103 protein-coding genes (1 of these 103 only partly in view) are annotated in these 114,142 nt (G+C 41.1%); 45 read left to right on the top strand and 58 right to left on the bottom strand.

The window, feature by feature from the left end; genetic code table 11:
- Window positions 1-5: 5 nt before the first annotated feature.
- The 18 genes from HOP08_14470 to HOP08_14385 form a co-directional block, all read right to left on the bottom strand.
- Complete coding sequence (locus HOP08_14470) at window positions 6-2,933, bottom strand: TonB-dependent receptor (protein ID NOT76128.1); 2,928 nt, start codon at window positions 2,931-2,933, stop codon at window positions 6-8.
- Between the two features lie 145 nt (window positions 2,934-3,078).
- On the bottom strand, window positions 3,079-4,992 hold the full coding sequence (locus HOP08_14465) for an OmpA family protein (protein NOT76127.1): 1,914 nt from the start codon (window positions 4,990-4,992) through the stop codon (window positions 3,079-3,081).
- Window positions 4,993-5,048: 56 nt separating this feature from the next.
- Complete coding sequence (locus HOP08_14460; GenBank protein ID NOT76126.1) at window positions 5,049-5,645, bottom strand: hypothetical protein; 597 nt, start codon at window positions 5,643-5,645, stop codon at window positions 5,049-5,051.
- Entirely contained in the window at window positions 5,629-6,597 is a 969-nt protein-coding gene (locus HOP08_14455) for an aminodeoxychorismate synthase component I (GenBank protein NOT76125.1), read from the bottom strand. Before HOP08_14455 ends, HOP08_14460 begins: the two co-directional genes overlap by 17 nt.
- A gap of 10 nt (window positions 6,598-6,607) precedes the next feature.
- Complete coding sequence (locus tag HOP08_14450) at window positions 6,608-7,189, bottom strand: radical SAM protein (GenBank protein NOT76124.1); 582 nt, start codon at window positions 7,187-7,189, stop codon at window positions 6,608-6,610.
- Between the two features lie 62 nt (window positions 7,190-7,251).
- Window positions 7,252-8,139, bottom strand: coding sequence for a bifunctional 5,10-methylenetetrahydrofolate dehydrogenase/5,10-methenyltetrahydrofolate cyclohydrolase (locus HOP08_14445; GenBank protein NOT76123.1), 888 nt, complete (start codon window positions 8,137-8,139; stop codon window positions 7,252-7,254).
- Window positions 8,140-8,172: 33 nt separating this feature from the next.
- Entirely contained in the window at window positions 8,173-9,960 is a 1,788-nt protein-coding gene (lepA, locus tag HOP08_14440; protein NOT76122.1) for an elongation factor 4, read from the bottom strand.
- Window positions 9,961-10,070: 110 nt separating this feature from the next.
- Window positions 10,071-10,601, bottom strand: a complete 531-nt coding sequence (locus HOP08_14435) for a DinB family protein (protein ID NOT76121.1) — start codon at window positions 10,599-10,601, stop codon at window positions 10,071-10,073.
- Between the two features lie 9 nt (window positions 10,602-10,610).
- On the bottom strand, window positions 10,611-11,693 hold the full coding sequence (locus HOP08_14430; GenBank protein NOT76120.1) for an Ig-like domain-containing protein: 1,083 nt from the start codon (window positions 11,691-11,693) through the stop codon (window positions 10,611-10,613).
- 25 nt (window positions 11,694-11,718) lie between these two features.
- Complete coding sequence (locus tag HOP08_14425; protein NOT76119.1) at window positions 11,719-12,831, bottom strand: hypothetical protein; 1,113 nt, start codon at window positions 12,829-12,831, stop codon at window positions 11,719-11,721.
- A 395-nt stretch (window positions 12,832-13,226) separates the two neighbouring features.
- Complete coding sequence (locus tag HOP08_14420) at window positions 13,227-15,671, bottom strand: FtsX-like permease family protein (protein NOT76118.1); 2,445 nt, start codon at window positions 15,669-15,671, stop codon at window positions 13,227-13,229.
- 114 nt (window positions 15,672-15,785) lie between these two features.
- On the bottom strand, window positions 15,786-16,523 hold the full coding sequence (locus HOP08_14415; protein NOT76117.1) for a peptidase: 738 nt from the start codon (window positions 16,521-16,523) through the stop codon (window positions 15,786-15,788).
- A gap of 66 nt (window positions 16,524-16,589) precedes the next feature.
- On the bottom strand, window positions 16,590-17,027 hold the full coding sequence (locus HOP08_14410; protein NOT76116.1) for a PRC-barrel domain-containing protein: 438 nt from the start codon (window positions 17,025-17,027) through the stop codon (window positions 16,590-16,592).
- A gap of 148 nt (window positions 17,028-17,175) precedes the next feature.
- The gene (locus tag HOP08_14405) at window positions 17,176-18,495 is read right to left on the bottom strand and encodes a HAMP domain-containing histidine kinase (GenBank protein ID NOT76115.1); all 1,320 of its coding nucleotides are present in this window, start codon (window positions 18,493-18,495) and stop codon (window positions 17,176-17,178) included.
- Window positions 18,496-19,167: a response regulator transcription factor gene (locus HOP08_14400; protein NOT76114.1), complete on the bottom strand. Its 672-nt coding sequence runs from the start codon at window positions 19,165-19,167 to the stop codon at window positions 18,496-18,498.
- A gap of 12 nt (window positions 19,168-19,179) precedes the next feature.
- Window positions 19,180-20,400, bottom strand: a complete 1,221-nt coding sequence (locus tag HOP08_14395) for a hypothetical protein (protein ID NOT76113.1) — start codon at window positions 20,398-20,400, stop codon at window positions 19,180-19,182.
- Between the two features lie 153 nt (window positions 20,401-20,553).
- Window positions 20,554-21,834, bottom strand: coding sequence for an amidohydrolase family protein (locus HOP08_14390; GenBank protein ID NOT76112.1), 1,281 nt, complete (start codon window positions 21,832-21,834; stop codon window positions 20,554-20,556).
- Window positions 21,835-21,878: 44 nt separating this feature from the next.
- Window positions 21,879-22,283, bottom strand: a complete 405-nt coding sequence (locus tag HOP08_14385) for a TerB family tellurite resistance protein (protein ID NOT76111.1) — start codon at window positions 22,281-22,283, stop codon at window positions 21,879-21,881.
- 78 nt (window positions 22,284-22,361) lie between these two features.
- Between HOP08_14385 and HOP08_14380 the strand changes: the two genes are divergently transcribed.
- Together HOP08_14380 and HOP08_14375 are read left to right on the top strand one after the other, a co-directional pair.
- Window positions 22,362-22,952, top strand: coding sequence for a DUF479 domain-containing protein (locus HOP08_14380; protein ID NOT76110.1), 591 nt, complete (start codon window positions 22,362-22,364; stop codon window positions 22,950-22,952).
- 55 nt (window positions 22,953-23,007) lie between these two features.
- A complete protein-coding gene (locus HOP08_14375; protein ID NOT76109.1) occupies window positions 23,008-23,373 on the top strand; it encodes a hypothetical protein in 366 nt (121 codons plus the stop codon).
- Window positions 23,374-23,379: 6 nt separating this feature from the next.
- Here the strand turns inward: HOP08_14375 and thiL are convergent, their stop codons facing one another.
- The gene (thiL, locus tag HOP08_14370) at window positions 23,380-24,408 is read right to left on the bottom strand and encodes a thiamine-phosphate kinase (GenBank protein ID NOT76108.1); all 1,029 of its coding nucleotides are present in this window, start codon (window positions 24,406-24,408) and stop codon (window positions 23,380-23,382) included.
- A gap of 118 nt (window positions 24,409-24,526) precedes the next feature.
- Here thiL and HOP08_14365 point away from each other — a divergent pair, with 118 nt between their 5' ends.
- The gene (locus tag HOP08_14365) at window positions 24,527-24,682 is read left to right on the top strand and encodes a hypothetical protein (protein NOT76107.1); all 156 of its coding nucleotides are present in this window, start codon (window positions 24,527-24,529) and stop codon (window positions 24,680-24,682) included.
- Here the strand turns inward: HOP08_14365 and mce are convergent.
- Complete coding sequence (mce, locus tag HOP08_14360; protein ID NOT76106.1) at window positions 24,679-25,083, bottom strand: methylmalonyl-CoA epimerase; 405 nt, start codon at window positions 25,081-25,083, stop codon at window positions 24,679-24,681. The two genes, HOP08_14365 and mce, sit on opposite strands and share 4 nt — an antisense overlap.
- A gap of 71 nt (window positions 25,084-25,154) precedes the next feature.
- Here mce and HOP08_14355 point away from each other — a divergent pair, with 71 nt between their 5' ends.
- Entirely contained in the window at window positions 25,155-25,562 is a 408-nt protein-coding gene (locus tag HOP08_14355; GenBank protein ID NOT76105.1) for a hypothetical protein, read from the top strand.
- Window positions 25,563-25,596: 34 nt separating this feature from the next.
- Window positions 25,597-25,923, top strand: coding sequence for an iron-sulfur cluster assembly accessory protein (locus HOP08_14350; protein ID NOT76104.1), 327 nt, complete (start codon window positions 25,597-25,599; stop codon window positions 25,921-25,923).
- A gap of 11 nt (window positions 25,924-25,934) precedes the next feature.
- Here the strand turns inward: HOP08_14350 and HOP08_14345 are convergent, their stop codons facing one another.
- The 4 genes from HOP08_14345 to HOP08_14330 are packed head-to-tail and all read right to left on the bottom strand — an operon-like array spanning window position 25,935 to window position 29,399.
- Window positions 25,935-26,354: a RidA family protein gene (locus tag HOP08_14345; GenBank protein ID NOT76103.1), complete on the bottom strand. Its 420-nt coding sequence runs from the start codon at window positions 26,352-26,354 to the stop codon at window positions 25,935-25,937.
- 1 nt (window position 26,355) lies between these two features.
- The gene (locus HOP08_14340; protein NOT76102.1) at window positions 26,356-27,297 is read right to left on the bottom strand and encodes a TonB family protein; all 942 of its coding nucleotides are present in this window, start codon (window positions 27,295-27,297) and stop codon (window positions 26,356-26,358) included.
- 4 nt (window positions 27,298-27,301) lie between these two features.
- Complete coding sequence (locus HOP08_14335) at window positions 27,302-28,099, bottom strand: DUF4198 domain-containing protein (protein ID NOT76101.1); 798 nt, start codon at window positions 28,097-28,099, stop codon at window positions 27,302-27,304.
- Between the two features lie 7 nt (window positions 28,100-28,106).
- A complete protein-coding gene (locus HOP08_14330) occupies window positions 28,107-29,399 on the bottom strand; it encodes an aminopeptidase P family protein (GenBank protein NOT76100.1) in 1,293 nt (430 codons plus the stop codon).
- Between the two features lie 128 nt (window positions 29,400-29,527).
- Between HOP08_14330 and HOP08_14325 the strand changes: the two genes are divergently transcribed.
- Window positions 29,528-30,820 (top strand): alpha-L-fucosidase, encoded by a 1,293-nt coding sequence (locus tag HOP08_14325; GenBank protein NOT76099.1) that lies wholly within the window; start codon window positions 29,528-29,530, stop codon window positions 30,818-30,820.
- A gap of 22 nt (window positions 30,821-30,842) precedes the next feature.
- Window positions 30,843-31,295 carry an SRPBCC domain-containing protein gene (locus tag HOP08_14320; protein NOT76098.1) on the top strand — a complete coding sequence of 151 codons (453 nt, stop codon included), beginning with the start codon at window positions 30,843-30,845 and terminating at the stop codon, window positions 31,293-31,295.
- 56 nt (window positions 31,296-31,351) lie between these two features.
- Here the strand turns inward: HOP08_14320 and HOP08_14315 are convergent, their stop codons facing one another.
- Complete coding sequence (locus HOP08_14315; protein ID NOT76097.1) at window positions 31,352-31,822, bottom strand: DUF4199 domain-containing protein; 471 nt, start codon at window positions 31,820-31,822, stop codon at window positions 31,352-31,354.
- A 224-nt stretch (window positions 31,823-32,046) separates the two neighbouring features.
- Here HOP08_14315 and HOP08_14310 point away from each other — a divergent pair, with 224 nt between their 5' ends.
- The gene (locus HOP08_14310) at window positions 32,047-32,337 is read left to right on the top strand and encodes a hypothetical protein (protein NOT76096.1); all 291 of its coding nucleotides are present in this window, start codon (window positions 32,047-32,049) and stop codon (window positions 32,335-32,337) included.
- A 24-nt stretch (window positions 32,338-32,361) separates the two neighbouring features.
- Here the strand turns inward: HOP08_14310 and HOP08_14305 are convergent, their stop codons facing one another.
- From HOP08_14305 to HOP08_14295, 3 genes are all read right to left on the bottom strand, one after another.
- Window positions 32,362-32,775 (bottom strand): nuclear transport factor 2 family protein, encoded by a 414-nt coding sequence (locus tag HOP08_14305; protein NOT76095.1) that lies wholly within the window; start codon window positions 32,773-32,775, stop codon window positions 32,362-32,364.
- An 18-nt stretch (window positions 32,776-32,793) separates the two neighbouring features.
- Entirely contained in the window at window positions 32,794-33,126 is a 333-nt protein-coding gene (locus HOP08_14300) for a hypothetical protein (GenBank protein ID NOT76094.1), read from the bottom strand.
- A 107-nt stretch (window positions 33,127-33,233) separates the two neighbouring features.
- Window positions 33,234-34,202 (bottom strand): S1/P1 Nuclease, encoded by a 969-nt coding sequence (locus tag HOP08_14295; GenBank protein ID NOT76093.1) that lies wholly within the window; start codon window positions 34,200-34,202, stop codon window positions 33,234-33,236.
- 34 nt (window positions 34,203-34,236) lie between these two features.
- Here HOP08_14295 and HOP08_14290 point away from each other — a divergent pair, with 34 nt between their 5' ends.
- From HOP08_14290 to HOP08_14275, 4 genes are all read left to right on the top strand, one after another.
- A complete protein-coding gene (locus HOP08_14290) occupies window positions 34,237-35,847 on the top strand; it encodes a M1 family metallopeptidase (protein NOT76092.1) in 1,611 nt (536 codons plus the stop codon).
- A 55-nt stretch (window positions 35,848-35,902) separates the two neighbouring features.
- Window positions 35,903-36,157 (top strand): 30S ribosomal protein S20, encoded by a 255-nt coding sequence (locus tag HOP08_14285; protein NOT76091.1) that lies wholly within the window; start codon window positions 35,903-35,905, stop codon window positions 36,155-36,157.
- A 169-nt stretch (window positions 36,158-36,326) separates the two neighbouring features.
- On the top strand, window positions 36,327-37,022 hold the full coding sequence (gene radC, locus HOP08_14280; GenBank protein ID NOT76090.1) for a DNA repair protein RadC: 696 nt from the start codon (window positions 36,327-36,329) through the stop codon (window positions 37,020-37,022).
- Window positions 37,023-37,047: 25 nt separating this feature from the next.
- Window positions 37,048-37,668 (top strand): DUF1684 domain-containing protein, encoded by a 621-nt coding sequence (locus tag HOP08_14275; GenBank protein NOT76089.1) that lies wholly within the window; start codon window positions 37,048-37,050, stop codon window positions 37,666-37,668.
- 23 nt (window positions 37,669-37,691) lie between these two features.
- On the opposite strand, the gene HOP08_14270 is transcribed toward HOP08_14275, so the two are convergent.
- From HOP08_14270 to HOP08_14235, 8 genes are all read right to left on the bottom strand, one after another.
- Window positions 37,692-38,804 carry a DUF1624 domain-containing protein gene (locus HOP08_14270; protein NOT76088.1) on the bottom strand — a complete coding sequence of 371 codons (1,113 nt, stop codon included), beginning with the start codon at window positions 38,802-38,804 and terminating at the stop codon, window positions 37,692-37,694.
- A 70-nt stretch (window positions 38,805-38,874) separates the two neighbouring features.
- The gene (locus HOP08_14265) at window positions 38,875-39,960 is read right to left on the bottom strand and encodes a hemin-degrading factor (GenBank protein ID NOT76087.1); all 1,086 of its coding nucleotides are present in this window, start codon (window positions 39,958-39,960) and stop codon (window positions 38,875-38,877) included.
- Window positions 39,957-40,769, bottom strand: a complete 813-nt coding sequence (locus HOP08_14260; protein NOT76086.1) for a heme ABC transporter ATP-binding protein — start codon at window positions 40,767-40,769, stop codon at window positions 39,957-39,959. The genes HOP08_14265 and HOP08_14260 overlap by 4 nt, the downstream gene beginning before the upstream one ends.
- Window positions 40,766-41,839 (bottom strand): iron ABC transporter permease, encoded by a 1,074-nt coding sequence (locus HOP08_14255; GenBank protein NOT76085.1) that lies wholly within the window; start codon window positions 41,837-41,839, stop codon window positions 40,766-40,768. Before HOP08_14255 ends, HOP08_14260 begins: the two co-directional genes overlap by 4 nt.
- A 192-nt stretch (window positions 41,840-42,031) precedes the next feature.
- A complete protein-coding gene (locus tag HOP08_14250; GenBank protein NOT76084.1) occupies window positions 42,032-42,688 on the bottom strand; it encodes an ABC transporter substrate-binding protein in 657 nt (218 codons plus the stop codon).
- An 86-nt stretch (window positions 42,689-42,774) separates the two neighbouring features.
- On the bottom strand, window positions 42,775-43,104 hold the full coding sequence (locus tag HOP08_14245; GenBank protein NOT76083.1) for a DUF3817 domain-containing protein: 330 nt from the start codon (window positions 43,102-43,104) through the stop codon (window positions 42,775-42,777).
- A gap of 78 nt (window positions 43,105-43,182) precedes the next feature.
- Window positions 43,183-44,622 carry a hypothetical protein gene (locus tag HOP08_14240; protein ID NOT76082.1) on the bottom strand — a complete coding sequence of 480 codons (1,440 nt, stop codon included), beginning with the start codon at window positions 44,620-44,622 and terminating at the stop codon, window positions 43,183-43,185.
- A 4-nt stretch (window positions 44,623-44,626) separates the two neighbouring features.
- Complete coding sequence (locus tag HOP08_14235; GenBank protein NOT76081.1) at window positions 44,627-46,669, bottom strand: TonB-dependent receptor; 2,043 nt, start codon at window positions 46,667-46,669, stop codon at window positions 44,627-44,629.
- Between the two features lie 163 nt (window positions 46,670-46,832).
- Between HOP08_14235 and HOP08_14230 the strand changes: the two genes are divergently transcribed.
- Window positions 46,833-47,723: a helix-turn-helix transcriptional regulator gene (locus tag HOP08_14230; GenBank protein ID NOT76080.1), complete on the top strand. Its 891-nt coding sequence runs from the start codon at window positions 46,833-46,835 to the stop codon at window positions 47,721-47,723.
- 24 nt (window positions 47,724-47,747) lie between these two features.
- Here the strand turns inward: HOP08_14230 and HOP08_14225 are convergent, their stop codons facing one another.
- Window positions 47,748-49,289: a DUF853 family protein gene (locus HOP08_14225; protein NOT76079.1), complete on the bottom strand. Its 1,542-nt coding sequence runs from the start codon at window positions 49,287-49,289 to the stop codon at window positions 47,748-47,750.
- 40 nt (window positions 49,290-49,329) lie between these two features.
- Between HOP08_14225 and HOP08_14220 the strand changes: the two genes are divergently transcribed.
- From HOP08_14220 to HOP08_14195, 6 genes are all read left to right on the top strand, one after another.
- On the top strand, window positions 49,330-49,728 hold the full coding sequence (locus HOP08_14220; protein NOT76078.1) for a hypothetical protein: 399 nt from the start codon (window positions 49,330-49,332) through the stop codon (window positions 49,726-49,728).
- A gap of 8 nt (window positions 49,729-49,736) precedes the next feature.
- On the top strand, window positions 49,737-50,141 hold the full coding sequence (locus HOP08_14215; protein NOT76077.1) for a Dabb family protein: 405 nt from the start codon (window positions 49,737-49,739) through the stop codon (window positions 50,139-50,141).
- A 27-nt stretch (window positions 50,142-50,168) separates the two neighbouring features.
- Window positions 50,169-51,746, top strand: coding sequence for an amidohydrolase family protein (locus tag HOP08_14210; protein ID NOT76076.1), 1,578 nt, complete (start codon window positions 50,169-50,171; stop codon window positions 51,744-51,746).
- A gap of 16 nt (window positions 51,747-51,762) precedes the next feature.
- A complete protein-coding gene (locus HOP08_14205; protein ID NOT76075.1) occupies window positions 51,763-52,686 on the top strand; it encodes a hypothetical protein in 924 nt (307 codons plus the stop codon).
- Between the two features lie 104 nt (window positions 52,687-52,790).
- Window positions 52,791-53,237, top strand: coding sequence for a YHS domain-containing protein (locus HOP08_14200; GenBank protein NOT76074.1), 447 nt, complete (start codon window positions 52,791-52,793; stop codon window positions 53,235-53,237).
- Window positions 53,238-53,264: 27 nt separating this feature from the next.
- Window positions 53,265-53,975, top strand: coding sequence for a DUF1223 domain-containing protein (locus tag HOP08_14195; GenBank protein NOT76073.1), 711 nt, complete (start codon window positions 53,265-53,267; stop codon window positions 53,973-53,975).
- Here the strand turns inward: HOP08_14195 and HOP08_14190 are convergent.
- The gene (locus HOP08_14190) at window positions 53,972-54,661 is read right to left on the bottom strand and encodes an SDR family NAD(P)-dependent oxidoreductase (protein NOT76072.1); all 690 of its coding nucleotides are present in this window, start codon (window positions 54,659-54,661) and stop codon (window positions 53,972-53,974) included. The genes HOP08_14195 and HOP08_14190 overlap by 4 nt on opposite strands.
- Before the next feature lie 53 nt (window positions 54,662-54,714).
- Window positions 54,715-56,304 carry a DUF748 domain-containing protein gene (locus tag HOP08_14185; protein ID NOT76071.1) on the bottom strand — a complete coding sequence of 530 codons (1,590 nt, stop codon included), beginning with the start codon at window positions 56,302-56,304 and terminating at the stop codon, window positions 54,715-54,717.
- Between the two features lie 421 nt (window positions 56,305-56,725).
- On the opposite strand from HOP08_14185, the gene HOP08_14180 reads away from it, so the two are divergent.
- From HOP08_14180 to HOP08_14165, 4 genes are read left to right on the top strand one after another with little or no spacing between them, the layout of a single operon-like run.
- The gene (locus HOP08_14180; protein NOT76070.1) at window positions 56,726-57,931 is read left to right on the top strand and encodes an FAD-binding oxidoreductase; all 1,206 of its coding nucleotides are present in this window, start codon (window positions 56,726-56,728) and stop codon (window positions 57,929-57,931) included.
- Window positions 57,932-57,983: 52 nt separating this feature from the next.
- Window positions 57,984-58,364 carry a hypothetical protein gene (locus tag HOP08_14175; protein ID NOT76069.1) on the top strand — a complete coding sequence of 127 codons (381 nt, stop codon included), beginning with the start codon at window positions 57,984-57,986 and terminating at the stop codon, window positions 58,362-58,364.
- A gap of 14 nt (window positions 58,365-58,378) precedes the next feature.
- Window positions 58,379-59,005 (top strand): DUF4142 domain-containing protein, encoded by a 627-nt coding sequence (locus tag HOP08_14170; protein ID NOT76068.1) that lies wholly within the window; start codon window positions 58,379-58,381, stop codon window positions 59,003-59,005.
- A gap of 37 nt (window positions 59,006-59,042) precedes the next feature.
- A complete protein-coding gene (locus HOP08_14165; GenBank protein ID NOT76067.1) occupies window positions 59,043-59,480 on the top strand; it encodes a hypothetical protein in 438 nt (145 codons plus the stop codon).
- A 48-nt stretch (window positions 59,481-59,528) separates the two neighbouring features.
- Here HOP08_14165 and HOP08_14160 read toward each other — a convergent pair whose 3' ends face one another.
- Window positions 59,529-60,035, bottom strand: a complete 507-nt coding sequence (locus HOP08_14160; protein NOT76066.1) for a hypothetical protein — start codon at window positions 60,033-60,035, stop codon at window positions 59,529-59,531.
- A gap of 88 nt (window positions 60,036-60,123) precedes the next feature.
- Complete coding sequence (locus HOP08_14155; GenBank protein ID NOT76065.1) at window positions 60,124-60,426, bottom strand: hypothetical protein; 303 nt, start codon at window positions 60,424-60,426, stop codon at window positions 60,124-60,126.
- 329 nt (window positions 60,427-60,755) lie between these two features.
- Between HOP08_14155 and HOP08_14150 the strand changes: the two genes are divergently transcribed.
- From HOP08_14150 to HOP08_14135, 4 genes are all read left to right on the top strand, one after another.
- Entirely contained in the window at window positions 60,756-61,736 is a 981-nt protein-coding gene (locus HOP08_14150; GenBank protein ID NOT76064.1) for a M23 family metallopeptidase, read from the top strand.
- Between the two features lie 136 nt (window positions 61,737-61,872).
- Complete coding sequence (locus HOP08_14145; protein ID NOT76063.1) at window positions 61,873-62,550, top strand: OmpA family protein; 678 nt, start codon at window positions 61,873-61,875, stop codon at window positions 62,548-62,550.
- Between the two features lie 79 nt (window positions 62,551-62,629).
- Window positions 62,630-63,391: an SDR family oxidoreductase gene (locus HOP08_14140; GenBank protein ID NOT76062.1), complete on the top strand. Its 762-nt coding sequence runs from the start codon at window positions 62,630-62,632 to the stop codon at window positions 63,389-63,391.
- A gap of 4 nt (window positions 63,392-63,395) precedes the next feature.
- Window positions 63,396-64,304, top strand: a complete 909-nt coding sequence (locus HOP08_14135; protein ID NOT76061.1) for a DUF4421 family protein — start codon at window positions 63,396-63,398, stop codon at window positions 64,302-64,304.
- 85 nt (window positions 64,305-64,389) lie between these two features.
- On the opposite strand, the gene HOP08_14130 is transcribed toward HOP08_14135, so the two are convergent.
- A complete protein-coding gene (locus tag HOP08_14130; GenBank protein ID NOT76060.1) occupies window positions 64,390-65,055 on the bottom strand; it encodes a response regulator transcription factor in 666 nt (221 codons plus the stop codon).
- Window positions 65,056-65,311: 256 nt separating this feature from the next.
- Here HOP08_14130 and HOP08_14125 point away from each other — a divergent pair, with 256 nt between their 5' ends.
- The 11 genes from HOP08_14125 to HOP08_14075 all read left to right on the top strand — a co-directional run bounded on the left by HOP08_14125 (window position 65,312) and on the right by HOP08_14075 (window position 79,131).
- The gene (locus tag HOP08_14125) at window positions 65,312-68,896 is read left to right on the top strand and encodes a PAS domain S-box protein (GenBank protein NOT76059.1); all 3,585 of its coding nucleotides are present in this window, start codon (window positions 65,312-65,314) and stop codon (window positions 68,894-68,896) included.
- A gap of 127 nt (window positions 68,897-69,023) precedes the next feature.
- Window positions 69,024-69,467 carry a response regulator gene (locus HOP08_14120; GenBank protein NOT76058.1) on the top strand — a complete coding sequence of 148 codons (444 nt, stop codon included), beginning with the start codon at window positions 69,024-69,026 and terminating at the stop codon, window positions 69,465-69,467.
- Between the two features lie 43 nt (window positions 69,468-69,510).
- Complete coding sequence (locus HOP08_14115; protein ID NOT76057.1) at window positions 69,511-72,555, top strand: PAS domain S-box protein; 3,045 nt, start codon at window positions 69,511-69,513, stop codon at window positions 72,553-72,555.
- Window positions 72,552-72,911, top strand: a complete 360-nt coding sequence (locus HOP08_14110) for a response regulator transcription factor (GenBank protein ID NOT76056.1) — start codon at window positions 72,552-72,554, stop codon at window positions 72,909-72,911. The genes HOP08_14115 and HOP08_14110 overlap by 4 nt, the downstream gene beginning before the upstream one ends.
- Before the next feature lie 300 nt (window positions 72,912-73,211).
- Complete coding sequence (locus tag HOP08_14105) at window positions 73,212-73,898, top strand: HAMP domain-containing histidine kinase (protein NOT76055.1); 687 nt, start codon at window positions 73,212-73,214, stop codon at window positions 73,896-73,898.
- Between the two features lie 163 nt (window positions 73,899-74,061).
- Window positions 74,062-75,918 carry a hypothetical protein gene (locus HOP08_14100; GenBank protein ID NOT76054.1) on the top strand — a complete coding sequence of 619 codons (1,857 nt, stop codon included), beginning with the start codon at window positions 74,062-74,064 and terminating at the stop codon, window positions 75,916-75,918.
- Window positions 75,919-76,058: 140 nt separating this feature from the next.
- Complete coding sequence (locus tag HOP08_14095) at window positions 76,059-76,274, top strand: hypothetical protein (GenBank protein NOT76053.1); 216 nt, start codon at window positions 76,059-76,061, stop codon at window positions 76,272-76,274.
- Between the two features lie 73 nt (window positions 76,275-76,347).
- Complete coding sequence (locus HOP08_14090; protein ID NOT76052.1) at window positions 76,348-77,100, top strand: ABC transporter permease; 753 nt, start codon at window positions 76,348-76,350, stop codon at window positions 77,098-77,100.
- On the top strand, window positions 77,100-77,888 hold the full coding sequence (locus HOP08_14085) for an ATP-binding cassette domain-containing protein (protein ID NOT76051.1): 789 nt from the start codon (window positions 77,100-77,102) through the stop codon (window positions 77,886-77,888). The genes HOP08_14090 and HOP08_14085 overlap by 1 nt, the downstream gene beginning before the upstream one ends.
- Window positions 77,889-77,892: 4 nt before the next feature.
- Window positions 77,893-78,894, top strand: a complete 1,002-nt coding sequence (locus tag HOP08_14080; GenBank protein NOT76050.1) for an MCE family protein — start codon at window positions 77,893-77,895, stop codon at window positions 78,892-78,894.
- 69 nt (window positions 78,895-78,963) lie between these two features.
- The gene (locus tag HOP08_14075) at window positions 78,964-79,131 is read left to right on the top strand and encodes a hypothetical protein (protein ID NOT76049.1); all 168 of its coding nucleotides are present in this window, start codon (window positions 78,964-78,966) and stop codon (window positions 79,129-79,131) included.
- Between the two features lie 18 nt (window positions 79,132-79,149).
- Here the strand turns inward: HOP08_14075 and HOP08_14070 are convergent, their stop codons facing one another.
- From HOP08_14070 to HOP08_14030, 9 genes are all read right to left on the bottom strand, one after another.
- Entirely contained in the window at window positions 79,150-81,558 is a 2,409-nt protein-coding gene (locus tag HOP08_14070) for a BamA/TamA family outer membrane protein (protein ID NOT76048.1), read from the bottom strand.
- Window positions 81,542-86,509 carry a hypothetical protein gene (locus tag HOP08_14065; protein ID NOT76047.1) on the bottom strand — a complete coding sequence of 1,656 codons (4,968 nt, stop codon included), beginning with the start codon at window positions 86,507-86,509 and terminating at the stop codon, window positions 81,542-81,544. The genes HOP08_14070 and HOP08_14065 overlap by 17 nt, the downstream gene beginning before the upstream one ends.
- Window positions 86,510-86,711: 202 nt before the next feature.
- Window positions 86,712-87,263, bottom strand: a complete 552-nt coding sequence (locus tag HOP08_14060; protein NOT76046.1) for a ferritin — start codon at window positions 87,261-87,263, stop codon at window positions 86,712-86,714.
- Window positions 87,264-87,384: 121 nt separating this feature from the next.
- Window positions 87,385-88,977, bottom strand: a complete 1,593-nt coding sequence (locus HOP08_14055) for an ATP-dependent DNA ligase (GenBank protein ID NOT76045.1) — start codon at window positions 88,975-88,977, stop codon at window positions 87,385-87,387.
- Window positions 88,974-89,993, bottom strand: a complete 1,020-nt coding sequence (locus HOP08_14050) for a ligase-associated DNA damage response exonuclease (protein NOT76044.1) — start codon at window positions 89,991-89,993, stop codon at window positions 88,974-88,976. Before HOP08_14050 ends, HOP08_14055 begins: the two co-directional genes overlap by 4 nt.
- 95 nt (window positions 89,994-90,088) lie before the next feature.
- Window positions 90,089-90,544 carry a PA2169 family four-helix-bundle protein gene (locus tag HOP08_14045; protein ID NOT76043.1) on the bottom strand — a complete coding sequence of 152 codons (456 nt, stop codon included), beginning with the start codon at window positions 90,542-90,544 and terminating at the stop codon, window positions 90,089-90,091.
- Window positions 90,545-90,607: 63 nt separating this feature from the next.
- Entirely contained in the window at window positions 90,608-90,832 is a 225-nt protein-coding gene (locus tag HOP08_14040; protein ID NOT76042.1) for a hypothetical protein, read from the bottom strand.
- 20 nt (window positions 90,833-90,852) lie between these two features.
- Window positions 90,853-91,062, bottom strand: coding sequence for a hypothetical protein (locus HOP08_14035; protein NOT76041.1), 210 nt, complete (start codon window positions 91,060-91,062; stop codon window positions 90,853-90,855).
- A 20-nt stretch (window positions 91,063-91,082) separates the two neighbouring features.
- Entirely contained in the window at window positions 91,083-91,553 is a 471-nt protein-coding gene (locus HOP08_14030; protein NOT76040.1) for a PA2169 family four-helix-bundle protein, read from the bottom strand.
- 175 nt (window positions 91,554-91,728) lie between these two features.
- On the opposite strand from HOP08_14030, the gene HOP08_14025 reads away from it, so the two are divergent.
- Window positions 91,729-91,911 (top strand): hypothetical protein, encoded by a 183-nt coding sequence (locus HOP08_14025; protein NOT76039.1) that lies wholly within the window; start codon window positions 91,729-91,731, stop codon window positions 91,909-91,911.
- Here the strand turns inward: HOP08_14025 and HOP08_14020 are convergent, their stop codons facing one another.
- Complete coding sequence (locus HOP08_14020) at window positions 91,912-93,003, bottom strand: DNA topoisomerase IB (protein ID NOT76038.1); 1,092 nt, start codon at window positions 93,001-93,003, stop codon at window positions 91,912-91,914.
- Between the two features lie 106 nt (window positions 93,004-93,109).
- The gene (locus HOP08_14015) at window positions 93,110-93,661 is read right to left on the bottom strand and encodes a ferritin-like domain-containing protein (protein NOT76037.1); all 552 of its coding nucleotides are present in this window, start codon (window positions 93,659-93,661) and stop codon (window positions 93,110-93,112) included.
- 1,546 nt (window positions 93,662-95,207) lie between these two features.
- On the opposite strand from HOP08_14015, the gene HOP08_14010 reads away from it, so the two are divergent.
- Window positions 95,208-95,543 carry a response regulator gene (locus tag HOP08_14010; GenBank protein NOT76036.1) on the top strand — a complete coding sequence of 112 codons (336 nt, stop codon included), beginning with the start codon at window positions 95,208-95,210 and terminating at the stop codon, window positions 95,541-95,543.
- 52 nt (window positions 95,544-95,595) lie between these two features.
- Window positions 95,596-104,322, top strand: a complete 8,727-nt coding sequence (locus HOP08_14005) for a cyclic beta 1-2 glucan synthetase (GenBank protein ID NOT76035.1) — start codon at window positions 95,596-95,598, stop codon at window positions 104,320-104,322.
- 60 nt (window positions 104,323-104,382) lie between these two features.
- Here the strand turns inward: HOP08_14005 and HOP08_14000 are convergent, their stop codons facing one another.
- Window positions 104,383-104,529: a lmo0937 family membrane protein gene (locus HOP08_14000; GenBank protein ID NOT76034.1), complete on the bottom strand. Its 147-nt coding sequence runs from the start codon at window positions 104,527-104,529 to the stop codon at window positions 104,383-104,385.
- 204 nt (window positions 104,530-104,733) lie between these two features.
- Between HOP08_14000 and HOP08_13995 the strand changes: the two genes are divergently transcribed.
- The 3 genes from HOP08_13995 to HOP08_13985 all read left to right on the top strand — a co-directional run bounded on the left by HOP08_13995 (window position 104,734) and on the right by HOP08_13985 (window position 107,015).
- Window positions 104,734-104,889, top strand: a complete 156-nt coding sequence (locus HOP08_13995; protein NOT76033.1) for a lmo0937 family membrane protein — start codon at window positions 104,734-104,736, stop codon at window positions 104,887-104,889.
- An 85-nt stretch (window positions 104,890-104,974) separates the two neighbouring features.
- Window positions 104,975-106,093, top strand: a complete 1,119-nt coding sequence (locus tag HOP08_13990; GenBank protein NOT76032.1) for an AI-2E family transporter — start codon at window positions 104,975-104,977, stop codon at window positions 106,091-106,093.
- On the top strand, window positions 106,080-107,015 hold the full coding sequence (locus HOP08_13985) for a YihY/virulence factor BrkB family protein (protein ID NOT76031.1): 936 nt from the start codon (window positions 106,080-106,082) through the stop codon (window positions 107,013-107,015). Before HOP08_13990 ends, HOP08_13985 begins: the two co-directional genes overlap by 14 nt.
- Before the next feature lie 35 nt (window positions 107,016-107,050).
- On the opposite strand, the gene HOP08_13980 is transcribed toward HOP08_13985, so the two are convergent.
- Window positions 107,051-109,750: a PAS domain S-box protein gene (locus HOP08_13980; protein ID NOT76030.1), complete on the bottom strand. Its 2,700-nt coding sequence runs from the start codon at window positions 109,748-109,750 to the stop codon at window positions 107,051-107,053.
- A gap of 8 nt (window positions 109,751-109,758) precedes the next feature.
- Window positions 109,759-110,208: a response regulator gene (locus HOP08_13975; GenBank protein ID NOT76029.1), complete on the bottom strand. Its 450-nt coding sequence runs from the start codon at window positions 110,206-110,208 to the stop codon at window positions 109,759-109,761.
- 152 nt (window positions 110,209-110,360) lie between these two features.
- Here HOP08_13975 and HOP08_13970 point away from each other — a divergent pair, with 152 nt between their 5' ends.
- On the top strand, window positions 110,361-111,026 hold the full coding sequence (locus HOP08_13970; GenBank protein ID NOT76028.1) for a PorT family protein: 666 nt from the start codon (window positions 110,361-110,363) through the stop codon (window positions 111,024-111,026).
- A 190-nt stretch (window positions 111,027-111,216) separates the two neighbouring features.
- Here the strand turns inward: HOP08_13970 and HOP08_13965 are convergent, their stop codons facing one another.
- Together HOP08_13965 and HOP08_13960 are read right to left on the bottom strand one after the other, a co-directional pair.
- On the bottom strand, window positions 111,217-112,662 hold the full coding sequence (locus HOP08_13965; GenBank protein NOT76027.1) for a response regulator: 1,446 nt from the start codon (window positions 112,660-112,662) through the stop codon (window positions 111,217-111,219).
- A 4-nt stretch (window positions 112,663-112,666) separates the two neighbouring features.
- Window positions 112,667-114,142 carry the 3' portion of a PAS domain-containing protein gene (locus HOP08_13960; GenBank protein ID NOT76026.1) on the bottom strand. The gene runs 507 nt beyond the window's last position, so the window shows 1,476 of its 1,983 coding nt (coding positions 508-1,983); its start codon lies off the right edge, out of view; the stop codon is at window positions 112,667-112,669.

Below are 114,142 nucleotides of genomic sequence, written 5' to 3'. Positions count from 1 at the left end.
GACTTCTAAAATCCAATATTTACACCTGCCGTCACTGTGCGCAGCGCCGGGTATTGCGCTCCTGTCAAAGTACCGGCTGCTAATTCAGGATCCCATCCCTGGAACTTAAACAGCGTCCAGAGATTCTGTCCTTGTGCATACACCCGCACGCTTCTCAATTTTGCTTTATCAATCCACTTTGATGGAAGATTGTATGACAGCATTACATTTCTCAATCGCAGGAATGATCCATCTTCAACATAACGTGAGGTCTGAGCCTGGAATGAATTGGTAGTAAGTCCTCCGGTAGTTTGAATTCTTGGAATATCTGTAATGTCTCCCGGCTGCTTCCATGCTCTCAACAATGATTTTGAAAGATTATCAACATAGTAGGTCGGATTCTCAACGTTTGTTCTGTCATTATTAAATACCTGATTGCCCTGAACCCATGAGAAAAAGATTGAAAGCTCTACACCCTTGTAGTTGAATGTGTTGGTAAAGCCGCCAAAGCGTGGAGCAAAGCGTGTACCCATTGGAACCAGGTCATCTGATGAGAACTGATTGGTCAATGTACCATCCTTCTTATAGTAAAGAGCATCTCCATTTGCCGGATTCACGCCTGCGTATGGTACAACATAGTTCGTTCCAAAGGGAAGTCCGACTTTAGTAATCGTAAGTCCATTGATGATCTCTTCCGTCTCCGCAAGCTTTACAATTTTATTCTGGTTGTAGGTGAAGTTTGCACCCACATTCCAGGAGAATCCACGGAACTTAAGAACGTTGGCATTGATATCAATTTCAATTCCCTGGTTTTGCATTTTACCAACATTCTGCGCGATCGTTTCAAATCCACTGGTTCGCGACAGCTGACTATTTAAAAGAAGATTTTGTGTTGTGTTGATATAATACTCAATAGAACCAGAGATTCTGTTTTTCAACACTGAATATTCAAAACCAGCATTGAAAGACTGCACTGTTTCCCAGCTCAGATCAGGATTGGCAGGCTGGGTCTGACGAATACCAGAACTTCCATCATAAGAAAACTGAGGGCTATAAAGGGAAAGAGAAGGATACGCATCGATCTGACCATTTGCATCCAGAACACTTTGATTTCCTGAGGTTCCGAAATTTGAATAGATCTTCAGAAAATCAATTTTAGTAGTCAGGTTCTTGAAGAAGTCTTCATCACTGATTCTCCAGTTTCCACCAATGGAATAGAAGTTTGCATGCTGATAATTTGCTCCGAATACAGACGATGCATCACTTCTGAATCCTGCTTTCAGATAATACTTCTTATTGTAAGAATATGACAGTTCCGTGAAGAATGATTGCAGTGCAATCTCACGGTTGTTGCCGCTTAATCCCGGAAGATAGGTGGGGCTTACCGTGATGCCGCCATCATTTTTCAGATTGCTGGTGATTCCATATCCGGTAAAGGCATAGTCCTTTCTTTGATTGTAGACGACCTCATGATAAACAGCTGCAAAGATGTCATGAACGTCATTGATGGTCGTTCTGTAATTAACTGAGTTGGTTCCCACAAAGTTGACCACGGATGAACTTCCCCGGGATTGACTTCCACTTTGCCCGGGAGTTTGTGAACCTGTATACGTGCTCTTATCAAAGTATGTGTCATTCTCACGCTGAGTGTAATCTGTTCCCCATGAAGTCTTGACACTTAAACCCTGAACTGCAGGAACAAAGTATTCTCCATAGACATTGACAATAGCTTTAATGTCGAAGAAGTGGCGATGATTTTCAAGAAGCTCCTGAAGGGCGTTAGGTTGTCCTGATTTTATCTTTGTGTAATCCCCGTTATCGTCGTAGGGTTTCTCATACGGATTGCTCCAACGTACTGCATTGAGAGGAGATCCAATGTATGCATTGCCCTCAAGGGTCGATTGATTTTTAGAATATCCCAGAGAGCTATTCATTCCCATCCGGAAATTCTTAGCCTCATGCTGAATGTTGATTTTTGCTGTATAGCGTTGCAATCCTGTATTGCGAACAGTTCCTTCCTGATTCAAATAATTTCCTGAAATGAAGAAGGTTGTCTTGTCATTTCCACCCTGAATGCTCAGATCATGTTGAATTGTCCGTGCGGTGGTGAACAAAACATCCTGCCAGTTGGTATTGATCAATCTGAGACGGGCGATCTGCTCACTGGTCATAGTGCTTAAGCTGCTTCCGCCTGTCAGCAATTCAAAATCAATCTTCTCAGTGGAATTCATAACCTGAAGACGATTTTGTGGAGCAAAGGAAACTCCATACTGAACACCATAGTTTATTTGAGTCTCTCCTGATTTTCCCTTCTTTGTTGTGATGACAACGACACCGTTAGAACCCCGTGATCCGTAGAGCGCGGCTGCAGTCGCATCTTTAAGAACACTGATGCTTTCAAAGTCGTTTGGATTTAATGTATTGAATACTCCCGATGCTATTGGAACTCCATCCAATACATAAAGAGGTCCGTTCACACCGCTGATCGATTTGATACCACGAATAATAACACTCGCGGATGATCCTGGCTGACCGGAACCACCTGATACCAGCATGCCCGGAACTCTTCCCTGCAATACCTGGTCGAATGAAGCAATGGTGGCATTCTGAAGTTTATCGGATTTTACAACGGCAACAGAACCCGGCAATGCTCTCCTGCTCTCTTCACGATATCCCGTCACAACAACTTCTTCCAGTTCTTTAAGATCTGGTTTCATCATGATATCCAGGATCGTGCGCTTGCCTACAAGAATTTCCTGAGTTTGAAGACCAACAAAAGAAAAGATGAGTACTCCATTGGCAGGCACCACAACACTATAATTTCCATTAACATCGGTAACGGTTCCTGTGCTGGTACCTTTCACAACAATGTTTATTCCGGGTACTCCTTCTTTATCCTCTTCAGATATGACTTTACCGGAAACATTGGTTTGAGCATATACACCAACGCTCATAAAGAAAGACAGTAAAAAAAGTAGGGATCTGAACTTCATGCTATCGGTGCGTCGATGCCTTTACATTTAATTAATTTAAATGTAACAAAATATTGGAAAGAAATGCCCGCCTGGAGAATGAATACCCAAATTTGGGTGGCGGGAATTATTTCACGACTCTGAATTCAATCCGGCGATTTATTTGCCTGTTCTCTTCTGAGTCATTAGGCTTAAGAGGCTTGGTTGCCCCAAAACCTTTCTGGAGCAATCGTCTGGCTTCAATGCCATGCGTGCTCAGATAGTCTGAAACCGATTGCGCACGTTTCTGAGAAAGTTGAAGGTTATAGGCAGGTGTACCGGCATTATCGGTATGGCCGCTGATCTCCACTCTGATGGTGGGATTTTCGTTCAGGAACCGGATGATCTTATCCAGTTCGGTAATAGATTTATCCTTCAGCTCATATTTATTAAGGTCAAAAAATAAATTGTTCAGAACTGCGGTCGCTCCCATCTCAACAGGCTCAAGATATACATCCACGGAAACCGGAATCAGATTTCCTTCCGCCTGATAATTGAAATTCAAACTTTGAAACAGATAGCCAGGTCGGCTAACGTATAATCCATAATCTGCTCCTTGTGTAAGCACCATCAGATATTCCCCTGTTACAGAATCAGAACGAACGAATGACACGAGCTCATTCTTATCCATATTCAATAATTCAAGACGCGCGTTTAATGGCTTGTTGGTCTTTTTGTCCCGAACAATTCCTTTAACATAATTGCTTTTGTAACGAAGCTGGAGTTCTTCCGGAACATTGATCTCAAATATTTTTGAAGAGTTTGCTTTTTCATTGTCTTCATGGGAATAGAATCCATGCTGACCATCGGTTGTGATGAAAAGTGAGAACTGATCTTCATGCGTATTTACAGGATAACCAAAATTTACTGGCTCGCTCCATTGACCATTTTCCTTTTCACTGCGATAAAGATCGTGACCACCGAATCCAGGCATACCATTGGAAGCAAAGAAAAGTGTTCGTCCATTTACATGAATGAAGGGAGATATCTCATCATAGGGTGTATTGATTTTGTCTCCGAGATTTTCAGCCTTCGACCAACGATTTTCATCAAGCTTGTAAGAAACGTATATATCTTTTTTGCCAAGACCGGTACGGCGTTCAGAAACAAAGAACAATGTTCTTCCATCAGCAGACAGGGAAGGTTGTGATTCCCATGATGGAGAATTGATCTCAGGTCCAAGATTAACGGGTATGGTCCACTCGTCTCCTACTTTCTTACTCTCAAAAAGATCACAACTACCGTATCCCTTCCTTCCATAACAGGAAGTAAAAATTAACTGACGTCCATTGGCAGAGATCGTGCACGTTCCTTCATTGAAGGGTGAATTGATGGCTGGAGATATGGAGACAGGACTCATCCATTTTCCTTTAGGATCTTTTCTGGAGACCACAAGATCTTCTGTATCCTCATCCTTTGGCCCCAGCCTTCGCGTAAAAATAAGCTCACGCTCATCTGCAGTAAGCACCGGAAAATATTGCATCGGCGCAACATTGACCGTATCACTCAATGCGTGTGGTCTGAATTGTGAAATTTCTTTTATGTTGCGGATAGCATACTGATCATTTGCTTTCCATCGTGTTGCCTGCTCGATCTTCGCCTTATTGAGAATTTCTGCCTCCAGATATCGATCTAAAAAAAGTAATGACTGCTGATAGTTCCCTTCCAGAAGATAATTCTCGCCAAGCTCAAAGAAATAAGACTTCTGCTTTTTTGCATCTGCCGTAAGACTTAATCCTTTATTGAAAAGCTCATTGGATCTGCTGTAGTTCCTGAGGGTTTTGTAAATAAGGGCCTTGCGAAAATAAGCTTCAGAAAAATTCTCATCCTTATCAATCGCCTGATCCAACAATGAAAGTGCCTGCTTAAACTCACCACGCACCCGGAAATTATCTGCTTCTACATAAAGCTCGATCGCCTTTTTATTCCTGGTGTTGAGAACAGGTTGTGATTGAGCGATCAGCGCTGACAATATGAAAATCAGAATAATTGAATTCCTCATCGATCTATAAAGGTACTTGTTAAATGTAATGACCCACAACTCCAACAAAAATTATGCTAATTTATTATATGCCCAACCGTAATTTCCGGAGCCTCGTCCAGGAGCATTGAGTTAATAATCCTGAAGCTTTCAAATGAGGTAATCATATCCACTGAAATCTCCTCCACTTTAATCTTCTTTTCATCAATCAATCTCTGCCTGGTTGTTCCCTGCAACAAACACGAAGAAGGTGTAAACCATTCCGACCCCTTTCGGAACAAAATGTTTGCATAAGAAGTATCTGTAACGAGTTTGTTCTTAATGATGAGCACATCATCTTTATCACCCCGCTGACTGAAAAGCTCATTTAATACAGTTCTGTCTTTAAATTTATGATCGTAAGAAATTGTGTCGTTGTAAATCATTTTCAATGAACCTACTCTTCTTGGTTCATATGGTTCAAACGCCACATCTTTAACTTTCGTATCGTACGTAAGCCTGCACTTATATAATCCATTTAAAGGCACGGATGTTTTTGAGAGAACTTCCTGCAGCGACCATGGCGGAGAGATGTTAAAAAGACCCTTCCATACACGCTGCATACGCTGCTCGTGATAGCTGAGGTGATAGAATTCACCCTTCTGAACCCGGATTGTCTCAATCAATTGGGACATAGATTTTTTCTATTGCTTCCTTGTACTCACTGATAACAGAACTTTGTGCAGTGATTCCACCACCACTTCTGTAATATAAAGAGTCATTGATCTTTTCAACAAATCTGATCATGACACAGCTATCAAGGCTTGTTCCGTCAAAGTAACCACAAACTCCTGTATAGTAACCACGTTTCTCTGCTTCAGCTTCCCGAATGATCTCCAGGGTCCTCGGTTTTGGAGCACCACTAACAGAACCTGCTGGCAAGAGACTGATCAACATATCGCCTATTCTACTCCAGTAATCACCCGTTAGATGACCAGTTACTTCTGAGCTTATCTGCAACAAAGTTTTGTCGTGCGTCTTCAATTCCTCAACATATCTGAATCTTGATACCTCCACACGATCCGCTACCTGGCTCAAATCATTCCTGATCAGGTCCACAATCGTAATGTGTTCTGACAATTCTTTTTTATCGGCAAGAATGACCTGTTCAGCATTCTCCACAGAGGCATCTATCGTCCCCTTCATTGGAAACGAAAATATCTTATTGTCTTTTATCTGAATGAATGATTCAGGAGAAAAGCAGACAAACTGATCATTATAATAGATCTTATACTTCGCGTGAGATGCATGAAACAAGTCAGCAAGATCAGAGTTCGTCTTCAGCTCTGTGCAGATTGTCAGGTTCGTAAGAAATGAATCCCCCCTATTTAAATGAAGCATCACTTTATCGAAGCGCTCCTGATATTCCTCAAGTGACATAGGAACTTTGCCGAAGGTCAGATCCTTTAACTTTTCCTTTGTCTTAGAATTCGTGAATCCCTGAAAGTTGTATTGAATGAGGTCCGGATCAATTCCAGTAAGAGGGAAAGCAACGGGCTTTTCCATTTCAAAATCTATAAAAAACAGAAAAGGGACTCGATCCCGTCCCCATGTATTCAGTGTGTTTGAAAATTCCTGCTGATTCAAACCGACAGAATTAAGGAATGTTCATATACTTATGAACCTGAAGGGATATTCTCCAGCGTGGATGATTCTTTACATAATCAATGATCAGGGGGAGCATTTCTTTTTCCTTTGACCATTCAGGCTGCAAAAACAGAATACAAGAATCCGATACTTTACTTGCCTCTTTTTCAGCCCAATCAAAGTCACTTTTATTAAAGACTATGATCTTCAATTCATTGGCTGAGGAATAAACAGAAGCATGTGGTGCCTTGAATTTTTTAGGAGACAGGCAAACCCAATCCCACTCACCGGTTAATGGATAAGCACCGGAAGTTTCAATATGAGTTCTTATTCCTGCAGATTTGAGTGCGCTGGTTAAACTCTTCAGGTCATGCATCGCTGGTTCACCGCCTGTGATGACTGCCAATGGAGCGCCTGCAGCCCTGACTCTACCGATCATTTCTTCAACAGAAACTTTTGGATGTGCATCTGCTGGCCATGACTCTTTTACATCACACCAGACACAACCCACATCACAACCTCCCAGCCTCAGGAAATAAGCAGCATAGCCCTGGTAAGACCCTTCTCCCTGAATGGTATAAAAGTCTTCCATTAAAGGAAGTGATTGCAATGTCGGAGCTTGTACGTTCAATGTTATAATAACAGACTGATCTATTAAGGATGGCGCAGTTCAGTGGCACGCAAGGTATTCAACAACAATGAAGCGATGGTCATGGGACCTACGCCACCGGGAACAGGTGTGATGAAGGAAGCTTTCGGAGCAACGTTCTTGAAATCAACGTCACCTTTAATACTGAATCCATTGGGCTTTGCCGGATCATCAACTTTGGTTGTGCCAATATCAATTACCACAGCACCTTCTTTTACCATATCAGCCGTGATGAGTCCCGGCTTTCCAACAGCCACTAACAGAATATCTGCATTCAACGTGTATTGCTTCAGATTCTCCGTGTACTTGTTGCAGATGGTAACTGTCGCACGACCTTGCTCCACCAGCATCATGCTCAACGGAGCACCAGCGATCCGGCTGGCTCCCACTACGACACAATTTTTTCCTTCCGTCTGAATATCATATCGACGAAGCAACTCCATTACTCCAAACGGAGTGGCCGGCATAAGCAATGGCACCTTGGAGATAATGCTTCCGAAATTTCTGTTGGTAAATCCATCCACATCCTTATCAGGACGGATCTTATCGGTGATGCGCTCTACAGAAATATGTGATGGCAAAGGAAGCTGAACAATAAATCCATCGACATCCTCATCATTATTTACAGCGGTGATATGCTTTGCAAGTTTCTCTTCTGAGATCGTGTCGGCAAAGCGCATCATGGTATAATGATACCCTGCGTCTTTACACGCTTTCACTTTATTATCAACATATGTCTGACTAGCACCATCATCGCCCACCAGAATGAAAGCAAGGTGAGGGATCTTCTTCCCTGCCTGTTTTCGCTCAATCACTTTTTCAGCAATCTCCTTTTTAATTTCAGAGGCTACCTTGCGACCATCAATGAGAGTATAGGTTTTTGTGTCAGTCATCATCAATTAATTCGTTGACTCGTTAATGATTCTTTATTGATCCAATTTAAGTACTGCCATAAATGCCTCCTGTGGTATCTCTACGTTACCGACCTGTCGCATACGTTTCTTACCCTTCTTCTGCTTTTCCAGCAATTTGCGCTTACGCGAAATATCTCCACCATAACATTTTGCCAATACGTTCTTGCGCATCGCGCTTACCGTTTCACGGGCAATGATCTTCTGACCGATCGTAGCCTGGATGGCAACTTCAAACATGTGACGTGGAATAAGTTCCTTGAGCTTTTCACAAAGTCTTCTTCCCCAATCATAAGCTTTTGCGCGGTGAACGATGGCAGAAAGCGCATCTACCTTATCTCCGTTCAACTGAACATCAAGCTTTACCATGTCTGATTCGCGATAACCAATCAGGTGATAGTCCAATGAGGCATACCCTTTGGAAATTGTTTTAAGCTTATCAAAGAAATCAAATACAATCTCTGCCAACGGCATTTCAAAACTTAACTCAACACGATCAGACGTCAGATACACCTGGTTCTTGATGATACCACGTTTGTCCATACACAAGCCGATGATCGCTCCGATAAATTCAGATTTGGAAATGATCTGTGCTGTGATGTACGGCTCCTCGATCATATTCATGGTTGTTGGATCCGGCATCTCTGATGGTGCATTGATCTCAATCAACTTGCCATTCGTAAGAGTTGCTTTGAACTTTACAGAAGGCACCGTCGTGATCACCGTCATGTTGAACTCGCGCTCAAGACGTTCCTGAATGATCTCCATGTGAAGCATTCCAAGGAATCCGCATCGGAATCCAAATCCCAACGCTGCTGATGTTTCTGGTTCCCACACCAATGATGCATCATTCAGCTGAAGTTTTTCCATGGAAGCACGAAGCTCTTCAAACTCATGAGTATCTACCGGATAGATTCCGGCAAACACCATTGGCTTCACATCCTCAAAACCTTTGATCGCTTCTCCGGGATTCTTCACCAACGTGATCGTATCTCCTACTTTCACTTCCTTGGCAACCTTGATTCCGGAAATAAGATAGCCTACGTTACCGGCGCTGATCTCATTACGTGGATGCTTGTCAAGCTTCAATACACCAATCTCATCAGCACCATACTCTTTATCAGCATTGACAAATTTGATGAGATCGTTTTTGCGGATGGTTCCGTTGACAACTTTATAATAAACTTCAATTCCACGGAAGGAATTAAAGACTGAGTCAAAGATCATTGCCTGCAGAGGTGCATTCGGATCTCCCTTTGGAGGAGGAACACGCCTTACCACCGCTTTTAAAATATCTTCAATACCAACACCTTCTTTTGCGCTGGCTTTGATAACCGTATTACGGTCACAACCGATCAATTCTACAATCTGATCTGTCACTTCTTCCGGCATTGCCGAAGGAAGATCGATCTTATTCAATACCGGGATAATCTCAAGATCGTGATCCAGTGCCAGGTAAAGATTGGAGATCGTTTGAGCCTGGATTCCCTGTGCGGCGTCAACGATCAGAAGAGCGCCTTCACAAGCGGCAATTGAACGGGAAACCTCATAGGAAAAATCAACGTGTCCGGGAGTATCGATCAGGTTAAGGGTGTATTCCTTGCCATCCAGCTTGTATGACATCTGGATCGCGTGGGATTTAATGGTAATTCCTTTTTCGCGCTCCAAATCCATATTATCGAGCACCTGAGCCTGCATTTCACGGCCCGTAACGGTACCCGTAAATTCCAAAAGCCGGTCAGCCAGCGTGCTTTTACCGTGGTCAATATGTGCTATGATGCAAAAATTGCGAATGTTCTCCATGCCCTGTCCCTGAACTGATTTTTAAGGGGGCAAAGGTAGTTATTCCCCGGCAGAAGAAGGGGACAAATAGTGAATTTGAGGATTTGAAAATTTGAAGACGAATGCCTCTTCTATTTCACACCTTTTTCAGGATCCCAGGATTTCTGGAGCTTCCGCACGAAGACGATCTGGCCGGTGTGATAGGCATTATGGGCACTGATATTCGCAATGATGGGTGCCCAGGTTTTCAATTTCGCGTCGTCGGCAGATTGAATGATTTTTTCAAGGTCTGTCAAAACCTTATCAAGCTTGCTAACCGTCTGAGCCCAGGTGTTTTTATCAAAAGCATCAAAGGTCTCTTCATTATTTCCATTGAAGGCAGATTCCTTTTCACCTTTGAATTTTGCAAGCTGCCGTTCATTCCAGAACCATAAATGATAGGCCAGCTGACCGATCGAATGATTGCCGCTTCCATCTTTCCACATCGCCTGTTCAGCCGTGACACCTTCCAGCGCAACATTTACCGGAACGAACCAGTCTTTGTTTGTGTGCGTATTTTTAAGCTGGTCATTAAGAACAGTCTTTAACGTCTGAGCGAATGAAGATTGATCGATGATCAGCATCATTGCAATGGCTGCGAAAAGAATGAATGATTTTTTCATAGGATTAAATTAACGAATTGTAAACGACATCTTAAATACCCCATTTCTCTCCCCCACCTCTGCATTGACTTTCAGGTCGCGGTCAAAGGGATGATCCAGATTATTTCCTGATAAGTCCTCAAGTCTGCTTTCAAAAGTAATACTATAGTTTCCCGGCTTCCACTGGGTTTCAGGAACAAACTGAAATGTTCTTTCTTCATTGGAAATAGTGATCGTACCATTGATCGATGTATTTCTTTCGTCAGTTATTAATACAGCATCATTGAGCAATCCATAATCAAGTGACTCTTTGAAATTGATCGTCAAAGGATCGATGGATGCTACCGCAGGCACAATTGAAGTCCATTGTTTTATCTGTGGAGATTGATCATCCCGCAACGTGGTTATAAATTCCTTTCGATGGGACGATTTCAGCAAGATGCCTTCCTTGCTTTTCCAGTTACCTGAAATCAGTAATGTATAATGTTGATCGGTAATCAGTGGGGCGCCTAACTTTAAATTTGGAATCAGTTCTCTTTTTATTCTACCGGGATCCAGCCAAAGGGTAAGCATCGTTCCATCATTACTCCAGAGTTCTGGTTGAAGGTCAAGAAATGTTCCCTTCATGGTGTCGCGATCATTCTTCAGCACTGTTACAAAGGAGAGTGAGTGCCCCTCTTCCATCGGTTGAGAAAATCTGAGATAGATCTTTAATAGATTTTCAGGAATGGTATCCTGTGTTGGATAAAGAGAAAGCAATTCAGGAGCAGGTGCATCACTGGGAGGAATTGCTACAGTCGCAACCGATTCGTTATGGAAGAGAATATCATACTCAAGGTTGCGTGTCAGGGGAACCAACGGCTCGAATAAAACCTGGTCATTACTGATCGTAAACTCACCCAGTACATTGGTTGGTTGTTCAGATTTTATTAATTGAACCGCCAGATGCTTCGTTGGATCTTCAGAATCCTTCAGATAAGATAAAGGAATAGCAATCGCTACAGCTTTATTATTCTTCCAGACAACAGATACGGTTTTTGATTTGCCGGTTTGGCACGAAGTGAAAGAAGCAAAAAGAATGATCAGGAAAATTTGAATGCAATGGATTCGCACTTTCCTGATCAATAAAACTTATGAATTAAAGATATCGGTCGCCAGCGGTCCAGAGATCAAGGTCTCCGTTTGCTTTTCTTTGTAAAATCAAAAACTGACTATCATCAAGCTTCTCCAACTGAAGAACTCCCACCACGGGAAGAGAAACAAAATCAACACCGGCAGTAGCAAAATTCTCTGTCACTGGTTTGGTGAGTGACTCCTGATAACCTTCAATGCTTTTATACTTCACTTTGAAGACTGGTCGGCTGGAGTTAGCCATGATCAAAAATGATTCTCCGCCCTTCTTCATGGTGATCATATCCAAAGGAGAATTTCCACTTCCCATTTCAGCAACGGTTCTTCCCTTAACATGCATTCCGGCTTTCAGGTCTTCCAGAGGGAAAAGAACCAATGGAGTACAGGTGTAGCTGGCGATAAGGAATTTCTTTCCGTTAATTTCAGATACTGTAAATGTTTTAATAGGTGCAGCGTTTTCATACTTGCCGTGAGCAGCATGATAGATCTCCAGTGAGGACTGATCCTGTTGCTTTGTGAATGGAAAAGGTATTACGCGAAAAGATGAACTGAATTCCTGATTGGAAAGTCCGCTGACCATCACCTTGCCATCATAGAAACCCATGTCTGAAATAGTAGTACCGCGAAGAGGTCTGCCGCGCTGATCTTTTGCATCTTCTGCTGGTGCATTTACCAACGGTACAGAAGTGAAGCTCACGTCTTTCAGGTTTACAGCAGCGATAGCATCTCCATCTATGCGCAACAATGCTGGCGTTCCGTCAGAAAGAAAAACTGAGCAATAGACTTTTTTAGAAACAGGATTTACCACAAGATCTGTGATGGTGATATTCTGAACTTCTGCACCGAGGGCGGCAGCAATTTTCTGATCCATTTTCTTGAAGTCAACCGCTGTGGCTTTATCCACCTTCTGATTGTCCTTCGTGTCAATTGCAAAGACTGCGGCGCTTTTAGAATCTCCGATGAATAAAATTCCATCTGGACCAAATGCCAACGCGCTGATTGATTTAATCTCAGGCGTACCGTTTTCAAAACCATCGCGCAACAGAGCGGATTTGTTTGTGTTGGCGAGAATGAACATTCCTGCCACTACGATTGCAACTATTGAATATATCTTTTTCATGTTATGTGGAATTGACAAGAAAAGTAAATAAAGACGGCTTCATTTCATAAAGTTTATACACGGCTGATTGGGCTGTAAAAACGCGCATTTGGGGTCAAAAAAAGGGTGTCACTACATGGTTCCGGTTGACTTTCAGAGAGTTAGCCTACTTATACCATGACTTAATTAGGTTTTAATTAGGTTCTAATTAGGTTCTAACTAGGTTCCAATTAGGTTCTACTTAGGTTCTGACTAGGTTCCAATTAGATTCATATTATGCCTGACGCAGTTAGCCCACGATTTCAGGCCAAAATCGATACTGATGATGACTAAAGTCAAAAGCAAGAATGCAAATTGGGATACCCTCTGGTTTAAAGGGTTTTAAGAATCAGTAATGCCAACGATGAGGTTATGGGTTACTCGCTCCTCAAGGACAACACGGGGTTTGCCATCGCGGCTTTAATCGCGTGATAGCTGATCGTCGCCATCACAACCAACATGACTAAAACCAAACTGATAACAAATGTCATCAGGTCTATTTCAGTATGGAAAATGAAATTATCGAGCCACTGATTTATGAAAAAATAAGATACCGGAACTGCCAGAGCAAATCCTATCAATAGCAGCCAGATAAAATCAGAATAGATGAGCTTTAATATTCCACCCATGCTCGCTCCTACTACCTTTCTGACACCGATCTCTTTTACTTTTCTCTGAACAACAAATAAGACCAATCCATAAACTCCCAGGCATGAAATAAGAATTGCAATGAGAGTAAAGCTTTGAATGATCTTTCCAAAATTCTGATAGTTTGAATACTGCTGGTCCAGTTGCTGGTCGAGAAAAGTGAATTGAAATGATTTCTCAGAGAATAAAAGATTCCACTCTTTCTTAATGTCATCCATGGTAGAGGCGACATTCTCATTTTCAAACCTGATGCTGACGGTATTCCATTGATTGGGTTCTATTTCCAGGATGACGGGCGAGATGGATTGAGTGATCGTTGTGATATTAAAATCCTTCACAACACCAATTACCTTACCCTTCTTTCCTTCTCTGTCGATAGTCTTTCCTATTGCATTCTCAGCACTTAACCATTTGAACTCTTTTACTGCCGTTTCATTAACAACGAAAGCAGTCTTCTCGTCTGAAGGAAAATCCTTCTCAAATCCTCTGCCCGCTAACATTTTCATTCCATATGTATCTATGAAGTCAACGTCAACAGACATGTTTGCAACAAATAAATTATCCTCTTTTGTAAATCCTTCCGGAATTGCACCACGGTAAACTGCACCCAGGCCAGGCGTCACCGAAGAAATAGAAGTCTTAACGACTCCTGCATGTGATTCAATCCGGTCACGGAATGTCTGGACTCTTGTTTTAAATGTACTGTCCGCTCTCGCAAAAATGGCATTGAGATTCTGACTGTTCAATGGAACATTAATGATGTGTTCCTTTTGAAATCCCAGTGGCAGATCGTTGATGAAATTCATTTGTTTCATCAGCATCAATGATCCCGAAAGGAGCATGCATGCGATCATTAATTGAAAGACCACCAAAGACTTTCTCAGAAACTGATTGCCGGTAATTGAATCCCTGCCTCCTCCTTTAATTGATGATATTGAATTGAAGTTTGAAACAAAGTATGCAGGATATCCTCCTGCCAGCAGTGTGATTAATACAAGCAAAAGAAAAGATGATCCGATCAATTGGACATCCACTGCCTCCACAAAAACGAGTTGCTTGTTGGTGAACTGATTCAGCAATGGCAGTGTCATATAGAATACTCCATACGACAGGACAACGGCAATCAGGCAAAACAAAAAGCTTTCAGAGAGGAACTGGGAAATCAATTGAGCTCTGCCTGAACCCAGTATCTTCCGGATACCAATCTCTTTGATGCGCACAAAAGACTGCGCTGTTGACAAATTGATATAATTAATGGCTGCAATCAGCAATGTCAGGGTACCGATCGCTATAAAAATGAAAATAGTATTCATGGAGTTGGTAGGCCGTGGCTCCAGTTGCAGATTGGATTTCAAATGAATATCCAATACCGGCATGAGCGTAAACTTCTGACCGATGATCCTGTTGGGTGGACTGTACTTTTTAAGAAACTCCGGCATGTTCTTATCCACACCTTCTGAAGTCGCTCCTGGTTTTAAAAGAACATAAGTATAAGAATGACTGATGACAAAATTTGTTGCAAGATTTGTTCTCAATCTTTCAGCCGTTTCATGGGTTTCCATATCATACATGTTATCATATGGAATCAGCATATTGAAGCGAATGTGAGAGCTTTCAGGAAAATTCTTTACAACACCTGCCACCTTGAAAGAATTTCTTCCTCCAAACACAAGTGTCTCACCTAATGGATCTTCCTTACCAAAATATTTAATCGCCATCTCCTCATTGATCAGCACTGTGAAGGGATCTTTCAAAGCACGCTGAGGATTTCCTGAAATGAACTGGAACGTGAACATTTTCATAATAGCAGAATCCGCAAAGTAAATTCCACCCTCCTCAAAGGAGACAGCGTTGTTGCCTTCACCTCTGGATATGCTGGCATTACGATTATACATGCGTGCAGCTGTTTCCACTTCAGGAAAAAATTCCGTCATAACAGGAGCAATTGGCGGAGGTGTTGCCGCCAGCAATAAACCATTGGGAACAGTATAGCTCAGACGATAAAGTCTTTCTGATTTTTCCTGGAACTTATCATAGTTCATTTCACTGCGAACATATGTTATGATCAACAGCGCGAGTGCAAGACCGGAGGTAAGTCCTATAAAGTTGATCAGCGAGTAAGCTTTGTTCTTTAAAATGTTGCGCAGGGCGGTCTTGAAGAAGTTGCTGAGCATGGTGGGGGGAGGTTACCCGTGCATGTACTTGAAAAACGCCTCTTGGGTTTCATGTTTTTGATGAAAAAAGGATTTTAAAGCATGCAGGGTAGAAATGTTCCACAAGGGGAAATGCTATTTCCCGCCGTTGCTTCTCAGATCATCAAGGCAACCAGTGGTAAGCTCCGGGATATTTCCCCCCAGGAGATTCGCCACAGCATCACTTGTATCAACAGAAAAATACATGAGGCAATTCGTGTCGGTACAGTGTTTACCATTTGCATCCTGATGGGCGGACTTCAAAGGAGTTCCCCGGTTGACTAAACCGAGAATATGCCCAAACTCATGAAGGACGACTGTGCTCTCAAGAGTTGCAACGGAAGGTTGCGACACGCCACCTGAGAGATCTTTAATGCTTTTTTCGAAAATCGCCATGGAAGAACTGCCGTAGGCGATGCCTAATATTTTTGAATTTCCTGTACTTCCGGAATACTCTCCGTCGGCAAAGAAGAAATACGCTGTGAGTGTTTTACCGGAAGTCTTCTGGGTCCGGTGCAGGTTTTCATTGCTTTGAATATCAGCATCTAAATAAACTGATTTTCCGGGAGAAGCAATTTCACTTTGAACGACAGTAATCCCAGATGATTTATTCAATCGCGCCTGTAAAAAAGCTGTAAGGTTATTGACTGTTGCTGCTGATGGTTGAAATCCGTTTACATATTGAATCTCCACGATGAGCTTATCATAATTACTATTTGAAAGAAAATCCGCAGGCACTACATTATTCGGATTGGAGGAGTTGATGGAGTCATTGTCCTTACAGCCAAGGACTAAGATAAAGACCCACAAAATCAATACTGAAATTTTTTTCATATCTGAATAATAAAGACCAGGCTTTTCAACCTGGTCCTCATCATTATTAAAATTTAGTTCAACTGATTAATACGGAACAGATCCTGTGTTCGGGCCCATGAAGCCACCCCAGTACGTAGAGGATGATCTCATTGCATGAGAGTTTGTTTCCGGCCAGTGATCTTTGTCAAAACCGGGGGCATTTTCCAATACATCGCGGGTCTGATCCAGAATAAATGCGTGACGATCTGTATCAAGTTGCAGGGCCTTAAATGGAACAGCAAAGAACTTCTCGCCAATTCCTAAAAAACCACCGAACTCGATAACAACATATTCTATTGTTCCATCTTCGAGATTTAACATGATGTCTTTTACATCACCAATGCTTTGATCATGCTTATCATATACTTTATCTCCGATGATTGTTGTTGCCGTCAAAAATCTAACAGGAGTATTAGGACGTTTTCCGGTATGGTTTTCACCTGTCTGGTTTTCTACCTCCAGGTCTTTATCAAGGACTTTCATAATGTTATTTATTTGGTTTCACCTAAAAGCATCAATAGGTGTGCCAACAGGGTCATTAAAATGCCGCCAAAATTCAGGTCTATTTTACAGTGCAAGAGACTGTCAAATCTCACTGGGGAAATTAATTCACAATTTAAAAAGAGGTGATTTACCTAGTACCGAATAGAATCGTTGCTGAAAATTCAGAATCATTATAGGATAATTTCAATTCTGCTTCATGGAGGATAATGATCTGATTACAGAGCCAAAGCCCCATCCCCAAACCTGAGCTTAATTCTTCGGATTTATTAAACTCCGACGTCAATGATTGAATATTAGTTACCGGATTGATTGTCTTATTGACAATACTGACAGCATCTCTCATAATATTAATTCTTATGACTGATTGGTGTGGTGAGTATTTTATGGCATTCTCGATGAGATTAATAAACACGGTTTGTATTTTATCAAAGTCGAGGCTTTGCGAAGTATGAGTTTGTTCATCCATCAGGTTAATCTGTATCTGTGTGCCCCGCTCAATGCTTAGATACCTAACCTTTTTTACTGCTTCATAAATTACTTCTTCGAGCCTCTGCTCCGTTTTTCTGATGGATAGAGATTCACCTTTCAGTTGACTCATCAAAAGAAAATCATGAATGATCCTGTCAAGTCTCTGCACTTCCATGAGCTGACTTTCAAGGATCTTTTTAATCTGTCCATCATTTGTATTTCCCAGCGAAACGGTCAGCTCTGTTTGCATCACCGCTAATGGTGTTTTCAATTCATGCGTGGCGGAAGCAAAAAAGTTAATCTGATTTTTAATAGACAGTTCGATTCGCGAAAGCATATCGTTTAGCGTTTCTGCCAATTGACGACTTTCATCCCGGGCATCAGGAACCGGAACACGTTCAATGCTATTGGATGCGTTGATTCTGCCCGCCACACCGATAATCTTTTGAAATGGTCTCAGCATAAATCCCGCTGCAATAAATACCAGAAAGCCTGCCACCATGATGGCTAAAATGCTGGCTGTAATCAGGTACAGTTTAACATTTCTGACTTCATCCAGAAGTCTTGTATTGGAGCGGGCAAGGGAAAGAATGATTGTACCCGATTCACTTACCTTTTGTGACAGGTTGACAATCTTGAGTGTATCGATCTCATAGCTATCCAACAGGAAAAGTTCTTCTGATAAAACAGGAAAATCAGGAGAGGTGAAGATTTCCTCGTAAGAGAAATTGTAATAATGCTGAAGCCTGATGGAATACTTTGAAGGCGGAAGAGGAATGACTAAAGGATCAAGAGAAACCTGTCCCATGATCTTATCTGCCTCCATCCTAAGCTCGCGTGTATCTGCTTGTTCAAGAGTCTTCGTCACTTTGGAATAAATGACATACAACACAGGAAGGATGATTACCAGAAACACAGCAAAGAACAGCAGGGATGCCTTTGCCCTGATGCTCTTTACGAACGAATACGAAGGTGTCAATTATTGCTTGAGTAATTCTCCCTCAATATAGTATCCCATTCCCACTTTTGTATGGATGATCCCTTCACGAAGCTTGCGTCTCAACTGGGAAAGGTGCACTTCAATGACATTACTACCCATATCAAAATTCACCTCCCATACTTTTTCAGAAATTTCAGCTTTTGAAAGAACCCGGTTGGAATGCATCATCAGCAATTCAAGCAATGAAAATTCTCTTTTGGTAAGCATCACTTCAATTCCTTCCAGAAATGCTTTTCGTGATAGCAAGTCGAGCTCAAGTCCCCTGATTTTATATTTGGTGAAAGATCTGGGATCACCCTTGCGGGTAACGGCTCTGATCCTCGCGAGGAACTCTCCAAAATCAAAAGGCTTCTTGATATAGTCGACAGCTCCTGCATCCAGTCCCTGAATGACCTGATCACTATTGCTGAGTGCGCTTACAATAATGACAGGGGTATTGATCTTAAACTGCCTCATGTTCTGCAATACTTCAAATCCGTTTTGTCCGGGAAGCATAACATCAAGGACAATCAGGTCGTAGGCACCGGAAGATGCAAGCTCCAGGCCTTCACTGCCATTCGATGCGGTGTCAACAGCATATGCATTTTGCTCCAGTCCTTCTTTTAAAAAACTTGTGAGACGTGGTTCGTCTTCGATGAGGAGGATCTTCATTTGCTCTACAAATTACTGTAATAAAAATTCTTTTCCGTCGACTTTGACTTTGCGGGGCGTGATGATCCTGTAATCTTCCGAATAAATCTCTCCCTCCTTTTTTATTCTCTCATCGCCGCTTACTTCCATTTCAATTCCCTTTTTCAGGTACTTGCCAAGCTGTTCACTGGTGGTATAAGTGATCTCCACATAAACATCATTGCCTAAAATGACATTCATAATTCCACCCCGATCGGATCGGTTGACCTTTGATATTTTGCCCGATACTACAGCTGGTTTATGGTCATGCGCAACATCTGCACCCCCATAGAAACCGGCTTCCTCAATTTTCAAGGTATCTGCTTCGGAAATGATAGCATGGAGCTCAGGAGGATTCATTATTTTATCTTCTTTAAAACTGGAGTATTGAAGAGCTCGGCAAAAAGTCATTCTCTTACCAGTAGCATACTTGTTTATCCTCTGAGCATAATTGCTGGGAAACGAAACGCGAACGTCACCCTCATTTGTTTCTATCACCAGGCCAAGACAAACTGAATTCTGCTTATATAAAAATGATTTTATAAATCCTTCCTCGTTCTTAAGTCTCCAGAAATGATAGACCTCTTTTACGTCTTTGTTTGGATACTCGACTCCCGGCTTATTGTCGGTAAACTTATAACCCATGAAAGTAATGCGATCATTTATTTTGATATCATTAATTGAATATTTAGCGCCGGCCATAGGATAACTTCCCACCAGGCCACCTTCACAAATGACAGCCCGCGTATAACCATTGACCTTATACAAGTCTTCAACACGTTTGCCAAAGAATATTCTATTACGCTGGGTCCTCATATCGAATACCTGTTGCTTGTCTTCCGGCAAAGGAACCCAGGCATCACCTATTTTAATCTCAGTTATATAATCTCGGTAGAAGAAATACTCCTCCACTTTCGAAGGATTTGTGCTGGTAGCCAGAAGTTTTGAAAATGCCTCTGCCGCTTTTATGTTCACATTTACTCTTACTGTAGCAACGTCCCCTGGTTTAAAATTATCAATCATCAATTTTCCATATTGGGGATAGAATAAAAATATTGCCTTTACTCCGGACACTTCCATTTTAAGTCGCTCAAAAGCAAATCCCCATCCAATATCAATGGATTTAACGGTACCTGTAAACTCCTTTACCTCATACTTGACCTGAGCATTGAGGATCACCGGAATAAAGAATAATAAATACAGGAGCTTCTTCATGTGTTTGAATTTTGATACCAATGTATCATCACGAAATAAGGTTGACCTGAAGGAGGGATTAATTTTTCTTAAGGTGGGAGCTTGCAAAATACAAAGGACGCCGGGAATCTAATCCTGGCGTCCTTTTATTGACATTATTGAAATGATCAGTATTTATTCATTCTTATAAATAACTCCATCCCTCATGACGAATGTTACTTTTTCCATCGTCTTGATATTATTAACAGGATTTTCATCCACCGCTACGATGTCTGCAATCTTACCTGCTTCGATGGATCCGATCTTATCTCCTAGTCCTAGAATGTTTGCATTATTCTGCATGGCAGAGAGTAATGCTTCGATCGCTGGCATTCCGCCTTCTACCATGTATCCGAACTCACGTGCATTTTCGCCATGAGGAAATACTCCTGCATCTGTTCCGAAAGCGATCTTAACACCTTTCTTATATGACTTTCCAAAGTTCTCCTGGATCTTGGATCCAATTGCCAGTGCTTTTGGCACCACCAGTGGATGATAGTAGCCAGGGATCTTTGCGTAATCTGCCGCTGATCTTCCTGCGATGATCGTTGGTACATGATAGGTACCATGCTTGATCATCAGGTCCATCACTTCATCGCTCATTAATGTTCCATGCTCAATGGTAGTGATCCCTGCAATCACTGCGCGTTTCATACCCTCTGCCCCATGAGCATGTGCTGCTGTATGGAATCCATAATCTTTTGCAGCGGCAACAATAGCATTCACTTCTTCCTGTGTAAACTGGGGACCTGAACCATCTTTTGCAACACTGAGAACACCGCCTGTTGCTGTAATTTTAATAAAGTCAGCTCCATCCTTGTAGCGTTGACGGATCGCCTTGTATGCATCATCAGCACTATTGATAACACCTTCCTTTGGTCCCGGATCTCCCATCAGATCTTTACGGTTTCCATTGGTCGGATCACCATGCCCGCCTGTTGTGGCAACACCTTTACCCGCAGTAAGGACACGGGGACCTACCACGATCCCCTGATTGATTGCATTCCTTAAAGAAATATTTACTCCTGATCCACCGCAATCACGCACAGTTGTAAATCCCGCCATCAAAGTTTTCTTTGCATAGATGGTTGATTTGAAGGCAATGTCAGCTTCATTCATTGTGAAGCGCTGAACAAGAGCATCCTTGCTTGTTTCACTTTCAAGATGCACGTGCATATCAATCAATCCTGGCATGACCGTCTTTTTACTCAGATCAACAAGAACATCTTTGCCTTCTGGTTTGGTAAAGCCTTTGGCAACTGATACAATCTTGTTGCCTTCGATGACAAGCGTTACCTGGGATTGAAGTGCTTTGTTTTTTCCGTCGATGAGACTGCCACAATGAATAAGGGTTCTCTGCGCGTTTGCTGCAAGAACAGCTACGCACAAAATAATCAGGGAGAGGAATTTTTTCATGGGTATGGGATTTTACCCGATGATACTATAAAAGGCTCAAACGATCAACTGTGAAGAAGATAAGTGGCAGTTAGTTTTTTCAGAGCTTCCAGTTCATCTTTTTCCATCGCAGTTGATTTCACTTTCAGCATCAGTTCAAATAAGACATCCTGACGATAACCGAGCGCAGAGGCTACCTGAGCACAGTATTTGATCTCATTGCGGTATACCTTTTCATCAATTTTGGTCAGTTGAATGAGTGAGAAAATATATTCGAATTTTTCTTCGCTGTTGAGATCTGACGGCACGATCACCTCCGAATCACTCCCACTGAAGAGCGGAAGAATTTCTGCCACCAGCAGATGGTTTGCCTGGCCAATGTTTATGATATACTGTCTTTCTTTTTCAGCAACATCTCCATCCATGCGGGCGAGATTGATCAGAAGCTTTAATTGTTGAATTGATGGCATCTTTATAAAGTTATCCGGGTCAAATGTGTTAAAAATCCTTTCCTGAAAAAATTAAAGTTCTTGATTTAACTTACATCGATGAATTTCCTTGCCCATCTCTACCTGTCCGGAAACAATCCCGAAGTGATGGTCGGTAATTTCATTGGTGATTTTGTTAAGGGCCGTGAGCTGGCACCAATTTATGGAATCGGCATTGCAAACGGTATAGTATTACACCGGGCCATTGATGACTTTACAGATCATCATCCTATTGTAAAGCAAAGTAAGAAGCGCCTGTTCCCAATCTACCGGCATTACTCGCCTGTAATAATTGATATCTTCTACGATCATTTTCTTGCTGCCAACTGGACACAGTACTCTACTGAAACACTCGGCCATTATGCAGAGCGTGCATATGCGATCGTTCAAAATCATCATGCCGTCGTACCTGAGCAGGTGAATCGCGTATTATTTTATATGATGCGTGACAACTGGCTGGTTAACTATGGAACCGTAAATGGCATTCACAGGGCGCTTTCGGGTATGTCACGCAGAGCGACCTTCGAATCAAAAATGCAGGAGGCAACAAAGGATCTTGAAAAGTTCTATGATGAATTTCAGTCAGAGTTTCATTTATTCTTTCCAGAATTGAAAAATTTTTGTGACGAATGGCTGAAAGTGAATAATTAATAGACACCTCTTCAGAAATTAGAATTTTTTAAATTTATTTTAGCGGTCAGATTCTATGACAAACGATCCTGAATTAAGCGGAAAATATCTCGGAACCATCTCCACTGACTTTGTTAAAGTGGCTGACACTCTGAAAGAAGCATCCTACCAGATACGCAAGGCAGGATTTGCTTATCCAATATTTCCAATTTCACAGGACGATCAACCTATTGGTCAGTTGTTGTTGAAAAACACAGAGCAGTCCCTCGCGTGGAGCTATTATGCTTCATATCTGGACGAGTTCCTTCAAAGAGAATTGGTGGGAAAAGAAAAAGAAGAAGAGTTTAAAAATGCTTACAAAGATCCTGATGAATTCTGCTGCCTTTTCGTGATTGACAAAGCATTCACACGATTCGTATTTATTCCGTACCCTGAAGATTAGTGGACATTAGAAATGGCTCCACCCCTGAGCTTTCAAAGGCACAACATTCTCATTTTTAGTGATCATTACGTTCTGCTTTGAGTCTGGATGAATGTACCCGATGAAATGAATATCTGCATGATTCTTAACTTTTTCAAAGTCTGACTGATGAATGGTGAATAACAATTCATAGTCTTCACCGCCGTTCAGTGCGCAGGTGTAAGGATCGAGTTTGAATTCTACCGCAGTGTTGAAAGCATTCTCATCGATTGGAATTTTGTCTTCAAATATTCTGACACCAACATTTGAATTTCTTGAAATATGAAGAAGTTCTGATGCCAGTCCATCCGACACATCGATCATAGCGCTTGGTTTAATACCCAGATCAGCAAGCTCATAAATGATGTCCATTCTTGCTTCAGGTTTCAACTGTCTGCTGATGGCGTATTCATGATTATCCAATTCAGGCTGCATGTCGGGATTAGTGAGGTAAACACTTTTCTCACGTTCCAGAATTTGCAATCCAATATAAGCACCACCAAGATCTCCTGTTACGCAGATGATATCCTTGTCTTTGGCACCACTGCGATACACTTCATTTCCTTTCTTTGTTTTTCCAACAACACTGATTGAGATAATCAAACCAGAAGGAGAAGCTGTGGTATCACCACCTACCAGATCAACTTTATAATTAGTGCACGCTGCGCGAATGCCTGCATAGAGTGCATCCACAGCTTCTACTGAAAACCGATTACTAATGGCAATCCCAACCAGGATCTGCTCCGGCTTACCATTCATGGCTGCGATATCAGAAACATTGACAGCAACAGCTTTGTATCCAAGGTGCTGAAGCGGTACATAAGAAAGATCAAAATGAATTCCTTCGATGAGCATATCTGTTGACAACAGCATCACATCATCACCCGCATCGATCACAGCTGCATCATCTCCGATTCCCTTCAGAGAAGAAGGGTGCTGTAAGCCGAAATTGCCGGCAATACGGTCAATAAGCCCAAATTCTCCTAATTGATCAATTTCTGTTCTTTTTTGCTCCATAGGTAACGTCGGTTCAGCGGGGTTTATGGGGATTCGTCCCCCAAAAGTAAGAGGATAACGTCATATAGACATTTTCCGATCCCAGCGGTGGTATTTATGTGTGTCTAACAAGCCAATTATGAAATCCAGAATCGTCCTTTTTGTAGTGGCATTAATCATCTTCGCAGCGTGTGGTCCAAAGCCTTACTCAGATACCGCCATTGGTAAAGAAAAGTGGCGTTACTATAATAAGACACAGTACGGACTGCATCCCAAAAAGGCTCCTAAATTTTAGGACTTCTTTTCTTCACAAAGCTCAACAAGAACATTGTTGGTTGCTTTGGGATGAATGAATACGATCATCTTATTATCAGCACCGGGCTTGGGTTCGTCGGCCAGCATATTAAAGCCTTTCTCAGAAAGGTCATTCATAGTGTCTTTGATTTCATTCACGCCAAAAGCAAGATGATGAAGACCTTCGCCGCGGGTTTCAATGAACTTTGCAATGGGAGAATTTGCCCGGGTGGCTTCTATTAACTCGATTTTAACTCCACCGACATCAAAAAAAGAAGTACGAACACCTTCGCGTTCAACTTCCTCGATCTTGTAAGGAGGTTTTCCCAGCAGCTTTTCAAAAAGAAGATTGGATTTCTGCAGGTTCTTGACGGCAATGCCGATATGCTCTAATTTATCCATAACAGTTTAAATTGGTCGTTCTTTAGTATTTTTACGGTCTCAAAGTTTTTGAAACAATGGCAAAAGTAATGATTGAAACTGTGAGTGACGCACACGTTGAGGCGGCACGGGTTCAGCAGCAGGTAAAAGACTACCTGGGACTGCGGACTTCGGATCTTATTTTTGAATATAGTTCCGTCGATGGAAAGGTGAAGCTTGACCTGATTACGATCAATCCTCGTCACAATCAGTCTTTTTTGTTTCATTCAGAGCAAGGCGCAGACAAAGTTGATGCATTGAAAAAAATGCTTGACTATGTTCAGAACTATAAAGAGAAGGAAAACTCCTACACCATTCAGTGGGTAGCAAAACCTGAACAGGAACTTCATACCTCCTACTTCAGGGCTGGTAATATTCTGGAGGCTCTGGAGAAATTATATTATGGACGGGACAGGAACACAATTACCGTTTTTAGTGTTGTATTGAATCCGGTTAGCTAAAAGCCTAACGGAAGGAAATTTAAAGGAATTCAAAATGATCAGCGTAACAGAAAAGGCAAAAGAAAGAATTATCGAGCTTCGTAAAGAAGAAGGTCGTGAGCCTAATAATAATATACGTGTTTCCGTAAAGGGCGGCGGCTGCTCAGGCTTGATGTATGATTTGAATTTTGATGATCAGATAAAACCGGTAGATCAGATCTTCGAAGACAAGGGAATTAAAATTCTTGTCGATAAAAAAAGTCTTCTTTACCTGCTTGGTACTACTCTTGATTTCTCAGACGGACTCAATGGAAAGGGATTTCAGTTCGTGAATCCGAATGCGTCGAGAACATGTGGATGCGGAGAGAGTTTCGCCGTATAGCCTGTACTTGTTCACTTCTCCAGGGAAGCAATACATTTCAATTCAATTGCGATCGGCGTGGGTAGGGCATTTACCTCCACAGTAGTTCTGCAAGGTTGATTTTCCTTAAAGTACTCTGAATAGATCCTGTTGAAAGTGGCAAAGTCATCTTTCATGTTGGTGAGATAAACCGTCACATCTATCAGATTTTCCCACCGGGAGCCGGAAGCCTCCAGTATCAATTTTACATTTTCAAATACTGAATGACATTGGGTTTCGATATTGTAAGATTCAATATCACCAAGCTCATTGAGTGTTACACCAGGAATTACTTTTGTTCCACGCTTTCGTGGACCAACGCCGGATAAGAACAACAAGTTGCCGATTGCTCTTGCATGAGGATAACTGCCCACCGGCTCCGGAGCTTTGTCAGAAGAAAATTGCTGATCCATTTTATTTTAATTTAAAGATAACAGGCAAAGCAAACACCTGTTTGACAGGCCTGCCTCTTACCAATGCAGGATTCCATTTGGAAGAAGCGGAAACTACTCTCAATGCTTCCCGATCGCACTCTGCATCAATGCCTCTCAGCACTTTGAAGTTGCTTAAATTTCCATCCCGGCTTACAACAAACTCAATATAGACAGTCCCTTCGATTCCTTTTCTTCTTGCGCGAACAGGATATTTTACTTTTTCAGCGACGCCGGCATAGAAAGCCGCAAGTCCATCTACCGGCAAACTACTCTTTTCAATCTTATCATACTTAAAATTCTGTTTGTTATGGTGACTGACACCTGAAACAAGAATTCCCTGATCATAGGTTTCACTGAAATCAGAAAGTTCAACGCGATCATATCCTTTCCACTCTCCCATTTTTGTTCCTTCTGCTACATTTCCTTCTTCTATGATAACTCTGTTTGTGAATGGATTGAGATTGCAATTGCAGTAGCCTTTCCCTGCTACGATGATGGGATTGCCAAGCGAATCCCAATAATCGATGATCCCAAGGATGGGATCCGTTTTCTGCATGAGTTTGAATTCTTCGAAGATAAGCTCTGATTGCTGTTTGCCATTTGAATAGTATGCTTTTACAAGTCCGATAGGCCGGGATCCCTTAAAAGAACCGCTGGCCTTTTCCACTCCGTTCGGGTAATAGAAAGTGCGAAGCCGGGTTCCGTTCTCATTGAGAGGGCCTTCATTAAAATAGATCGTATTTGTTTTGGTATAGTAAGAGATGCTGTTGTACTGTTTCGTATCTACATCAATCATCGACAATACATAGTAATACGAATTTGCGCTATCGGTCTGAATGTCGCTGTTGTCAAAAAATCTTTTACTCTGAGCGAAGCTCTGACTTACTAACAAGGTTAAGGCCAGGAACAGGAGATATTTCATTGAATCAATCAATAGCAAACACAAGGCTGGTCCACAGGCTTTGGTATTCTGCACCTTCTGTTTCTGATGCAATCATCTTGACGGAAGACACCATCCAGGATCCGTTGGAGCTGATAGGAAACTTTATCGTTCCATCATCCTCAGAATAAATGTCTGTTAAGAAGGATTTTTTACCGATATGACTCCAAACTTTCACCATCGTGTGAGGAGCAGGTTTTCCTTCCCACAGCACTCTGCACTGAAGATAATCTCCCGTCTTCAGCGTGTAAGGATTGGCAAGAGGAATGATTTCATATCTGAATCCCATCCGCTTCCTGAAAGTTTCATCGGTTTTAGCGCCGGCCTGCACAAGAAGCTTTGCATAACGTTTATAAAATTCTTTCGAAGGCCTTTCCAGCTGATTGTTCTTTGTGCGCTCTGCAAGGATATTATCAATACCATCCTCTTTAAGATAATCATTGAATTTGTCTGCCTCCATTTCAATGTAAGCGCTGTTGCTTTCCAATACCATTAAGTGAGTTCCCTCTTTATCAAACTTGTAAGAAAGATTATTGCCTGCCGTCTTCTTAATGTCTTTTGAAAGATCTTTTACAGTTGCACCGGAATGCATTTGTAGTTTCTCAACTTTATGACGGTTCAAGTCCCAGAATTCTCCCTCAAAACTTTCTCCTACCATAAAATCAACTTTCATCTCCTCCCCGACTTTATAGCGATACTTTTTCGGTTGTAGCCAGAATTCGTGCGCCTGTGCAAGAGAGGCGCCAAAAATTATGAGGAACGTAACTGTTAATTTTCTTTTCATATAGCAATCAATTCATCAGTTCTTCAATCTCGTCTGCCTCAATCGGAATGTTTTTCGTCAGGTCCAGCACTCCTTTTTTCTGGATCACTACATTATTCTCCAATCGTATTCCTAGGCCCTCTTCCCTGATATAAATACCAGGCTCCACTGTCCAAACGGAGCCAAGCGCCATTTTCGCATACATGTTTCCAACATCATGTACGTCAAGACCCAGCATATGGGATGTGCCATGATAAAAATACTTGCGAAATGCTTCCTGTCCGGGCTTCTGATTCTTTATCTCCTGTGAGGTAATGAGCTTTAGCTTCAGCAATTCCTCCTCCATGATCTTCTCAACTTTCTTGTGGAAATCAAAGTACACAACGTCGGAGCTCATCATTTTAATGGCAGCCCTCTGAACTCTCAACACAGCATTGTAAACTTCTTTTTGACGCTTACTGAACTTTCCACTGACCGGAATGGTGCGTGTGAGATCGGCATTGTAATTGGCATATTCAGCACCTACATCCAACAACAGAAGTTCATCTTTTTTACACTTCAGATTGTTATCAATGTAATGAAGTACAATGTTGTTCTTTCCCGAAGCTATGATCGGTGTGTAAGCATGACCACGTGAACCATTTCTGACAAACTCATGAATGTACTCTGCCTCCACTTCATATTCCATCACACCAGGTTTTACAAAACCAAGGACTCTCTTAAAGGCTTTACCAGTAATGTCGACAGCTTTTTGCATCAGTTCAATTTCCTGAGGCTGTTTGATGGCGCGTAGTTTTGCCATAATGGGAGCCACACGTTCATACCGATGAAGCGGATAGGTAGCCCTGCACCATTTTATAAATCTTGAATCACGTGATTCTACTACAACATCAGAACGATAATGTTCATTGGTATTCAAATAGGTATGCTCCACTCCTCCCATGGCCATCATGTGATGAAACCATTTGTGGAAATCACTAAGCCAGATCACAGTCTCCACTCCTGAAATGTCACGGGCTTCGGCCTTGGTAAGTTTATGACCATTCCATTTTTCAAGCATCTCGTTCGGTTCGATCAGGAAAAGAACTTCACGATATTTTTTATCCGGAAAATCAGGGCATATCACAAGAATGCTCTCTTCCTGATTAATGCCAGTCAGGTAGAAAAAATCACTGTTCTGATGGAAAGGCATAGTCCCATCCGCAGAAGTAGGCATGATGTCGTTAGAATTAAAAACTGCAAGCGAAGCAGATTTCAGTTCTTTCACCATGCGTTTGCGGTTGGTGATAAAAAGTTCTTTGTCGATTGGTTCGTATCTCATGATGAATCGCTAATTTGAAATCAGGAGTGCAATTTAATAAAAGGAATATGATACTACGATTGACAAAGATGCAGGAAGCAGGTCAGAAGTTGCAGACGGTGCGTCAGCCAATTTGCGTAAACAGGTGGATGAGAATTCTCATCAGCATATTCATAATGTTACCCCTTTCGTTGGTTGCACAGACATATGAGCCAACTCCTGAAAATCTGAAATCAAGGGAATGGTTTCAGGATGCCAAATTCGGATTATTTATTCATTGGGGTGTTTACAGTGTGCCGGGCGACGGTGAATGGATCATGAACCAGCAGCAAATCCCCATTAAGACCTATGAAAAATTGCCAGCTTTTTTCAATCCTACAGAATTTGATGCGGCTGCCTGGGTAGCGATGGCAAAAAGTGCAGGGATGAAATATATCACCATTACCAGCAAGCATCACGATGGCTTTGCGATGTTCGATTCAAAAGTTTCAGATTATAACATTGTAAAAAAGACACCTTATGGGAAGGATGTTTTGAAAATGCTTGCCGATGAGTGCAGGAAGCAGGGAATTAAATTATTCTTCTACCATTCTCAGCTTGACTGGCATCACCCGGATTATTTTCCGAGAGGATTTACAGGTGGGGCATGGACGGGTCGTGAAGAGAAGGGTGACATGAATAAATATCTCGACTACATGGATGCCCAGCTTACAGAGCTCCTTACCAATTATGGTGATGTTGCCGGTATATGGTTCGATGGCATGTGGGACAAGAAAGATGCAGACTGGAGACTTGATAAAACATACAAGCTTATCCATCAGCTTCAGCCCGCGACTCTTGTTGGAAGCAATCATCACAGGCCGCCTTATGCAGGTGAAGATTTTCAGATGTTTGAAAAGGATCTTCCTGGCCACAATACTACGGGCTTCTCTCCCGAGCAAAAGATCGGAGACCTTCCTAAAGAAACCTGTGAGACCATTAACAACAGTTGGGGATTCAATCTTCAGGATAAGAGCAACAAGAGCAGAAAGGATCTGATTCAATATCTTGTGAAGTCAGCGGGTTATGGCGCTAACTTTCTATTGAATGTTGGCCCGATGCCAAATGGAAAAATTCAACCTGAACACACTGCTTTGCTGAAACAAATGGGTGAATGGATTGATATAAATGGCGAAACAATTTACGGAACACGAGGCGGCCCGTTAAGCGCCCGGGACTGGGGAGTCATGACGCAAAAGGGAAACAAGATCTATGTCCACCTCCTCAACTGGCAGGATGAAACTCTTACCTTGCCAAAGCTTGGTAAGAAAGTAGTGAGTGCAAAAATGTTCTCGGATAAGAGTAAAGTAAAGTTTCTGGAAAACGATTTTGGATTGAACCTGAATATTCCGAAAGAAAAAAGGGACGAGATCGATACTATTATTGAACTTGAAGTAAAATAGTAAATGCTAATTAATTTAAAATATGAGCACAGCATCAGGAAAAACAACCACCATCAGAAAGACTTTCAGTCGTGAGACTTCTGTTATGATTGAAATCCAGGCATCGCCTTCTGTGATCTGGAAATTATTGACCGAAGCAGAAAACTACCCGAAGTGGAATTCAACGATCGTGTCGATTGAAGGAAAGATTGCAAAAGGTGAAAAGATAAAATTGAAATCCACATTGGATACGAAACGCACTTTCAGCCTTACCGTTAAAGAGTTTGAATCTGAAAAAAGATTAGTATGGGGAGATGGGCAGGGTAATCGCGAGTACACAATACAATCATCCGGCAATGGAAAAGCTACTTTCACAATGGATGAAAAGATTGGCGGATTGATGTTCCCATTGTATGCAAGTTATATTCCGCCGTTCGATCAGTCGTTTGAACAATTTGCAGCTGATCTTAAGAGAGCATCAGAGGCGGTAAAATAAAATCAGGAAGCGAATATTCTTCACTTCCTGATTTCTATTAATTTACTTTTTAAGATTTATTTTGATTCGCCTGCCGGGTCATTAACATCATCGGTGCTGATTGAATTCATCAACAGGAATGTTACCAACATAGCAGAGAAAAGACCTTCCAGTGCAACGATGAATGAGGCAATGTAGGGGTTCAGGTAATGTCCCATCGGTTCATTATCAACGATCGACTGCATCAAACCCGAATCCAGCTTCATGTAGAGGAACATAAAAATTCCAAATAAGGTTGAGCTCACCGCTCCGGTTGATGCACCGGTAATGAGTCCACGGAAATAATTCATGTGGTCACCATGGGAAGCTTTGAATTTCTTCAGGGCATACCAGATACCTACTGCCATGATAATAAGATTGACCAGTCGAAGTTCGACGTGGTGATGCATGTCGATAACTCTCATGAGCACAAAAAAAGCGATGAGACCACCGGTAATTTTAAGGCCGTAATTTTCTGGAATGCGGTTCGGATCAGTGAATAAGCTCATGATTGGTTTGATTATTTAAGTCGAATTTTTGGATTTTTTTGCACAAATGCAAACGTTGGCACAAGTTCCCTTTTAAACCATTGGAAAACAGGGGCCGCAAAAGATGATTTTGAGGTCATTGAAGACATGTTTTTTAATGAAGAATTGAAATTGGATGAATGAAAAGAATACCTCAAACGTGCTAGCTTCATTCCTTAATTAGTTCATTATTCCATTTCTGAACCATGACTTTAGAAGAATTTAACTCCTCCCTGAATGACGCCGGACCACCTGAAGAATCAGGTTCTCTTTTGAAAGCGATGTGGTGGGATAAGAAAGGAAACTGGGAAGGTGCACATAATCTGGCTCAGGAAATTGAGACAAAAGATGGAGCATGGGTTCACGCTTATCTCCATAGAAAAGAAGGTGATGTGGGAAATGCCAGTTACTGGTACAGTAAGGCTGGCAGAAAAATTTTTCATGGATCATCGGACCTCGAATGGGAGGAGATCATAAAAGCCTTGATACAGTACTGATCTTAAAAGGCAGACACCCTCAATTTAGTTGGAGTCATAGTACGTTGCATCTTTCACAATCAATCTGTCTTTTATAGTAAGGATTGAAACAATTGGAAGCTTGAAGGTGGGACCATCTTTAATTGTTCCTGTGGAAATAAACTCCACAAACACCTTATCCCCTACTGCCTCAACACTGACAATTTGATCATGGATATCCGGCATCATCGATTCATACCCTTTGTACTTTTCGGATGTTTCACTTCTGGATTTGATAACATACTCTGCTCCAAAAGACGGATCCAGAAAAGAAGCGCTGTCAGCATAATAGCTCGCCATTTTTTCCCACGAGTGAGCATTGAAGGCTTCAAACATACTATTGACAACTTCTTTGTTCTTCACAGAAAGATCTTTATCTGAGCATGAGATAAGTGTAAGTAAGAGTAAATATTTTTTCATCATGAAAGATTTAGGTCATTACATCGTTGGCACTTTTCTGATTTCTACAGTTCCTCCAAAATTAAAATCCGGATAATCATCACAGATTTTGATAGCCTCGGCATAGTTGGCAACCTGAACAATAAAGAAGCCGCCGATCATATCTTTTGATTCAGTGAATGGACCATCCGTTACGATCTTGCCGGTGCCAGAAATCTGTTTTCCTCCGGGAAGAAGTGGTTCACCGGAAAGATATTTGCCATCACTTTTAAGTTTGTTGACCCATTCAAACCATTTCTGCATGTGACTTCCCTTGAGTTCCGGCAATTCCTCAGAACGGCCTCCCCGGAAGAGTAGAGCGAATTTTTCCATTTTGTTTTTGTTTTTTGTGGACTATTAAACCTAAGACGAACGAAGATCGTGAAACCGGACAGGAATTTTCCGAATACTTTGATTGAAAAGCCCTGATCAAAAGTTACCTATCGGATAGAGTCTATTTCATGCTCTCTGGAAGCATAATTTCCTTCCTTCCACTTTCTTAACTCTTCCTTGTTTTGTTTTAACTCTTCTTCCGTTGGGCGATAATGAATCAGCCTCTTCAAATCCGGCTGACCTGCATCTACCCAGGCCGTGTACCAGAAATCTCCGGTCATTTTTACGCTTGCACGAAACTGACGTTCCACCATGCCACGCAACCGATCGTGGTATTTTTTTGAAAAATCTACGGAGTATACTTTTATCGTCTGTTTGCCTTTAGTCTCATAGTTGAATTTAACCGAAGAGTTTTCAGACAAAAGTCTTTCCTCACTTAAAACAGAATCAACACGGTCATGAGAATTGCGAATCGCCTGCCATGCCCGTTCCTGGGGGTCATTGACATACTCTGCTTTCCCGACATAAAAATCATATTGTTCAAAGAATAATTCTGGCAAGCGGGATTCCCATAATCCATGGATTCCATGCTGACCAGTCAATTGTCCATTGTGGTTGCGGGTGGAGTGTAGCGGAACATTACAATCACTGATATAATGTGCAAGCTCAGCCGAAGATCTTACGATCCTGTGTGGATCGTTGAGCATGAAAGCATCTTTCAGCTGATGGAACATTCTTACAATATGCCAGGGAACGATACCATGCATATTCAGCGTGTCTTCGCCATATTTCTTTACTGCCTGATTCCAGTATTTTGGCAAAACATAAAACGCACTATCGCCATACTCCTCCACATCCATGAAATGACGAGGGGCTTCTTCGGGAACAGCATAGCGCCTGCTATCCGGATAAGTAGATGCTTCGATCAGATGATTCATGTTCTTCTTATAAAAGCCAATCATTTCCGGGGGCAAAGTAAAAACTGCTAATTGATTGATCTTACGGTGACCAAAGAAACCCCAGCCAGAGCCAGCAAGAACCGCTGACAGCAAAAGGATTTTCAGAGTTGATTTCATGAGACTATCTTTCGATAAACGAAATTACCGTTCCATGCGAAAGTTCTTAATCATTCCCCTGCTGGTTATCCAGACGATTCTTTACGCTGCAGATAATTATCCCCGAAACGAAGCCATTGACATCCGTCATTATCTTTTCAAGCTGGAGATCAACGATTCCACAAATCAGATTGCTGGCGAAACCACTGTTACTGTATTATTCAAAAAATCAATTTCGGATTTCGAACTGGACCTCACCAACATAAATGCCCAGGGACAGGGAATGAAGGTTATTGAAATACTGCTTGATCAGCAGGTGGTGAAATTCACTCATCAGAATGACCGACTTAAAATCATCCTACCAAATCCTTTAAAAGAGGGCGACGAAAAGAAGTTTATTATAAAGTACTCAGGAATTCCACAGGATGGACTGGTCATAAGTAAAAACAAGTTTGGGGACCGCACATTCTTTGGCGACAATTGGCCGAATCGCGCACATCACTGGCTTCCAACGATCGATCATCCTTATGACAAGGCAACTTGCGAATTTATCGTTACAGCACCTGCTCATTATACCGTCATTGCTACTGGTGAAAAGTTGGAAGAAAGTGTGATCGGAAAAAACACAAAGCTCACTCATTGGAAAACATCCGTTGTGCTTCCTACAAAAGTAATGGTGATGGGCGCGGCAAGATTTGCCATTGAGTATGAAGGTAAGGTTAATGGGATTTCGGTAGAGGCATGGGTCTATCCACAAAACAGACTGGAAGGATTTTCCGATTATGCAATCGCGGCTAAGTGTCTTGAGTTTTTTAGCAAGACGATCGCCCCTTATCCTTATGAAAAGCTTGCCAATGTTCAATCAACAACACGATACGGTGGCATGGAGAACGCAGGAAACATTTTCTATTATGAAAATTCAGTAACCGGAAAGAATACCATTGAAGGTTTGGTGGCGCACGAAGTAGCGCACCAGTGGTTTGGGAATTCGGCTTCGGAAAATGACTGGCATCATGTATGGTTAAGCGAAGGACTTTCAACCTACAGCACTCAACTTTATCTGGAAAATGCCTACGGCTCAAAGAAGCTGATGGAAGAAATGGAAAAGGACAGAAAGCAGGTGATCAACTATTTTCTAAAAAGTCCAGCGCCAATTGTGAATACATCGATCACTGATATCACAAAAGTGCTCAACACCAATTCTTATCAAAAAGGATCCTGGATTTTGCATATGCTCAGACATGAGATCGGCGATGAGAATTTCTTTAACGGATTGCGAACATATTATAAGCAGTATCAGCTAAGTAATGCCATGACAGATGATTTCAGGAAAGTAATGGAAGCAGCGGCAGGAAAGGATCTGAAAGGGTTCTTTGACCAGTGGATTTTCAGGAGCGGTCAGCCAAAACTGGAAGTGAGTTGGACTTATGACCAAAAGCGGAAACAGACCCGGGTTACGGTGGAGCAAAAGCAGGCTGATCTGTTTACTTTTCCTCTGGAGGTGGAAGTGACGAATAAATTGGGAAATGTAAAGGTGGATAAAATCGACATTTCAGGCCGAAAACAGGAGTTTTTGATCCATGGAAATGAGCAAACCAGTGGAATCAGGCTGGATCCGGCGATTTGGCTATTATTTGAAGGAACGGTCAAACAGACTTCTAAATGACCCTTTGTAAATCCCCTGCTTCGTTTTATCTTTGCAGTCCTTTTGAAAAACAACTATGGCAAACCATAAATCAGCTGAAAAACGCATTCGTGCAAACGAAACTAAGAGGGTACGCAATCGCTACCAGAACAAGACGACTCGCACACAAGTCAAGAAATTATTGACTACCACCAAGAAAGATGAGGCTCAGGCCCTTCTAAAAGAGGTTTCTTCTATGATCGATAAACTGGCTAAGAAGAACATCATTCACTGGAAAAAGGCTGCCAATCAGAAGTCAAAGCTGACCAAGCGCGTTAACGCGTTAGCGTAAGCTTTATAAGAACTTAAATTTTTCCCTCCCTGAGCAGACAATCTGATTCAGGGAGGGTTTTTTTTATGGATGCACTTGAGAAATTAATTGTATCATTTTCCGTCAATTCAATATTCCTCTCCCGCCCTGGCATTTAATAGATTTGACTCAATCATTCATCCCATTGAAGATTGACGAATCAAAACCTCTCACCATTAAAAGTTGGTCTCCGGAAGATCGACCACGCGAAAAGCTATTGATCAAAGGAACTTCTGCCCTGTCGGATGCTGAGTTACTTGCCATACTGATTGGGTCAGGGACCTCAAAGCTGAGTGCGGTAGACGTGTCGAAGAAAGTGCTGCAGCATGTTAACAATAATCTTCACGAGCTTGCACGACTCACCATTAAAGATCTCATCAAGATAAAAGGTATTGGAGAGGCAAGGGCGATCACGATCATTGCTGCTCTTGAGTTGGGACGAAGACGGAAAGATGTTGACGTAAATGAAAAACCTAAGATCGGTTCATCACAGGAAGCTTATGAGCAAATTCGTGGGGATCTGATGGATCTGACACATGAGGAGTTCTGGGTGTTGCTGCTCAACCGTGCCAATCGCGTAATAAAGAAAAAGCGTGTCAGCGAAGGAGGCGTAAGTGGAACTGTGGCTGATCCAAAGATCATTTTCAAAATGGCACTTGAAGAGCTCGCCAGTGGAATTATTGTCGCACATAATCATCCATCTGGTAATATGACTGCCAGTCAAAGTGATATTGATCTAACCAGGAAGTTGCGGGATGCTGGTAAATTTCTTGAGGTACAATTACTGGATCATTTGATCATTTGCGGTCAGAAATACTTTAGTTTTGCAGACGAAGGAATGCTTTAGAAAGTCCAGAACGAAAGAAATCGAAATGAAAAAATCCAGGACATTAATTATTATTCTCGGAATTGTGCTGGTGGGAATTGTGATCTATTCCATGAGCTCAGGGGAGTCAGATGAAAATTATTCAGCATCCATTATAAAAGACCGTGAGGAAAAAGATCTGTTCATGAAGAATTCTGATGAATCACCTTTTGCTGATGAAAAAGAGGAGTTCAAAGGCTTAAAATATTTTGAACCAAATCCTGATTATCGGGTGATTGCTGATCTTGACATCATCGAAAATAAAAAAGTAGTCACTCTCGCAACCAGCTTACAGGAAGAGAACCAATATCTTGAATATGGCTGGGTAGAATTTTATATCGAGGGAGTAAAAAATAAATTACTGTTGCTGGAGATCATGGCATCCGGCCCAACAAAAGGCACATTGTTTCTTGCCTTCGCTGATGAAACAAGTGCTAACCTGACCTATGGTGCGGGTCGATATCTTGAATTAAAAAAAATGCCTGGGGCAGGAACAATGGTTCTTGACTTTAACAAAGCATATAATCCTTATTGTGCTTATACTGACAGGTTCTCATGCCCATTTCCTCCTAAGGAAAACATATTGAAGGTTTCTATTCTGGCAGGAGAAAAGAATTACCACCAGTAATTTGAAGAATCTAAAGATCTGCATCAGATCTTTATATAGATCTTTTTCCGATCCATAAGATATCCTACTGACCAACATAGTAGCATAAAGGTCAACGCGAAAAGGAATGATCCCACATATCCCCCGGACCACGATTTGAATATGTTTAGAAATACCCACTGATACAGAGACTGATCGTTAACAGAAATTACATACATCATGATCGCCAGTGCTTCTGAAAGCAAATAGATAAACAAGGTATTACGGCCCATTACCTCAAAGAAATAGGTCCAGTTTTTCCATTTCATCATATCGATCACATACAATAGGATTGCCATCACCATGAGGTCGATGCCACAAGTATAGACTACAAAGGAACTGGTCCAGAGTTTTTTGTTGATTGGAAAAATAAGATCCCACGTTAATCCCAGAAAGCACAATAAAGTTCCCGCCATCATAATCTTAGCAATAGTCTCATAGGATGCTCCTTTTTGCTTAATTATTAATCCTGCGCAGTAACCAATCAAAACATTGGCAATAGCAGGAAGCGTACTAAGAAAACCTTCTGGATCAAAAGCAATGCCCTCGCCATGATAAAGGTGGTCAGCACCTATCAGCCAATTATCAAAACGAAGAACCGTATTTCCGGTAAGGGTCAGGTCACCGAAAGAAATTAATATCCACCAATACCCAAGCAAAGCTATTACGCTGAATATGATGGCACCTTTCAATTTCCAAAAATGAACAATGAGTGCTCCAATTCCATAACACAATGCGATTCGTTGCAACACTCCGAATATTCGTGTAGAGCCAATCGGACTCAGAATTAATTCTCCTGCTTCATTTTGTCTCACAAAAGGAAACCAATACATCAGATAACCTAAAACAAAGATTACGATTGTCCTTACGATTATCTTTTTCAATACCGCTTTATGTCCCATTGTCTGATAGACTCCCAAAGAGAAGCTCAACGAAGTTCCCACCAGAAATAAGAAGGTCGGGAATACAAGATCTGTTAGTGTAAATCCATGCCATCGGGCGTGAAGTAACGGCGAGAAAGTAGTTTGATGATCACCTGCAGTATTGACGATGATCATCAGGGCCACATCAATGCCACGAAAAACATCCAATGAGAGGTAGCGGTTCTTTAAATCCATTCCTTAAGTTAAAATAAAAAAGCCCGAGTAATACATTACTCAGGCCTTTAATGATCACCATCGATTGTAATTATGCTTTTTCCACAGTATCTACCAGAGCTCTCCATTTCTCAAGCTCCGGAATACCTGGCTTACGAAGGCCAAAGAACTGCACGATCATTTCTTTGTTCTTATCAAATACTTCAATGCCCGTGACCACTCCGTCTGCAGTCGGTTTCTTTACAACCCAGGCGCTGTCAATCAGATCGGTACGCAAATGCATGTTGAAATCAGGGTCCAGAATATTCAACCACTGGTCCATAACCCGCACGGTCTGAATTTTACCCTGGTGAATCTGAAGGTTACCACGATTACCAGCAAATACCATGATGGGTAAATGATCTGCTGCTGCTTTTTCCAGCATTGGTTGCAATGAAGATGGCTTTATTTTATAACTGAATTTTCCTTCAGACAACATGACCGCATCCACACGATTCACCTGGTGCTTGCGCAGCATGCCAAAGAAATCATGCGTGTCTTTCATATTTGACCAATCTTCCATCAGAGCTTCCTTATTCACCTGATCAAGTGGCTTTGTAGGAGAATTTCTGATCGGAAACAACTCAATCTCTTTCTTCTGATCTGCCGCTGTGAAATCTGCGACAATCTTATCAAATGCTTCCTGATTGCTTCCAGGTTTGTTATCGGAAGTTCCTGGCGCGACTAAAAATATCTTTGTCACGGCAGTTCCAGCTTCATCGAAAATCTGAATGCTCTGTTGTAACCCATGAGGTGTTTGCTGCCGAACCGCAAAACCATATTTCCATGCTGCAAAGAAAACCCGTGTTTCAATGGGTCCTATAACTGTGGCCATCGTATGCGGGCCTGCCTGAATGATGTCAATTTTTTGAAAAGAACCTTTGTGCTCCAATACACAACCATCATTTCTGGAAAGTGACATAACACGACCGAGCTCAGGGAATCTGCTCAATAATTTTGTCCAGTCGCCCTCGAGGCGTGTTGTGTACTCACCAACAGTTGTGGCAAGTAGTTCACCCTCGCTTACACCCAGCTCAAGGGCGCAGTCACGTATGCGCAACGTTGGTTTTACTTTTTTAATATCTTCCCAGGAGGCGCGCAATTCGGCAGCTCTGGTTTCTGTGGTTACTTGGCTCATAGGTTTGCGGTTTTCAATGATGATGATTCTATTTTACTACTATCTGGTACGATGTATGGACAATTGGTGCACGCGTCATGGTAAACATTGACACGGCAACAAAATGTTTCTTCGATAATGCTTTTAGTGAAGACTTCTTTCGTTGCTCCGCTGGCTATAATCTTTCCCTCACGGAGAAAATAAAGTTTATCAGCAAACTGAGCTACCTGATTCAGGTCATGAACAATGGCCATCACTCCGATGTTTCTTTCACAGGATTGTTTCACAAGATTGAAGATCATCTGCTGCTGAGCGATGTCAAGATTGGAAGTCGGCTCATCAAGAAGAATGTACCGTGGATGCGCTTTCACTTCCCAAACCTGAGCAAGTACGCGGGCGAGATTAACACGCTGCTGCTCACCGCCTGATAATGTCAGGTAGTTTCTATCTCTCCATGAAGTTACGCCCGTAAGTTCCATGACTTCCTCCCCGATCCTGTCATTCTGATAACGGGTATTCCTGTGGTAATGTGTTCCGAGTTGAACGATCTGCTGAACAGAAAAAGGGAATTGCAAATGAGTACTTTGAGGAAGAACTGCTCTTACTTTTGAAAGCGCCGCGATGTCGTACTTTTTTATCGGAGAACCATTGATCGTAACTGTACCATCATAGCGTCCCGTTTCATTGGAGACAATTTTCAGGAGAGAACTTTTTCCGGCACCATTAGGTCCGGCGACCGCAGTAAATTGTCCTGGTACAATATCAAGATCAATATCATGGAGAAGTTCCCTTCCATTTATACTAAGGCTGATGTGTCGGGCGGAGATCATTGAATAATGAGTTCTTGTTTTCTCTTGGTGCGCACTAAAAGAAAAATAAAGAAAGGAGCACCTACCAGTGCGGTCACAACTCCAATAGGAAGTTCTGAAGGTGAAACCAATGTTCTGGATGCCAGATCAGCAAGGATCAATAGTAACGGGCCTCCAATGACTGAAGCCGGCATGACCAAACGATTATCAGAATGAAACATGACGCGGATGAGGTGTGGGATTACCAATCCGATAAATCCTATTATTCCGGCAAGGGAAACACTTACTCCCACTGCGAGAGCACTGAAGAAAACAATCGATTTTTTTACCTTCTCAACATCAACACCCATATGATATGCTTCTGACTCTCCCAGTGCAATGGCATTAAGAGCATGCTGAAATCTTAGCAGCATCACGATGGCAAGAATTAAAATCGGAGCCGCAATTAAAAGACTTCCCCATGTCGCTCCGCTTAGGTCTCCCAATGTCCAGAAAGTAAACATCCGAAGTTGATTTTCATCAGCGTAAAATATAATTAAGCCCATGATTGCGCCGGCAAGAGCATTTACTGCAACACCGGCGAGGATCAGTACAGCAATATTCATTTTGCCTACCTGCTCCCCTATCTTGATCACCATAAACGTTGCAAGAAGTCCACCGGCAAAAGCAATCATCGGACGAAGCATGTTCATTTGAACAGTGTCCTGATCAGGAATGATCATGGATCCAAATACAATTAAAGCAACAACTGCAACGGCGGCACCACTTGAAACTCCGATCAAACCAGGTTCCACTAACGGATTTCTAAACAAACCCTGCAAAGCAGCACCACTGACTGCCAGTGCAGATCCGATTAGCACGGTCATTACAAGTCTCGGAAATCTGATTTTCAAGAGCACTGTTTCAAAGACACCATCGGATTCGTAAGTCGTTAATCCGATTTTGCTGGAGAAGATTTGAAGAATGTCGCCAATTGGGATCGTAACCTGACCAATGCTTAGGGCAATTAAAAATGCTAACAACGCAGCAATGCCTAATCCTATCAAAATGACAGTGATCCTCGATTCTTTTCGGATTGCGGCTGTCAACATTTGTTAATTAGTCTTCACATCGGGGTGGATCAGTAATACCAGTTCCAGTACCGCTTCGCCAAATCGAGGGCCGAAGTTGGAAAGCTTGATTCCATCCATTGAAATAATGTGTTTGTTTTTACCGGCATTGGTTTGAGCAACGCCCGGAACTGTTATTACTCCATCTATTCCGCCAAGGCTTTAATACCCGATTCAAAAAAATAGTATGTAATCTGGATTTGACGCGATCATTGATTCTGTGTTGAGAGGTTTATAGCCATTCACGCCATTAATTGCTCGTTCGCCTCCCACATAGGGAAGAATATCAGAAAATGTTTTTGTTCCAGCCACGTCAAAAGAGGTAGTTCCGCGATTATAAACACATAATACTTTTGGAGTGCTCTTTGCTTTTTTGACTAATGCAGTCGCTTCTGTTAACTGACCCTCAATTTTCTTGATGAGTTTTTCGCCTTCCTCTTTTCTATTAATAGCTGTAGCAATCTCACGTATGAGATTTTTAGTTCCTTCAAAACTATATGCCCTCTCAATGATGATGATTTTTATTCCTGCGGATCGCACCTGTGCAAGGACTGCCTCTTCGACATAATCCTTTTCTGCAAACACCAGGGAAGGCTTCAGGCTGATAATTCCTTCCGAACTTATACTTGAACGATATCCAATAGACGGCAAAGATTGAATCTCAATTGGATATAAACTGGTTCTGTCAGAGGCAATGATCTTGTCGCAGTAACCAAGCGCGCAAACTGTTTCAGTCAGTGCGCTGCCTGCCGTAATGATGCGATCCGAAGATTGTGCCTGAACGCTAATTAATATGCAGATCAGGAAAAGGGTAGAGAGTGCTTTAACCATTGGGATTGCGTTTTTAATCCGAACGGCAAAAGAATATACTATTTAGAATTAATCCAAATACAAACAAAAATAACTCTAAAATCGGCCTAAATACCTTCAAGGGGCCTTTTCACTCTTCTTAAAGCGAATTCTTCCTGACGAATTTTCCAGGATTTATCCAAAAAAAACGTTCCTAATGGAATGAGCGAAGCAGCTAAAGCAATCAGAACCTGAAAGAAATTCCATTTCATCATCCGAATGGAAAGCAGTACGATTCCAATGTAAGCGATGAATAGACCACCATGAATCCAACCCACTATTTTCACTGCAATAGGCAATCCAAAATAATACTTCAAAGGCATTGCAATGCTCAACAAAACGAGGAATGAAATTCCTTCTGATATGCCAATCAATCTTAGTAATCTGATCTGTGTCATAATGCTAATTTGTATTAAAATTAAAAAGACCAGAGCTTATCACTCCGGCCTTTTTACCGTTAAACCCATCTTAAATGATTAAGCTTTTTTCAGGAGTTTAAATTCAAATTGAGGTTTTCCACGTTCACCACTTGTAATGATTGCTGTGAATCTCAGTTTATAAATATTTCCATCAGGATCTTTCACGATATAGTATCGATCCGATCTAACAGTGGCAACCGCTGGTGGAGGGGCCAATGTACGCCAGGTAGATCCGATCGTTGTTTGCGGAGCAAGCAATGTCAAGCCCGTAAGATTTGCTTCTGTAAAATTCTCATAGGTAATAGTTGCTGTCGACAGCAAAAGAGCTGTTACCTGAGCTTGAGTATTTTGAAGAACAAAATCCTGGAAATAGTACGGAATCGGGTATCCTATGTTTGCCGAATTGGTAAAACCAGTCCACGCGATATCCCATTTCTTTGGAAGCGGTTCAGCAACAAGCGTATTTCCACTTGTGAAACTAAAATAATTGAAACGATAAGCAGGATCCTTTGTAATCGTTGCCGTTTGGAAATTAACATCATCAATATTTGCATACTGAATGGTGTAATTGCTTCCATTGCGGAGAATTCTGATCTTCTTCAACCCTAACTCGGTTGGAGGATTGCCTGGTCCCTGGCCACGGTTGATGATGTATACAACATTCTCAGAGGCTGTTACCGATACGGGAGCCATTGCTGTCTTAGTTAAATCTCCAGATGGATCATCGATCCATGCAATAGAACCGCTTAACCACGCTGGATTAGGACTTGTATTGGCAGCAGTAAATACTGCAGGAACAGAAAGCTGATCAACAAAAGAAGAGATATCAGCCGCCGTTACGGTTGATAAGTCTGTGCGGCCTGTCAGTTTATAAGCCATCATACCATTTGGAGAATTCAGGACAACACGAAAATCATCTGTTGATGAAAATGCAAGATCCCATGAAGTGCGGCTAACTGATGTCTGGCGGTTTCCGCTAAGGTCAATGAATACTTTGTTTGGAAAGAGAGCACCTCCACCGTTGATTTCCATTGTTCCACCTGCTGAAACAATTTCAGAGAACGAAAGAGTCAGGACGCTCTTTTCTCCCAAGCTCAATCCAGTTCCTAATGTTTCGATTGTGAATTTAATTTTCTCATCACCATCGAACAATGCGCCTGCTGTTTTCTTTACTTTTAAAGAAGTTGAAGTTGTATTAGCAGGAACATCTATTGTTACAACATTCGCAGCAGCTGCTGGTTCTGTTGTAAAATCCGTGGTGTATGCTACTCCAGAAGGTTCCATTTTTATGGACACACTTGCTGCTGTTGAGATGGAGCGGAGAGAATTGATATTGATCACTACTTCCGTTTCGGAAGCCGGAGTGCCTAACGCATCAGACTCAAAAGCCACAAGATTCTCAGGAAGCTTAGGATCATCTTTTGTACAAGAGTTAAGGAAAGCCATTCCTGCAATTGTCATCAGAAATAATGCTTGTTTAAAAAATTTAATAGTCATAGAATTATTTATTTAATAGGTACGAAATACTTAAGAAAAATGAACGGCCATAACCAATCGGTTGAGCACATGCAACTGAGTGAGCACCGGTTGATACAGCAGTATTGTTAACATTGGTTACATCAAAGAGATTTCTAACACCACCCGTTAATGAGATATGACTTAAGACCGAACTCTGATTTGCCCAGGTTTTCTGAACACTGAAGTCTGCCCAGCTATAAGGAGAAACTTTCGTTAATACGGCAGTGCTGGTAGCCGCATCAAATTGGTAAAATGGCAAGTTTCCTGTGTACTTATAAAATGCAGTTAAATTTACTCCTGCCTTAATAAGGCGATAGCCAATTGTTGCGTTAGCCTCAGCGGACCATGCAAATTCGTCCACATCATTAACGCTTTCAAAAAGTTGATTGTAGCGACCAGTGTATGAAAAACCAGCAGACACATCGAATGCCTTAGCCTTCAAAGTATTGTTCCATGTAAACCCTTGCGTCTTATACTTATCAATGTTGATATAAGAGACTACCAGCGGATTGCTTGGATTAACACCGTTGGTTATCATATTGTCAACAATATTGTAGAACCCACCCACAACCGTATTGAATTTCATTCCTTCTTCCTCAACTACTCTCCAGTTCCAGGATGCATTCACACTATGAGATTGCTCTGCCTTGAGATTCGGATTTCCTTCAATAGAATGACTTGCATCAAAGAAATTAAAATATAGTTCGCGAAGTGAAGGAGCACGGAAACCTCTTCCATAAGAAACTCTTAAATCATGCTTAGGCGATAAAGTAATCTTTGCATTAATAGAAGGAACGGCTGGTGGCGCATCGTATACGGTATTACGTATCACACGAACTCCAGGACGTAGTTGAAGTACTCGGGAAATTTTCCATTCCCCTGAGAGGAAAAATGCATAATCTCCAATAGATTGAGTTCCCTCCTTTATTCTTCCGCCTGATCCACTTTCATGGTTCAGGTCAATACCTGGTTGTAATGTTATATTATCGCTAACCTTATACTGAAAAGTAGATCTAACTGTGAGTCCATCAAAAACTGTTAGATCCTGCTGACCTGCTCCCAGCGAAAGACGAACATCACCCGTATTCTTGTTAACGGTAACAGTCTGTGTTTTGCGCTGATAATCTGTATAAGCAATTGCTCCATTAAAGCTCAGGCGACTCGAGAAAGTATGGCCACCTTGTACCTGATGCATGAATCGATTCGTGATATACTTCTGATCGACCGCTTCATTTTGTACAAAATTGGCAGGGTTAAAAATATTCTCATTGGTATAGTCCAAACGATAGTAAACATTGGATTTCTCACCTTTATATCCTGTCACTAAACTGGTGAGTAATTGGGTTTTAGGATGCCATGTTTTTTCACGACCGGTAGAGTCCCCAATCCATCCACCAAAATCATTACGACTCAAATCACCTCGTAAATGAAATTTTTTGAGAGTATACCCGATTCCAACAGTCTCATTATGAATTCCCCGCGAAGTGCTGTACTCATTACCAACTGTTTCTTCATGAACTTTGGCAGACAAGTCGAGCTTTCCGTCGGAAGATTTCTTGGTAATGATATTAATAACTCCAGCAAGAGCATCAGAACCATATACTACTGACATTGGTCCTTCTATGATCTCAATGCGATCGATTGAGTTTACATTAATCTGATTAATATTTATTTCATTGGAGGTTCCCTGACGGCCAACCATTGGAACTCCATCGATCAGAACTTTAACATTCTGTCCCTGCAATCCCTGCATGGAAAGGTTCGATCCTCCTAACGCCATGTCTTGTGAAAAGCGAATGTTCAATTCAGTATTCAAAACATCCTGGAGCTTGACTGCACCACGCGACTGAATGACTTCAGATGGAATGGTTCTAACTTTATAAACCGACTTCTGTGCAGATTGAGGTTCATATTGTCCTGTAATCACTACTTCCTGAAGCTGAGTATTCTTTAATGAGTCGGCTTTCTGACCGAACGCGCTAGCCTCGATGAAGACGATTAATAATAGTGTCGTTAAATTTTTCAAGCCCGCAAAGATTAGAATGCTTCTAAATAAAAAATACCCTCATAAGGATAAAGAATGACATTTCAATCACAGGAAGATGTAATGATAAATTGTGGTACTTTTGACCAAAATGTTTGAAAATACGTTTTAGAGGAAGAAATTAGCGGACATTTTTATCATAATAATGAAAACGACAGAAGAGGTTTTAGCTGAAAATACCCTCAAAGATAAAATTAGGGTGATGTATGAGCGGGATGACATCTCTCTGGGAATCGTGGAAAACACCGCCAATATTCCCATTGAACTGCCCACACAAGTCAAAAAATCCATCATTCACTTTTACTTCTGCATGGAGGGACACGCCGTATTTGAATTCGGACCACACTACAGCAGGGAGATACAAAAACAGTGGAATTACTTCTTTTATAATCCGGAGAAAGATCTTCCATTCAATCTAAAGCTTTCGGCGAATAGCAGGATTGTGGTTCTAACGATCTCCCTTGAAAGCCTTCATAAACTTTTTGTCCATGACGCACTTCCATTCCTGAAACCTGAGAACATCAACAGAAAGTTTTATGATGAGAGAGAAATTCCTGCACACCTGTATGTAGTGTTGAACCAGTTATTCTCTATGCAGGTGAGTGAAACTTCAGAAAAACTATATTATCAGGCAAAGGCACTTGAACTTCTGAGCCTTTACTTTTCTGCGAAGAAGCCCAATACTGAGAGTTGTCCTTTTCTGAATGATGAAGAGACGGTTCGTAAAATTAAACATGCAAAAGAGTTCTTGTTAAAGCACATGGAAGCGCCACCCAGTCTGAAAGAACTGGCAAAACAAGCGGGACTTAATGAATATCAGTTAAAGGTCGGGTTCAAAGAAATCTATGGAAACACTGTTTATGGCTTCCTATTAGATCACAAGCTTGATCACTCACGGGTAATCCTTGACTCTGCGAAATATCAGGTTAATGAAGTTGCATATCAGATCGGATATACCAACCCGAGTCACTTCATTGCGGCCTTTAAGAAAAAATTTGGAGTAACTCCTAAAAAATATTTGATGGCAAGAGCCTAGGTTCTTTAATTAAGGATAAATTGATTACCTCCCTCTTCGGCGTGTGGTTGTTCCAAACAACATTCCAAAGACTCCTCTTACAATTTCCTTTCCCACCTGTTTGGTAATGGGAGAAGTCATTACTTCTTCAAAGGTACTTTTTTCTGCACGCCCTGATTTTGCAGCAGGTTTTGCAGCTTGTTTTTGTTCAGCTGCTTGCTCCTGTTCTTCTTTTACTGCCTGAACCCGTTCTGTCAGAATTTCAAAAGCACTTTTTGGATCAACTGCTTCCTTATACTTTTTGAACATCTCTGAACCATTCAGATGTTCCTGATATTCTGCTGTAATTAACGGTCCCATTACAGATGCAGGCGGCGCCAGATGAGTAACCACTGTTTCTGTGGGGATGCCCTTTTCGTTTAATACCGTGATAAATGCCTGGCCAATACCGAGTTGAGTGAACTGCTTTTCAATGTCATAAAATTCAGACTTTGGAAACGTTTTCACTGTTTCCTTCAAATCCTTGACATCATTTGGAGTAAAGGAGCGGATCACATGATGGACTCTGTTCCCCAATTGTGAAAGAACTGATGAGGGTACATCCTGTGTTAGCTGAGTACAAAAAAATACCCCCACTCCTTTTGACCGAATCAACCGGATCACCTGTTCGATCTGATCCATGAAGGCTTTGGGGGCTTCATTAAAAAGTAAATGTGCCTCATCAAGAAAGAATACCAGCTTTGGTTTGTCAATATCTCCCGCCTCAGGAAGGGATTGATATAGCTCTGCAAGTAAGGAGAGCATGAAGGTTGAGAAAATAGCCGGCTGACTTTGAACATCTGAAACATTCAATAAGCTGATCACTCCTCTTCCATCCACCTTTTCCATAAGATCTTCAATATCAAAAGACCTCTCTCCGAATATCTGATCGACACCTTGCTGCTCCAGAGCAACAATTTTTCTTAAAATAGTGCCGGATGTAGAGGAAGAAATTTTTCCATACGCCTCCTTAATCTCTGCAGCTCCAGTTCCTTCTGATAAATAATTTAATACTTTTTTCAGATCCTTGAGATCTACGATTGGTAATTCCTTATCGTCAGCATATTTGAAAAGGATCATCAATACACTGCTTTGGACATCATTCAATTCCAAAACTTTACTTAACAACACTGGTCCGAATTCCGTAACAGTAGCTCTCATTTGAGCACCTAACTTTCCACTGAGTGAATAGATCTCTACGGGAAATCCTGCAGGATTAAATTTATAATTAAGGGCCTTTGCGCGTTCATTGATTTTATCATTTGCTAAGCCTTCTTTAGCCATACCGGAAATATCTCCCTTCATGTCTGGCATAAATACAGAGACACCAGCAGCAGAAAGTTGCTCCGCCATCAACTGAAGAGTTCTTGTTTTACCCGAACCCGTTGCTCCTGTGACCAATCCATGTCGCGTCATCATTCGCAGAGGAAGATTAACTTTTGCTTCTGAAAGAATCTCCCCTTCAAATACTCCTGCTCCTAAATAAATAGAAGCGCCTGGCATTGTATAAGAGGTGTTGATCGTGGTAATGAATTTCTCCTTTGACATCGTTTTATGTAATTTCCAATTCTACTTGCTCAACAAACATATGAAAATCGTAACACTCCTTATTTTTCTTCTGGCGGGCTTTACAGCTTTCTCACAACTTGATTTGAAAAAGGCTACTGGTGCTGCCTCAACCATGGGTTTTGATCCAACAGCCATCGGAAAAGGGGTTATGGAATCGCTTACTTCCAAGCTCGGCCTGAGCGGTGATCAAACCACAAAAGTTTCAGGTCTGGTAAATCAATTTCTAACCAATAAGTCAAGCTATATCGCTAAATCACAAACAAAGCCAACAGAGTATAAATCAAATCTGGAAGCAGGACAAAAAACACTTTTTGATGGATTAAAGGCAAACTTAAGACCAGAGCAATTCACAAAACTTCTAAGTCTCAAACCCGCGACAACTGACAAAGCAAATTCATTAGCACAATTATTCTATTAATATTATTTATGAAAAAGATACAATCATTTGCCATTGCTGTTTTATTACTAATCTGTGTCAGCTATTCAGGAAGTCAGGCCCAGGCACCTACTACTAAAGTTCCACCAAAAGTTTTACGTCATGTGGTACTGTTTAAATTCAAAGATGATGCAAAACCTGAAGATGTTCAGAAAGTTGAAACATTTTTCAGATCACTTGCCTTTAGAATTCCTCTCATTAAAGATTTTGAATGGGGAATTAACAATAGTCCTGAAAATCTTAATCAGGGTCTAACACATTGTTTTCTGGTAACCTTCGCCAGTGAAAAAGATCGTGACGACTACCTTGTTCATCCGGATCATAAATCATTTGTAGAAGTTTTAAAACCATATTTGGATAAGGCAACCGTAATTGACTATTGGACTGGAAAGTAATTGAAGTAAAAAAATAAGAACTAAGTGATGAAAAAATTATCAATCCTCTTTGTTTTACTATCGTTTAAAGTTTTTGCCCAGGAGACGATGCTGAATGCTCCATTAATAAAGGAGGGACAAGGACCGTTTACTCAGTTGATCCTTCGCAGCGCCATGCTGATTGATGGAACTGGTGCACCACCTGTTGGGCCTGTAGACATTGTTGTTAAACAAAACAGGATTGTAGCAATTGCAAGTCTGGGACTTCCTACACCAGGAATGGCCAGCGACGGCAATCGCATAAAGTTGGAAGCTGGTGGTAAGGAAATTAATTGTGAAGGAATGTATGTCATGCCGGGATTTGTTGACATGCACGGTCATATTGGTGGTGATCAGGCTCCTAACGCAGAATATGTTTTCAAACTGTGGATGGCTCATGGAATCACTACCATTCGCGATCCGGGTTCTGGCAATGGGATCAAATGGGTACTGGATCACAAAGAGAAAAGTGCACAAAACACAATCACTGCTCCACGTATTAAAGCATATGTAACATTTGGAACTGGTGCAAAGGAAGCAATCCGCACTCCGGAACAAGCAAGAGCTTGGGTAAACACCAACAAGCTCAATGGCGCCGATGGAATAAAGTTCTTTGGAGCAGCGCCAGACATTATGGATGCGGCATTAAGGGAAAATAAAAAATTAGGACTTCGTTCTGCTTGCCATCATGCACAACTAGGTGTAGCGCGATGGAACGTTGTTCAATCTGCTGCTGCCGGATTAACTACCATGGAACATTGGTATGGATTGCCTGAAGCGATGCTTACAGGTTCTACCATTCAGAATTATCCATTGAATTATAATTACACAAACGAACAAAATCGTTTTGAAGAGGCGGGTCGTCTGTGGAAGCAGGCAGCCGTCCCTTTTTCGTCAAAATGGAATGCTGTGATGGACACATTATTAAAGATGGACTTCACATTGGATCCTACATTCGATACGTATGAAGCAGCTCGTGATCTTCATAAAGCCAGAAGACAGGAATGGCATGAGATGTACACGTTGCCAAAGCTCTGGGCATTTTATCAACCAAGTCGTCAGGCACATGGATCATTCTGGTTTTCATGGGGTACAGAGCAGGAAGTTGCTTGGAGAGAGAATTTCAGATTGTGGATGACATTCGTCAACGAATATAAAAACCGTGGTGGTCGCGTAACAGCAGGATCTGATAATGCATTTATCTTTCAATTATATGGCTTCGGCTACATACGTGAGTTGGAATTATTGCGCGAAGCTGGTTTTCATCCTTTGGAGGTAATTCGATCAGCAACCTTGTACGGAGCACAGGCTCTTGGAATGGAGAAAGAAATTGGTTCAGTAGAAATTGGCAAGCTTGCTGATTTTGCAATTGTTGATCAGAATCCTCTGGAAAATCTTCAGGTTTTATATGGAGTAGGCGCAATCAAGCTAATGGATGATAATAGTGTAAAGCGTGTGGGTGGAATTAAATACACGATCAAGGATGGAATCATCTATGATGCAAAAAAAATGCTCGCTGATGTGAAGAAGATCGTGGATGAGGAAAAAGCGAAGTCAGGTTTTATATTAAAGCAACCTGGGAATTGAAATAATTAATTTGAAGATGAGGACTATCTACATCATTCTGTTTTCAATAATAATCTTTTCCTGCTCTAAAAAGATTGAAAAGACGCCTGTAGTTATCTCCTTGCTCGGAAAATCTTATTTTGAACCCGAGCGTTCAGAAAAATCCCAGGGAGCACTTGACAGCAATCTGAATGTGGCTAAAAGCAATTTTGAAAAAGATGCTTCAGAAAATAATTACATATGGTATGGAAGAAGGCTGGGGTATTTTTCGAGGTTTCAGGAGGCCATTGATGTTTTTACAGAAGGTATTTCCAAATATCCAGCTTCCGCTAAACTTTATCGACATCGTGGGCATCGATACATTTCACTAAGACAATTTTCGAAAGCCACTGAAGATCTGAAGAAAGCAGATGAATTATCTTCTGAATCACCAATAGAAATCGAGCCCGATGGGTCACCTAATAAATTAAACATACCACTTTCAACTACTCAATTCAATTCACGATATCACCTTGGATTAGCATTCTACCTCCAGGAGGATTTTAAAAATGCAGAACAAAGTTATCAGTCCTGTCTTCTCACCTGCAATAATGATGATCTTATGATTGCTACCATTGACTGGCTGTATATGACCTATAAGAGAGAAGGCAAAGAACAGGAGGCGTCAAAGCTTCTTGACAACGTGCTCGACTCCATGAACATTGTTGAAAATGATTCTTATTATAAACGCTGCATGATGTACAAGGGGAAGATCTCTCCTGATTCATTATTAAAAGTTTCTTCAGATGAAAATGATCCTGATCTGGCACTAGCCACACAGGGGTATGGAGTTGGAAATTGGTATCTATACAACGGTGATTCCGCAAAAGCTAAAGAGATCTTTGAGAAGGTTGTAGCCGGAAAACATTTCTCAGCATTTGGATTCATTGCATCCGAAGCGGAGTTAGCGCGATGGAAGTAGCTATGCTCCCTGCGTAGTCAAATAGAATTTCAGTGACATTGTCAGCAGTCTGACTTTTTTCATTCGACAATTGAGGTAATTTTGATACCGAAACGAAAATTCCTATGAAGAAAAAATTCATTCTATCATTTTTTGCATTAGTACTTATGGTAACCGCGGTTCAGGCACAGCAAAAACCTGAAGTGTTTACGACGGAAGCAGGAGCTATTCAGGGATATGATCCCGTTGCATTTTTCAAAGAAAGTAAACCGGTGTTGGGAACAAAGGAGTTAGTATACACATGGAACGGAGCCGAGTGGCATTTTTCAACCCAGGAAAATCTTGATCTCTTTAAAGCAGACCCTTCAAAGTATGCTCCTCAATATGGTGGCTATTGTGCTTATGGGACCGCCTCTGGTCACAAAGCTCCTACTCAACCTGAGACCTGGACGATCGTAGACAACAAACTGTATTTCAATTTCAACACAAATGTTCAAAAGCTCTGGAATAAAAATCAAAAAGGATTGATTGATCAGGCCGATAAAAAATGGCCGACCGTTATAAAGGAATAATCATAATTAAAATAAAGCCACGTGAGAATGAAGCACCTTTTAGTTTTATTGATTATTCTCTCAAGTCAAAAAATCCTGGCACAGGGATTTGCGGTAGTCGAACTCTTTACATCACAAGGATGCTCAAGTTGTCCCTCTGCGGATAAGAACCTTAGTCAAATCATTCAACAATCACAAAAAGAAGGAAAGTCCGTCTATGGACTTTCCTTTCATGTTGATTACTGGAATTACATCGGATGGAAAGATCCCTATAGCAGCAAGGAATTTACTAAACGTCAACAGGTCTATGCTCATCAGCTTGGACTCACCTCTACCTACACTCCACAAATGATCGTGAATGGAAGGTCTGAATTTGTAGGATCCAGCAGGTCATCTGCAGAAACAATCATTGATGAAGCTCTCCTTCAAAAATCACTTTACACTATCACGATCAGCAATCTGACTGTTTCAGGGAATACAATACGCCTGAATTACGTTTTAGATAAAAGTCCTTCCGGCGAAGTTCTCAATCTTGCTTTAGTCGAAAAGGATGTCACAAATTATGTTTCAAGGGGTGAAAATAAGGGAAAGGAACTTCATCATGATAATGTTGTCAGGGCCTTTAAATCGATCCCAATGCAAAAACAAGGAACGGTGGAACTACAATTCACTGACATTAATATCAAAAAATCATCGCTCATAGCTTTCAGTCAGGATCAAGAGCTAAGAATTGTTGCTGCTACTGCCCAGGAACTTTAGGCGTTTCCATATATTTTATAAACAGGATCTCGCAAAGCACCTGCTTGATCAGAAATAGCAAAAGCAATTACATCGGCAATTGATTCGGGGGTGACCCAGGAAGCGAAATCAGCTTTGGGCATAGCCTTCCGATTGTCAGGAGTATCAATTGTGCTTGGAACAATTACTGAAGAGATGACATTCTTCGATAAACCTTCAGCATTCAAAAAATCAGCAAGTTTAAAAATCAATGATTTGGAGAGGGCATACGCCAGAGAACTTTTTCCGTCCTTTGGCTGCAAGGCAGGTCTGGCACCAACAAAAACAATTCTTCCTCCTGATGCCTGCGTTATCATTTGAGCGAATACTGGTCTTGCCATAAAATAGGCAGTTTCAAAATTCATTGAGTACATTTTTTTTAATTGACCTCCTTCTGTTTCCAGAATTGAGCCGGGACTATAACCACCCACCAGCATCAGTGCTGCATCAATTTTTTTATTCTCCTTTATTATGGAATCTGTCAAGGTCTTAACCGCCTGTTCGTTTGTAAGATCTGCCGATAGTAAAATAATATCTCCCTTTAATTCCTGCAGACTATTAAGAGAAGATACGATGGCAATAACGCGATGACCCTCTTTAAGAAATTTTTTTACAACAGCTTTTCCAAGATTTCCAGCTGCACCAGTGATGACAATGTTTTTCTTCATAGAAGTTCAGAAAAATTGAATTATTAAAAGTAATCAATCCGCACAGTTACACTTCAGGATTTTTTCTTTTTATCATCACCTTTCTTTGGAGAGCTATTAAAACCGAAAACAGATTTAAATCCTGAAAACACGGATTTCCACCAGTAATTGAGGATGGCTTTCTGGGTATCGCGTTCCCATTTGATGGTTCCTGTACGCTTATCGATCGGATCATTCTTATCAATTTTCTTTTTAATAAGAGCTCCAATAATTAATGTCACAATCTTGTTTGTTGACTTTTCTTCGTCATCCTTGATGGCAACAACCTTCAGATCGCTGTATCGTAACTCCAACTCACCGTTGGATTCTTTACTATCATAGCTGAAGTCAAATTTCATGGCCTGCATTTTCCCGGATTCAATTTTAATATGAGCCGCAGGTTCCAGCATCGTATTGATCGATGGCATTGAAAAATTTGTCAAAGACCCCTTTACGGTATAGAGCTTTTGCTTCTCAAGTGGAAAGGTGAAATTGACATTAAGATCACCTGCATTCATGAATTTTGAATAAACCCTCATACTCGCTTCTCCTGTCGAGTCATTTGAAATGTTATACATTCCACCCTTCAATTCATTAAAAGAAATTTTACCAACACCCTCACCTTTCTCAGGATGCTCGTGGTAGACAATCTTACTTGGTAGTATTATCAAAGAATCAATTTTGATTGGAAATGAGAATTTCCGAAGAAATGGAATTGGAAGAATTTTGGGTTTGCGCCATGCACGTGGATATCGCTTGTCACGATAAACATCCATATCAAAGTGAAGGTTGATCTCCCTAGCAATAATCGATGGTTGCGCAGATTTCCCCGGATCAAATCCAAGAATCTGTAACGAAGGCATTACAACATTGAACTGGTCCACCTGCTTGGCAGATCTTTTCGCAAACTCAGCCCTGTCGAGTGTAGTCTTTAGAAACAATGAATCCAATTGTATCATCTGATCATTCTGATAATACGCCACTTGTTGAAGTTTCATATTGTAAAAACGAGTCGGCAAGTCTATTTCAATCCCATTTGCAACAACGCTTTCAACCTTCCATTGTACAGAGTCACTACTTAAATTAATAATACTGAAATTCTTGACAGAAAGATTCAACCTTCCCTTCATTGTAACCTTACAGCTAGCACTGTCTACCATTTCAACTTTACCAGAATCTATTTTGAATAATTCAATCTCAATTCCTTTCAAGCCAGGTTTATCCCCAGATTGCTGACCTTCTGTGGTACTGTTGAATTTCCTTGACCGGCTACTGTATTGAATCCATGGTTCCTTCAAATAGATGGAGGCAATAGAAATTTTCTTTTTTAATAAGTATGAAATCACAGACAAGCCCTGAACTTCAATTTCTGAAAGTGTCGCCCCTGCCACGCATATGGAATCAGGTCCCTCCTCATCCACTTTGACATCTGTTATTTTTATGCTGCCACTGAATGAATTAACGTCAATAGACTCATACTCAATCAGGATACCTTTTGATTTAAGTTCTTCAATTTTTGTAATAACAGTCTGCTTTATCTTCCAGAAGATGAAATAGCGTCCACCAAAGAACAAGATTATTACACCGAGAACGAGAAATAAAAATACTTTGGTCGACTTACTCATAAATAGAATTGGTATAAAATAAAAAAGTCAGGCGTTTGACCGCCCGACTTTTTCCTCCCCTAACCTACTTGCCAGAACGGCAAGCATTATCTTCAAGACCTTCGGATAAAACCAAGAGTTTCGAGTGTGTCAACAACCACTACCCCAGTCAACATGACTGATACAGCTGATCTGACGAGAAACCTGTTTGTCCGAGAAATCATTTGTGTTTTCATATTCCTGATCTCCTTAACTAAATAATCTTGCCAAATTAAAAACGCTCCAAAAACTGCGTTTTTGCTTGCAAATCAATTTTTTTGTGGAAAAAATTCTACGGGAATTCCACAATATGGTGCCATAGAATTCCACAAACCTTAAAAACAGTGGCATGTGTTTTACTTGATAAGTGTTGGGATCCTGATAAATCCTCTTAAAAAACTCCATGGATCTCCGATCATCCTATCCTTTCTGGCTATTGAACAATGGCATCATTGCGACCTATCCATCACTTTCAAAAAACAGCCGGACACAAGTTGCTATTTTGGGGGCCGGAATTACGGGAGCTCTTGTTGCATGGCATTTATGCAAAAAAGGATTTGACGTAATCATCGTTGACAAGCGACATGTAGGAATGGGAAGCACTGCAGCCAGTACAGCCCTGCTTCAATATGAAATTGATACTCCTCTTCACAAGCTGGCAGAGATTGTAGGGGAAAGAAATGCAGCCAGAAGCTATAAGCTATGTATTAATTCTATTTACGAAATTGAAAAGATCTGTAAAGAACTTAAAACGGACGTTGGCTTTTCGCTTAAAGAAAGTTTTCAATATGCCTCCACCAAAAAAGATAGCCGTGACCTTGAAAAAGAGTTTGCTATCCGCAAAAAACATGGCATTGATTTAAAATGGTTAACTGAAAAAGATATAAAAACCAAGTTTGGATTTTATGCTCCTGCCGGACTTTTATCCAGTGAAGGCGCACAGATAGATGCTTACAGATTTACCCACGCAATCCTTGCTCATATCGCTGCAACAGGCAGACTTCAGGTGTTTGATGCGACTGAAGTCCTTGACATCAAACATCACCGCAATACAGTTACTCTTTCCACGAGCCTTGGAACTACGATTACTGCCAATCATCTTGTCATCGCAAGTGGTTATGAATCTCAAAAATACCTACCAAAAAAGGTTGAGGAATTTCATTCTACTTACGCTATTGTGAGCGAACCATTCTCTGAAAATAAATTCTGGTATCATAATTCATTGATCTGGGAAACCGCTACCCCTTACCTCTACCTCCGAACAACAGATGACAACAGAATACTAATTGGCGGCAAGGATGATGAGTTTTCAAGTGCTTTCAAAAGAGATAGTGCACTTCCAGGAAAAGCAAAGGCGCTGGAAAAATCCTTTAACAAATTATTCCCTAACATTCCTTTCAAGACGGATTTTCAATGGGCAGGAACATTTGCGATTACGAAAGATGGCCTTCCATTCATAGGATCCGTTAGACAACGTCCTGCCACATCCTTTGCTCTTGGCTTTGGGGGCAATGGAATAACATTCAGTGTGATTGCTGCACAAATGATCAGGGATAAATTGATGGGGAAGGTCAACAAGGACGAGTTGATTTTCAGCTTCAATCGATAGAAAAAACGCCAATGGCACGGAATTTTAAGGTATTTCCGCAAAGAAACTAATCATGAAAAAGACAGCTATTTTAATATTCCTGACCGTCGGCACGTTGGGTATTTGCTCTGCACAAAAAATGAAGAGCGACTCCGTCGATATAAATCTTGAACGTGCTGCGATTTCAAAAGAATTGATGCAGTTGAGAGATTCTATCAACGTAACAATAAAGCTTATCGACATAAAAATTGTCAAAGCACCTGGTGACAAAAAAGAAAAGCTGGAAACAGATCAAAAAGAACTTGTCGAATACAGAAATAGGGTAAAATTTGATTTACAGGAAACTTCACTTACTGCAAAAAATGCGTGGACTACCGCCTCGGTAGACAGGATTAGAACCAGCACCAATTCCACAAGACGAGAATACAATCGCATCAGGAAAGAAATAAAATGACGTTATCCAGAAGGATGAAAAGAACATACTTTAGAATCTTATTGACAGGGTCATTTTGCATACTTCTGGGATGTGGATCTGGTTCGAATACTGAGAAAAAAGAAAATAACAAGTCAAAATCTTCCGACACAGGAAAGCAAGGAAAAATTGATTCAATCAAGAAATCTGAAAAGAAGACCATCCAGTATCAAAGTCTTTCCAAGGATGAATCAGATTTTATATTAAAAGCGGCTGATGCACGCATGATGGGAATTCTAGAGGGCAAAGCTGCAGTAAGGAAAGGATCTACTCAGGAAATAAAAGATTACGGAGCATTGATGATAAAAGATCAGACCTCAATGCTGAACAATCTTAAACGGCTGACGCAACAGCTTTCATTTCCGTTACCAGACACAATTAGTGAAGATAAACAGGATGGATTGAAATATCTTCTTGCGCTTGAATCAAGGAAATTTGACAGGAAGTTTATTAAGATGATGAAGATCGATCATCGAAGGGATATCCGGCAATTCAATAGAGCTAAAGACTATAAAAATGCTGATGTTAGAAATTTCGCGTCCCAGTATCTTCCTCTAATTGAAACTCACCTTGACAAAGTAAAAAGCATTCGCATCAGAAGGAAGGCTGCAAAACCAACCTGATGGTTATTTATCCATTCTAACCCTAAAATGAATCAACATGATAGAAAATGAGCCCAACGAATTAACATTCATTTATCATTCTGACAAAAATGATGACAAAAAAGCCCGTGCTTTTATAGAAACAATACAGACTTATAAGGTAAAGACCCTGGATCTTAAAAAGGAAGCATTGACAGAAACTCAACTTGCAGAGATAGCAACAAAGATGAATGTTAACGTAAAGGCCCTTATTGATCCGACTTATAAAGACAGATTCGAGTCCAGTAATCCTAAAATGATGAATGGGATGAGTGATAACGATCTTTTGATCACTTTAAAACATGAGCCTATTCTCCTGAATACTCCCATAACAATCATTGGCAAGAAAGCCTATACATATGCTTCGGCGTATGATCTACTTAATAAAAACACCACTACGGAAGGAGTTGAGCGTAACGCTGATGCTAATAAAGAGGAAAAGAGAACGCCTCTCTAAAGGAAAATGCGGGCAAAAAAAAGAGGCTGAATGCCTCTTTTTTTATTTCTAATTGAAAGTATATCTGATACCAAGACCACCCCATCCACCGTAAAAACCACGTCCATCTCCAAATTCAAAGGATGGCTGCCAATCAAGCGAAAGATTAATAGGGACCCCGTCAAACTTATAATCAAGACCTAAAACGCCATCAAGTCCCACAAATGCAGCGGAAGAATTCGGGTAGTTATTTGGGTTATTGTCATAGTAACGATTATTGTAAAAGCCAACGTGAGCTCCTGGACCAACATACCACTGCAATCCCGGTGCATCAGGAAAATCAAAATGAAATTCATACAGTCCTGTGATTCTCGCCCCGCGACTCCAGAAATATCCTATCGCTTCAAATGCACGATCGGTTTTCACAAAATGCTTAAAGGTTATACCACCTCCATCACCCCATACTTTAACACCAAGTGCTGTATTATAAGTTTGGTTCATTGCCTGAGCATTGACCTGTGTAGTTGATAACAACCCGAGGAATGCAACAGAGCAAACAATCAATAACTTCTTCATAATTCTATTTTTAGTTGATTTAATTAAAGTGTAAGGTCCAATTCAAAATGGACCCTAAACCTGAAATTCTTTAAAGTTCTTCCTTACCTTAAAGAAGAATAATCAGAAGAATAATAATCAAGAGAAGACCACCTACAGAGATATAGACGCCGCCGCTATCCTGGGTTTTCTTGATTGCTCTTACTTCTCTTCTCAATTCACGTTTCTCAGGTCTTGACAAACCATCCTTATCCATCGCGTTGATTTCCTCTAACCGATTGGCAAGCTGTGAAGCGTCAGAATTCATTGGCTGAGCAGCAGTGGCAACAGGAGTAGTTGTATTCATAGAATAAGAAGGAGTAGCAAGAGCTATAGTAGCCAGAAAGAGGGAGGTCTTGATCAAGTTTTTCATTTTAGTTGTTTTAAAGGGTTATGAACAGTATTGTCAAATTCTCGTGCCACTCGAAGGAGGTCACACAAACGACTTCATAGTAGGGAAATCCCTTACCCCGTAGAATTAATTCCCCAGTTTAAGAATCCTGCAAATGAATTTCACAATTGAATTCATGTGATTTTCCCGATAAGAGGTCATAGTTGGACTACTGGCACACTTATTTTTAGTTAGACTGCAAGGCATATTTAGGTTAACTCAAAAGGAGCATTTCGTTTACAGGTTACGCTTCTTCAAAATGCAGCTTAACGGCTGCATTTTTTTCGATCTCTGTAAAAAAATTAACAGTTATGACCAAAGTATTTTATTACTACGATCCTTCAACATCACGATACACTCGGGTGGAGTACGGAATTTGGCATAAAATATTAAAAGCCATTCGCACAACGGTCATGGTAGTGGTTGGAGCATTCAGCTTATTCTATTTATACATCAGTTTTTTCGAAATGCCTAATGAACTGAAACTGAAAAATGATTTAAAAGATCTTGAAGTAAGCTATGCAGAACTGAATAACAAGATCAATAATCTTAACGACGCACTAACTTCTATTGAGAAAAGGGACGACTACGTTTACCGCGCTGTTCTTGGTACAGAACCCATCGATCCTGCAGTAAGAAAAGGTGGTGTTGGTGGAAGAGACCGTTACTCAGATATCCGTGCGAAGAAAATCAAGAACGCTGAATACATTGCTGAACTACATGAGAAGATCGATAAAGTAAGAAGAAAGATCTATATAGAATCAATCTCACAGGATGAATTATTAAGAATTGCGAATGATAAGCAAAAACTTTTCGCAGCAATACCTGCTATTCAACCAATCTCTAATCAGCATTTAACTGCACTCGCCTCAGGATTCGGTCCAAGATTGCACCCTTTTTATAAAGTGATCAAAATGCACCAGGGAATTGATTTCTCAGCACCGGAAGGAACTCCCATTTATTCAACTGCTGATGGTGTTGTCATCGCTGCAGACACAGCTTTTGTTGGCTATGGCAAGATGGTCATCATCGACCACGGTTTCGGCTATCAGACACGATATGCGCATTTGAAAGATTTCATTGTAAAGACCGGAGATCATATCTCAAGAGGCGAACCCATCGCATTCGTTGGGAATACAGGACAATCTACTGCACCACATTTACATTATGAGGTTGTCTTAAATGGAATGCAGATCAATCCTATCCATTATTTTTATAATGATCTTACTCCATCAGAGTATGAGAAGATTGTTCAGTTAGCATCTATTCAAAATCAGTCAATGGGAAATTAATTCCTTATTGCAATCCATAAATTCTTCGGGGAAATTATTACACAAAGATTTAATTCCACTTCAAGCAATCTGTTTTTTTAGATTAATTCCGTCTGGCATTATTCTTTAATAAGCTGAATCAAAAAAGACATTGATTATGAAAAATCTAAATTCAAAGCTGCAAACCGGAATCTGGTTGACAGTAATAATTTTTACCATGCAAGTAATTCTGGGTGGATGCAAAGCCTCCAATACAGCAAAAGGAACAGCCATTGGTGCTGGTGCAGGTGCCGTTATTGGTGGATTGATCGGGAAAGGTTCTAATAATACTGCAGTAGGTGCCATTATTGGTGCTGGTGTAGGCGGAGCAACCGGAGCGATCATTGGTCGTCATATGGACAAGCAAGCTGAGGAATTGAAAAATGATCTTAAAGGAGCCAATGTAGAACGTGTCGGAGAAGGTATCAAGATCACATTCGATTCAGGTCTTATGTTTGCTCTTGACTCATATGTATTGAATTCCTCAACAAAGGAAAATCTTAACTCACTTGCCAAAACCCTTAATAAGTATGATGATACAAACGTTTTGGTAGAAGGTCACACGGATGCCACTGGTAAGGATGACTATAATATGCAACTTTCAAAGAAAAGAGCGAATGCTGTTTCTGATTACCTCGAATCACTTGGAGTAAAAGGCAGCAGAGTGACCACTACCGGTTATGGTGAAACGCAACCTATTTCAACAACAGATTCTGAAAACAGACGTGTAGAGGTCGCAATCTATGCCAACAAGAAAATGCAAAAGCTTGCTGAAAAGGGAGAGTTAGGTCAGTAAGAAGGAGTAAAGCATTTTTTAAGAAGTCATTTTAAACAACCTGCCTGATCCATCAGGTGGGTTGTTAATTTAAAGCATCATGAAGAAACTTGAGAACAAGACTGTATTAATTACTGGTGGACTATCAGGGATAGGAAAGGCATCTGCTGTAATAGCAGCTGCCGAAGGAGCAAACGTAGTAGTAGTTGATATTAAGTCGGTAGCATATGATTCAGCGATGCTGGAAATAAAAGCAGAAAATGATAAATCAATATTTCTGGAGTGTGATGTAACAAAGGCTGATCAGATTGCCGCTGTTATTACGACTGTCATCGAAAAGTTTGGTTCTCTTGATGTTGCATTAAACAACGCTGGTGTTGGCGGTGGTGGGGAAAAAATTGTTGAGACGAAAGAAGAAGAATGGAACAGCATTATCCACATAAATCTCACAAGCGTTTTTAATTGCATGAGATATCAACTTAAGCAGATGTCATCACAGAAAAGTGGTACTATTATTAACATGTCATCCATTCATGGTAAAGTTGGGTTTGCAAATTCAGCCGCATACGTTGCCTCCAAGCATGGAATTATTGGCCTTACACAGACAGCTGCTCTGGAGTATGCTTCAGACAACATAAGAGTCAATGCTATCTGCCCGGGATTTATTGAAACTCCCTTGCTTACAAAAGGAGGAATTACCGATAATGAAAAGGTTAAAAGACAAATTACAGAGCTTCATCCATTGAAGCGCTTCGGAAAACCTGAAGAGGTCGCTAAGAGTTTTCTTTTCCTGGCATCTGATGACAGTAGTTTTATAACAGGTACGGCACTCGAAATTGATGGTGGATACCTTGCACAATAACAGAATGGGTAGAATCAAATCCGTTATTTTTATTTTCCTTCTGATTATTATTAGCAGCCATGGTACTCAAGCCCAGCATGATTCTACCTATTATGCTTCTTACACGCATTTAATTACCGGAAGAGCATTTCTCTCACAGAAGTATACAGCTCTGACTTTAAAAAATGAGAAAACTCCTTACACAATAAATTATATACCCAACGCAAAAGTTAATTTCGGAATTGGGGCGAGCTATAAATGGGCAACATTCAACATTGCAACAGGAATTGGCTATCTCAATCCTGATGAAGGTCAGGGAAAGACAAGTTATCTGGATCTTCAATTCCATAAATACTCTCAGAGATTTACGTTTGACCTTGTCGGCCAGTTTTACAAAGGTTTTTACTTGTTTCCCAAAGGAACAGCCTCTGGCAGCGATCAATACTATTCAAGACCTGATCTTAAGGTGACAATGTTCGGCGGATCGCTACAATACATCGTAAACAATAAGCGATTCTCTGCCCAGGCTATGTACTTACAGAATGAGTGGCAAAAAAAATCAGCAGGAACTATATTGGTCGGAGTTGAAACCTATTCAGGAAGGATCAGAGGCGACAGTACAATTGTTCCTACGGTTATTGACAATACAACTGTTGAATCTAATGTGGATTTCTTTGAAATAGGCGTAAATCTCGGTTATGCTTACACACTCGTGATCAAAGAGCATTTCTTTCTAACAGGCTCAGCATCGGCAAGTGTTGATTACAGTAATACAACACTTAAAAACAGTGATGGAAGTTCAGTGTCTTCAGGGGTAAGCCCAAATACATTTTTCAGGCTGGTAACAGGTTATAATAGCGAACACTGGGCCCTTCAAGTTATTTATATAAACAATAATGTCAGGCTTGGTGACGGAATACGCGAAGCTTCATAGAATACCGGTAACCTTAGACTTAGCTACGTGAAGCGGTTTCAATTGGGTGGAAAAGAAAAAAGGCTGTTAAAGGTGATCAAATAAGTCAAAGACTATCAATTGATATTATATTATTTTTGATCGCATACTTTACCATTTCTGCTGTATTTCTTAGGCCAAGCTTTTCCATGATGTGAGTCTTATGCGTCTCTACTGTTTTGATGCTGATAAAAAGAGTCTCCCCTACTTCTTTATTTGTCTTACCAGTGGCGACCTGAACCAGAATTTCATATTCTCTTTTAGTAAGATCATTCGGAAGTTTCTTGTCTGAACTCTTCTGCTTTTCCTTTGAATAGAAATCTTCAAAAACAAGTTTCAGGATTGCATCATTGAAAAAACGGCCACCACTACTGACTGTACGAATGGCATCAAGTAGTGTGTCTCTGTCAACATCTTTCGGGAGGTAGCCATCCACTCCTGATTTGATCCCGGCAGAAACATATTCCTTACTGATCTCCATTGTCAATAGAATGATCTTGATAGTAGGATCAAACTCTTTTATCCATCGAGTGGCTTCAATACCCGTCATCCCTCCCATCATAATATCCATCAAAATAATATCAGGGCGATTTTCACGGACTTCATTAATGGAATCTTCACCGGAAGAAACTGATCCAATCACACTGAGATCTTCAGTATTTTCCACCATTGACTTAACTCCTTCACGGATCAGTTTGTGATCATCTACTAGTAAAAGCTTAATTTTTCCCATTTTTATTTATGTTTTAGGAATCAACAACATTGTCTCTTTGATAAAAGAGAAGAGATGCTTAAATCCGGAAAACTAATGATTTTGGTTAAGAGTACTAATTTAAGAAAAACTCTTACTCTTTCTTAATCACCCTAAAATCAACAACTATTAATAAAATTTTTAGTAGCTTTCTTTTTTCAGTAAGGGCATCAGTCTCCGACGCCTCTCTTGACTTTATCATTCAATAGAACAGATCCCGAAAGGGCAGTACTTTTGTATGTCATTGACCCGTAGATTACTTCTTATTGTCGCAATCGTTCTACCAGTGATTCTGGTGGCGATCTTCAGTTACTTGCGTATTCGCGAAAACACTACTGAGCAAATCCACAAAGACAGAAGCTTCATTGCCTCACTTTCCGCAAGAATATTAAAGGAAAAGCTCGATCGACTGACAAACCTGGGAATCTCTTTCACAACACGTCCTTTGTTAAGAAAACATGTTGACGAGAACAAATGGGAAGAAGCTATTGAATTGATCCGTCAAATTCCTGAAGATTTTCAATTCATCGACAGGGTTTTCATTTCCGACACGCTGGGAAATTTAATGAAGGATATTCCAGAACATCCTGAACTTTACGGAAAGAGCTTTGCCTGGAGTCCATGGTATCTAGGAGTAAAGGAAAACTGGAAGCCATACATCTCTTCTGTTTACAAAAGAATAGCCGAACCGCAAATTGTAGTTTCCGCAGTTGCAGTTCCAATTAAAAATCTGAAGGGTAAGGTTCGTGGTATCCTTGTTTTACAAGTTCAGGTTCAAAAATTACTAGAATGGAAGAGTGATTTCGGCCAGGATCGCTCAGCGTTCATTTATGTTGTTGATCAAAAAGGAAATATTGCAGCTAATCCTCAACATACCGTAGACTCAGTCGTGAGCTACGCAGAAGTACCTGCCGTTCAAAAAGCACTTAGAGGCGAAAAGGGTGTTGAGATATTGTATAATCCAATCGCAGGAGAAGAAAGACTCTCTGCATATGAACAAGTTCCGGAGCACGGATGGGCAGTTATTGTTCAGCAACCGGTTACCAAATTTTTCACATCCAATGGAACGCTACCATACTTATTCGTTTTTTATGGACTGGCTCTCCTACTTGCCTTTGGATTAGCATGGTTTCTTATAAAGGAAATCAATTCAAGACTGAAGCGTGATGAAGAAAAAATTGCTTTCAGTGAAAAAAGCTATGAGCACCTTTTCGGAAATATGCTTAATGGCTTTGCGCATTGTGAGGTGATATTTAAAGACGGAAAAGCAGTCGATTATATCTATCGGACTGTGAATCAGGAATTTGAAAGCCTTACAGGAATGAAGAATGCTGAGGGGAAAAAAATCTCAGAACTTATCCCAGGTCTGATTGATTTGGATCCAGAGCATTTTGCACGGGTCGGAAGAGTAGCATTAACGGGAAAGCACGAAAAGTTTGAAATGAATGTTGAACCTTTGGATCGTTGGTTCTCCATTTCACTGTACAGTCCCGAAAAAGGTTTTTTTGTTGGATTGTTTGATAATATAACAGACCAGAAAAAAGTACAGCAAAAATTAATTGCCAGTGAAAAACGTTTCAGAGCTCTGGTTGAAAATGCTCACGATATCATTTTATTAAATAACAAAGAGGGGCGTGTAATTTATGCCAGTCCTGCTCTCGAAAAACTTACCGGATTCTCACTGGAAGAAATGAGAAGTGTAGCAATTGATCGCGTGATGGACGCCGACCAATTGAAAAAGTCATGGGAAATGTTGAATCAATCGCTCAAAAACCCAGGAGTTCCAATTCCAAGACTCGATAGATTGTTTCATAAAAATGGCAGTGTGGTCTGGATCGAAGGAACCATGATCAATTTATTGGATGATGAAAATGTTCAGGCTATCGTGTCGAACTGCCATGATATTACAGAACGGAGGGAATCAGAAAAGAAGCTCAAAGAATCAGAAACCAACCTCAAGAACATTTTTCAGAATATTTCAGAAGGCATTACACTCATTGATAAGACTGGGATTATAAAATCTCTCAATGATAAAGCGGTTGAAGATGCCGTACTCTTCACCAGCCGGAAAATGACGGTCGGTGATAATGTTTTTGAATTTGTGGATCCCGCAAGACTTGATGCATTCAGAAAGCTTATTGAGAAGATTAATCTCGGAGAGAGTGTTGAATATGATCATTCATATCATGTTCAAAGCGGAACTCTTCGTTGGGTCAGTGTTTCACTCAATCCTGTGAAAGACGATGGAGAAGTAGTAGGAACCGCAATTACAACACGTGATATCACTGAACGCAAAATAACAGAAGACAAGCTCGCCAATAGCGAAAAATATTATCGCTCTCTCATCGAGAATATCTCTGATGCGATTGTGGTCAACGACGAAAACTCAAAACTTCTTTATCAAAGCCCGTCCGTTACAAAAATTCTTGGCTATACAGAAGAAGAAAGAAAAGGTCAGTTAGTAAAAAATTACGTCCACCCTGACCATTCTGAAGAGTTTGATCAGCTTTATCGTGACTTAAAGAAACGACCCAGGGAGCCAATGGCTTTCCAGTACCGCTTTCGTCACAAAAATGGCATGTACATATGGCTTGAAGGCGTTGTCACAAACCTTCTTGACGACCCAAATGTCAAGGCCATCATTTCCAACTATCGTGACATCACCGAACGCAAGGAAGCAGAAGCAAAATTAGCCGCAAATGAAAGGCGCTTCCAGAGGATGATTGAGAGCAGCAACGATGCCATTATCCTTACCGATAAGAACATGGTTGGATTCTACCGAAGCCCGTCTGTTATAAAAATTACCGGAAGATCTCCCGATGAAATGTCAACGGTGGGAGTTGGTCAAATTCATCCGGAGGATACTCACACCATTGCTGCTGTTCTGAAGCAATCACTCCGTGAACCAGGGCAATCCATTCCCGCTAAACTTAGAATCATACATAAGCTTGGACACGTTATTTGGGTAGAAGGCACTATGACCAACATGCTTCACGATGAAAGCATCAACGCGTTGGTACTTAATTACCACGACATCACCGAACAAAAGAATGCCGAATTGGAAATATTAAAACTCAATTCAGAACTTGAAGAGCGTGTAAAGCTTAGAACGACTCAACTGGAAGCTGCGAACAATGAACTGGAGGGATTTACATATTCAGTTTCACACGATCTGAGATCTCCTTTACGGATCATTGATGGGTTCAGTCAGATTCTGATTGAAGATTATTCATCCAAGCTGGATGAAGAAGGTCAAAAGACTCTAAAGGTAATTATGAGCAATGCCAAGCGCATGGGATCGCTCATCGATGACCTGCTTGATTTCTCAAGATTAGGAAGATATCATATTCGACTATCAGATGTTGATATGAAGCAGTTAGTATCAGAAGCACTCCATGAATTGAAAGACGGAGGCATACCACTTCCATCCAGAATCATCATTGGATCTCTGGAAATTGCCAAAGGTGACAGCACATTATTAAAACAGGTCTGGACCAATCTCATTTCCAATGCTGTAAAATACTCCAGCAAGAATCCAGATCCTGTAATCGAAATTGGATGCAAGAATGAGGAGGGGAAGACCGTATATTATGTAAAAGATAATGGTGCTGGTTTTGATATGAAATATTATCATAAGCTATTCGGAGTGTTTCAAAGACTTCATCATCAGCAGGAATTCACAGGCACTGGGGTAGGATTAGCACTCTCTCATCGCATCTTATTGCGTCATAATGGATCGATCTGGGCAGAAGCAAAACTTGGAGAAGGGGCTACTTTCTACTTTACTTTGCCCGATAATCCAGAAATTCTAACCAAAATTTAATATGTAACTTTGTTCTCCCAATCTCAGGGAAAACTATTACCTTCATATATACAGATAACTTTCTCCGATAAGCCCCACGAAGAAACTATCTATCCTCTACGGATTTTTCATTATAAATAGTTTTTATATGGAACATGACATAGAGATCTTGCTTGTCGAAGATAATTTAGACGAAGCTCAGCTGACAATCAGGAATTTAAAAAGGAGCAATCTTGCGAATAAACTTTTACACATCAGTGATGGTGCGGAGGCGCTCGATTTCCTGTTTGCTAAGAATAAATACATTGGAAGGAAAGTCGGCAATGGCCTTAAGCTTATTCTTTTGGATTTAAAGCTTCCAAAAGTTGATGGACTGGAAATCTTAAAGGCTGTGAAAGAAGATGAGCGCACAAAAATGATTCCTGTCATTGTACTTACCTCTTCACGTGAAGAACAAGATATCATTTCAAGTTATCGGCTCGGAGTAAACAGCTATGTTGTGAAACCTGTAAACTTTGAATCGTTTTCAAAAGCGGTTGTGGAACTGGGAATGTATTGGATGTTGCTGAATGTTCCGCCCACGTCTAAATAAAAAGGTATAAATAATTTCTACTCTTTCAGTAAGACCAACAGGAATGGAGCGCGCTATTAGGTTACTCATGCTGGAAGACACTCCTGAGGATGTCACCCTGATTCAACGGGTACTGAAGCAAGCAGATCTTAAGCTTGAAATAAATGTTGTTTCTACAAGGGAAAGTTTTATTCAGGCCCTTGATTCATTTTCACCCGAACTCATTTTAAGTGATCATCAGCTCCCTAACTTCAGTTCTAACGAAGCGCTTGAAATCAGTCGTCAAAAACTTCCTTACGTTGGTTTTATTCTCGTTACGGGAGCGGTTTCAGAAGAATTTGCAGCTTCCATCATTCGTTCAGATGCAGATGATTATCTGTTGAAAAGTAATCTGAAGCGATTACCCACAGCTATTATTCAGGCCAACGAAAAAAGAAGAACGCAGGAATCGCTGCGAAAATCAGAAGCCCATCTTCGCACAATCTTCAATACCACTGAGACAGGATTTGTCCTTCTTGACAAGGATTGCAAATTACTTTCCTTCAATCCCCTATTCGGTGAAATAGCAAAACAAGAGTATGGATTTGATCTGGAGGAGGGAATGGACATTATGCTCATCACCCAACCTCATAGACAAGCTATCTTCAGAGGAATTCTGGACCAGGTATTGAGTGGTGAGACTATAGAATATGAGCTTGAGTACAGTGCAGAGAGAGGAATCTGGTATTACTATCGATTCAATCCGGTACGCCAGGCCAATAACTTCATCATTGGAGTAATGGGAACGATAACCGATATCTCTCCCCGAAAAAAGGCAGAAGACGTAAAAAGAAAAACAGATCAGGAATTAATCGATGCTCACAAGAGAATTGTATTTCACATTGAAAATACACCTCTGGGATTTATTGAATGGGACAACGAATATCGCGTAAAGTCATGGTCAAAGAGAGCAGAGGAAATATTCGGATGGACTGAGAAAGAATTTATCGAAAGCGGCAAGACAGGATTTTCAATGGTTTATGAAGAAGATAAAACCCGTCTTACATTAGGGGCAAATCAATTTATTTCAGGTGAAATTGTAAAAAGCCAGATCCAAAGCAGGAATTACAAAAAAGATGGAAGTATCATCTGGTGCGAATGGTTCAACTCTTCTATTAAAGATCAAAATGGCAAAGTCATCACTGTGATGTCACTGGTTCAAGACATTACTGAAAGAAAGACTATTGAAAATGTGTTGCGTGAATACAATGATCGTTTTGAAATACTTTCACGTGCCACTAATGATGCCATTTGGGACTGGGACATTGTAAAAGATATTAATCAATGGAATCATGGTATCCAGACTATTTTTGGATATCTGGCAACAGATGTAAATCCAAGTAAGCAGTGGTGGAGGAGTAAAATCCACCCAGCGGATCATGATCGCGTCAATTCTGAAATAGAAGAGGCCTTTTCTTCTCATGCTGCAAACTGGAGCTCGGAATATCAATATCAATGCTCTGATGGCTCCTATCGTCATGTGCTTGATAGAGCTTATATCATTTACGATCATGGTAAAGCCGTTCGAATGATCGGAGCGATTCAGGATATTTCTGAGAACATTACTGCTTCACAAGAAATTGAAAAACTATCGCTCGTCGCGAGTCATACTCAGAATAGCGTATTGATCACAGATCCGGAAGGGAAACTAGTATGGTTAAATAATGCTTTCACAATTCTCTCTGGTTATACTCTGGAAGAAGTAGTTGGAAAAAGACCGGGTTCTTTTTTACAAGGTCCGGAAACAGACCCCTCTACTGTAGCAAGAATATCAAGAAAGCTAAAAAGGCAAGAAGCGTTCTCTGAAGATATTATCAACTATTCGAAAAATGGAAGAAAATACTGGTTGCGCATCGATATAAGTCCCGTATTTAATGATAAAAAAATTCTTACTCATTTTATTGCAGTTCAGAATGATGTAAGTCAGCAAAAAGAGTTTGAAAATCAATTGACCAACATAGCGCGTGAATTGACAAACCTAATTCAAAATGCCAATGTCCCTATTTTCGGCGTTGACCGAAACGGATACATTAATGAATGGAACAGGGTCGCTACGGAACTCTCCGGATATACAAAGAATGAAGTACTTGGAAAGAAATGGGTCAATTTTCTTGATCTAAAAGTCAAATCTCAGGTTGAGGAAGTCCTTCAAAAAGCAAATGGTGGAGAACCAACCAGTAACTTTGAACTTCCATTCGTTAATAAGGAAGGAAAGAATCAGGTACTTCTGATCAGCGTAACGCCAAGAGCAAATGTTGACAAGGACATAAATGGAATTATCTGCGTAGGTCAGGATGTCACCGAAGTTTTCACTTATCGAGCAGGTCTTGAAAAAATGGTGGAAGAAAGAACACGGGAACTTCATGAAGCCCTTCAAAAAGAAAAAGTTCTTGTGGAAATGAAGAGCAAGTTTGTTTCCATTGCTTCACACGAATTCAGAACGCCCCTCTCCACCATTAGTTTTGCAGCGGAATCCATACGAAACTATTTTCATCAGCTTTCAGCAGCAGAAATTCAAAGGAAACTTATAAAAATCGAAGACCAGGCAAGTCACATGACCAATTTGCTTGAAGACATCTTAACCATTGGAAAATCAGAGGCGGGCAAGATTAAGGTTAAGAGGATCAGCCTCGATCTGGAGGAATTTATTAATTCACTCATTGAAGAGGTAAGGTCAACTTCAAAAGATAAAAGAGAAATCGTTCTCCATTTTTCATGTGAAAATAAAAAAGTGAATGCCGATGATAAATTGCTTCGTAATGTGATTGTTAATCTGCTAACGAATGCAATTAAATTCTCACCTGCCTCCACAGAAGTCACAATTTCAGTATCAGACTACCGTGGAAATGTTTTGGTGGAAGTCACCGACCGTGGTATGGGTATCGATCCCTCGGAATTGCAGTCCATCTTTGAACCCTTTCAACGAGCATCAAATGCAAACACTGTCCCCGGTACTGGACTTGGTCTCTCAATTCTAAAGAAGGCCATCGAATTGATGGATGGTTCTATTCAGGTGGCAAGTGAGTTAAATGTGGGCTCTACTTTCAAGGTCGAAATTCCCATGAGATGAAGAAAATACTACTTGTTGAAGATACCGCTCACCTGGCGGAAGAACTGGTTGATATTCTCACCATGGAGGGATTTCATGTTGATCTTGCTACCAATGGATTAGAGGGAATAGCATTTCTATCAAACAATTTACCTGATCTCATTATCACTGATTTGTTGATGCCTAAAATGGATGGCTTTGAGTTTATAGAAAAGGTACGAAGCAAATCAGAAACCAGTTCCATTCCGATTGTTGTCCTCTCTGCGAAGACTTCTGACGTTGAAAGAAAAAAAGTGGAAGAAATTGGCGCTAATAAATTCATTCCAAAGCCTTGCAAGGCACATGAATTAGTGAGCTGTGTGAAATCATTATTATAGGTTCAGAGAAATTAAAGTTCTTACAGATCAATTTCCCAAGGCTGCATTTTTAGATCCGCAGTGACTCAGTCTGCATTGCTTCTCCCGATCTGAAGGAATATCTTCAATTAAAGTATTGGTTTAAATGAGAATGATTCGTAAGGGTTTTCTCTTACAAACGATCATCATTATCTGCTTTTCCAAACCTCCAGCGCAGTTTAACACCAGATTTCGCAAAACCCCTGATTTTGTGAAATTCAGTTTTTCCCCTACAAGCATGGAAACGTGAATTCGCACTTTTACTCCTGAGAAAAGAAGCTCATGAGTCATCATAATCTGATAGAGAAATTCATATACAGTTGTTCACACGATCTCCGTGCACCGGTATCCTCTATTCAGGGACTAGTAAGAATTGCTGAATACTATCCTCATCACGATGAGACTCACAAATGCCTCGAAATGATTGAAGCTTGCACCCACACAATGGATAAGCTTATCCGCGGAATGGAAGAATACCTGGCAAACGATTACTCATCCCTTCAGTATTCGGAAGTCGACGCCCATGAGTTAATTCAAAACATAGAGGAGAATTTCAGAAATCAGCTTGATTCCAGTAACATCGTTCTGATCACAGAAGTAAAACCATTTACACGATGGAAAACAGATAAGCAGAGCATTGAAAAAATCCTGAAATACCTCATCTCCAATTCAATCTCTTTTCATGATCCTGACAAGAAGGAGAGAAAAATCACTATCAGGATTGAGGCTGCCGGAAGCGGCTCTACTCTTGACATTATGGACAATGGAGTAGGAATTCGGGAAGATCAGAAGAATAATATTTTTGATATCTTTTATCGTGGATCTGAAAAATCTATCGGCTCGGGAATGGGTTTATTCCTTACCAAGAGCATTGTGGATAGATTAGGGGGCGCTATCTCCTGCAAATCTGCATTAAGAGTAGGCACCTCCATTAGCATTTCTCTGCCTCCCTCACCACATATCGGTTAATTACAAATCTTCAACGAATCCGGTTCAATCTTCATCGGTTGAGCGGTACATTTTTTGTAAATGTTCTGTTGATTCGCTCTCAGCAGACCTCCCGATTTTCTTAGCAAAAGTTTAATACTGTTCAAAAGTGTTTTTTTTACATCTTGCTCGTTGTTTTGATGGAATGATACAAGCAGTGGCACTATTGTTACGGGTTATAACACCTCAATTCGCGTTGTTTTCGTTGATACTTTTCCTTGCCATTCATCCGCAGGCACAAGCACAAAAAAAACCTTCCACACGGGCAGAATGGATTAAGAGCAACAAAGAGAAAGTTCTCAAGCAGTTGATGGGGATTATTACTACTGACCCTGTGGATGAGAATCCTGCTTTGAATGTGAAAAGCGAGGATATTTATCTTCCCTATGCTGGGAAAATCATTAGAAAAATTATCATCAGAAGGATCGGTTTCGAGAGAACCGTTCTTGATACCGCCAGGCACTTCCAAACTTTTGTTTCAAGAGCCGCCAACAGGATTCACATTGACACAAAAGAATTCGTTATCAGGGATAACCTCTTCATTCATGAGGGAAAGCCTCTCAATCCTTATCGTGTAGCAGACAATGAGCGAACACTTCGTAATCTGAGTTTTGTACTCGATTCACGTATTCTGGTCAAACCGATTTCCAGAAGATCTGACTCGGTTGATCTGATCGTTATCACGCGCGATGTATTCAGCCTTGGCGGAAACATTGAACCACAATCAATAACCAAATACAAACTGGGAATTCAGGAGGCTAATCTTGGAGGTATGGGGCAGCGTGTTCAATTTAATACACTTTACGACGTTGATCGCATTCCGAAGTTTGGATATGAGGCTGTCTATCAAAAAACGAATATCGTTGGAAGCTTTGTTGATGGCACTATAGGCTACTCCAGTATCAATACAGGAACAAGTGTCGGAAATGAAAACGAGAGAGCTTTTTTTCTCCGACTCAGCAGGCCATTGTTTCATCCTTTCGCACGTTGGGCCGGCGGACTAGAGCTAAGCACTAACTATTCAACCAATGTTTTTAAGAAACCCGACAGCACTTTTGCCACCTATCATTACGACATTCAGGATTACTGGGCAGGTTATTCATTTGGTTTGAATAAAATGCCATCCAATTTAAGAGAGAACAGAAATAGAAAATTTATCGCTTTTAGAGCCTTTGAGCAGCATTTTTCCGCACTTCCAACCATCAATCTTACTGAGCCCGATCGCTATGCTTACAGAAATCGAATAGCTTTTCTTTCCCAGCTGACATTCTTTCGACAGGATTTTTACAAAACACAGTATGTAATTGGATTCGGTAGAACAGAAGATATTCCTCACGGATATCGTGCGTCATTAACCGGTGGATACGAAACTGAGATGGAGTATAAACGACTGTATCTCGGAAGTGAATTATACTACACACGTGTAATGCCCAGCGGAACGATATTGACCTATACAGGAAAGCTGGCCTCTTACTTTGGAGGCAATCGAAGTGAGGACGGATTGTTTCTATTGAATTTCAGTCGATATAGCAAAGTCTATGAAAAGGGGTCATTAAAGATCCGCCATCAGATGGAGGTTGGATTTGCAATGCTCTTCAATCAAAATATAAAGCGAGGTATCGATGTTAGAGACGTAAATGGAATCCTGGGATTCAGTCCCGATAGTTTGGTGGGTACTAAAAGATTTACGATCAGCCAGGAGGCAGTGATCTTCACATCTTCTAAAATATTAGGATTCAGATTGGCACCAGTGGCAAGAATTGATATGGCATTGATCAATCGCAACGTTGACTTAATTCGAAGTGAGAATTTCTTTACAGGAATTTCTGCTGGCATCAGAGCACGAAATGAAAACCTTATCTTCAATACAATTGAAGCGCGGGTATTTTTTTATCCAAGAGTGGTTGAAAGAATTCAGCATCTCAGTTTCAGTATTGGAACCAATATCAGGATAAAATACCCGAATACTCTGGTCACGGCACCTTCCACAGTTTTCAATTAAACCAACTCAAAAACCTCTTTTTTGTGTAGAAATATTTCCTCACTTCCGGGGTTAAAAAAACCTGAGATTTGAAATAATGGGTTTCCCCAAGTAAGGAAATCTGGCACAGTATTTTAGCCTTATCAGGAAATTACAAGGCTATGGACTTACTACTGTTTCTTCTTGCATTCATGATTGGCTTCGGGATTTTTATCTCATCAGCTTATTTTCTGGCAAAAGTTATGTTTCCACGTCTTGAGGATGAGGAAGCTGCTGCACCTAGAAAGTACAATGAGCCAAAAAGCTATTTACCTAAGATGAATAAGCATCACAATCCTTACTTCTTTGCTAAGAACCATCCGTACTCATATAAATAATTGAAGGCAGGCCAGTTTTTCCCGGCGTTGACCTTTGAATTTATTAATTGAATACTGACGCTGACGAATAACTATGAAATTCAAAAAATTTCTGCTTGGCTGTGAAGACATTTTCAGGTTCTTTCAGAAAATCGTTAAACAAATATTTACCTCAAAGTCCGAATGGCGCGAAATCCTGAGGCAATGCTACGCTGTTGGTAACCGCTCCTTCTTTCTTGTAGCCTTTACAGCATTCCTTGCGGGAATCGTATTCACAAGACAATCAAGACCTTCCCTTTCATCTTTTGGCGCCGAATCATGGCTGCCTTCCCTGGTTTCACAGGCGGTAGTACGATCATTAGGACCACTCATCACAGGACTTATTTGCGCTGGAAAATTAGGATCAAACATAGGCGCAGAGCTTGCCAGCATGAAAGTGACTGAGCAAATCGATGCAATGGAAGTTTCCGGTACACGACCTTTCTCCTATCTGGTCGTCAGTCGTGTAGTTGCAACAACCTTGATGCTTCCCATCCTGGTCATTTTTGCGGATATGATCGCATTGATGGGGTCCTTTCTGACAGTAAATCTCATTAATAACACAGGCTTCAGACTTTACTTCAATGAGGTCACCAGTCATATCATGTATCTGGATATTTTCTCTTCCATGGTAAAGGCCCTGTTCTTTGGTTTTGCGATTGGATTTGTCAGCAGCTATGCTGGCTATCATTCAGAGAATGGAACTACCGGAGTTGGAAAGGCAGCCAACACTGCAGTGGTGATTTCCATGCTATTCATTTTTATTATTGATCTGCTTACGCTTCAATTCATAAATCTCTTCCGGTAATGAAAGAGTCGTCAAACGATATTAAACAAGCCGGAGAAACAACAGCGGTTGATAAAAGTAAAATAGTCACCCGCATCCGTAATCTAAAAAAGTCATTCGGCGATCTGGAAGTACTAAAAGATATCAGTCTGGATCTGCATCAAAGTGAAAACCTTGTGATCCTTGGAAGGTCCGGTACAGGAAAATCCGTTTTGATAAAATGCATGGTGGGACTTATCCGCGCAGACGCAGGCGAAATAGAAGTGCTCGGCTATAATGTTCCAACCTTAACTCCAGAACAGCTGAACGAACTTCGTCAGCAGGTTGGATTTTCTTTTCAAAACAGCGCTCTATATGATTCCATGACAGTTCGGGAAAATCTTGAGTTTCCATTAAAAAGGAATCTGGATCTTTTCGACAAACAGAAACTGAGTGAACAAGTAATGACTGCGCTAAAAGATGTTGGATTGGAAAGTTCAATCAATAAAAAACCCGCTGAGTTATCAGGTGGAATGAAAAAGAGAATTGGCATTGCACGTACTCTGATTTTAAAACCAAAGATCATGTTGTACGATGAACCGACAGCCGGCCTCGATCCCATTACCTCTACCGAGATTAATGAACTCATTCTCAGCGTAAGAGAAAAATATAAGACCTCTTCCATTATCATCACGCACGATATCAGTTGCGCCAGACAAACCTCCGACAGGGTTATTGCATTGGTGAAGGGACATAATCGTGCGGAAGGAAAATTTGAAGAGCTGAAAAATTCACAAGACCCGGACCTGGCACCCTTTTTTAAATATTAAGATTATGGAAGAGAATGATGTAAAAGATCGAGTAAAACTCGGAGCATTTGTTGCCGGCGGAGCAGCCTTATTTTTGATTGCCGTTTTCTTTGTGGGAAGCGCAAGCAATTTCTTCAGTAAAACATTTACTGTTTCTGCCGTCTTCAAGAATGTTGAAGGTCTTAAAGAAGGAGATAAGGTCTGGCTTTCCGGTGTCCAAATCGGAACCGTAAAAACGGTAAGAATTGTAACCGTTGGAGAAGTTGTTGTAAGTCTTTCACTTAAAGAAAAGCAAAACGAATTTATCAGAAAAAATGCCACTGCTTCCATTGGTTCAGATGGTTTGATTGGAAACAAGATCGTTGTCATCCAGCCAGGAAACTCTCCTACTATTATCCATGATGCAGATACGATTAATGCTGTCTCTCCGGCTGACACGCAGGAACTTGTAAGCATTGCAAAAGAAGTTGGAGAAAACACTCGATCCATTACCCTGGACCTTAAAGCAATCTCAGCCAAGATAAACAAGGGTGAAGGCGTTATTGGTGAATTACTCAACGATGGGGCCTTTGCTCAGGATATCAGGAAGATGGTCACTAATTTCAAAACCACTGGCGAAAATGCAGCGAAGGCTTCAGCAGAATTATCTGGTGTTGCTTATGAAATGAAACATGGTAAGGGACTGCTTCCTGTATTGTTAACAGACACAGCATCTTCTGCTGTCTTCAAACAAACTCTGGCAAATGTTAAAAAAGTAAGCACAAATGCTTCTGCCATGTCTAAGAGCCTGGAGAATATAACAGCCAAAATGAATGAAAAGGACAATGCCATCGGTGTTTTGCTGGCGGATACTGCTTCAGCGCATAAACTCCAGAACATCATTAAAAACTCCGAAAGGGCATCTCTCAAGCTTGATGAAAACATGGAAGCCCTGAAGCACAATTTCCTCACAAGAGGCTACTTCAGAAAGCAGGAGAAAAAAGCTAAGAAAGAAAAGGAAAAACTTGCAAAAGAACAGAATAAATAATCAAACGAATATTAACCTTTTGATAATTTGTAAAGTCTAATCTCAAATTCACTAATAACTTTCATCGACATGAAAACACTTACTGAACAAATGCTTAGCATCACATTGGTAACACTTATTAAGGGAGTAGCTCTCGCCGGTCTGATAACAGAGGTGCTGAAGTTCTATGCCCGTGAAAAGGCAGATAAAATCTTTAGCGCCCTTCGGAGAAATTCAAAATCAATTGGGGCTCATTAACTCTTAATAAAGTATCGGTTAGAACGGATAGCCAATTGCTACGTTCAAAATCAGGTTTTGACTTCTCCAATCACTGCTTCCGAAGTCTATTTTATCAATCACCCATCGCTCGTTTTCTGGCAGAAAGGGTTTTCTCAAAGGCCAGGCAAGATCAAATCTTAATACGAAGAAGCTGAAATCGTATCTCAATCCAAACCCTGTTCCCACTGCGATCTCAGTGAGGAATTTATTCTTATCAAACTTCGCACCGGGTCTTGGATTGTAGGTCATGGGCACTCCATTCTCATCCGGGCGCGTGACATCAGGATCATTGTTCCATAACCAGATATTACCCGCATCGACAAACAATGCTCCTTTGAGTGCTTTAAAAACACCGAACCTGTATTCAATATTTCCCTCCAGCTTCATGTCACCACGCTGATCGATGAAAGTTGTACTCACGTTTGGATCGGTACGAACATTATAGGTTCCGGGTCCCAGCGATCTTGCGGGAAATGCCCTTATACTGTTGGATCCACCAATAGAAAACTGCTTGATGTACGGCATGGAAGTAGAATTCCCATATGCATTACCCGCACCCACGATAAGCCTTGTGGCAATCCTGCTTCTTCTTCCTGTTTCCAGATAATATCGAAAATCTATATCTGCCTTTAAGTACTGAGAATATGGCGATCCAATGATCTTGAAAGTATCCTCTTTGGAGTCACTCATTCTTTGCAAAGCATGAAGAGCATTTCCCGAAACATCAATTGTCCCTTTGAAATAGAAGTTGCTTTTCTTTTTGGCAATGAGCCTGAATTTCTCTTCTACATCCTCCGTAAACTGGGTGTTAAGTGTGAATGAGTATTTCGTTCCAAGGATAAACTGATTTTGAAAAGAATTAGCCAGTACAGGATTTTGTTTAAGAAGCTCATTGAAAGCATCCGACCTGTTCCCTGATTCCACAAAACTGATATCTACAGGGAATAGCTCATGAGTCTTAAGGGCCGTTTCACGCCAGATGTATCCATAGCCCACATTAAATGTTGTTAAACTGAAATACTGAAGGCGTTCCTGAAAAGTATATCCTACCTTAAATTGAGTGGCAGGCAGATATTTCTGTGATCCGTACCGAACATGAATGGGTGTAATGAATCTCGGTACGGACAAGCTTGCCTCCCCTCCTACTTCAAATGAATTCAAAGGCGTATCCTGCTGACGACTGATTTGTACCTCATATGCTGAATGAAGCTTAAACTGGAACAACTCTGCGCCTTTGAAGATATTCCTGTTTGTAAATGTGAACTGAAAACCCGGGCCCACAAAGTTATTGGACTTGGAGACACCCTGCACCTGAACACGAATTGACTTCTTAAGTAGCGGTGTCATATAAATATTAGCGGTCAGTGCAGCTGAATCTCTCTTGCTTTCGACAAACTTGATATTAACATACTTGAAAGTCTGAAGTCCCATTAAGTGAACCAGCGAATATTCTTCATTGACACTTCGATACAAACTATCCGGTTTCAGATTAATAACATTCGTAATGATCTCAGGTCGGAAATTATGTTGATTGTCAATATAATTATAACCATTAACCCGCGTTGTATCCGCCGTCGTCTTCAGAGTGTCATTGTCCAGTGTATAATTCGGATAAACATTGATCTCGGTAACCCTATACCTTCGGATTGACTTGTCCGGCATTCCCTTCTTAAAGATCAGATCTACATCCACACTTTTCTTGCCTACCGTGCTATCTCCATCAAATAAAAGATAGCGGCTATCGAAGAAAAACAATCCATGATCCTTTACAACATCTTCAATCCGCTGTTGCTCGGCTTGTAATCGCTCTAACCTATAGCGTTGTTTTGACTTTAGTAATTGCTGCTCCTTAATTGCTTTACCAATAGTGCTGGTAGAGTCGAATGCCAGATATCGGATTTTGCGAAGTCTGTAAGGTGGCTGAAGCATGACCGTATAGATCACCTTACTTTCTTTCTTTTTGGTCTCGACTTTGCTGCTAACAGTTGAGCGGAAATATCCATCTGTGTTCAATCTTCCTTCCAAAAGCGTAGCCGTTTTGACTGGAGTTGCATCCTTAATCAATACAGGAGGAGATCCGAGCTTGTTTTTTATAAAATACCTCAAGCCTTTTTTCTTTGGAGTTCCTGCGATATAATAGAACCACACTGAAGTTCGCTGACCCAAAATTTTTGCGTTGGGCTCAGGAGTAATGAATGTTTCAAGATTTGTTACAATTCGCTTTTGATTCGGAACATCACCTTGCGGAATGATCTTAATTTCTGCACCTGCATAGAAACTCTCTCCTTCTTTTAAGAATTTGGTCGCATTACATCCTTCCAGTAACAATAGTCCCGCTATCCCAACACAAAAGGTTAAGGTATACCTGATTAACTGCTCAAATGATATGTTACTTGATCTTCGCATTCGGCTTAAATAATTCTTTCAATGTATTGTAATCCTTGATAAATATTAGTCCCGCGCCAGTTTCTGTAAGCTCACCAGAGATCATATCATAATTACTGTTTCTGAATCCTGTTATCCTTAAACGTCCATCTTCTGTAATCTTATATTCCAGGGCAAGATCCCCTATATAATCAGTTGCGTCTCCTTTGGCATTTGTGTTCTGTCCTTCAATATCCACGTTACCGGATAGTTTTACCACAAGGCGATCATTTAAAAGATTTTTGGTAACCCCAAGCTGAACTTTTGTTTGTCCCTGAGCCTGACCAGCATTGTAGTCTTCAGACGATTTTATATCAAGATTTAGCTGAACTCCCTTTACATTTTCTGCAAGGCGGTTAAGCTGATCGGAAAGAATACGACTCACACTTTGGCGCGTAGTGTTTGCGATGCCGGTGTTTGAAGAATTTTCAAGTGGATTGTCGGCAATGAATCTTTTTAGAATCAATAATGCAAAGACCTGCTTGTTAAGATCTGATTCCCGTGTATTAATGTCCTGGAGCTTGGAATAAATTGCACCGCCAAACGCATTCTTCTTATTGTCCGGCATGTCAAGAGAGAAACTGATCTGCGGGGTGAGTATCTGTCCTTTTATGTTAAGATATACCAGGAAAGGCAATACCTGCTTAAAGCTGGTGGCATCTGTACCTGAAACCTGATTTGATATGAGCTCGACTGGCGAAGTCTCAACAGTATAGCTGGCCCTGATGTCAAGATCAGCTTTTAATGGATCACCGCTCCAGCTGATAGAACCTCCTTTCTCTATAGTAAACTCTCTCTTAACAAGTTTATAGAAAGAGAAATTATATGTACCCTTTGTCACCTCATATCTTCCGGACAAACTCATATCACCTGCTGGGCTCCTGGTCAGAATAAGCGTTGAGTTTCCCTGAACCGATAATTTATCACCCGTAATCGGATCAATCACAATATTGAGAGTCTCCTTACCCCTTAGCTCCAGATTTGCAGTCAAATCAATTCCTTTAATAATCTCTTCTGACCGCACTGTGTCTTCCAGATGAATAGTAGCCAGAAATGGATCATTCACTGCATCACGATCCGTAAATTGAATAATATCCTTTTGCTCAAGGATCGTCTTCTCACTTTGCGGCACCACATAGGTAACGTTGGTATCATCGCTGAAAGACGCCTTCATTACTCCTACCGGCTGATTAACGTTTCCCGTCAGCTTAATATCAGTATTGATTCTTGCCACACCATAAAATGGTTTGCTGTTATCTTCAGGTGTATTGAGAATCTGGAAATTCGCAGAAGTGACGCGAAGATTGAAGTCAAAGTCTTTGTACTCTTTTGTTAAAATGGAGCCTCTGATAACCGCCTCCTGACCTTTTTCATCTTTAATAGTAAAGTTGTTGAAAGAGATTCCGGAACTCTGAAAAGAGATTTTTTCATTTTGCAGTGTGAATGCGCTGTTAAGGTCCTTTGCAATAAAGGATGCATCCTTGAAATTCAGATCACCACGAATCGATGGCTTAGCGGTTGTTCCTGTAATCGTCAAAGTTCCAACGATATCACCTTTCATATCCTGGAATTTACCAAACGTAAATGGCTCTACGGTTTTCAAATCCAGCGGACTGAAATTAGCTTCAAGATTAAACTCAGAATCCGTAGGCTTTGAAATGTAATAACCAGTCGTCCTGAAATTTGTCTTCTCACTTTTGACAAGCATCTCTAGATTATAGCGATCCTTAACATGATCCACGGTAAACGTTACTTCACCCCAGGGCTTACCCAGGATAGTAAGATCATGGATATAAAGTTTTGAGTTGAAATTTCCCTGCTGAACGGTTGTCACCTTAAAATTGCCATCCAAAATTCCGCTGGCAGGGACAGTGCCGGCAATAATACGTGTGAAATTCGCTAGCTGCAGATTCTCAAACTCCAGTGCGATGGTAGAAGCCTTCTGATCGGTGATCAATGAGATCTTTTGCTTCTCGCTGAAAATATTGAAATTATTAGCCACAATCTGTCCGGATCCGAAGTCGAGATAGTTGTCATCGGGTACATCCCAATAAACATAATTGAGCATTACCAGATAGGGCATGAAATGGAAGCGAAACTTGTCTCCCTGACTTTTTATAATTCCACCCAGAACATACTTTTTCTGTGCCACTGAATCGAGTATCTGAAGGCTTGTGTGAATGGAATCGTGTTCAATTCTCCCAATCAATTGAAAATCATCGACGTGTATGGTGTCAATCGTAATATTCTTTAGTCTGACTCTATACTTCAGATTCTTCTTGTTGGAAACAACTCTAAGTTCAAGGGTATCTAATCCTGTCGTAGAATATTTGATCTTTGAGAGATTCGCCTCCAGTCGCATGGAATCTGTTTCACTATTAAAATAGCCACTGATCTTCCCTGGAGTAAAAGAACTCAGTTCCGGAAAGATAATTTCTGTTAACAGATCAGTGTTTTTAATAACAAGATCAAACTGAAAATTAGTTGGTTCTTTAAATGGTTTTATTTTCTCATCCTGAAGTGAGAAGTACTGATTAAAATGCTGACGAAGCACAACCGGAAGACTGAATAGGTTGAAAGTTCCTTTAAAATCTCCTGTAACAATATCGGATCGCACTGTAAAATTGCTGGTCCCCTTCTGATCAATAGAAGCAACCAGTAAAGAATCAACCATGTAAAGTTTTTTTCCATTGAAAATGGCAAACTTTCTAATATCGATTTTGCCGTTTATAACCTTAAAATCAGAAGTGACAAGGTTTACATCAATGGTCGCGCGGGCTTTCAATGGATCTTTGGAAAGGTGCAACGCCTGAAAATCAGCATTGGCTACTACCAGAATCAGCTTGTACATCTTCTCCTTATAATCAAGATCACCGTTTAGTTCAAGATCAAGGTTCTTATCTTTTAAAGATGCGTTTCCCGAAAAGAGATACTTATTTACAGAACCTTTCAACTTAAAATCCCGGTACTCATAATCGTTAAATTGGAATTTATTAACAATCAGATCAATCGCTGCGTTAAGCTCATCCATCTTCACTCCTGAACCCTTCAGATCAGCATTAAGATCAACAACTCCCATTGTGCTATCCTGGCGAAGGATCTTTCCAATGTTGAATTCTTTAATCTTCAGATGCGCATCATAAACAGGTGTATCATTGAAATCAAACTTTCCGTCGAGATCAATTCTTCCCAGATCCGTCAGCAATGTAGAAGCGACTTGCGGTGCATTGATTGTACCTTTCATCTTCGCCTTCAATTCAATCCATTCTGGAAGTCTGATAGAATCAGGCAAAAGAGTATCAGGAAGAATTATTTGTGCATCCGCACCCGTAATATAAAACCGATCCAGACTTACATCCATCCTGGTCGTCTTTACTTCCGGGAGACCCTTAAAGTTTCCATGCAGAGACAACCATGTTGAATCAAGTGTTCTAACCTGCAGCTGATTGACGGTAAGATCTTTTACCGATCCTTTGATATTTGTATTAAAATCGATCTTTGAACCGATGGGAAATCTGAATGGCAGACTATCCAGTGTTGAGCCAAGAAAAAAGTGAAGATCCTTCATGGAAACGGTGGATGGTCTTACATCAAACTTCACCTGAGCTTCATCATAATGATCAGAAAGAGATGCCAGCGATTGAAACGAGGCATTACCTCTCAATGAGATAGAAGAATTTCCTGATTGGAAGAGAAAATCATTAATATCAAGTTGTTGATCTGTCAGTGACAAATTCGTTCTAAACGACTCAATAGAAAATCCACTTCGTTCCCGGAAAGAAGTGCTTACTAAATTAATCTTAACATTATCATTTTTAAATTCAATGTCCTCCGCTTTTATGTTTACAAAAGACAGTCGCAGGTGATTGAAGTCAAGATATTTGTTTGTAACCGGAAGATTGATGACGTCATACTGAATGGTATTATCAGCCAGTTTTAATTCTGATAGCTTCAGTTTCCAGGGGATATCTAACGGACTGGAAGAACTTTCCAAATTAGACTGAACGGATTGAGCTTCTGTACTTTTTTGCGTTTGAAAGATCAGTGAAGTCTCTTTTAATTCAATGTGATCCAGATCTATCACCTTGTTCCTTAGGTTTATTTCATTGGATTCAATATCAAGAACACCCAGCAATAACGCAATGTTCTCGTGACTGGAAGAATTAACATAATGAAGATCAATTTTCTCCAGACGTATTTTCTCAAAATCTATATTCAAAGAAGATTCAGATTGTGATACTGAATCTACCGTTTCGACTCTGCTCACTTTTAGTGATTGATGAATGAGAATTCTTGAATCTGCAAGACTAATAGAGTTCGCATCAAACGATAAGGTATTTAAATCAAACTCATCTATATCCACTTCCATGGTTCCAATCTGAAACCGAATAGAATCCCCCGACAATGGATCCTGATACGAAAGTGATGCTCTATTGATCTCTAAGGTTTCAATTGAAAATTGCCAGGCAACTGAAGTGGTTGTATCAGACACCGTGCTATCTGTTGATGCAAATGCCTTCGGGATATAATCAAAATTGAAAGAACTGTCTTTTGCATTTCTGCGGACGTTTGCATTGATCCCTTCCAGGAATACATCATTGAGTTCGATGCGTTTGTCCATCAATCCCCACATATCAACATCGACACTGAGTGTTGACGCAAAAAGCAGAGTGTCGAGCGATTGATCCTGAACATAAAGTTTACTTAGTACAATCTTTTTGGGAAATGAAATAGTAATGGATTCAAGTGAAACCGTTGTTCCTATCTTTCCCTCCAAAAAGGAAATTGCTCTTTGAACGATCTGATTCTGGATCGCTGGTATTCTTATGAAAATGATAACAGCAACAAGCAGCAAAAAAACAGACGCAATAGTCCAGGCTGCTATCTTGAGTATTCTCTTTACGATCTTTCTAAACACTGGCGCGCTAATCACTCTCTGAAACTTTTACTTTACGCTGGTCTTGACACTAAAACATAGAATAATCAGAAGCATAATCTCCAGGGTTGATCATATTATATAGTGCAACAAATGTTCCTTGTTTGACCACAGGAATTCGCTCATTTAGGCATAAAAAACACAGGAGGTGTAGAAAGTTTTCTACACCAACATTGCGTTTTTAGGAAAATTTTGAGGGTTATGGATTATCTGCTGTTACATCCTGGGCAAGCGTTGCATCGTCAGGTTTCGTTTCCATATCTCTGTCCAGAGAGTATAAGGAAGTCTTTTCAGCATCTTCACCACCAGCAATTTTGATCTTGTCCAGCAGATTGAGGGCCAGTGTTTCTTCTTCAGTTTGCTCTTTTACAAACCACTGCATAAAGTTCCATGTTGCCCAGTCTTCTTCCTTGAGGCTAAGATTTACAACTTTATATACAGCTGTTGTATTGTCTACTTCATGTCCAAAAACTTTTTCAAAACAGTTGTTTATGCTGGTAGGATTTGCCGGAGGGGCAGGTATTGCCGTAACAGTCACTACACCACCTCTTTTCAAAATGTACTCCAGGATCTTCATCATATGATTTCTTTCCTCCTGAGCATGTCTGAAAAGAAAGTTCGCAATACCGCCAAAGCCATTACTATCCGCCCACGCACCATAAGATAAATAGATCTGGGAGGCGTGCGCTTCTTTAGTCATCTGGGCATTTAATGCTTCAGACATTTCCTTTGAAAGTCGATTTGTATTCATAATAAAGAGTTTGAATTAAGGGTAGTGCTACACCTTTTGCACAAAATGTGCCGCCGGGGAAAAATGCGGTTTATAGCCCTCCAATTGACCATTAGTAAAGCGGTGTAGATTATTTTCTACACTATCGGTAGGTCTCGAGGATTGATTTCAGGTTTTCAAGAGTGTCTGCCTCCTCAACAGGCTTATCCTTTCTCCATCTCAGCATTCTTGGAAAGCGAACTGCAATTCCGGACTTGTGTCGTGATGATTCATTGATTCCTTCAAATCCTATCTCAAAAACCAATTGGGGTTTTACCGTTCGCACCGGACCAAATTTTTCAAGCGTGTTCTGTTTAACAAATCGATCGACTTCCCTGATCTCAGCATCGGTTAATCCTGAATATGCTTTTGCAAAAGGTACCAGCTTCTCTTTGTCCCAAACTGCGAAGGTATAGTCCGTATACAATTCAGCTCTTCTTCCATGACCTTTCTGTGCATAGATAAGGACAGCATCAATACTCAAAGGATCTATCTTCCATTTCCACCAGTCGCCTTTTTTTCTTCCTGTCTGGTACGTTGCTTCCTTGCGCTTTATCATAAAACCTTCAGCCACATTCTCGCGCGCCAGTAAATGAAGTTTATTCAGATCTTCCCATGTTTCGTGTGGTAACAATGAAGAAAGTCTGAATACACTATTAACACGGGAAGAATTAAATACTCTTTCAAGTACATCTCTTCTTTGAGACTGTGATTGATTGCGAATGTCCTTTCCGTTAAACTCAAGAATATCATAAGCGATAAAGGCAACAGGAGCTTCCTGGAGAATTTTTTTTGTAATGTTTTTACGTCCGATGCGTGTTTGCAGAACATTAAACGGTAAAGGCTTATCATTCGCAAAGCAAAGAATCTCTCCGTCCAGCACAGTGCCTTCCGGAATCAGATCAGAAAATATACTGAGCTCTGGAAACTTATCAGTGACCAGCTCCTCTCCTCTTGACCAGATGTATAATTCATTATTGCGGAAGATTATCTGTGCGCGAATGCCATCCCACTTCCATTCAGCAAACCAATCTCCGGGTTCGCCCAGATCCTCCAGTGTGTTTTCAATCGCATACGCCAGATAAAAGGGATAGGGCCTTGAATATTGATCTCCTGGATTTTCAGACTGGATCAGTTCTTTATAAGTTATCCTGAACGGATCCCAATGACCCATCACTCTGTGGGTGACAACAGATGCTTCCTGGTTTGTTGCTTCGCTGACGGCCCGTATTACAAGAGTTTGAGAAACCCCAATGCGAAAACTTCCCATCATTAATTTATTGAAAACAAAAATCTCAAAAGGTGAAAGTTGTCTCCATGCATTTGTGATAAATTCTTTCTTTAATTCATCAGAAGTCCCTTTTAGTTTCGCCAGATCCTGAAACCAGTCATTAAGTGATTTGGATGAGGAAGATGTGGAGACAGGAAGCAATAAAGAGATCGTCTCTGCCATATCACCCACACTATTATAACTTTCGCGATACAACCACAACGGAATGCCAGCCATCTCCAATGCCCATTCAGTTAATTGCCCTGACTTTATATTCGTAGACGGCCTTCTTCCGGTGAACAATGCAAGTGCCCAGATTTTATCCTCATCAGAAGCAGAAAGAAAATATGCTTTTAACAGCTCAACTTTTTCATTGGTCTTTGTCGTTCGGTCAATCTGCTGAAAAAGATTTGCGAACTTTTTCATGTTCTTACCTCCTCCAATGTTACATCTTCTTCTTCGCCATACTTAGTACTCACTTCTTCTGCCTCAATTCCCTGTTCGTTCAACCATTGAGAATATGCGTCGGTATAGCCATGTGTGACATAGACTTTTTCGGCCCCGGTTGCGGCAATCACTGAATTCAGTTCATTCCAATCGGCATGATCAGATAAAATAAATCCACGATCCACTGATCTCCGGTTTTTCGCACCTCTTACTGCCATCCATCCAGAGCAATAACCTACAGAGTAAGGCTCAAATTTTTTCAACCAGGGAGTGTTGAGTGAAGAAGACGTCCCAAGTATCAAAGCTCCTCTGTACATTTTCTTATTGATCTCCGTTGTGACCAACGGAATGTGAGGGAGATCAAAACCTGCCGCCCGAAGACGCTCATTAACATTATAAATTGCCCCGTGCGCAAAGACAGGATGATCAAACGGCTGCAAATTCTTAATCAGACGCTGCATCTTTCCCAATGCATATCCCAGTAACACACTTGCTTTGTCCTGTAGCTGATTTTCCTTCCACCACTCCTTAATATCATTCATGACCTCCTGCTGAGGTCGCCATTTATAGATAGGAAGCCCGAACGTTGATTCGGTTATGAAAGTATTGCACTTAACCGGCTCAAAGGTTTTTGAAAAATGATCATCCTGAACTTTATAGTCACCACTGGCCACCCAAACCTCTCCTTTGTGTTCCACACGGATCTGGGAAGAACCGATCACATGGCCGGCAGGATGCAAAGAAAACTGAACTCCATTCTTTATGATTTTCTCTCCATACTCTACTGTTTGTAAGGAGATCTCTTCGCCAAGTCTTAGTCGCAGGATACTTTCTGAATCCTTGTGAGCGAGATAATGCTTGCATCCCGGACGTGCGTGATCACTATGAGCATGTGTAATCATTGCAAAATCAACAGGCTTCCACGGATCAATATGAATATCAGCCTGGGGACAGTAGATGCTGGAAGAGGAAAATTGCAAAAGAGATTTATCCATCTTATAGGGCTAAAAAAACGATACCATTTCCGGAAATTCAGGAAATGGTATCTTAATTATAAATTGAATACTATTCTTGGAACCTACTTATTTTATTAAGCCGGAACAGAATCTCTCATGTTTCTTACCTTATCGTGATCTTTTTTGATCCACTGATACTGCTCACGAACAATTTGGTTCAGCTCTGAAGTAAGATCGCCTGTCTTATCCTTAAGAACATTCTCATAAGTTTTAACAGCCCAATCTTCTCCGTATTCACATGAATCAAGGATTGCTTTACGGTCCTTTTTAGTCAAAGCTGCCTTTACGTCCATCCATACACGGTATATTTTTCCACTGGCAGTTGTGCCTTCTATTGGCTCGCCGCCAAGTTCCTCAACCTGTTCTATCAGCTCCTCATTGCACTTTCTGCTGGTCGCTGACAGGACAGAAAACATATCCCTTAGATCAGATTCATCTGTCTCATTTGAAGCATGGTCGTATCCATCCATTCTATCGTTGTTGATCTGAATCAAACTGTTCAGAACATCTATTGTTTTTTGATTTTCCATAATTTTATATTTTTAGTTTACACTTCAATTCTGCCAGGAGATTAAATAAAGCCTTTGATCAATTTAGATCATCATCAATCTGAAAACAGGAGAGTTAAAATAAATTTCTTCTGACCTATGTGTATCAAGATTTTCACAGATCACGATATTTTGCTCCTGAACCAACTCTTCAAATTTATACTGGGTTGCTCCACGAGGCTTGCGAAAAATATCACCGCGCTTTAGAAACCTGGCAAGTTGTTCAACAGAATTGACGATCTTATGATTAATAATTTCAGGACGTTTCATAATCAGAATATTTAATTTTTTTAACTTTTCTTATTGGTAAATACCACTACGATACCTGCTACCAGAAGAACACCACCAACGATTGGCGACCATTGTACAGGGTGATTTTCTTCCTTGTTGATTTCAACCGGACCGAGATCAACCACTTTCTTTTTCGTTACAAGATTAAATCCCGTAATGGCCATCATAATGGCCCCAAGTACAATAAGAACAATTCCAACGTTTTTCATAGTGAGTATTTTTTGGGTTTTTAAATTTTATACAAATCAAGCAATGTCATATCGCGATACCGGTTAATGGTTGCGTGAGATTCTCTCAACAATTCAAGTTGTCTGCCGAGAAGTCTTGAGATGTCCACTGAAAAATCTTTCCTCTGCATCGCTCTCTCATAAGCTCTTAAAACCGCATCCTCAACAAACTCACATTCATTCAGAATAGATTCACGGTCTTTACCCGTGAGAGTATCTTTGATCTCCATCCAGAATCTATAGATCTTCCCGGATGTTGTAGTTGAGCCAACTTTCGGCTCTCCACCATTTCTCATTATCTCCAGAGAAAGTTCCATTCCGAATTTCTTGCTCTCATCGATGTTTGAAAGAAAAAGTGTTCTCCAGTCCAAATCAGCAATCTCTTTCGTTGCCTTTTTATATTGCCTGATCCTGTCGTTGTTGATCTTTAGCAAATCGTTGAGAACCTGTGTGAATTCTTCCTTTCGCTCCATGTTTTCCTTCTGTTTGGCAAAAGGATAAAAAAATCATACCCTATCTATTTGTAATGAATAAGGCCAAAAAGTTGATTTTTGATTGAAATTGACCCGATTTAGGGGAATAATTTCTACGGGAATACACAATCATTCCTGAAGTCTGGCTTGATTTTTTTACTGTACTCTGAAAAATATGAAACCAATCCTTACTCCTGTTTTCTATCTTCTGACTCTCTTGATAGGAAGTACATTTCTCACCAGTTGCCAGGTCGTAGGTGATATTTTTGGGGCAGGATTTTACACGGGTGTGTTCCTGGTGGTAATTATCGTCGCGGTCATCATCTACTTTGTCGCAAGGATTGGGAAAAATAAATGATCAGTGAAGGCCTTTAAGGATCTTTAAAAGAATCTTCTCGTCATGGTGCAACTCAGGAGAATCTTCAAGCTGATCTGAACCTTCAATTTCCTTGAGGTATTTTGTCAGACCGTTCTCCTCATACAGTTTAATAATTCCCGGATGCACATAATACTTTTTACACACTGTTCTTGTGTTTCCCAGCTTTGAACTAACTTCATCAAGGCTGGCAAGAACATTTTTCTTGCAATCGGAAGCTGTCTCAGCTTCGCCACAAACCTTGAAAGCCTGAAGAATATTTAATGAACCAGCCCATAAGCGAAAGTCCTTAGCGCTAAAGTCCATTCCCGATGCGTCCTTGATGTACTGATTGACGCTTCCGGAATCAATGCTTCTTTGACTTCCATCTGCCGCATAATACTGAAACAGTTCTTTGCCAGGAACATCCCTGCATTCCTTAACAATCTTTGCAAGCTTCTTATTCTTTAAGGATATCTTGTGGTAAACACCCTTCTTACCTTTGAATGAGAAATTCATTTCACCCTTTTGTATCAATACATGTTTATCTTTCAATGTAGTGAGACCGTAGGAACCATTCATTTTTTCATAACCAGCATTACCAACCCGGATATAAGTGCGCTCCATTAAAAGAATAACGGCTGCCAGTACCTTCCGTTCATTTAGTTCAGGTAAAGAAACATCCTTATCCAACTGAAGTCTTAAAGCAGGAAGAGCTTTTCCAAACTCATAAAGCCGATGAAACTTCGTTTGGCTTCTTATATTATTCCAGAGTGTATGGTATCGGTATTGTTTTCTTTTCCTGACATCAACCCCGGTCGCCTGAATATGGCCGGATGGTTTTGGTGATATCCATACATCAGTCCATGCAGGAGGAATAGCAAGTTTCTTGATTCTGGCGAGAGTTTTTTCATCTGTGACGGACTTGTCTTTATAGGAATAAGAAAAGCCTTTTCCACTTTGCTTTCTTAGGATTCCAGGAACATTATCCTTTAAATAGACCAGATTCGCGGCAGAAGCAGCAGATTCATAGTCCTTATCAAGGGTGAGAAATTCCTTATGGGAAAGGTCTATCTCTTCGGCCTCGTTATTCATTCTATCAAGTTAATTTATATTCCTCTATAATGATGCAGAAGTTTTACAAAAGAAAAGTCAGACTTGCGCCTGACTTTTCACCCCTCTGTCCGTCCGTATGTTATTTTTATGCTTCTACTTCCTGAGTAGCTTCTACATTGATGTTGTTTTCAGCAACACCTGTAAGCGTCATGTCAGCTTCTTTTTCCTGATCAAGTATTTTATTTAATAGATCGGCAACATCTTCCCGGTTCATGGTCTTTGCGAGACGCACCAATGTACCGTAGGTTGCGATTTCATAGTGTTCAATTTTTTGTCCGGCGAAGATCAATGCAACATCGCGGGTCATAGAGCCTTCCTCTGTTTCCTCAATGATACTTTCAGCTTCTTTCATTAAGCCTTCCATAGCATCACATTTCTTCGCCAGTGGCTTTTTGTCCAATAGTTCAAATACTTTTTCGAGTTGTGTAACCTGATCTATTGTTTCTTCAAGATGCTCATCCAACACCTCCTGAAGTTCCTCAGTGGTAGCAGCCCGTATCATTTTCGGAATTGCTTTTGTGAGTTGCTTCTCAGCCCAATAAATGTCTTTAAGGGCTTCATAAAAAAACTCCTCCAGCTGAGCGCCAGGATGAGCTTTGGTTTTGGCATCTACGGCAACGGTTTTCATGTTTTTCATAGCGGAGCAATATGTTCTGCTTAGCCTAAAATATCATGCCAATTGCTCTGTCTGGCCTACAAAGATTAGCTCTGCACTGTATAGCCCACGGTTTTAACTGTGGGTCGTAAATTGATCAGCATCAACAACCATTTCAATGGTTTTCTAAACACAAATTAATTTTGAAACCATTAAAATGGTTGGGGTGAAAATATCCTATCATCATCCCACGGTTAAAACCGTGGGCTTATAGACCCATCAGCGCAGCTGATAATCCGTGTCCCTGTAGCACTAAGGCTACAGGGTGGCCACTGTTCCCTCTTTGTTTTTTCTGATCTTGTTTTCATATGCCGTTTGTTTGTTCATGCCCAAATATGCAACGGCCGCAAAACCAAAATGTCACGAACTGTTACGATCTGTTAAGAACTGTCACGAAACTACACGAACACTCACGATCTGTTACAAACTGTTAAGAACTGTCACGATCTGTTAAGAACTGTTAGAAACTGTTAAGAACTGTTAAGAAACTGACCGCCTCGTCCGGAAGCGGGCGACAAACACCCCAAAAACAGATGGTTTTTTAGTACCCCATCAGCGTAGCTGATAATCCGTGTCCCTGTAGCACTAAGGCTACAGGGCTTCGCCGTTCATCGCTCATCAGCCCACATCATATAGCTTTTAGTGCTATATAGTTCCGTTAAAAGGCTTTTTTAGTTTGTTTTAAGCCCTTTGAATAACCGACTTATACCAGACGCTTGCCAAAAACCTCCAAATCACCCCAAAATCGCCACTTTTACCATTTAATGTCAGGTTTGAGACCCACTTTTCTTCGTTTTTAGCTCAATTTGAGGGTTTTTGGGGGTGTTTCTCGAACGTTTCTCGGATGTTCCTCGGACTTTTCAGCTACCATTGCATGCTTTCTCTGATGTTTCTCTGATCGCTCTCTGATGATTCTCTGATAAAAACGCTGCTTTCTCTGATAAATCTCTGATTCACCTCTGATCACTCTCGGTTAAATACCTGTATTTTACCTTTCACCCTCTGATACTTCTCTGATAACTCTCTGATTGCTCTCTGATGTTTCTCTGATTCATGTCGGATCGGTCCCTGATTCAACCCGGTCGACTCTCCTATTCATCTCTGATCCTTGCCGATGCTTACGCGATCTCTACTCAGATCTCATTCAGAGTTAACCCGGTCTCTATTCAGATCTTACTCGGTCCTTTGGTTATTATAACTCCGGTTTTCTTTTTCATAAAATGTCATCATCAATCCCCAATCATGACAACGCTTCTATTGGTCCATCAGCACTAGCAAGGAGCTTATTTTCAGGAAGCACAACCGTTCTTTCTTTATGAGTCGATGTAGAAATTTCTCTACAAGGACCGCCCTTCTGAAGTAAAACAGCAACTTTTCAAAACAGATGATTGCAAACGGTTGCCTCATCGCGCAAAACAAATGCTGTCAGGTGGTATGATATTTTCTAAATATTGAAAGCACCCGGGCATCAGGAATGAGCCTCAAGGCAATTTACCTAACGGCTCCTGATGATTAAATGAACTAGAAGATGAAAAAGAAGAAGATATTGGTGATAGATGATGATCAGGATTTCGGGTTAGCACTCTCTTATTTTTTCGCTGATAAAGATTTCGAATTATTTCTTGCACATAACATAGCTGACGGCATGGATATGCTGGAGAAAGAAAGACCTGAATACATTTTTCTGGATAACAGCCTGCCCGATGGACTTGGCTGGGGAAAGACAGAGTACATACTGAAAAATTATCCTAACACCCATTTGAATCTGCTAAGCGCATTGGGTGTACCAAAAACATCCGCATCAACATTTAGAATTCTGGAAAAACCAATAACCCTGGATGAGATCCTGTCATGCCTTAACTAAGCAGATCAGATCATCCATGTGAATTTTTATTTCTAACAATTGTAAGCGTAACATGAAGGGAACCACCGTCACACTTGAAGAATTATTATCTCCGCTCAAACAATACTTCGAAAAAGATACTTTCGTAAGGAGTGATATTAACAATGCTCCTCCGCTGAGAGCAGAACTATTCACAATCGAGCAGTTTGGAACTCACGCTACTGAACTTGCCCTTCGTCATGAGATCAATGAGAAGAAGGCTCCCGAACATCTTCTGAAGAGACTTGCCGACAATGAAGAAGTGATCCTTCGTGTAATTGATCTTTTACAAGAGGCTATTCAATTTAAAACACCGATCTCTCCCGCAGGAGAATGGCTGCTTGATAATTTTTACCTGATTGATGAACAAATCAAGATTGGAAAAAAACACTTACCGAAAGGTTATAGCAAAGGATTACCTAAACTTGTCAACACAGGTCTCCCAAGAGTGTACGATATCGCAATAGAAATTATTTCACACAGCGATGGACATCTCGACATTCACATCCTCAACAGATTTATTCAATCCTATCAAAAGACAAGCGAGCTTACGCTGGGAGAATTATGGGCGATTCCTATCATGCTCCGTCTTGCCCTTCTGGAAAATCTAAGACGTGTTGCATCGCGTGTCGCGATTGACCGGATTGACGCAAACTCAGCACATCATTGGGCGGATTGCATCATCGAAACTGCTGAGAACAACCCTAAAAACCTTGTTCTCACTATGGCAGACATGGCGCGCTCAAATCCTCCTATGGTAAGTGCGTTCATTGCAGAGTATTCAAGAAAACTCCAATGGAAAGGGATCAATCTTACACTTCCTCTCTCATGGGTAGAACAACATCTCGTTGAAACCGGCGATACGATCAGCGGAATGGTGCTTTCAGAAAATCAAAAGCAAGCTGCCGATCATGTGTCGATGAGTAACAGCATCAAGAGTCTTCGCTTTCTCGCGAAAACAAACTGGCAGGACTTCGTTGAAGAAATGAGTCTCGTAGAAAAAACTCTGAAGACGGATCAGAACGGTGTGTATCCCAAAATGGATTTCTACACACGCGATCTTTACCGCCACTCTATTGAGAAAATCTCCAAAAAAACAAGACTCTCCGAGAATGAGGTTGCCAAGTCCGTCATCAAACTTGCACATCAGCATTCCGAAACAAGCAATGCTGATGATTACAAATCACATGTAGGTTATTATCTTATTGGTGATGGGCTCAAGACTACTGAAAAAACTCTTAAAGCAAGAGTCTCATTCACAGAATTCTTTAAAGAACTTTTTAAAAATAACAAATCAACATTCTATGTACTGGGGGCTATCCTTCTCACCATTGGAGTTGGTGGTGGTCTTATCCTGAAAGCCTATACTGAGCAGGGAAGGAATGCATTCTTCTACGTAATGTCAGTGCTGTCTCTTTTAGGAGCAAGTCAGCTTGCGATCTCGATTGTCAACTGGATCGCCACCATGCGAACGAATCCCAAGCCTCTTCCCAAAATGGATTTTTCGAAAGGACTTCCTAAAGATTCCAGAACATTGGTCATCATTCCTACCATGATCACCGGTGGGAAGCAGATTGAAAAGCTCGTCGAAGAACTTGAAATAAGGTTTCTTGGTAACCGCGATCCGCATCTGCTTTTTGGATTGCTGACAGATTTCAGAGATGCTGACAAGGAGACCATGCCGGAAGATGCTGAGCTTCTTGCCATGGCAAAAGATTGTATCAGCGCATTGAATAAAAAATACAGCAACAAGTCGGAAGATTTTTTCTTCCTCTTTCACCGTCCAAGAAGATGGAATGGAGTTGATAAAAAGTGGATGGGTTATGAAAGAAAGCGGGGTAAACTTGGTGAATTGAATCAACTTTTAAGAGGTCATGGCAAAGATCGCTTCGCTGAAATTGTCGGAAACGAAGAATCATACAAAAGTGTAAAGTACATCATCACCCTTGATACTGACACTCAACTTCCCAGGGAGTCCGCTGCCAAGCTGGTAGGGATTATGGCTCATCCTTTGAATCGCCCCATTTACGATGAGGTAAAAAAGAGAGTTGTAAAAGGTTATGGAATCATTCAACCGCGTATTGCCGTCAGCGTACATGGTGCAGTTCTTTCACGTTACACAAGATTGCATGAAAATGATTCAGGCATTGATCCTTACACTCGTGTAACGTCAGATGTTTATCAGGATATTTTTAATGAAGGATCATTCATTGGAAAAGGAATCTATGAAGTCGATACATTCGAAAGGGTTTTAAATAATCGCTTTCCGGAAAACAGAATTCTTAGTCACGATTTACTGGAAGGAAGCTATGTCAGAAGCGGATTTGCAAGTGATGTTCAGTTCTATGAAGAGACACCCCCGCGCTACAGCATGGACATCAGTCGCCGCCATCGATGGATACGTGGTGACTGGCAGATTGGAACCTGGTTTCTTCCATGGGTTCCCAATGCTCAGCGGAAATTAACTTCCAATCCTATCAGTGCATTGTCGAGATGGAAGATTCTGGATAATCTCCGACGCAGTCTGGTGCCTATCGCTCTATTGACCATGCTCGTCTTAGGATGGACATTATCTTCATTCCCATTATTCTGGACAGTGACAGTCCTGGGAATTCTCATCATTCCAACACTTACAATGTCGGGATGGCACCTCACTCAGAAGCCAAAAGAAGTTACGTTCTCTTCTCACGCGGAGAATGTTTTCGATAATACTTCAAAAGGACTCTTGCTATCCTTGTTTGAAGTTATCTGCCTTCCTTACGAAGCATTCATCAGTGCTGATGCCATTGGACGAACATTGATAAGAATGTTCATCACCAGAAAAAATATGCTGGAGTGGAATCCCTCCGGATTTCTACAAAAGCAAAAGGAAAATCTTTTTACGCTCACGTTAAAAATGTTCTTTGCGCCATTGCTTTCAGCAGCGTTGATCTACCTGCTCATAAACTACTACGCTTTTTCATTTTATCTGGCGATTCCATTTTTAGTGTTATGGATCCTTTCACCCGCTGTTGCGTATTGGGTGAGCATTCCTATCAAAGCGTATAAAACGACTGTCACACATGATCAAAAGATGTATCTCCGCGGACTGGCCCGCAAGACATGGGCTTACTTTGAGGCGCATGTCACAGCATCTGAAAACTGGTTGCCGCCTGACAATCTTCAGCAATATCCAATTGTCAAAATAGCACACCGGACTTCACCGACAAATATTGGTCTTGCATTGCTTTCCAATCTTACTGCCTATGACTTCGGATACATTGGGGGAATGCAGTTGATCAACCGCACTTACAATACCTTCTTAACGCTGAAAAAGCTTGATCGTTATGCCGGACATTTTTACAACTGGTATGACACACAATCTCTTGCAACACTTCAACCGAGATATATTTCAACTGTTGACAGTGGAAATCTTGCCGGACACTTGATTGTATTGCGACAAGGTCTTTTGGATTTACCCAATCGACCGATCGTAAATAACAATCTCTGGAAAGGACTTTATGATACTGTTCAGGTATTATTTCAACACGTTGCTCCGTCCAATGAAAAAGCTTTTTCAATACTGCAGAAAGGTTTCGCGGAATTGAATTTTTCAGAAACACTTTCCCTCAAACAAGTCAAGGCAGGTCTTGAAAAAATCTCAGGAAGTGTGAATCGGTTTATTCTGGATGAAGAGTTTAAGAAGTCAGAGGATGTTATGGAGTGGGTGCGATCCCTTCAGCATCAGCTTTCGGCCTGGCAAAGTGAGCTGGCACTTCTTAATCCATTGCTTCAATATGAAGAAAGACCGGAAAGATTTAAAAATATAAAACTCACCACAGATTCAACGTCATTAAATGATCTGATCCTGTTGGAAGAAAATCTTTCCGAAAAATTAAAAGAATTCCAAAACGTCAAGCTATCAGACCTGGAGGCCGCATGGCTTTTCAACTTTGAAAAATCAGTTCATGAAGCCAGCTCAACGGCTAAAGAAAAAATTGCTGAAATCAAGAGGCTTGCAGAAGATTGTCAGGACTTCTCAAACATGGAGTATGACTTCCTGTATGACAGGGATCAGCATCTGGTTTCTATAGGATACTCCGTCGACGATCACCGTTTAGATGCAAGCTTCTATGATCTGCTTGCGTCAGAAGCAAGGTTGGGATTATTTGTAGCAATTGCGCAGGGGAAAATTCCTCAGGAAAGCTGGTTCGCTTTGGGAAGAAGATTGGCCGAAACAAATTCTTCACCGGTTCTCCTTTCCTGGAGTGGATCAATGTTCGAATATCTGATGCCAAATCTCGTCATGCCGGTTTATGAAAACACTCTGCTCGATGAAACCAGCAAGGGCTGCGTGAGGAAACAAATCGAATATGGAAAACAACAAGGAGTGCCGTGGGGAATTTCAGAATCGTGTTACAATGTTGTCGATGCAAATCTAACGTATCAATACCGTGCGTTCGGTGTACCGGATCTTGGTTTCAAACGCGGATTGGGGCTTGACCTGGTGATAGCACCATATGCCACAGTGATGTCATTGATGATTGATCCCGCTGCTGCCTGCAAAAATCTGAAAAGACTTGAATCAAAAGGATACTCAGGGAAATATGGTTTGTTTGAATCCATTGATTATACACCGTTGCGATTAACAAGATCTAAAGTACCGGCGCTGATCCAATCATTCATGGTTCACCACCAGGGAATGAGTCTTCTGGCGCTTGATCATTTATTGTATGATCAGCCAATGCAAAAAAGATTTGAAGCCGATACTGTTTTACAAACTGCTTTATTGCTCTTACAGGAACGCGTTCCAAAATCAATTTCATTCTATTCTTTACCAAAAGATTCAGAAGAAATTGTTCACACCGCTTCAGCAGGGGAAATCAGGGTACTTAATACTCCAGACGGAAGTCACCCTGAGATTCAATTGTTATCCAATGGCAAGTATCATGTTATGGTTTCCAATTCGGGTGGCGGTTACAGTCGCTACAATGAAATGGCAATCACACGGTGGCGTGAAGATTCCACACGTGACAACTGGGGAACGTTCTCTTACATCAGAGATCTTGAAGACGGAGAATTCTGGTCGAATACCTATCAGCCTACACTGAAGAAAGGTTTATCGTATGAGGCGATCTTCTCACAAGGAAGAGTTGAATTCAGAAGAATTGATAAGGGAATTGAGTTACATACTGAAATAATAGTATCGCCGGAAGACAACGTTGAGATCCGGCGCATCCACATTACTAACCACACACGGTCTGAGCGTAAACTTGAGATCACATCTTATGGTGAAGTTGTAATGGCTTTGCCAGTGGCAGATGACGCGCATCCTGCGTTCAACAACTTATTTGTTCAGACAGAAATCCTCTCCAGCCAACACGCTATTCTTTGCACGCGCAGGCCTCGTTCTGATGAAGAAACTCCACCGTGGGTTTTCCACTTGATGAAGGTTACTCATGCAAAAACTGATCACATCTCGTACGAAACAGATCGCTACAAATTCATTGGAAGAGGCAATAGCATTGCTAATCCTCAGGCGATGATTCAGGAAGAACCATTATCCAATACTGAAGGACCTGTACTGGATCCGATTACATCTGTTCAGTACAGAATAACTCTTGGCGCTGAAGCAACGGCAATCATTGATATTATAACAGGAATATCCGAATCCAGAAGCGGTTGCCAGAATCTGGTGGATAAATACCAGGATCGCAATTTCAGAAATCGTGCATTTGAATTAACCTGGACGCACAGTCAGGTGGTATTGAGACAAATCAACGCAACGGAGTCTGACTCACAGCTTTTCAGCAGGCTCGCCAGTTCGATACTATATGCTAATCCTTCATTGCGTGCACCGAAGGATGTGTTGATCAAAAATTCAAGAGGACAGTCTGCTTTATGGAGTCATTCGATCTCCGGGGATCTTCCGATCGTGTTGCTGCAGGTTTCTGACTCAACGAACATTACCCTGATCAAGCAACTCATGCAGGCCCGTGCATATTGGCTATTCAAAGGATTAGTAATTGATCTGGTGATCATAAATGAAGATCACAGTGGTTACCGTCAGGTGCTGCAAGAGCAGGTTCAAAGCTTGATCTCTGCCGGCATAGGAATCAATCCTTCCGTCAAGCAGGGAAATATAATCGTACGTCTTTCTGATCAGATCTCAACAGAAGATCGTGTCCTGCTTCAGACGGTTGCAAGGGTAATTATTTCGGATAAAAACGGAACACTGTTGGATCATCTTGACAGGAGGCAGAAATCCGGACCCGTTATTCCATTACTCACTCAAACAAAACGAAATGAACCTGGTGATGAAACACCGCTGGCAATATCTGAACGTCTTTTCGATAATGGCATGGGTGGATTTTCAACCGATGGTACTGAGTACGTTATTACGACGGATGCAGATAATCCTACGCCACTTCCATGGAGCAATGTAATTGCTAATCCGAATTTCGGAACGATAGTTACTGAAAGCGGACCGGTTTATACATGGGCAGAGAATGCTCACGAATTCAGACTTACCCCATGGAACAATGATCCCGTTTCCAACAACGGTGGTGAAGTATTCTATATGCGGGATGAAGAAAGTGGAAAGGTCTGGTCACCGATGCCATTTCCAGCGCCTTCAACTTCAAATTTTGTAACACGTCATGGATTTGGATATAGCGTCTTTGAAACGAGAGAAGATGGAATATCAACAGAAGTCTGGATCTACGTAGATCGGGAGGCACAGATAAAGTTTACAGTTATAAAAATCAAGAACCTGTCGGGGCGGGCACGTTCATTGAGTGCAACAGGATATGCAGAATGGGTACTCGGCGGTTTGCGTCCAGGTTCGGTGATGCATGTGGTAACAGAACCAGATGCAGAGACTGGAACATTACTGACACGCAATCCATATAATACAGAATTTCCAAACCGGGTCGTCTTCTTTGATGCCAATAGTGCTAAGTATTCATTCACCACAGATCGTCATGAATTTATTGGCAGAAATGGAACTCTGGAAGATCCGGATGGAATGAAGAGACAACGTCTCTCAGGAAATTATGGAGCAGGTCTGGATCCATGCTCAGCTATTCAGATTCCATTTGTACTAAGCAGCGGGCAGGACAAGGAAATTATTTTCCGGATGGGAACAGGAAAGGATATTCACGAAGTTCGGAATATGCTAAGTAAGTTCAAGGGAAGAGATGCCGCTGTTAACTCTCTTTCAGTGATTCGGGAATACTGGCGAACAACGTTAGGTCATGTGAAAGTAAAGACGCCAGACCCGGCTTTGAATATTCTGGCCAACGGCTGGTTAATGTATCAGGTGATCTCATGCAGACTGTGGGGTCGGAGCGGGTTCTATCAATCGGGTGGGGCCTTCGGATTCCGTGATCAGCTTCAGGATGTATTGGCATTAATGGATGCTGCACCACAATTAACAAGAGATCAGATTTTACTATCGGCATCCAGACAATTCCGTGAAGGAGATGTTCAGCATTGGTGGCACCCGCCGCTGGGCAGAGGTGTCAGGACAAGATGCTCGGATGATATGCTGTGGATTGCGTTTACAACTTCACGTTATGTAACCCATACACACGACTTTGCAATTTTAAAAGAATTAGTATCATTTATTGAAGGGCGTGAGCTGAATGCAGATCAGGAATCCAGTTACGATCTGCCTGTATCTTCAGATGAAAAGACTACTCTCTATGATCATTGCAAAAGGGCCATCACACATTCTCTTAAATTCGGTTCGCATGGATTGCCTTTCATGGGGTCGGGGGATTGGAATGATGGAATGAATAATGTGGGAATCAAAGGTCAGGGAGAAAGTGTTTGGCTTGCATTTTTCCTCTTTGATGTATTGAGAAGATTTGAACCTATCGCTATTGTAATGCAGGATGAAGCGTTTGTAAAAACCTGCAGAGAGGCAGCGGCGGATCTTAAAGTTTCAATTGACAAGGCATGGGATGGAGAATGGTACAGACGAGCTTACTTCGATGACGGAACTCCATTGGGATCATCACAGAACACTGAATGCAGAATTGATTCTATTTCTCAAAGCTGGGCGGTTCTTTCAGAGGCCGGCACACCAGAGAGGGTTCATCAGGCGATGGAATCCGTAGATAAATATCTTGTGGATAAAACAAATTCATTGATCCGTTTGCTTGATCCGCCTTTCAATCACTCAGAGAAAGATCCTGGATACATTAAAGGATATCTTCCTGGTGTTCGCGAGAATGGTGGTCAATATTCACACGCTGCGATCTGGATGGTGATGGCGGTGGCGAAGATGGGAAATCGTCAGCGCACATGGGATCTGCTTCAGATTATCAATCCAATCAACCACGGAAGATCGAAAGATGATATTAAGGTTTATAAGACAGAACCGTATGTAATGGCAGCAGATGTCTATGGAGTTGAGCCCCATGTTGGAAGAGGCGGGTGGACATGGTACACGGGATCGGCTGGATGGATGTATCAACTCGTGATGGAATCATTCCTTGGATTGCGAAGAGAGGGATCTAAATTATTTATTAATCCTTGCGTCCCAGAGTCATGGAAATCTTTTGATGTTGAGTATCGGTATATGAATACGCTGTATAAGATCGAGATAATTCTTTCTTCTGAAAAAGATATCTCTATTAAAGTTGATGGAACGACGCAAAAAGAAAATGCTATCCAATTGGTGGATGACGGCAAGGAGCATAAGGTGGTGGCGAAGGTAAGTGCCGTAAAGCTGAACGCAGTTATGGTTGAAGAAACGGCACCTTCTGTACATTGAGGCAATAAACCCCCACGGCGCTGGCCGTGGGTCATTATCCATTACATTCTTATAAATAATCTAAGCCCGTCGGATAATTCCAAGCAGCAAAGCAACGATAGCGATGACAATTAAAAGATGTATCAATCCAGTTGAACTGTAAACGAATACTCCCAGTGCCCATCCAATAACCAGGATAATGGCGATGAGGAAAAGTAAGGATCTCATAAAAATTAATGTTTAGTGGGTATAGCTTACAATGTTGTAAAAAGCCTGCCAGTAGGTTTGCAATAGCTTAAATTCTATCAAAAACCCGTTAATGGGGAAATAATTCCCCACCGATTTGCCTTTCCAACAGTTCAAATCCCTACCGAAGAATGGTATTCCAATGGCACGCCTTTTACTTAAGTGAAGTAACTAAAACCAACATTTATGAACAGTCTATTATATCTCGTCGCTGTGATTCTTGTTATCGGATGGCTTGTAGGTTTCTTTGCTTACGGAGCTTCTGGTTTGATTCACGCATTACTTGTAATCGCCATCATTGCCGTTCTTATCAACATCATTGGAGGTAACAGAAGAATTTAGTCTTCGCCAAATTCATAGCCTGTCATCTTTCTGCTTTGATTTATTTGCGGAGAGATGACAGTTTTTTTTAGACTCTATTAAGATCATGACCACGATTACTGACGATACGCCGCTTTATAAACGAGTAACCTTTTACCTGCTAAGTACAGGACTGGTAATATTGCTTCTTTATCTTGGTCAGGAGATTTTACTTCCATTGTTTTTCTCTATTCTCCTTGCCTCACTCCTCTTACCACTTAACAGATTCTTAGAGAGAAAAGGATTACACAGGGTTGTCGCGATCATGATCTCCATCTTCCTGACACTCGCCGTAACAGCGTCGATCATCTATTTTATTTTTGATCAGATCTCAGGTTTCTTTGAAGATCTTCCCACTATCAATGATAGACTTTCAGAGCTATCCACTATTACTCAAAAATGGATTCGTGAGACTTTCAACGTCACCATTCGCAAACAAAATCAATATGTAAGCGACACCCTGGCCAAGATGAGAGCTTCGGGCACAGGGATTCTCGGCGCAACCGTTGTGACATTGACCCAGGCTCTCTCCTATCTTATCCTATTACCGATCTATACTTTCTTAATACTATTCTATCGTGGCATGATCAGGAGATTCCTGGTTGCAGTCTTTAGTGACAGCAGGGAATCCCAGGTAAAAGATATTCTTCAGGAATCTCAAGCTGTATCTCAGAGTTATATCCTTGGACTTATGATAGAGCTAGCGATCGTCTTTGGTTTGAATTCTGCAGGCTTCCTGATTCTTGGAATTAAATATGCAGTATTCCTCGGACTGGTGGCAGCTCTCTTAAATCTGATTCCGTACATCGGAATGCTGATCGCCAATCTCTTTTGCATGACCATCACATTGATCTCATGTGAAGTGATCTCAGGCAGTGATGTCCTTTGGGTTGGAATTATACTCGCGGCGGTCCAATTTGTTGATAATAATTTCCTCATGCCTATGATCGTTGGTTCGAAAGTTCGGATCAATGCATTGGCAACTATCGTCGGAGTATTGGTGGGTGGGGCATTGTGTGGAGTTCCCGGAATGTTCCTGTCTATTCCAGGTCTTGCCGTATTGAAAGTAATCTTTGACAGAGTCGAAGGCCTTAAGCCATACGGAATGCTGATGGGTGATGAACGTCCTCAACTTAAGCCTAAAAGGATTCGCCTAAAAAAATTAATCGCAGATGAAAAGTCTTAAGATCTTCTGGCAGTTATTAAAGATGGGATTTAGTGAATTCTTCTCCGACAACGGACTGAAGCTAAGCGCATCTTTATCATATTATACGGTATTCTCAATTGCTCCACTTCTGGTCATTATCATTTCCCTTGCAGGAATTTTCTTTGGCGTAGAAGCAGTGCAGGGAAGGATCTATGGTCAAATCAACGGATTGGTTGGCAATGCAGCCGCTATACAAATTCAGGAAATCATTAAGAACGTAAAGACTTCCCAGAATAGTCAGGGAGGTGCCATCATCGGATTTATCGTCCTGATGATTGGAGCTTCCGGAGTGTTTACTGAGATCCAGGATTCCATAAATTTTATCTGGTCAGTAAAAGCTAAACCGAAAAAAGGATGGCTGAAGCTGATTATCAACCGACTTCTTTCTTTTTCACTGATCGCGAGCTTTGGGTTTTTATTGCTTGTCTCTTTGATGGTAAATGCTGTAATGGATCTTTTAAGCGACCGGTTAATCAAACTGTTCCCAAATGCTACCGTTTACCTTTTCTACATTCTTAACATAGCATTGATCTTTATTATAATTTCCTGCCTGTTTGCCATCATATTCAAAGTTCTGCCAGATGCAAGAATCAAGTGGAAAGATGCTTTCATAGGATCCTTTTTCACTGCGTTCTTATTTATCGGAGGCAAGTATCTGATCGGACTATATCTGGGGAATTCAAGCATTGGAGAAACCTATGGAGCGGCGGCATCCATCGTACTGGTTCTTTTATGGGTGTATTACTCCTCTATCATTCTTTACTTCGGCGCTGAATTCACAAAGATGTATGCATTGCATTATGGTGGTAAGATCACACCGAATGAAACCGCTGTGTTTATAGTGAAACAAGAAGTAAAGGAAATCGATGTTAATCCCTCGAAAGAAGCCGTCGCAAAATAGAATAGAATCTCTATACTTTAATTCACTGGCTTGCTCTATCCAACCGGGAGATAAATCTTAAAGGCTGCTCCCTCATCCACACCGCTCTCAGTAGTAATAAAGCCATTGTGATTCTCAACGATTTTCTTCACGATTGAAAGTCCAATGCCAGTCCCTGCATACTCATCTTTGCCATGAAGACGCTGAAATACCTGGAAAATTCTATCGCTGAACTGCGGATCAAACCCGATACCATTGTCTTTGATGGTGATCAGATGATAATATCTTTCAGTTGCTCCCCAATGACGAATCGTATCGCCTTCCACTTTAGTAGTTGTGATCAGGATCACAGGTATAACTCCTTGCTTTGAGAACTTTAGAGCATTGGAAATGATGTTGGTCAACAGTTGCTCAAACTGATAAGGTATAACATGAGCCATCGGTAGCGTTGCAAACTGGATCGTAGCCTGCTTCTGATCAATACTCTCTTTCAACTGCTCAAGGACGGTATTAAGAATTGTGGTAAGATTTATTAACTCAAAATTCCTTTCAGCAGTACTTGCCCTGGAATAGGTAAGAAGATCAACAATCAGCTGTTTCATTCGGGTAGATGCCGACTGCATGCGCTTCAGATAGTCTTTACCTGAATCCGTAAGATGATCCGCCTCCAATTCCTGAATCCGTGTGGCAAATGTCTGGATCTTGCGCAATGGTTCCTGCAAATCGTGACTTGCGACATACGCAAATTGCCCAAGCTCAATGTTCGATTTTACCAGATCTTCATTGCGTTGATTCAATTCTCGGGTGCGCTCCTGAACTTTTGATTCAAGTTCACTGATAAATAATTTTCGGTCGTGAATGTCCGTACTCGTCCCCACCCACATTTGAATATTGCCTTCATTATCGCGCTGCGCTATCGCACGACTTAATTGCCAGCGATACTCTCCATCTTTTCTTTTAAAGCGATGTTCAAAAAGAAAATCATTGCCGGATTGGATCGATTCAATCCACACCCTTACATTCTCATCTCTTTCATCAGGATGGACAATCTGAAGCCATCCTTCCTGTTGTACTTTTTCAACAGTCAATCCCGAATAATCATAAACAGATTGATTAAAGTAATTCAAGTTTCCTTTAGGATCTCCGGTCCATACAAACTGAGGCATGGAATCCGCCAGTAACCTGAATCGCTTTTCATTTTCAAGTAATTCCTGCTGGAAGAATTTCTCTTCCGATATATCACGGACAGTTCCAATCAATTTCTCCGGCTTGCCTTGCTCATCATAAAAAACCTTTCCCTTTGCTTCTATCCAGCGAATTGTTCCATCTTCCCAGATCAGGCGCGAAACATATTCGAGATGACCTTTTGCATAAGCATCCTGAAAAGCATTGTCCCTGATTACCTTATCCTCAGGATGCAGTCGACGAAGAAGATCAGCATGGGTTAGGTGCTCACGATCGGGATATCCAATTATTTCAAGGTATCGTTTGGAATAACTTACAGCACCTGTTTTAACATTAAGCTCCCAGGTACCAAGATCACTAGCCTGAATAACTATCTGCAACTTCAGTTCATTCTCAGCGATACGGCGCTCATCCAGTTTTTGTTGGGTAATATTTCTTGCGCTTTTTGATGCCCCGACGGTGTTACCCATCAAATCCTTAATAGGCGAAACCGTTAAAGAGATTTCAATTTCAGTGTTTCCCTTGGCAACTCTTATGGTCTCAAAGTGATCAACATTCTCCCCTTTCTTTATCCGGCTCAGAATATCCACCTCTTCCTGTTGACGATTCAAAGGAATAATATGACTCATCGATCTGCCGATCATTTCTTCAGCAGTGTATCCATACAGACGAACTGCTCCACCGTTCCAGCTTGTCACAATTCCTTCCATGGTGATACCTACTATAGCATCATCTGCAGAATCGACGATAGCAGCAAGTCTCTCTGTTCTTTCCTCCGCGGCACGACTGTCGGTGATATCCAACATAGTTCCCAGCATTCTGACCGGAACTTTGTTATCATCATACAAGACCTTGCCGTTTGTCTTAATCCAGCGAATGGATTGATCAGGGTGAACAACGCGTGCTTCGTAGTTATAATCATTGGTCTGCAGCGCCTTTTCAAAAGCCTTCTCTACGATTGTATGAATATCATCGCGATGGATCTGATCACGCATTTGCTGATGAGTGATGACCTTGGTCTCTTCATGACCAAATAGCGTAGCAAGGCGTGGTGAATAAATGATTTCTCTTGTCTGAAGATTTAAATCCCAGGTGGCCAATCTTGTACCTTCCGTTGCTAATCTGAGGCGCTGCTCACTCAATCGCAGCTTCTCTTCTGTAGCTTTTCGAACGGTGATGTCCACTAACATATTAACAGCACCAATAACTACCCCGGATGAATTTTTGATAGGTCGTGGATGAGGCAAAACATTTAATCGAACGCCATCAGGACGTTCAATAATGATCTCCTGACCGGTAACTGACATTCCATCTCTGATGACGACTGCCGTCGGATATTTATCAGGAGTTAGGAGTGTTCCATCAGTATTAAAAATTTTCCATGAGCCGCACCAACGGGTTTTTCCAGCAATGGGAGCGATTCCCCATAAATCTACTGCTGCCTGATTGAATTGAAGTATATATCCATCAGCGTCGCATGTATAGATGGCAGTAGGAAGGCTTTCAATTAATTCCTGATAACGCCCTTCCCCGGAAAGCAGCTGATTAGTATTGATCGATTCGGATTGCATTAACCTGATCAGGGTTTAAGTATATACTCATCCATTGGAATTTTGTGAATATTCTCCTTCCAATTGGTAAACAGTACCTTTTCTATTACCCTCTTCAAAAGATGGAAGGTGCCTGGCTTGCAGATATAAAAATTTGCACCCCTTTCATATGTCAACTTAATGTCTTCCTCCTGAAAAGAAGTGGAGAATATTACCACAGGAATGTCCTTAAGCTTTTGGGTTCGCTTGATTTCTTCAAGGCATTCAAAACCATTCTTCCGGGGCATATTGAGATCAAGGAAAATGACATCCGGCGGTGGTGGCACCGTATCATGCAAAATCTGCATCAGCTGCTGGCCGTTTTTCGCAGTTGTTAATTTTGTACTGAGCTGAACCTCTTTTAAAGCGTCTTCAAATATCATTCTGTCATCTTCATCATCCTCAGCAAGGAAAACGGACTTCTTTAGGGGTGTGTTCATTCTTTAAAAATACTCAATTTCATTCGAAAAACGCATGATTTAGGGGATTTATTGACCCCTAACGTGGCAATATTTCCACACGAGAACCGCCCCTGCCCTTTAATTTCTATTGGCACACTTCTTTTACTCTATTGGAAAACAAAACAACCAACATGAAAAAATCAATCAAGTCAGTTATATATAGTGCGCTCGTGGGCCTCTGTATTTTTGTATCCGTTGATGGATATTCGCAACAGCAGGAAACATCTGCTGAAACAACTTTAACACCAAAGTTTGGTATTAAGGGTGGTGTCAACCTTTCAAATCTTTACGTTGATAACGTTGAAGATGAAAATATGAAAGTGGGATTTACAGGTGGTTTTTATGCAAAACTTCCTATGACAAGAGGGATCTCTATACAGCCTGAATTATTGTATAGCAATCTTGGTGCAAGACTTACTTATGACAACTTTATCCAGGGATCAGGTGAATATCGTTTCAACCTAAACTATATCCAGCTTCCTGTGTCATTGGTCTTCAACATCGTTAAGAACTTTAACATCCATGCCGGTGGTTATGCTTCTTATCTGACTTCTGCTAACGTGAAGAACGTTCAGAATGGCGATATTCAGGGTGTAACGGATCTTGACTCTGATGACTTCAACAGATTCGATTACGGTCTCGTTGGTGGTCTTGGTCTCGACATCGAAAACTTTACGATCGGTGCACGCTATAACTATGGATTAAACCAGATCGGTAAGAGTGGTAATTTGTCAGGTGACCTTACTCAGGATTCAAAGAACAGTGCATTGACACTCTTCATTGGTCTTGCTTTCTAAGAAAAAAACTTAGGGACATTCTTCAACTATCTGCTTCTCCGCCGGATTCATTCGGAATAAGGGAAAGACGATTCTGACTAGGGGGGTTAGGTTTCGTAGCCAGTGGAAAATGTAATTGAAGATGTCCCTTCCTATCAATAAAAAAAACCCAGTCGAAACACGGCTGGGTTTTTCTTATTTGTAATATTTATTAAAGTGCTGGAAAAGAAATAGTGAATACCGTTCCTTCGTTTACTTTTGAGACCAGGGAGATCGTACTCTTATGCGACTGAATAATTGCAATCGCTGATGCAAGACCGAGACCTACACCATTAGGCTTTGAAGTAAAGTAAGGCTCAAAAAGTCTTGATGTGGTTTCCTCATTCATTCCACATCCATTATCTCCAATGATCACCTTATGGATCACCGGACTCGAGATAATGGTAATTGTTAAAACTCCTTTTCCTTCTTCCATTGCCTCGACGGCATTAAGAATAATATTCAGGAAAGCGATTTTTATTTTTTCCAAATCAAGAAGTGCGGAAGCGGGTATCGTTGGGTAATTCAACTCCAGTTTTATCTTCTTCAATGCGATACGATCCTGGGCATCTTCAATTGCCCGATCCACAACGGACTGCAGGGATAGCACCCTGAATTTCATCTTAAAGTAGCGGGAAGAATCCATGAGCTCGTTAATGAGGTCATCAATTCTTTTAACTCCCCTATAAACAATACTTAAAAGTTCCTGATCTTCTTCAGAAATTCCAGCCTTTAGCTGATCAATTGAGACACTGATATTATTTAATGGATTTCTGATCTCATGTGCCAGCGTCCGTACCACGTTTCCTTTGGCTTCAAGTTTTTCAGCTTCCAGTGTGATCTCTTCCGCCCGCTTCAGTAACGTGATATCCTGGATCATTCCCTGCACATACTGCATCCCTTCGCTATCAATTTCCAGGGAGGCAGAGATGAGCGCGATTTTGCGTTCCTGATTTCCAGAGATCAATTCGATCTGAAAGTCATCGACGCTTTTTTCTTCAGCCAGTTTTCTGGCAAGCAGTACCTTCTCCTTTTCATCGGAAAGCAGATCATAAATACTGCGGCCAATCAACAAATTTCTTTCAAGGTCAAATAGAGAAACCGCGACTTCATTGATGTTAATGATGGTAAGCTGATGGTCAGATAAAAAGATAACATCCCGTGTTTTTTCGAAAATATTGCGATACTTTCTTTCACTGGCTCTTGATGCCTTAAGAATAGCTGACCGTTCCAACGAATAACGAATGCATCGTTCCAGCTTCTCAGGATTTAATTCTGATTTGATAAGATAATCAACAGCTCCCAGGCGCATCGCCTCGAGATCAATTGCCTGATTTCCCTGGCCCGTCAGTAGAATAACTGGCTGTTCATTGTGCTGGACAGCTGGTTCCTTTAATAAATCTAATCCTGTTTTTGCACCCAGGCGGTAATCAATGAAGTAGATATCATGCTCTGACTTTCCGATGCGTTCAACAGCTTTTTTATAATTGGAACACCATTCTATTGCAAAGGTGCGTGTAGTGATATCCTTGATCTGAGAACTGGTGAGAATAAAATCGTCTTCTTCATCGTCGACGATCAGTACGCGCACAGGTTTACTATTAACCGATTCAGGCATGTAATTAATTATGTTTTTCCGGTAATATAATAGAGATGATCGTTCCTTCGCCCGGGCTACTACTTGCCGAGATCACACCCTGATGATTATCAGTGATCTTCTTGCAGAGCGCAAGTCCTATGCCAGATCCTGGATATTCATTTTTACTATTCAATCTTTGAAACATCTGGAAAATGGTTTCAGCATACTCTTCTTCAAAACCGATTCCATTGTCTTTGATCATCAATTTATAATATTCTGTATTGATATCAAGGTTCAGCCCGGTTGCTTCCTGTCTCGATAGTTTCCTGCACTTGATGCTGATCACAGGAGAAACGTCCTGCTTCCGGAATTTGATGGCATTCAATATAATATTAGCAAATAATTGCTTTAGCTGCAGCTTCATCCCCTCAATTTCAGGAAGATCGGTGACCTCAATTTTTGTGTTAGTCTCCTCAATCTTCAACTCAAGATCATTGAGAACTTCAGCTACAATTTCATTAAGTTTTATCTTCTCGAACCAATCTCCATTTCGCGACAGGCGTGAAAACTCCATTAAGCCATCAATCATGAGGCGGGCATTCTGGGTAGCCGACAAAATTCTCTCAAGATATCCTTTCGCTTCTTCATCCAGGCCACTGCTGTGCTTGGTTCGAAGTCTGTCAGCAAATGAGTGAACCTTTCTCAGAGGCTCATGCATATCATGAGAGGCGATGTATGCAAAGTCTTCCAGATCCTTATTAGATCTTCTCAATTCAACGATCTTTCTCTCAAGCTCTCTTTCATACTTCACAATCTTGGTAACATCACGGGTAGTGCCAATCAGACGAATCGGTTCTCCTTGTGCGTCACGGATCATTTTTCCATAAGTTTCCAGTTGTTTGATTTCACCAGAACCTGTAGCAATCTGGTATTGCCACACAGCAGAGTTAGATTGTTGAAAGGCCTCGCCCCTCTTTGATTTATAGCTTTCAAAATCGTCGTCGAATAAGTGCTTCTTGTAAAGCGCTTCTGTAATGGTCATCTTTTCTTTATCAGCAACAGGGTCATACCCGTATAGGGTATACATCCCATCGGACCACATAACATCTCCCGTCTTGATATCAAGTTCGAATGTTCCCTGATCCAGAAACATATCACGCTCCATGATCATTTCACGATATCCCAACAAACTATTAATCAATGTTGACTTCTCGGTAACATCCCTGTTAATTCCAAGCGCCCCGATCAGAACTTCATTTGCATAGCGGAATCGAATTGTGCTATGAAGAATCTTGCTTTGCTGATCATGCGTCAGAATGGTGTACTCATAACTCAAAAACTCCTGCTTGGTGTCAATAGCGTGATTATAAAGCTTATCGATTCTTTCCCGGTCTTTAGGAATAATGTGGTCCAGGAAGAACTTACTGGACATTTTAGACTCTATCTCCTTTTCATTATAGTTAAGCAATGGATAAACACCTTTGCTCCATCGTTCAATATTTGTGATTGCATCCCATCG

The organism is Cyclobacteriaceae bacterium (assembly GCA_013141055.1).
Lineage (GTDB): Bacteria > Bacteroidota > Bacteroidia > Cytophagales > Cyclobacteriaceae > ELB16-189.
Note: the sequence above shows the minus strand (reverse complement) of the source record. Positions and strands in the feature narration are given on the sequence as shown.

Excerpts from the sequence above, each read along its gene's own strand:
- HOP08_14210 (NOT76076.1), top strand. The coding sequence starts at position 50,169 with ATGAAAAAATTATCAATCCTCTTTGTTTTACTATCGTTTAAAGTTTTT.
- HOP08_14175 (NOT76069.1), top strand. The coding sequence starts at position 57,984 with ATGAAAAAGACAGCTATTTTAATATTCCTGACCGTCGGCACGTTGGGT.
- HOP08_14270 (NOT76088.1), bottom strand. The coding sequence starts at position 38,804 with ATGGATTTAAAGAACCGCTACCTCTCATTGGATGTTTTTCGTGGCATT.
- HOP08_14025 (NOT76039.1), top strand. The coding sequence starts at position 91,729 with ATGAAACCAATCCTTACTCCTGTTTTCTATCTTCTGACTCTCTTGATA.
- HOP08_14395 (NOT76113.1), bottom strand. The coding sequence starts at position 20,400 with ATGAAGAAGCTCCTGTATTTATTATTCTTTATTCCGGTGATCCTCAAT.
- HOP08_14180 (NOT76070.1), top strand. The coding sequence starts at position 56,726 with ATGGATCTCCGATCATCCTATCCTTTCTGGCTATTGAACAATGGCATC.
- HOP08_14190 (NOT76072.1), bottom strand. The coding sequence starts at position 54,661 with ATGAAGAAAAACATTGTCATCACTGGTGCAGCTGGAAATCTTGGAAAA.
- HOP08_14215 (NOT76077.1), top strand. The coding sequence starts at position 49,737 with ATGAAAAAGATACAATCATTTGCCATTGCTGTTTTATTACTAATCTGT.
- HOP08_14470 (NOT76128.1), bottom strand. The coding sequence starts at position 2,933 with ATGAGCGTTGGTGTATATGCTCAAACCAATGTTTCCGGTAAAGTCATA.
- HOP08_14195 (NOT76073.1), top strand. The coding sequence starts at position 53,265 with ATGAAGCACCTTTTAGTTTTATTGATTATTCTCTCAAGTCAAAAAATC.
- HOP08_14340 (NOT76102.1), bottom strand. The coding sequence starts at position 27,297 with ATGAAATATCTCCTGTTCCTGGCCTTAACCTTGTTAGTAAGTCAGAGC.
- HOP08_14365 (NOT76107.1), top strand. The coding sequence starts at position 24,527 with ATGAAATCCAGAATCGTCCTTTTTGTAGTGGCATTAATCATCTTCGCA.
- HOP08_14350 (NOT76104.1), top strand. The coding sequence starts at position 25,597 with ATGATCAGCGTAACAGAAAAGGCAAAAGAAAGAATTATCGAGCTTCGT.
- HOP08_14010 (NOT76036.1), top strand. The coding sequence starts at position 95,208 with ATGAAAAAGAAGAAGATATTGGTGATAGATGATGATCAGGATTTCGGG.
- HOP08_14290 (NOT76092.1), top strand. The coding sequence starts at position 34,237 with ATGCGAAAGTTCTTAATCATTCCCCTGCTGGTTATCCAGACGATTCTT.
- HOP08_14390 (NOT76112.1), bottom strand. The coding sequence starts at position 21,834 with ATGAAAAAATTCCTCTCCCTGATTATTTTGTGCGTAGCTGTTCTTGCA.
- HOP08_14070 (NOT76048.1), bottom strand. The coding sequence starts at position 81,558 with ATGCGAAGATCAAGTAACATATCATTTGAGCAGTTAATCAGGTATACC.
- HOP08_14115 (NOT76057.1), top strand. The coding sequence starts at position 69,511 with ATGGAGCGCGCTATTAGGTTACTCATGCTGGAAGACACTCCTGAGGAT.
- HOP08_14315 (NOT76097.1), bottom strand. The coding sequence starts at position 31,822 with ATGAGCTTATTCACTGATCCGAACCGCATTCCAGAAAATTACGGCCTT.
- HOP08_13980 (NOT76030.1), bottom strand. The coding sequence starts at position 109,750 with ATGCAATCCGAATCGATCAATACTAATCAGCTGCTTTCCGGGGAAGGG.
- HOP08_14380 (NOT76110.1), top strand. The coding sequence starts at position 22,362 with ATGAATTTCCTTGCCCATCTCTACCTGTCCGGAAACAATCCCGAAGTG.
- HOP08_14105 (NOT76055.1), top strand. The coding sequence starts at position 73,212 with ATGAGTCATCATAATCTGATAGAGAAATTCATATACAGTTGTTCACAC.
- HOP08_14055 (NOT76045.1), bottom strand. The coding sequence starts at position 88,977 with ATGAAAAAGTTCGCAAATCTTTTTCAGCAGATTGACCGAACGACAAAG.
- HOP08_14225 (NOT76079.1), bottom strand. The coding sequence starts at position 49,289 with ATGTCAAAGGAGAAATTCATTACCACGATCAACACCTCTTATACAATG.
- HOP08_14335 (NOT76101.1), bottom strand. The coding sequence starts at position 28,099 with ATGAAAAGAAAATTAACAGTTACGTTCCTCATAATTTTTGGCGCCTCT.
- HOP08_14110 (NOT76056.1), top strand. The coding sequence starts at position 72,552 with ATGAAGAAAATACTACTTGTTGAAGATACCGCTCACCTGGCGGAAGAA.
- HOP08_14200 (NOT76074.1), top strand. The coding sequence starts at position 52,791 with ATGAAGAAAAAATTCATTCTATCATTTTTTGCATTAGTACTTATGGTA.
- HOP08_14305 (NOT76095.1), bottom strand. The coding sequence starts at position 32,775 with ATGAAAAAATATTTACTCTTACTTACACTTATCTCATGCTCAGATAAA.
- HOP08_14260 (NOT76086.1), bottom strand. The coding sequence starts at position 40,769 with ATGATCTCCGCCCGACACATCAGCCTTAGTATAAATGGAAGGGAACTT.
- HOP08_14040 (NOT76042.1), bottom strand. The coding sequence starts at position 90,832 with ATGAAACGTCCTGAAATTATTAATCATAAGATCGTCAATTCTGTTGAA.
- HOP08_14095 (NOT76053.1), top strand. The coding sequence starts at position 76,059 with ATGGACTTACTACTGTTTCTTCTTGCATTCATGATTGGCTTCGGGATT.
- HOP08_14295 (NOT76093.1), bottom strand. The coding sequence starts at position 34,202 with ATGAAATCAACTCTGAAAATCCTTTTGCTGTCAGCGGTTCTTGCTGGC.
- HOP08_14300 (NOT76094.1), bottom strand. The coding sequence starts at position 33,126 with ATGGAAAAATTCGCTCTACTCTTCCGGGGAGGCCGTTCTGAGGAATTG.
- HOP08_14020 (NOT76038.1), bottom strand. The coding sequence starts at position 93,003 with ATGAATAACGAGGCCGAAGAGATAGACCTTTCCCATAAGGAATTTCTC.
- HOP08_14400 (NOT76114.1), bottom strand. The coding sequence starts at position 19,167 with ATGAAGATCCTCCTCATCGAAGACGAACCACGTCTCACAAGTTTTTTA.
- HOP08_14410 (NOT76116.1), bottom strand. The coding sequence starts at position 17,027 with ATGAAAGTCCTTGATAAAGACCTGGAGGTAGAAAACCAGACAGGTGAA.
- HOP08_14130 (NOT76060.1), bottom strand. The coding sequence starts at position 65,055 with ATGGGAAAAATTAAGCTTTTACTAGTAGATGATCACAAACTGATCCGT.
- HOP08_14080 (NOT76050.1), top strand. The coding sequence starts at position 77,893 with ATGGAAGAGAATGATGTAAAAGATCGAGTAAAACTCGGAGCATTTGTT.
- HOP08_14220 (NOT76078.1), top strand. The coding sequence starts at position 49,330 with ATGAAAATCGTAACACTCCTTATTTTTCTTCTGGCGGGCTTTACAGCT.
- HOP08_14045 (NOT76043.1), bottom strand. The coding sequence starts at position 90,544 with ATGGAAAATCAAAAAACAATAGATGTTCTGAACAGTTTGATTCAGATC.
- HOP08_14035 (NOT76041.1), bottom strand. The coding sequence starts at position 91,062 with ATGAAAAACGTTGGAATTGTTCTTATTGTACTTGGGGCCATTATGATG.
- HOP08_14330 (NOT76100.1), bottom strand. The coding sequence starts at position 29,399 with ATGAGATACGAACCAATCGACAAAGAACTTTTTATCACCAACCGCAAA.
- HOP08_14075 (NOT76049.1), top strand. The coding sequence starts at position 78,964 with ATGAAAACACTTACTGAACAAATGCTTAGCATCACATTGGTAACACTT.
- HOP08_13995 (NOT76033.1), top strand. The coding sequence starts at position 104,734 with ATGAACAGTCTATTATATCTCGTCGCTGTGATTCTTGTTATCGGATGG.
- HOP08_14310 (NOT76096.1), top strand. The coding sequence starts at position 32,047 with ATGACTTTAGAAGAATTTAACTCCTCCCTGAATGACGCCGGACCACCT.
- mce (NOT76106.1), bottom strand. The coding sequence starts at position 25,083 with ATGGATAAATTAGAGCATATCGGCATTGCCGTCAAGAACCTGCAGAAA.
- HOP08_14030 (NOT76040.1), bottom strand. The coding sequence starts at position 91,553 with ATGGAGCGAAAGGAAGAATTCACACAGGTTCTCAACGATTTGCTAAAG.
- HOP08_14465 (NOT76127.1), bottom strand. The coding sequence starts at position 4,992 with ATGAGGAATTCAATTATTCTGATTTTCATATTGTCAGCGCTGATCGCT.
- HOP08_14285 (NOT76091.1), top strand. The coding sequence starts at position 35,903 with ATGGCAAACCATAAATCAGCTGAAAAACGCATTCGTGCAAACGAAACT.
- HOP08_14230 (NOT76080.1), top strand. The coding sequence starts at position 46,833 with ATGAAAACGACAGAAGAGGTTTTAGCTGAAAATACCCTCAAAGATAAA.
- HOP08_14135 (NOT76061.1), top strand. The coding sequence starts at position 63,396 with ATGGGTAGAATCAAATCCGTTATTTTTATTTTCCTTCTGATTATTATT.
- HOP08_14170 (NOT76068.1), top strand. The coding sequence starts at position 58,379 with ATGAAAAGAACATACTTTAGAATCTTATTGACAGGGTCATTTTGCATA.
- HOP08_14090 (NOT76052.1), top strand. The coding sequence starts at position 76,348 with ATGAAATTCAAAAAATTTCTGCTTGGCTGTGAAGACATTTTCAGGTTC.
- thiL (NOT76108.1), bottom strand. The coding sequence starts at position 24,408 with ATGGAGCAAAAAAGAACAGAAATTGATCAATTAGGAGAATTTGGGCTT.
- HOP08_14150 (NOT76064.1), top strand. The coding sequence starts at position 60,756 with ATGACCAAAGTATTTTATTACTACGATCCTTCAACATCACGATACACT.
- HOP08_14415 (NOT76117.1), bottom strand. The coding sequence starts at position 16,523 with ATGAAAAAAATTTCAGTATTGATTTTGTGGGTCTTTATCTTAGTCCTT.
- HOP08_14155 (NOT76065.1), bottom strand. The coding sequence starts at position 60,426 with ATGAAAAACTTGATCAAGACCTCCCTCTTTCTGGCTACTATAGCTCTT.
- HOP08_14100 (NOT76054.1), top strand. The coding sequence starts at position 74,062 with ATGATACAAGCAGTGGCACTATTGTTACGGGTTATAACACCTCAATTC.
- HOP08_14375 (NOT76109.1), top strand. The coding sequence starts at position 23,008 with ATGACAAACGATCCTGAATTAAGCGGAAAATATCTCGGAACCATCTCC.
- HOP08_13965 (NOT76027.1), bottom strand. The coding sequence starts at position 112,662 with ATGCCTGAATCGGTTAATAGTAAACCTGTGCGCGTACTGATCGTCGAC.
- HOP08_14205 (NOT76075.1), top strand. The coding sequence starts at position 51,763 with ATGAGGACTATCTACATCATTCTGTTTTCAATAATAATCTTTTCCTGC.
- HOP08_14425 (NOT76119.1), bottom strand. The coding sequence starts at position 12,831 with ATGAAAAAGATATATTCAATAGTTGCAATCGTAGTGGCAGGAATGTTC.
- HOP08_14165 (NOT76067.1), top strand. The coding sequence starts at position 59,043 with ATGATAGAAAATGAGCCCAACGAATTAACATTCATTTATCATTCTGAC.
- HOP08_14145 (NOT76063.1), top strand. The coding sequence starts at position 61,873 with ATGAAAAATCTAAATTCAAAGCTGCAAACCGGAATCTGGTTGACAGTA.
- HOP08_14445 (NOT76123.1), bottom strand. The coding sequence starts at position 8,139 with ATGACTGACACAAAAACCTATACTCTCATTGATGGTCGCAAGGTAGCC.
- HOP08_13990 (NOT76032.1), top strand. The coding sequence starts at position 104,975 with ATGACCACGATTACTGACGATACGCCGCTTTATAAACGAGTAACCTTT.
- HOP08_14240 (NOT76082.1), bottom strand. The coding sequence starts at position 44,622 with ATGACTATTAAATTTTTTAAACAAGCATTATTTCTGATGACAATTGCA.
- HOP08_14050 (NOT76044.1), bottom strand. The coding sequence starts at position 89,993 with ATGGATAAATCTCTTTTGCAATTTTCCTCTTCCAGCATCTACTGTCCC.
- HOP08_14015 (NOT76037.1), bottom strand. The coding sequence starts at position 93,661 with ATGAAAAACATGAAAACCGTTGCCGTAGATGCCAAAACCAAAGCTCAT.
- HOP08_14385 (NOT76111.1), bottom strand. The coding sequence starts at position 22,283 with ATGCCATCAATTCAACAATTAAAGCTTCTGATCAATCTCGCCCGCATG.
- HOP08_14320 (NOT76098.1), top strand. The coding sequence starts at position 30,843 with ATGAGCACAGCATCAGGAAAAACAACCACCATCAGAAAGACTTTCAGT.
- HOP08_14120 (NOT76058.1), top strand. The coding sequence starts at position 69,024 with ATGGAACATGACATAGAGATCTTGCTTGTCGAAGATAATTTAGACGAA.
- HOP08_14275 (NOT76089.1), top strand. The coding sequence starts at position 37,048 with ATGAAAAAATCCAGGACATTAATTATTATTCTCGGAATTGTGCTGGTG.
- HOP08_14460 (NOT76126.1), bottom strand. The coding sequence starts at position 5,645 with ATGTCCCAATTGATTGAGACAATCCGGGTTCAGAAGGGTGAATTCTAT.
- HOP08_14060 (NOT76046.1), bottom strand. The coding sequence starts at position 87,263 with ATGAATACAAATCGACTTTCAAAGGAAATGTCTGAAGCATTAAATGCC.
- HOP08_14255 (NOT76085.1), bottom strand. The coding sequence starts at position 41,839 with ATGTTGACAGCCGCAATCCGAAAAGAATCGAGGATCACTGTCATTTTG.
- HOP08_13975 (NOT76029.1), bottom strand. The coding sequence starts at position 110,208 with ATGAACACACCCCTAAAGAAGTCCGTTTTCCTTGCTGAGGATGATGAA.
- HOP08_14125 (NOT76059.1), top strand. The coding sequence starts at position 65,312 with ATGTCATTGACCCGTAGATTACTTCTTATTGTCGCAATCGTTCTACCA.
- HOP08_13985 (NOT76031.1), top strand. The coding sequence starts at position 106,080 with ATGAAAAGTCTTAAGATCTTCTGGCAGTTATTAAAGATGGGATTTAGT.
- HOP08_14000 (NOT76034.1), bottom strand. The coding sequence starts at position 104,529 with ATGAGATCCTTACTTTTCCTCATCGCCATTATCCTGGTTATTGGATGG.
- HOP08_14005 (NOT76035.1), top strand. The coding sequence starts at position 95,596 with ATGAAGGGAACCACCGTCACACTTGAAGAATTATTATCTCCGCTCAAA.
- HOP08_14245 (NOT76083.1), bottom strand. The coding sequence starts at position 43,104 with ATGACACAGATCAGATTACTAAGATTGATTGGCATATCAGAAGGAATT.
- HOP08_14345 (NOT76103.1), bottom strand. The coding sequence starts at position 26,354 with ATGGATCAGCAATTTTCTTCTGACAAAGCTCCGGAGCCGGTGGGCAGT.
- lepA (NOT76122.1), bottom strand. The coding sequence starts at position 9,960 with ATGGAGAACATTCGCAATTTTTGCATCATAGCACATATTGACCACGGT.
- HOP08_14420 (NOT76118.1), bottom strand. The coding sequence starts at position 15,671 with ATGCTCAGCAACTTCTTCAAGACCGCCCTGCGCAACATTTTAAAGAAC.
- HOP08_14160 (NOT76066.1), bottom strand. The coding sequence starts at position 60,035 with ATGAAGAAGTTATTGATTGTTTGCTCTGTTGCATTCCTCGGGTTGTTA.
- HOP08_14250 (NOT76084.1), bottom strand. The coding sequence starts at position 42,688 with ATGGTTAAAGCACTCTCTACCCTTTTCCTGATCTGCATATTAATTAGC.
- HOP08_13970 (NOT76028.1), top strand. The coding sequence starts at position 110,361 with ATGAAAAAATCAATCAAGTCAGTTATATATAGTGCGCTCGTGGGCCTC.
- HOP08_14435 (NOT76121.1), bottom strand. The coding sequence starts at position 10,601 with ATGAAAAAATCATTCATTCTTTTCGCAGCCATTGCAATGATGCTGATC.
- HOP08_14450 (NOT76124.1), bottom strand. The coding sequence starts at position 7,189 with ATGGAAGACTTTTATACCATTCAGGGAGAAGGGTCTTACCAGGGCTAT.
- HOP08_14140 (NOT76062.1), top strand. The coding sequence starts at position 62,630 with ATGAAGAAACTTGAGAACAAGACTGTATTAATTACTGGTGGACTATCA.
- HOP08_14085 (NOT76051.1), top strand. The coding sequence starts at position 77,100 with ATGAAAGAGTCGTCAAACGATATTAAACAAGCCGGAGAAACAACAGCG.
- HOP08_14265 (NOT76087.1), bottom strand. The coding sequence starts at position 39,960 with ATGAGCCAAGTAACCACAGAAACCAGAGCTGCCGAATTGCGCGCCTCC.
- HOP08_14185 (NOT76071.1), bottom strand. The coding sequence starts at position 56,304 with ATGAGTAAGTCGACCAAAGTATTTTTATTTCTCGTTCTCGGTGTAATA.
- HOP08_14325 (NOT76099.1), top strand. The coding sequence starts at position 29,528 with ATGAGAATTCTCATCAGCATATTCATAATGTTACCCCTTTCGTTGGTT.